Source organism: Micromonospora sp. D93 (genome assembly GCF_018070365.1).
Classification (GTDB): Bacteria; Actinomycetota; Actinomycetes; order Mycobacteriales; family Micromonosporaceae; genus Micromonospora; species Micromonospora ureilytica.
On record NZ_JAGPXW010000002.1, the window covers coordinates 1 to 115,343 of the forward strand.

The following is a 115,343-nucleotide window of genomic DNA, read 5'->3' on the forward strand; positions in this document are numbered from 1 at the left end:
TATGCCGCCCGCTCACGAACGAGCCCGCGGCCTACTCCCGCCGATCCTGAACTCCGGTCCTTGCGCTGCTCGAACTCCATGACACCCCATCGAGGTAGGGGTGTTGCAACGACCGGTGGAACTCAAGCGGGCTGGGGGCGGGCGCTTCCGTTCGTGCTATCGGCTATGGCTTCCGGGCGACTTCGGTGACGAAGGCCCGCCAGGCCACCGGCCCGAAGACCAGCGCCGGCCCTTCGGGGTCCTTCGAGTCCCGCACGCCCACGATGCCCGGCAGGTTGTCCGCGACCTCGACGCAGTCGCCACCGCTGGAGCCGCTGCGAGTGGACTTGCGCCACGTAGCGTCGATCAGGTCCATGACGTCACCACTTCCTTCATCAGGTCAGTTGACTGCCGTCGAGGTAGGGCCTCGTTCCGTACGGTCTCCCACTTCGACAGAAGCGTAGCCACGTCATCGTCATTGTCGATGACCGCCCCGCCAAGCTGGTTCTCCAACTGGCCGACCCAATTGCCATCGGCGGCCCGGGCCAGGATGAACGGACCGGTCAGCCCGGCGTGCATGCTCACGTCACACGGCACGATGTGGACACTGATGTTCGGGCGCTCAGCCAAGGTCAATAGGTGCGTGATCTGTCCGACCATGACCACCCGAAAATCCTCGCCCGCCCGCCGCAGCACCTCCTCCCCGATGACCGCAACGAATTGCGGCGCCTTCGGCTGAGTGAGGATCGACTGCCGGTCGAGCCGAGCCGCAAGCCGCTTGTCGACTTCCTCATCGCTGAGCGTGTCGTCGCAGCGAATGACCGCTCGGGCGTAGTACTCGGTCTGGAGCAGGCCGGGAATCAGAGACGGTTGCCAGGACCGGAGCTGAGTCGCGACACGTTCGGCGTCCAGCCACGGCAGGAACCAGGATGGCGCTCCCAGCTTCGCGACCATGCGCTCGAACAGCCCGCCGTTCTTGAACGCCCGGTCGGCGCCCTTGATGAAGTCCAACGTCAGCGCCCGCGTCTCGCTCTCCACCGCGCTGACATGGGAGGCGCTGAAGCCCGCGCCCCGGCCGAAGGCATCCTGGGTCATCCCGGAGGCCCCTCGGGCGCGGCGAATCTCGGTGACGATGAACGCGGCGAGCGGGTGCGGCAAGTCGGCCATTCGGTACTCCCCCACAACTACTCACGCCGCTACCCCGGCGTGGAACGCTTCGCCAGCTCGATCCGATCCGGCGAGCTTCGCCTCAGCGTAGTTGTCTCCACAGCGGAGCGTCAGCAGCGACGCGGCTGGTGGAAGGACGACGAGGTCATGAGTTGTCGACGGTCTAGCTAAGACATGCTGACAGTCAAGGTGCTGCTCGCGCAGGTAACCAAATGGTGAGCGGCGGCTGGGATCGTGACCTGGTGCCGGACCAGCGCGGCGCTGCCCGCCGGCCGGAGCCCAACTGCTCCGTCGAGGTCGCCCTGGCCGCGGTGACCGGTGCCGGCTGCTCGTCGAGCTCTACTGCACCGGGGACGCGCTCCTGCGCGAGCGGGCGTGACGATAGGCCCGCCGCGTGAGCCCCCCTCCAGCCGGACCGCCGTTTTCCCAGAACCACGAAGGCCCTGGTCGGGACGCAAGTTCCCGCCAGGACCTTTGATGTCCCTCACGAGGGCCACGAGTGCATGGCGTAACGATCCGTGCACCGCCAAATAAAAACTCGTTGAACGTTGGTGGTGTTACTCGCCGTTCGTGAAGGCGGGTCGAACCGGCCGCCACTTTACGGTTGTGGTGTGGAAGGTGATGGCTGGTGGGAAGACTTCAAGGAGCGCTAGGAGGCAACCAGTCCTTTGCTAACCCCGGTGAAGTCCAGCCAATAGTCCGTACCGTTCAGGACGTTGGTGGCAATCACTGTCCAGGTGTTCCGTGCTGCCCATTTGTATCCGTTGCACGTGCCGGTACGGCGGAAGCAGACTGACACATAAATCCCACGGTCGGTGGGCTTGATGTTGATGTCATTGCAGGCCGTTGTCGTCCTTGCGTAACCGTTGAAGGGCCAGACAAAAGCGTCATTGTACGCATCGTAGCTCTTCGCATTGCTGTAGCAGGATTGGATAGCGAAGTTACCGTCGCCGCTTGTCGGATTTGATGTGTTTTGCCCCTTGATCGGGGTGGCGTCGTTGGGCGCACTGGCATGTGCGGTACCAACTGGCGCAACCATGGCTAGAAATGTAACCGCTGTTGAGATCCCGGCAAAAATGCGCAACCTGCCTGGCATTCTGATCCTCCCCGTTTGATCTTGCCTCTGACCTTCGTGCGAACCGCGCATCGGCTGCTAACTAATTGTTATCAGGATGATGGTATTGATCGCCATCGCCTCCTCTGTCGCTATTCTGACAAGCTGGCGACAGTAGGGTGAACTCAGTAAAGTCATCGATCTGAGCAGTACGCGCAGCAATCAGAGTCGTTGTCAGAACGCCACGGTGGCAGCCGAGAGCTGCAACTCGGCCCGGGTCGTATCGCTCGTCAGCGTTGGCAGCCTGTTCGGCGGCTCGGCACGAAGACCAGGCCACATACCTATTTTTGCCGTTTCCCCGAGGTCGATCACGCGGCCTGCTATCTACGCCGACTGGTGTTCAAATACCCGCTGAGTCATCTTGACGTTGGCGGCCACGCACGGCCATGCGGCGCCGCGGCAGGAACCGCATCGGCGACCCTGCCGGTCGCACGCCTGCACGAGCCTCGCCATCCGGTCCTAGCCGTTCTGTCCATAAACGTCGGTCTTAGTCCAGTACTCCAACGTAGTTTGGCTGCGCGTTTTGCGTGGCGTGGGCTTGAGGACGGCCTTTGCGGCCTCGACCGCTGGGCGGATCCGTCGCGGTCCTCCGGCCTGACGGCCGGATGGTCGAGTCTGAGCGTTCTTGAACGTCTCAGTCCGTTCCTGGCATCTCTAGCTTCGGATGGCATAAATATGCTTCGATGTGATCGGACGATGGCGTGCCACCTCTGGACACCGCAGGCCGGCGAGTCCGAGGCGTCGCCTGCCACACCTTGACCGGTTGACGGGAGATCTCATGACCAGCCCTCGATCCGCTCTGCCTCAGCAGACTCCGGGAGCAGCCTGCCCGCGCCGTGCCCGCGTCAGGCCTACCGCGCTGAGCATGCTGTCGGTCGCGGCGACCAGACACCAATAGGACCTGCATCGTCCCGTCCCCCAACAGAAAGGACGACGCATATGCGACGTGCCATGTTCAGCCGCCCCCTGTCGCGAATGGCCAGATTCGTGGCCACCAGTGCGGTGATGGCGACCACGGCTGCCGCAGCGGCAATCGCCATCACCGCTACCGCCGGCCCAGCCGCTGCCGCCACCAACCAGTTCAGAGGCATGAACTGGGCTCAGCTGGGTGACAACTTCAGCACCAGCCCGCTCGTCGTGCAGGGCCTGAGCCAGTCCGACAGCTACGCGACAGTTCAGGCCAAGGCCAACGCCCTCTACGACGACATGGCCTCCACCATGGGGATCAACACCGTCCGGCTGCCTATCAACACTCAGACGGTGGCCAACACCACCTGGTGGAACGCCTACCGGGGCGCCATCGACGCCGCTACTGCCCGTGGATTCAAGGTCATCCTCACCTTCTGGACGGACCATTCCTCCGGCGCGAGGATCGCGAACCTCGCCGCGTGGAACACGATGTGGTCCAGCGTGACCAGCGCCTACGGCTCGAACACCAGCGTGTACTTCGAGCCAATGAACGAGCCGGGCGGTTACAGCTCGGCACAGTGGCGCGACATCGCAGCCAACTGGCTCAACACCCACTACTCGGCCGCGCCCAGCCGGGTGCTCATCGGCGGCACTGGCGCAAGCCAGGACCTGCGCGACATCTGCAACGACAGCCGCTTCAACTCGACGCTGCTGTCCTTCCACCACTACGCTTTCTTCTACGGCTCGATGACCTACGACGCCTGGCGAAGTCACATGCAGACGCGCCTGGGCAACTGTGCCTCCCGGGCGGTCGCGACCGAGTTCGGCGGGCCCATGGACAACGGCCTCAACTACGCCGACGCGAACAGCACCGACAACTTCGTGCGCCACATCCGCGCCATGGCTCAGGTCATGCGTGACAACCAGATGGGCGGCACCTACTGGCCCGCCATCGGCGGCAAGAACTCCGGCTCCGGTCACGACTGGTATTCGATGTTCGCCCTTAGTGGCAGCGGCACCGATCTCAACTTGACCATCCGCAACACTTCCGGCGCCGACCGGATCCGCTATGCCTATGGCGACACCATCGGCGACGGCTCCACGACGCCCCCGCCCTCGGGAACCCAATACAGGATCAACAACGTCAACAGCGGCAAGGTGATGGACGTGATCGGGCAGTCCACGGCCGACAGCGCCGAGATCAAGCAATGGAGCTACCTGGGCGGCAGCAACCAGAAGTGGCGCTTCGAGGACGCCGGTAGCGGCTACTTCCGCATTGTCAACCAGAACAGCGGCAAGTGCCTCGACGTCGCCTCCGCCTCCACCGCAGACGGCGCGAACGTCGTCCAGTGGACGTGCGGCAACGGCCAGAACCAGCAGTGGCAATGGCAGTCCCAGGGCAGCAACTTCCGGCTCGTGGCCCGGCACAGCGGCAAGTGTCTGGACGTGTACCAGTCAGGAACCGGAGACGGCGCGGACATCCAGCAGTGGACCTGCGGAAGCGCCAACAACCAGCGCTGGACAAGAACCGGGGTCTGACCGGGGCTCACCGAGGCGGGGTGGCAGACCGTGCGGCACGGTCTGCCACCCCCACCGCCGCGTGCTTCAACGCCTCGGCGTGGGCGGCTCGGGGAGGGTGCGGAACAGCAGCCAACCCAACGCGGGCATCACGATCAGCGGGGCGAGGGCCACCTGGAGGGAGATCGCGTCGGCGACACCGCCGATGAGTGGACTGACCAGGCCGCCGACGCTGACGGTCAGGCCCAGGGTGATGCCACTCGCGGTGCCTACGCGGGTCGGGAGGTAGTCCTGGCCAAGGGTGATCTGGAGCGAGAACGGGATGTAGAGCCCGGCCGAGGTGAGCGCCACGAACAGATAGAACGCCGACCCGGGGACGAACACGACCCCCGCGACGGCGGCGACGCTCAGCAGGTACGACCAGCGCACGACGGTGATCCGGTCCCAGCGGCCGGCCAGGTTGCCCCCCAGCACCGTACCCACCGCTCCACCGAGGTAGAGCACCACCAGCGCCGCCGTTCCCGCAAACGGTCCCCCGCCGGTGCGCTGCGGCGCGTAGAGCGCCAGGAACGTGCTCAGACCGGCGAAGGCGATGGAGCGGCAGACCACGGCCAGCGACAGCCGGCCGAACGAGGCCCTGTCGTCGGTCCCGACCCATCGCGGGGTATCGGAACCGGCCCCCGTCGTCGGGCGCAGCGCGCGAAGGACGGGCAGGCACAGCACGCTGCCCGCGAGGGCCGGCATCACGAGCAGTGGAGTGAGTCGCAGACCGCCGCTGGTGACGACGGCGGCGACCAGAATGGGCGCGGCGGCGAAGCCGAGGTTGCCGCCGAGGGAGAACCAACCCATCCCGGTGTGGCTTCCGCCGCTGGCGATCCGCGCGACCCGGGCGGACTCGGGATGGTACGCCGCGACTCCGATCCCGGAGACGGCCACGAACGCCAGCGTCAACGGGTACGAACCGGTGAGCCCGCTGCACGCGATTCCCAGTCCGCCCAGGATCGTGCTCAGTGGCAACAGCCAGGGTGTTGCCCACCGGTCCGTCAGCGCACCGAACAGCGGTTGCGCCACCGAGGAGAGCAGCGAGGCGGCGAGCACCACGCCGGAGGCCGCCGCGTAGGTGTAGGCACGCTCGGCGATGAAGAACGGTACGAGCGCGGCCACAGCGCCCTGGTAGACGTCCACGCAAGCATGCCCGACGGACAGCAAGATGATCGTTCTGTTTCTCCGCACGCCGCCATGCTCGCCGCTTCCCGACCTGTCGGGCTTCCGATAACCTGCCAACCAATGACGAGAATCCGCCACCGGCCGGTGGCACCGACTCGCGCCCAACAGTTGGCGTCCGGGTCCGTGATCGACGTGCACCGCCACGACGACCATCAGATCGTCTACGCCGCCCGCGGCGTGCTGGCCATCACCACCGACGCGGGTGCCTGGGTCGTCCCCGCCAGCCGCGCCATCTGGGTGCCCGCCGGAACCGCGCACGAGCACCAGGCCCACGGCGCACTCGAACTGCACCTGATCGGCCTGCCCGCGACCGATGACCCGCTGAATCTGACGGAGCCGACAGTGCTGGCCGTCGGGCCGCTGCTGCGCGAGCTGATCCTCGCCTACACCCGCGCCCCCCGAGATGACAGCCCCGCGCGTGCGCGGCTGCGGGCCGTCCTGCTCGACCAGTTGCGGTCCTCGGCCACGCAGCCCGTGCACCTGCCCACGCCCACCGAGCCCCGATTGAAGGCGCTCTGCGCAATCCTGTACGCCGACCCGGCCGACAACCGCACCCTGGCCGTGCTCGGCAGACAGGTCGGCGGAAGTGACCGTACGCTGTCCCGCCTGTTCCGCTCCGACCTCGGCATGACCTTCCCGCAGTGGCGTACCCAACTGCGGCTGCACCGTGCCCTGGTGCTGCTGGCCGAGGGCGTACCGGTCACCGCCGTGGCGTATCAGTGTGGATGGTCCTCCGCCAGCGCGTTCATCGACGTCTTCCGGCGCGCCTTCGGGCACACCCCGGGCAGACACGAGCGCCGATAGCACGGACGGCCGCCGCCCTCCCCAGGACCCCGCGGGTCGGCTAGCGGACATCCACCGGGCCGGATCACGACAGCGCTCCCAGCACCTCGCGGCGCAGGCTGGCCGGGATCTGCGCCAACCGTCGGCACCCGGAGGAGGCTCGCGGCCCATGGGCGTACCCCGCGCAGGGACGGCGGCGCTGGCCGGCGGTCTCGCCCTGCTGCTGATGGGCACCACGGTCGGGTGCAGACGGTCGCGTCCGTCACCGGCCCCGACCGCCGGCACGGCGACCGTCGGCCTGACCGTCAGCGCGGCGCAGCCGTCGTACCGGGTGGGTGAGCAGGTCAGCCTGCGGCTGAAGCTGGTCAACAATCGCGACGCCGAGTGCCACCTCAGTCGGGTGCCGGACGGGGCGGTGACGGTCATGTCGTTGACCCGCGACGGCGCGGCGGTGGCACCCACTGTCGGCGGCGCCGCCTACTACCGGGACTTCACCGCGTACCTCGTCGAGAACCTGGTGCGGGTGCCGCCGCGCGGGTCGGTGGAGCTGACCTTGGGCAGCGACCCGCAGAGCCCGGTCGGCGCGGCGCTGACCACCTCCGCGCCGGACGGGCGGGGCGGCGCCGCCGTCAGCTGGTGGCCGGTCGACCAACCGGGGGCGTACCGGCTGGTGCTGGGCTACCTGCGAGCGCCGCTGCGCGGTGTGCCGGCGGATGCCTGCGCCGCGACGGCCGAGCAGGGCACTGTCGCGTTCGAGGTGAGGGGCGGATGACCGGGATGCGGGCGATCCGGACGGGTCTCGTTCTCGCCGGGGCCCTGGTGCTGCTCGCCCCACCGGCGGCGTCCGCCGTGGTCAGCGTCAACAGCGACCTGCAAGCGGAGTACGCGGGCTGCGTCGGACAGATCCGCGGCTCCGGCAACGGTGCCGTGCTCGACGAGCTGGAACGCTCCGGCAAGAAGATCAAGGTACGCAGACCCATCCTCGGCTCGGAGAGCAGCACCACGACGTACGTCCCGGGCAGTGACGTGCAGATCAACTGGGTGCCGGAGAACGACGGGCGGGCGCTGCCTGAGGAGGGAGCGGGCTTCACCGAGGACCAGTGCGCCACCTTGATCCACGAGATGAACCATGCCCTCGATGAGGTGAACGACACCGACCGGGGCCAGTTCTGCACGCAGGGCGGTCAACAGGCGAGCACCGTGGACCCCGCCGAGGTGCACGCGGTGCTGGCGGAGAACGCGTACCGCAAGGCCGTGGGGGTGCCGCCGCGCACGACGTACAGCGGTATGAAGCTGCCGTCGAACGGCAAGGACTGCGACCGGCCCAAGCCCCGACCACCCGGTGGTGGTGGTTGTTCGATCTCGGTGATCGGCAAGGGTTACCGGTGCGCGAACAGCAACGGCGACCCGCACCTGCTGACCTACGACGGTCTGCGGTACGACTTCCAGGCCGCCGGGGAGTTCGTGCTGACCCGCTCGACGAGAGACGACTTCGAGGTCCAGGTACGACAGACGATGTTCCCGGCCAGTTCGGTGGTGGCCGTCAACTCGGCCGTCGCGGTTCGGGTGGCCGGTGACCGGGTCGGCGTGTACGTCACACCCGACGGTCCGGCGGTCCGTGTGAACGGCGCTGCCCCGGTGTCCGCGCCCGACGGGGTGCGGCTGCCGCGCGGCGGCACCGTCACCACCTGGGGAGACGGCACGGTGACAGTGGAGTGGCCGGACGGCGCCCGACTGACCGCGCAGCCGATCGGGGTGTGGGGGTTGAGCGTGAGCGTCAGCGCGCCCACCGGGCGGGCCGGGACGTTGGAGGGACTGCTCGGCGACAATGACGGTGACCCCGGCGACGACCTGACCGTGCGGGGCGGGAAGAGGCTGCCGCAGCCGCCCACGTTCGAGGCGCTGTACCCCCGCTTCGCCGACAGTTGGCGCGTCGATGCGCAACGGTCGCTGTTCGACTACGAGCCGGGGCAGAACACCGCCACGTTCACCGACCGGCGCTTCCCGGACCGGCTGCTCACCGTCGGGGACCTGCCCAACCGGGCCACCGCCGAACTTGTCTGCCGGCGGGCCGGCGTCACCGATCCGCAGATCCTCGCCGACTGTGTGCTCGACGTCGGCCTCACCGGGCAGGTGGCGTTCGCCGAGGACGCCGCCCGCGCGGAGCGCGACGTGCCCGCTGCCGGTGACGTCGACCTGGAGGTGACACGGGCCGGCGCCACGGCCGCGACGAAGGTGCCGGGTCGGGCCGGTCAGAAGATCTTCGTGGAGGTGCCCGCCGCCACCGTGCCGGATCGCTGCGGCGTGTTGCTGCTGCTCGACCCGCAGGGCCGTCAGCTGGCCACCGGCTGTGTCATCTCCGGCGTCGGCTTCATCGACACGACCACGTTGACCGCCACCGGGGACCATCAGGTGGTGCTCGACCCGTGGGATGCCGACCTCGGCCGGGCGACGGTGCGGGTCGTTACGGTGACCGACGAGGAGAAGACGCTCACGCTGGACGGGCCCGCGGTCCGGGCGACGCTCGCCCAACCGGGCGCGGTCAGCCGCCTGGCGTTCGACGGGCGGGCCGGTCAGAAGGTCTTCCTCCAGGTCAGCGACGCCACTCTGCCGGACCGGTGCAACCTGCTGCGCCTGCGCGACCCGGCCGGTGAACAGGTGACCAGCGGCTGCGTGATCGGCGGCCAGGGGCATGTCGACGGGTTCGTCCTGCCGGCCACCGGCCGGTACGTGCTGGAGGTGGACGGGACCTCCACCGACACCGGCTCGGCGGACGTGCGACTGCGCGACGCGCACGACGAAGAGGCCGACACCGTTGCGGACGGCCGGGCCGCCACCCTGACGGTCAGCCGACCGGGTGCGGTGAGCCGGCTGAGGTTCTCTGCCGACGCCGGTCGTCGCATCACCGTCGAGGTGACCGCCGCCAGCCTGCCCGACCGGTGCGGAATCCTGCTCCTGAATGGCCCGGCCGGCGACACGGTGGGAAGTGGCTGCGTCATCGGCGGCACGGGGCGGTTCGAGACGGGTCCGCTGCCGAAGGGCGGCACGTACACCCTGGTGCTGGACCCGTGGGCGGACGACACCGGCTCGGCCACGGTCAGCGTCCGCCAGGGCCGCTGACTGCGAGGGCTGTTGTGGGGCCGGCCCTTCCCGGACGAGCGCGATGCCTGTGAGTCATCTTGATGACTCACAGGCATCACACACTTCGGGGAGTGCGTCAGGGGTCAACCCGAGCCGCCCTGACCATCGACGCCCCTCGCCGATCGGTCAGCCGGTGGCGCAGACGGTGCCGTTGAGCCTGAACGCCGTGGGCAGCACGTTCGGCCCGCCGTACGCGCCGACGAAGCCGGCGCTCACGGTGCCGCCGGCGGCGATCTGCCGGTTGTCGGCGGTGGGCGTGACCCGCACCGTCGTGCCAACCTGCTCCCAGGTGGCGCTCCACCCGCTGCTCACCTGCTGCCAGCCGGTGGGCCAGGCCCAGGTGAGCGTCCAGCCGTCGATCGGGCCGGTCCCGTTGTTGATGATGTCGACGCCGCCGATGTAACCGTTGCCCCAGTCGTTGCTGGCGGTGAAGCGGACGGTGCACGTGCTGACGGCGGGGCTGCCGGTGGCGAAGGTCAGCGGCGGTGAAGCCCAGGAGACGCGTCCGGCGGTGTCGCGAGCCAGCACGTTGACTGTGTACCTGCTGCCCGGCACGAGGTTGTCGACGGTGAACGAAGTGGCCGTCGTCTCGCCGAACTGCTCGCTGACCGCGCCGTTCTGCCGGTGCACCTCGTACTTGGCGATCGGGCTGCCGCCCGGGGTGGCCGCCGGCCAGGTGATTGTCGCGGCGCGGTCGGTGACGCCGCTTGCGGTCGGTTGGCCCGGTGCCGCCGGCCGTCCGGCGGTCGCGTGGGCCGGGCGCAGCACGAGCGTGGTCAACGAGTACGCCGGCAGCGTCCGACTGGTCGCCGAACCGGACTGGCTGGTGGCGATGCCGGTGGCGCCGTTGGTGAGCGTGGAGACCGTCGGCGCGACGGCCGACGGCGTGAACCCGGCGTAGTCGATGGTGACCGGGTGGTCGTTGTCCGGGTCCTTGTTCACCAGCAGCACCGCGAGGTCACCGTTGCCCCGGCGGACGGCGTGCGCGGTGACCAGGGGCTCGTCGGTGCCGGCGCGAACGAACTGGTCGCCGGCCTGCGCGAAGAGCTTCATCATGCTGAGCCCGTGGTACGGCGCGAACGGTGTGTTCAGCGGCGGCTGGCAGACCGAGCCGTCCTCGGTGCAGGCGCCGCTGGACAGCATCCCGAAGTCGCCGTAGTCGGTCTGGCCGGCCACCTGCGTCACGGTGCCGATGCCGTTGTGCACGTTCCACCAGTGCGCGGTGAAGACGCCGTTCTCCAGCAGTCCGCTGTAGACGTCCGCCAGGAAGAGCGCGGCCGGCTGGGTGTTCCGGCCGGCGTCGACGTTCAGCTCGGTGAAACTGATGCCGACGCGGTCGGCGTTCGCGCCGGCGTACCTGGCGAGTTGCTGCCGCAGCAGGTAGGTGGCGTCGGGGAGATGGTTGACGCGGGCCAGCGACTCGGCGGCGGTGCCGCCCGGGTACCAGTGCACGTCCACGAAGTCGATCTTCGGGCCGGCGATGGAGAGCACTGTCTGGTTCCACGGCCCCGGGTCGCTGCCGGCGGTGATTCCGTCCGGCCAGTTGCCCGGCATCGTCAGCACCGCCCCGATCTTGATGCTCGGGTCGACAGCCTTCATCGCGTCGGCGTACTCGACGACCAGCCTCGCGTACTGTGTCGCGCTCTTGTCCGGGTGGTCGTCGGCCTCCCACGCGGACCCGTAGTGGCCGTTGCCGTAGTTCTCGTTGCCGACGGTCCAGTAGCGCGCGTCGTAGCCCTTCGTCACGTTGGCGTACCGCACCCAGTCCGCGGCCTCGGCGGGCGTGCCGGTGCCGTAGTTCGCGATGATCATCGGTTGCGCGCCGGCACGCCGCACCGCCGCCATGAAGGTGTCGAAGTCGGTGCCCGGCGCGACGTAGCCGCCGGGCGCGGTGTGGTCCTTCCAGTGGTAGATGTCGGCGTACGAGCCGCCGGGGTAGCGCATCATCTGCACGCCGGCATCGCGCAGCAGGTCGGACGTCTCGGCGGTGCCGAGGTTCGAGTCCCAGATGGCGTGGTTGACGCCGAGAGCGGTGTCCGGCACTGTCGCCAGACCCGCGCGGGTGTTGACGGTCACGGTGACCGGGTCGGCAGCCGCGCTGGCGGTCGGTGGGTTGACGCCGGCGAGCGCGCTCGTGGCGAGCAGCAGGCCCGCCAGAAGTGCCGCGCGGGTCTTCGGTTTACGCATGGGCGGGGTTTCCTTCGCGCAGATGAGCCGCCCGGCCGGTCAGGGTGCGACGCGGTGACGGGCGAACTCGTGGACGACTGACTCGTTGGTCCATCGCTTGTGTCACCGTCCGCCGGAGATCACACCTGGATCCCGGCTGCCCAGTGGACGGACGTCAGCCCCGCGCGCGGCTTTTCATTGACGTACCACAATGGCACTGTCGGTTCGACAATCTCAAGGTGCATGGCACGGGATCGACAGACGTCATATGTTACCGCTTGACGAACAGCATGTTATCGCTCACAGTCGATGCGAGGCGGGTCCCCGACTCACGACAAGAGGAACCGCCGATGAGATCAAGGATCGCACTGCTGGCCGCCGCGCTGGCGACGGCCCTGGCGACGATGACGGCAGTGGTCACGGTCGCCACCCCGGCGTCGGCCGCGACGCTCACCCAGGTGACCAACTTCGGCACGAACCCGACGAACCTCCAGATGCACCTGTACGTGCCGGACCGGGTCGCGGCCCAGCCGGCCCTGCTCCTCGCCCTGCACTACTGCACCGGCAGTGGCCCGGCGGTGCACAGCGGCTTCGGGCTCAGCACCCTCGCCGACCGTTACGGCTTCATCGTGATCTACCCGTCGGTGACCCGGAGCAGCAAGTGTTGGGACGTGTCGTCACCGCAGGCCCTTCGGCGCGACGGCGGCAGTGACCCGGTCGGCCTCAAGTCCATGGTCGACTACGTGCGGAGCCGCTACCCGGTCGATGCCAACCGGATCGGCGTGGGCGGGTTCTCCTCCGGGGCCATGATGACCAACGTGATGGTTGGCCTCTACCCGGACCTGTTCCACGCCGGGTTCAGCTCCTCCGGCGTTCCGTTCGGGTGCTTCGCCACCACCAACGGCGCGGAGTGGAACAGCGAGTGCTCCGGCGGACGAATCGTCAGGACCGGGCAGCAGTGGGGTGACCTGGTCCGCAACGCCTACCCCGGTTACTCCGGCAAGCGTCCCCGGTTCCAGATCTGGCACGGCACCACGGACACCACGCTGAGCTACGTCAACTTCGGCGAGCAGATCAAGCAGTGGACCAACGTGCAGGGCGTGTCGCAGACCCCCAGCTTCACCGACTCCCCGCAGACCAGCGCCACCCGCACCCGGTACGGGGGCACCGGCGGCACGGCGCCCGTCGAAGCGATCAGCTTCCAGGGGTACGGCCACTCCATCCCGTTCGACGCCGCCCAGGCAGTCCGGTTCCTCGGCTTCGACACCACGAGCCCCACCACCCCGCCACCCGGCGGCTCGGCGGCGCCGCTGCGCAACACCGGCGCGAACCGCTGCCTGGACGTCCCGTCCCGGTCGCAGACCAACGGCACACAACTGACGTTGTGGGACTGCAACGGCGGCACCAACCAGCAGTGGACGTCGACCGCCACGAAACAACTCCAGGTGTACGGCACGAAGTGCCTGGACGCCGAGGGTGCCGGGACCTCGCCGGGCACCCGGGTGATCATCTGGGACTGCAACGGCGGCACCAACCAGCAGTGGAACGTCAACAGCGATGGCTCGGTCGCTGGCGTGCAGTCCGGCCTGTGCCTCACACCCAACGCCGCCGGAACCGCCAACGGCACCCCCGCGGTCCTGGCGAGCTGCAACGGCACGAACAGCCAACGGTGGACCCGAAGCTGACGCGCTGACCGACGGCGGTGATGTCGCCGCCGAGGATGACGAGCGCCCCGGCTTGGACCGGGTCGCGTCCCCCAGCTCGGGCCCGGACTCCGAACAGCGGGACGCGACCCGGCGGCCAGGGCTGGGACCGACGGTTGCCGTCAGGGCGGCCCAGGTGTGGGCCGTCTGGTCAGCGGCGTGCGCAGGGCAGGTGAGCAGGCCGGTTGTCGTCGCACGACCGTCCGGCTGCTGCGATGCCCTGGAATCCCGGTGGCCGTTCATGCCTCGGCCGCGCGGCGCGCGGGTCGCCCGATGGTGGTCTCGGGCCGTCTCGCGCCGGCCACGTGCCACCCGCCCCACGCCACGATCGTCGCTCATCACGCCTCGGGTCAGTGGTGACAGCTCCGTCACGGCGGCCAGAGGTTGTTCAGGTGTCGACGACTGTCCGTCACGTTAGCGTTAACAGTAAGCGATTGTCCATAGACAACGGTCTCCGTTCGCTGCTCGGGATGGTTCGCGTGTACGCCGATGACAGTCGTGGGAGTGGGCCGAATAGCCTTGCGGCATGCGGGGACGATTCGGTGCGGCCAGGCGCTGGTACGGGGAGCATCGGCGGTTCGTCCGCTGGACGGTCCTCGCGCTCACGGTGGGGTCGGTGGCGCTGGCCGGAGGCACGGTGGCCAGCGTGACGTGGATCCGCGACACCGCTCAGGGCCACCTCTACGGCGAGGCCGAGGTGCCGGACGCGCCGGTCGCGCTGGTCCTGGGCACCAAGGTGGACGCGGACGGCACGCCCTCACCCGTCCTCACGGCCCGGTTGGAGATCGCGCGGCGGCTGTTCGACGCCGGCAAGGTTCGGGCGATCCTCGTGTCGGGCGACAACATGAACGCCGATTACAACGAGCCCGCCGCGATGCGGAACTGGCTCGTGGAGCGGGGCGTACCAGCGCACAAGGTGGTACCGGACTACGCCGGCTTCGACACCTACGACTCGTGCGCGCGCGCCGAGCGCATCTTCGGGGTGCGACAAGCCACTGTGGTGACCCAGTCCTTCCACCTTCCGCGCGCCGTGGCGCTGTGCCGGCGCCTCGGCATCGACGCCAACGGCGTGGGCGACGACAGCGCGAAGCGGTACGCCCAGACGTGGTGGTTCAGTTCGTCGCGGGAGCACGGCGCCTGCCTGAAGGCCGCGCTGGAGTTGCTCTCCGGTCGAGACCCGGCGCACCTCGGCCGCCGGGAGACGGGCGTCGACGACGCGTTGCGTGTCGACTGAGGAGTGTCACGACCGGGGCGGCGCGGCGCTGTCGCGGACGATCAGCTCGGTGGCGAGTTCGACCCGAGGGCTCTCGGTCCTTTCGCCGCTGGCGAGGCGCAGCACGGTACGCGCGGCCAGCATGCCCATCTCGGCCAGGGGTTGACGGACTGTGGTCAGCGGTGGGGAGCACCACCGCACCTCGGGCAGGTCGTCGAAGCCGACCACGCTGACGTCGTCGGGCACCCGCAGGCCCCGTTTACGGACCGCCTCATAGACGCCGAGGGCCATCTGATCGCTGGAGGCGAAGATGGCGGTGGGTGGGTCGGGCAGGGCCAGTAGCTGCGTACCCGCGGTGAAGCCGGACTCGTGGTAGAAGTTGCCGGGACGGATCAGGGCGTCGTCGATGGGGATGCCGGCGGCGCCGAGGGCGGCCCGGTAGCCGTCCATCCGAGCCCGGCTGCACATCAGATGCGGCGGGCCGGCGATGAACCCGATGCGGCGGTGGCCGAGGCTGATCAGGTACTGGTTGGCGCTGAGGCTGCCCGCCCAGTTGGTGGCGCCGATGGTGGGTGACTCCTGCGGGTCGACCCCGGCCGGGTCGATGATGACGACTGGCAGGTGGAGCCGGCGAAGTTCGGCCTGCAACGGTGGGTTCACCATCGAGGTCACGAAGATGATTCCCTCGGTGGAGCGCGTACGCATGTTGTCGAGCCACTGCTTGGCCGAGGAGATGCGCCAGTGGATGGCCGAGACGACGGTGCCGACACCGCTGGTCTGGCCGACGTCCTCAACCCCACGGATGATCTCCACGGCCCAGGGGCTGTCCAGGTCGTTGAAGACCAGGTCGATGAGGGCCGCGTCGGTGCGCCGGGTCGGTGACCGGCGGCGGTAGCCGTGCCGGTTGAGTAGCGCCTCGACGCGTTCCCGGGTGTCGGGGGCGACGTCGGAGCGGCCGTTGATGACCCGGGAGACGGTGGGCACGGAGACTCCGGCCAACCGCGCGATCATGGCGATGGTGACGTTCCGGCCGTTCTCCGTGCCCACGGTCCCCCCTGCGGAGCTATGGATCTCCGAAACTTTCAACGCTTCGCCGGTAATATCGATCGATGGCCGGCACGCTACGAGCTGTCGCCCCAGCGGTCAAGACCTCTGTCCTATTGCGAAAAGACCGGATAGCGTAGGCAGGACTCCAGTGATCCGGGAGCACGATTTTCCGGAAGTTCCAGACAGTCCGTCCAGAGGAGCCCTCGTGTCGACCGACATCGCTAACGTGGCGACCGCTACCCGGTCGATCCGCAATCCCGTCCTCGCCGGCTTCCACCCGGATCCGTCGATCCTGCGCGTCGGCGACGACTACTACCTGGCCACCTCCACCTTCGAGTGGTATCCGGGGGTGCTCGTCCACCACTCACGTGATCTCGTGAACTGGCGCAGCCTGGGTGGGATCATCACCGACCGGCGGCTGCTCGATCTGCGCGGATGTGGCGACTCCAACGGGGTGTGGGCGCCCGACCTGACGTACCACGACGGTCAGTTCCACCTCGTCTACAGCGACGTGGCCAGCTTCGCCAGCGGCTACTGGGATCCGCAGAACTTCCTGGTCACCGCCGAGGACATCACCGGCCCCTGGTCCGATCCGGTAAAACTGCACGGGCGCGGGTTCGACGCGTCGCTGTTCCACGACGACGACGGCACCACCTGGCTGCTGGGCATGAGCGCGGACTGGCGACCCGGCCGCGACCGCTTCGGCGGCATCGAGATCCAGCAGTACGACCGGGCCGCGCGCCGTCTGGTCGGCAGCCCCCGCATTCTGTTCACCGGCTCCCCGGCCGGGGTCACCGAGGGTCCGCACCTGTACCGCCACGACGGTTGGTACTGGCTGATCACCGCCGAGGGCGGCACGAGCTGGGAGCACCAGGTCACCGTGGCGCGGTCCCGGGAACTGTTCGGGCCGTACGAGGTGGAGCCGGACGGACCGCTGCTCACCTCCTTCGGGCGGCCCGACCTGCGATTGCAGAAGGCGGGTCACGGCAGCCTGGTCCGCACCCAGAACGGCGAGTGGTACCTGGCCCACCTGGTTGGCCGCCCGTACTCTCCGCTGGGCAACTGCGTGTTGGGCCGGGAGACCGCGATCCAGCGGGTCGAGTGGCCGTCGGACGGCTGGCCGCGCATCGCCGGAGGGGTGCCCGCGGACGAGGTCGTCGCACCCGACCTGCCCGCGCACCCGTGGCCGGCGGAGCCCGAGACGGACCACTTCGACGCACCCGAGCTGGGCCGGTGCTGGTCGACGCTACGTCGGCCGGCCACCGCGGACTGGGTCGACCTGCACACCCGCCCGTCGTACCTGCGGGTCCACGGTGGGCAGTCGCCGGTCGGTCGACAGGCGCCCAGCCTGGTCGGGCGGCGCGTCGGCGCGATGGATTGCTCGCTGGAAACCGTTGTGGAGTTCGAACCGGCCGACCACCGCCAGCTCGCCGGGCTCACCGCGTACTACAACACCCTCAACTGGCACCACCTCTACCTGACCCGGGCCGACGACGGGCGGACGGTGCTGGAGCTGCTCAGCTCCGACAACGGGCGGCGCACCGCGTACCCCAACCTGACCGTCGATGTCGGCGGCGTCACCCGGGTCGGCCTGCGGGCCGTCTTCGACGGGCCGACGGTGTGCTTCGACTACGACCTCGGCGGCGGTTGGCAGCGACTGCCGGTCGAGCTGGACGCGACCATCCTGTCCGACGAACACGCCGCTCTGATCATCGACGGTGAGCCGGCGGCGTGGGGCTTCACCGGGGCCTTCCTCGGCCTGTGGGTGCAGGACCTGGGCGGCGACGGCGTGTACGCCGACTTCGACCTGGCCACCTACCGGGAGCGGTGACCACGCGGACGGCACGTCGGTGGGTGCCGTCCGCGTTCCCACTCGCCCTACTTGACCTGGGCGGCGACGGTGCGCAGCTGGCCGAGAGTGGTGCGGAGACCGTGACCGGACGCGGCCGGGTCCTCGGCGTTCAGGCCGCTGACGGCCATGGTCTGCGAACGGGTCGTGGCGACGGCCTCCGCGCCGGAGCCGCTCAGGTCGAACACACCGAAGTCGCCGCTGAGGGTCCGGAACGTCGGGGCCGCCGCGTCCCGGGCGAGGTAGAGCACCACTACCTGGCCCGCCTCCAGCTTCGACATGTGCGCCATGTCCGGCACACCGGCGGGCAAGGCGGTGAGCGTGATCCGCGCCCCGGCCCGCACTGTCGATCCGGTCGCCGCGCGCAGCACCTCGTCGACCCGGAACCCGACCGCCTCGACCTCACCGCGTACGACCAGGTCCGCGGTTTCGCTGAGCTGTCGCACGGTGCCGTACCCGCGCAGCTTGCCCTTGATCGGCGGAGGCGCGACGTCGGTCGGCGGGGCGGTGCTGGTCGGGGCGGCACTGCTCGGGGCGGGCGCGGCCGCCGGGTCTGCGCCGCCGCTGCCGCAGGCGGACAACGCCGCAGCGGCGAGCACGGCGGTGGCCGTGGCCCACAGAGCCCGGGTACGGCGACTGTCGACTGCCATGGAACGCTCCTCGCGTCTCGGTGCCGTCCCGGGTCGACTCGCTCGGAACGCGGCACTGCTTACGCCTTCTATCTGTGCGTCCCGGGCACCGAGTTCCATTCTTTTTCGGCCGTTGCTTTCCAGGCTCAGCGCCGCTCGCCGGCGAGTTGCCGAAGCTCGGCCAGCGTGGTGACGAACGGGCGACCCGCCCCGGTGGCGTCCTCGGTGCGCAGACCGGTCACCGACATCGCCGGTGACCGGCTGGTGGCCGTCTCCCCCGCGAGGTCGAAGATCCCGAACTCGCCGCCGAGCGGGCGGTAGACGCGCGCCACCGGGTCCGCGAGGCCCAGGTAGAGGACGGTCGGGCGGCCGGCCGTCCCGGCTACCTCCGCCGCCACCGTGATCTCGGTGGGCGCCGGGGCGTCCGGGGGGCGGTAGAGCACCTCCGCCACCCGGTAGACCGCCCACCCGTCGACCACCGACATCACCTCGCCGCGGACCACCAGGTCGGCCGCGTCGGTGAGTTGACGCACCGTGCCGTACCCACGGTTCTTGGCGGCCGTGCCCGGCGGTGCCGGCCGAGCGGCCGGGAGGCTCACCTCGGGCGACGGGAGCGCGGCCGGGGGCGCGTCGCCGGACCGGACCGCGAGCCCACCGCCGATCCCCGCCGCGACCACTACCAACGCGGCCGCCGCGAGCGCGGGCCGCAACGGCACGAAAGCCCTTCCTCGGGTACGCGGCTCCTGCGCGATCGCCGTCAGCAGGCGGCTGCGGTGCAGCTCGTGCCGGCCAGCCGGCAGGTCGTGATCACCGGGGTGGGGGGCGATCTCCGTCCACTCGGCCGGATCGGGTGCGCTCACTGGCTGCCCTCCCGCACGAGCGAGGCGTCCACGGCCGGCGGCCGTGCGGCGCGCGGCGGGGCGTCGACGAGGGTACGGAGCCGGGCGCGGGCCCGTGACAGCCGGGACCGCACGGTGCCGACCGGAACACCCAGCGCCTCCGCCGCGGACTCGTAGTCGAGGCCCTCCCACAGGCACAGGGTCAGCACCTCGCGCTCGGCGCGTCGCAGCCGGGCCAGCGCGTCGATCGCGGCGGCGATGCGTCGGCTGTCGTCGAGTCGACCGGCGACCTCGTCGGCGTGGTCGGGCACTGTGAAGTCGGAGGCGAGCAGCGCGGCGGCCACCCTGCGGTAGCGGCGGTTGCTGCGGATGTGGTTGCGCGCCTCGTTGTACACCGAGCGCGCGTACTCGTCGAACAGCTCGGCGAACGCACCGGGGTCACCGGCTCGCACCCGAGCGCGCAGACTCGACTCCATGACCATCTTCTGTCCGTCGGACGGTGCTGGTTCCGATGGACCGGCCCGTTGATCAGTTACGGCCCGACGATAGCCACCGGCACGTACGCCCCGCCAACGACGGGATGAACAGGCGCCGTCACGCCTCGCGGTCGTCGATTGACGGGGAATCGACGTACTGGTATCTGTTAATACAGTTTCCTGATGCTTCGCCCGGCGCGGCAGTTCGGCGCCGTAGGGCACCGCGAACCGACCGGCTGGCGGCACGCCGCCCCTTCCCCGAGGAACACCATGGTTCACAAGAGAACAGCCGCCTACGTCGTGGGCACCCTGCTGGTCGGCGTCGCCGCCGTCGGCTACGGCCTGCCGTCGGCGAGCGCAGCGACCGCCGGCCCGATCACCGGCCTCGGCGGCAAGTGCATCGACGTCGCCGGTGCCAGCTCGGCCAACGGCACGCCCGTCCAGCTCTACGACTGCAACGGCAGCGCGGCCCAGACGTGGACCGTCGGCAACACCGACAACTCCATCCGAGCACTCGGCAAGTGTCTCGACGTCACCGCCGCGTCGACCGCCAACGGCGCCAAGGTGCAGCTGTACGACTGCAACAACACCGCCGCGCAGAAGTGGACCGCCAGCAACGGCGCGCTCGTCAACTCCGGCTCCGGCAAGTGCCTCGACGTCACCGACCGGAGCACCGCGAACGGCGCCCGGTTGCAGATCTGGACCTGCGGCGGCACCACGAACCAGCTGTGGACCCTGCCGGGAGGCGGCACCCCCACCCCTACGCCGACCACCCCGACCGGCACCAACCTGGACGACGCGGCGAAGAAGAACGTCGCCATGCAACTCGTCTCGGCCGCCGAGAACTCCTCGCTCGACTGGCGCGCGCAGTTCTCCTACATCGAGGACATCGGCGACGGGCGCGGCTACACCGCCGGCATCATCGGCTTCTGTTCCGGCACCGGCGACATGCTCGAACTGGTCGAGGCGTACACCCGCACCAAGCCGGGCAACGTCCTGGCCGGCTACCTGCCGGCGCTGCGCAACGTCAACGGCACCCCGTCGCACGCCGGCCTCGACCCGAACTTCCTCCGCGACTGGCGCACCGCGGCCAACGACTCGGTGTTCCAGGCCGCCCAGGAGGCCGAACGGGACCGGGTCTACTTCAACCCATCGGTACGCGACGGCAAGAACGACCAGGTCCGGGCACTCGGTCAGTTCGCCTACTACGACGCGGCGGTCATGCACGGGTACGAGGGCATGCGCCAGATCCGCAGCCGCGCCCTCAACCGGGCCAAGCCGCCAGCCCAGGGCGGCGACGAGCGGACCTGGCTCAACGCCTTCCTCGACGAGCGGGTCATCGAGATGAAGAAGGAGGAGGCCCACTCGGACACCTCCCGCGTCGACACCGCCCAGCGGGTGTTCCTCAACAACGGCAACTTCAACCTGAACACGCCCCTGACGTTCGCCGTCTACGGCGAGCAGTTCCGCATCGGCTAGTTCGCTTGGTGTGGCGGGGTCGCCGGCACGGATTTCCCGTTCGCCGACGGCCCCGCCGCATGTCCGCCCTGCCCCTGCGCCCCGGCCGCCTGGTGCCTGCCCGTTTCCTGACCGGCCGCCTGCTGTCTGCCCGTGGCTGCGCGGCCGCCTGGTGCGTGTCCGGCCGGTCCTGGCAGGCGGACTTCGCCGGTGACCTGGTTCGCGGTCACCACCGGCGAACCGTTTACGGCAGGATCCTCTGCGTGAACCGGCCCCTGCTCCTGCTCGACGTCGACGGTGTCCTCAGCCCATACGGGACTCCTCAACCAGCGGCCGGCTACACCGAGCACCACCTGTTCCCCGGCGAAGAGCCCGTCCGTGTCAATGCCGCCCACGGTGCCTGGATCACCGAGGCGAGCGCCGTCCTGGACATCGCCTGGGCCACGAGCTGGAACGACGAAGCCAACCGACTCCTCGCCCCGCTTCTGCGCATCGCTCCCCTACCCGTGATCACCATGCCGCCCGCGCCGTTCCACCCCAGCGACAAGATTCCGGTCATCGCCGCCTACGCCCAGCGACGGCCCGCAGCATGGCTCGACGACCTTCACACGCCGCAAGCCCACAGCTGGGCCGCAGCACGCAGCAGCCCCACACTGCTGATCACCGCCGACCCGACGATCGGCCTCACCCGCCACTCCATCGATCACGTCATGACTTGGGCCAAGGCTCTTCGACGCCCCTTGGCTAATCCCTAATGACGCGCCCGGACCTCGCTTATCCCTAGCGACGCGTCCAGCTCTCGCTCATAGCGGGCACCAGGCAGCGCCGCCGACACGCAGCCCTCGCTCACGCCAGGCAGCGCTTCGACACCAGCTCCCGGCACTGCCGGGTAGCACGCCCAGCCCCGGTCGCCACCGGGGAGGATTCCAGCACCGACGAGCCCTCCGGCGACCAGCCGGTCGAATCGATCATGGTGACTGAAAGTGTCGTACACCTGTTCTAGTGTCGGGCCATGGTCGAGGAGTTGGCGCAGGCAGACGACACGGTCGCCGCCTGCGTCGACGCCCCCGCCTGGGCCCTCCCGGAGCACGACCTGATCGCCGCGCTCGACGCCGCGCACCGCCTTCAGCAACGCCTCGCCGCCGTCACCCTCACCCTCATCCGCGAGATCGACGGCCGCGGCACGGCCCGCGCCCAGGGCGCCTCCAGCACTGCGGTCTGGCTGCGCGAACGACTGCGACTCACCATCCCCGCCGCCCGCCGCCTCGTCGACGACGCCACGGCCCTGGACACCGGCAAGCCCGGGATACGACAAGCGTTAGCCGACGGGCACATCACCCTCGACCAGGCCCGGGTCATCGCCGACACCGTCCCCACCGTGCAGACCACCGCTGGCACCGAGGCCGCCGACAAGGCCGTCAGCCTGCTCACCGACTGGGCCGGGCAATTCGACCCCACTCAACTGCGCAAACTCGGCACCCGCATCCTCGACCACGTCGCCCCCGACATCGCCGACGCCGCCGCCCAGGCCGCCCTCGACGCCGAAGCACGCCGCGCCACCCGCGACCGACACCTCACCCTGTCCGAACAGACCGACGGCCGACTCCGCCTCACCGGCACCCTCGACACCGAAGCCGCCGGCCTGCTCCGCGCCGCCATCGACCCACTGACCGCCCCATCCGGACCGGACGACACCCGCTCCCCCGGGCAACGCCGCCACGACGCCCTCGCCGAGGTGTGCCGCCTCGCCCTCCGGACCGGCGACCTGCCCGACAGCGGTGGCGACCCGGCGCAGATCGTTGTCACCACCAGCTACGACGGGCTGACCCGGCAACTGTCCACCGGCGCGCTCGACATCGGCCTGGAGCTCACCCCGGAAACGGTGCGCCGGCTCGCCTGCGACGCCACCATCCTGCCCACCGTCCTCGGCGGTGCCGGCCAACCACTCGACGTCGGTCGACAACGCCGACTCATCACCGGACCGCTCCGCCGCGCCCTCGTGCTCCGCGACCGCGGATGCGCCTTCCCCGGCTGCGACCTACCACCGCGCTGGTGCCACGCCCACCACATCCACCACTGGGCCGACGGCGGCACCACCAGCCTGGCCAACGCCGTCCTCCTCTGCGGCCACCACCACCGACACCTGCACCACAGCGACTGGACCGTCCACCTCGGAGACGACGGCCACCCCGAATTCACCCCACCCGCCTGGCTCGACCCCGACCAAATCCCCCGCCGCAACCACTACCACCGACGAACGTAAGAGCAGCCAGCCGGGAAACAGCACCCTAGCCCGCGTCGCCGTCGTGGACGGCCGCCGAGGGCAGCGGGACCGGCTGCGCCAGTCCTCCGAGAACATGGCCACCGACATCTGTGGCCTCCGCACCGGCAAGACCACCAGCCGGGCATCCCCGCGATGGCCGGCGCCCTGGGCCCACACTGGCCAGCAACGTCGAGGACGACGTCGTCGACGCCACCCGCGACTTACGCGCCGAACGCGACACGTGTGGGCGTTCGACCCGCAGCGCATCCTCGGCACCTTTCCCGGAGCCCAGGGGATGCCGATCAGGTCCGGAGCAGTGCGTGCGAGCAGGCGCGACGAACTGGCGCGTGCCGGACCTGTCGACCCGCGCTTGGTGAGCCAGCGCGTCGCAGCGTGGACAGGCGGGAAGCGACGAGGCCGCGCAGCACTGTCCAAACAGCGAAAGGCGGGGTGCTGTCTGGCACCCCGCCTTTCTTTACCCTCAGTTTTTCAGCGCGTGAGGTACGCGGTCCCCGTCAGGGTCGTGAGGTTTTCGCAGCTTCGGGGTCCTGTGCACTGCGACCCTGAGTCCCCGACACACCACGCGGCGCTTCGGAGACCGGAGTGCGTGCTGGCCGGGCGACTGCCGAATCATGCGTATTCCGCACGCGTTTCGGGCCGATGAGCACCTGCCTGATGAAGGCCGTCCAGCGCTTGGACCGACGGTGCTTACCCCTCTGGCCGGGCTCGACGGTCTCCTCGATCCCGACGTTCTCCGTCTTGTTCGACGGTGCGGAGACCACCCCGGCGGTCGGAATGGCCTCTGTCGAGTTGGCCTTCAGCGCGGCCAGCGCGGCCTTCGCCCGGCGGTCGTGCTCGACCAGCTGGTAGAGACGAGTCAGCCAGGTTATGGCACGCTCCTGCGGAACCCCGCAGGCCAACAGGTACGCGCCTACCTGTCTCGAACGCAGCGGCGCCTTGCCGTTGAGCATTTCGTGCAGCTGCGAGCGGCTGAGCCCTCCCGACGCGGTGGTGCCAGGAAGACTGGTTAGTCGGGATCGTTCGGCTATCTGCCGCAGGCTGAGCCCTTTCTCGATGCGCATCTGGTCCAGCGCGGTGAGGAACTCCTCCAGGGTCGCCACCAAGGTCGGGTCCGCGTCGATGTACCGCAGTTCCAAGACCGGGAGCGGTGCCGGGCTGACGAGGGGGACGTCCGCCACTTCCGGAGCAGCGACTGCTGGACGGTTCTTCGCCGCCCCCCGCTGGGCGCGTCGTTGGGCGCGCACGTACTCGTCGACGGCGCTCCAGCGGCGGTGCCAGTGCACGATGTCGTCGCCACCGACCCCACACGCCCGGACGTATGCCTCAGCACATGCCCAGCTCGGGAAACGGGTTCCGCTAGCGGCGATGGACAGCGTGGACACCGAGTAGTACGTGCGGCTCGCCAGGGTCCGGTACGACGGGCTGCCGACCTCGTGGCGCAGTCTGCGCAAGGAGTAGGCGAACTGGGTAACGGGCCCAGCGGCCGGGTCGAGCGGCTTCTCCGGCCGCCCGATCCCCGCGCTCATTGGTCATCCCGCCCGGGGTCGTTGGACGCCCTGACCTCCGGCGGACGGTGTCCCTGATCGACGGCGACGCCGAGGTAACGGCGGATGGCGTCGGCCGCCAGAGTGCAGGCACCAGTGCCCGCGACGGCGGCCAGGGTGGTGTTGCCCAGCAACCAGGAGATGATGCTGAAGGCCATCAGCAGGATCATGGTCGCCGTGACGGCGACGGTGGCGGTGAGGGTCGGGGAGTTACCTGAGGCTTTGGTGCTCCCGATCCCACCACGCCGTGAACGCTGGGCGCGCACGGGCAGGGGTCCTCTCTCGAATGAGCAGAGGACCCGCAGCCCCCGCTGCGGGTCATCCACCCGGACTTGGGTCTTACACAGGGATGCCCATCAGTCCGGGTGACTCGCCAGGTTGCAGCCCGGCGTCCTCGCTGACGCGCCCTCACATCCTCTCAGATGCAGAGGACGCGACCCGCGTCCGCATAGGCGAAACTCGCTGGCACACCCTCCAAACACGAGTTGTTCACGGGTTTTGAAGTGAACAAAGGCCTGCCGTTGTTTACAGATCGCTCGGGATGAGTTGCCGGACAGGCAGTAAACAACGTTCTATAGTGGGCAGCGAGGCGAGGAATCCGGTATGGCCCGGCATCTCATCTCGCCGCTTACCCATGATGCTCTCTCTTGGACTTGGGTCATCATCGGGCGTGGGGGCCGACCGTTGCAGCGGATCGGCCCCCCAAGACGTTTACCAGCGAAAACACTCTCCCTTTCGCTACGTGACCGATCAGTAACCGGTGGGTTTGCCGGCAACGACCACCCCGTCGGACGATGGGGGGTCAGGCGATCAGCCCATAGACCGGCATCGCCGTTGCCTGGATCACCCCTGTGTCACTTCGGAGCCGCGACGAGCAGGCCATGTCACAGGGGTTTGTCAACGTTTCTGACCGCCACTTTCCTATGTGACCGTGACCACTTTTACACGTCGCCGGCAGCGCGGTCGGTACTTGATCTCAAGCGCCAAATAGATCATGGCCAGCAGCGTTGCGAGCGTGTTCTTGGCGCGATCACACCACCGTGTCATTGGGCCGATCGCGTTGCGCTGGCAGACCCCGCAGAGTCCGGCCCACCTGGTGTGGCCGCTGACCAGCGGCCGGCGACGGCCGTACCGGGAGTCGGCCGAGCATCTCGCCCCGGGTGGTGACGGCGCGGCCATCGTGGTGTCCGGCGGGTTCTCCCTGCGGCACGGCCCGGAACTCGAGGCCCTGCTGCCCGACCTACCGCAGCACCCGGCCAGGTCGAGCTGGCTCGGCTTGGCCGGGTGCTGGGCCAGCAGTACATCGAGATTGCCGAGAAGGCCACCCGCCCGACGGGGTGCTGCACATCGCGGCCCGGCCCCAGCCCGGTGACCGACGCCGACGACATCGAGCCCGCCGAGCGCCGTGACGGCTGGCTCGACGTGCTCGCCCTCGCCGACGACTCGCCCACGGCTGCGTCGGAGAGGTCACCCGCTGGTACGCCGGCGCCGACCTGCCCTACAGCAACCCGCAGCGCACGGAGGAAATATCGACAGCACCTGGGCGTGGGATCGCTTGGCTGAGCGCAACGATCGGTTGCGCTGGCGGTTGGGCGCGCGTTCCGCGCAGCGCGTGCGGTCGGAAGTCGTAGCACGAGTTGGCACATCCGGCGCGGTGACTTGACCTGAAGCTCGGGTTAGGTCCTAGCCTCCGGTATCGGAGGTAAGGCATGAGCATGGAAGTTACCGCGTGGATGTCTCTGCACCACGCGATGAACGCGCAGGATGAGCGACCGCTGTCCCGCGAAACCTTGAAGCGGATCGCGCGGTTCGCCCAGCCACACCGCGCCTTGATCATCAGATTCCTGTTGCTGAGCGTGGTGACGGCGGTCCTCACGGTGGCGGCGCCCGTTCTCGCCGGTCGGGTGGTCGACGCGATCGTCGACGGCGCCGACAGTGGCGTGGTGATCCGGTTGGCGGTACTGATCGCCGCGATCGCCCTCGCCGAGGCCGGGCTGGGTCTGGTGACGCGATTTCTCTCCGCCAGCATCGGTGAGGGGTTGATCGTCCAGCTGCGGACGGCCGTCTTCGACCACGTCCAGCGCATGCCTGTGGCGTTCTTCACCCGGACCCGCACGGGTGCGCTGGTCAGCCGGCTGAACAACGACGTGATCGGCGCGCAGCGTGCCTTCAGCGACACTCTGTCGAGTGTGGTCGGCAACGCGGTCACGCTGATGCTGACGTTGGCCGTGATGCTGACCTTCTCCTGGCAGATCACGCTGCTGGCGCTCGTCCTACTGCCCATCTTCGTCCTCCCGGCCCGGCGGATGGGTTCGAAGCTCGCCCAGTTGCAGCGTGAGGCGGCCGAACACAACGCGGCGATGAGCACCCGGATGACGGAACGGTTCTCCGCACCCGGCGCCACGCTGGTCAAGCTGTACGGGCGACCGGCCGAGGAGTCCGCCGAGTTCGCGGCGCGGGCACGTCGGGTCCGGGACATCGGCATCCGTGCCGCCATGCTGCAGTGGGTCTTCATCACCGCGCTCACCGTCGTTGGCTCGCTGGCGCTGGCCCTGGTCTACGGGCTGGGCGGTCTGTACGCGCTGCGAGGCAGCCTCGATGCCGGCACGGTGGTCGCCCTCGCGCTGCTCCTGTCGCGCCTCTACGCACCGTTGACATCGCTGGCCAGTGCCCGGGTCGAGGTGATGAGCGCGTTGGTGAGTTTCGAGCGGGTGTTCGAGGTTCTCGACCTCAAGCCGCTGATCCTCGACAGGTCCGACGCCCGCCCCCTGCCGGAGGGCCCGGTCGCTGTCGAGTTCGACGGGGTCCGGTTCGGCTACCCCTCAGCGGACAAGGTGTCGCTCGCGTCCCTGGAGGACGTGGCGAAGCTCGATACGCGCGGCGGTGAGGAGGTGCTGCACGGGGTGTCGTTCCGCGCCGAAGCTGGGCAGATGGTGGCGCTCGTCGGCTCCTCCGGGGCGGGCAAGTCGACGATCGCGCAGCTCGTTCCTCGCCTGTACGACGTCGAGGACGGCGCGGTGAAGCTGGCCGACGTCGACGTACGTGAGCTGTCGGCCGAGTCGATCCGGACGGCGTTGGGCGTGGTGACCCAGGACGGGCACCTCTTCCACGAGAGCATCCGCGCCAACCTGGCGTTCGCCCAGCCGGACGCGACGGAGGACGAGATGTGGGAGGTGCTCCGGCGGGCCCGCCTCGACGACCTGATCCGCTCACTTCCCGATGGGCTCGACACCGTGGTCGGCGAGCGCGGATACCGCCTGTCCGGCGGGGAACGGCAACGGCTCACCATCGCGCGACTGCTGCTGGCTCGTCCGCGCGTGGTCATCCTCGACGAAGCCACAGCGCATCTGGACTCCACCTCGGAGGCGGCGGTTCAGGACGCCCTCGCCGAGGCGCTGACCGGCCGGACGAGCGTGGTCATCGCGCACCGGCTCTCCACCATCCGGGCGGCCGACCAGATCCTCGTCGTGGAGGCGGGGCGCATCGTCGAACGCGGGCGACACGGTGACCTGCTCGCGGCCGGTGGCCGCTACCACGAGTTGTACCGCACCCAGTTCGCCCAGGACCCGCCGACGGTCCAGGAGCAACGCGTCGCCATCTGACGGTTCACGGGGCACCTCATGACGCACACGGTGGTCGGTCCGCCCACGAGGGGCGGCCGACCGCCGCGTCACAACGCGTCGCTGTCCACCCCAGGAAGCACAGGGGGTGGACAGCGACGGCGGTCAGTCGTTGTCGTTGTCGTCCTTGTCGTCCTTGTCGTCCTTGTCGTCGTCGTCGGCGTCGTTGTCGTCGTCGGCGTCGTTGTCATCGTCGTCGACCGGCTCCTGCTCGGCCTTGACCACCGAGCCGTTGTCCCGGTCGACGTCCACCTCGTGCTCGGTGTCGCCTGCGACGATCTCGACGCTCCACACCGGCCGGCCGTTCTCCTGCTCGGCCTCGACCTCGACGATCTGGCCGCCACCGGCCTTGGCGAGCGCGATCTCACCGGCGCGCTTCTCGTCGACCGCGCTGCCCGCCGGCGCGCTGCCGGTCGATGGCGTACCGGACGGCGTGCCGCTCGACGGCGTACCCGACGGGGTGCCGGTAGACGGCACACCGCTGCTGGTCGCCGGGGCGGCGCTGCCCTCCGGCACGTCCGTAGCCGTCGGTGCGACGGTGGCTGCGGCGAGTGCCGTGCCGCTGGTGCGCCTGTCGTTCGCTGCGTCGACGCCGAGCGCGACCCCGGCCACCGCCAGCACCGCCGACCCGCCGACCGTCGCCAGAAGCAGGTTGGTGCGCTTCATCGTGGTGTCCACCTTTCCTCGGATGTCAACTCCTGGGCTGTCGACTCCGAGGATCCGCTGAACGGGGATAGCACCGCGCTGTCCGAACGCTAAGGCCGGGTTAAGCCGGCGGTGGTGTCGACCCTACGGCCGGGCCCGCCGGCCTGGGCTGGTCAGAGCGCCATCTTCATGAAGACGTCGGCGCGGGCGTACGGCGGCAGCGGGATCTGATCCGAACTCACATGCTGGAAACCGGCGGCCTCGTAGAGGTGCACCGCGGTCGCGAGCCTGGTGTTGCTGCCCAGGAACAGGGTGGTCGCGCCGAGCTCGCGGGCGCGCGCGATCGCCGCCTCGATGAGCTGGCGGCCGACGCCCCGGCCGCGCACCGCCGGGAGCACCGTCATCTTCGACAGTTCGAAGACGTCGTCCGAGCTGCGGACTAGGGCGACACAGCCGATGATCTCCCCGCCGTCGCGGACGATCAGCACGTCGCCGCCCCGGTCGACGATGGCGGCGAACGGGCCGTTGAGCGTCTTGCGGTCCGACTCCTCAATGGTGAAGAAGTGGGAGATCCATTCCTCGTTCAGCGTCCGGAAGGCCTCGGCCTCCTCAGCGGTCGTCATGGACGTGATGGTCAGCGTGCTCGGCTTCATGGTTGGATTTTCCGGCCACCACCATTCGAACGTCCAATATCTTGTTCGGGGTCATCCGTATCCTTGAGGTATGGAACCCGAGTTGCGCCACCTGCGCTACTTCGTCGCGGTCGCCGAGGAGCTCCATTTCGGCCGGGCCGCGGTGCGGCTCCGGATGGCCCAGCCACCGCTTTCGCAGCAGATCCGCCAGCTCGAGGCGATGATCGGCACGCCGCTGTTCGTGCGCACCTCCCGGTCGGTGGCGCTGACGCCCGCGGGCGAGGCGTATCTGAACCGGTGCCGGCGGGTGCTGGCCACCGTCGCCGACGACGTGCACGAGGCGGGCCGGATCGGGCGCGGGGAGCAGGGGCGCTTCGACATCGGGTTTGTCAGTTCGGCGATTCAACTCGGGCTGGCCGGGCCGATCCGTCGATTCCGCGAGCGCCATCCGGCCGTCCACCTGCGTCTGAACGAGGCGTACACGGCGCACATCGTCGACCGGTTGTTGAACGGCGAGGTCGATCTCGGCGTGGTTCGGGACGCGGACGACCACGACGACCTGGTCGGCACCACGTTCGCCACCGAGTCCTTCGTCGCCGTCCTGCCGGCCGATCATCCGCACGCGGGAGACCTCGCGATCGACGCCGCCGTGCTGCGCGACGACCCGTTCGTCTTCTTCCCCCGGGTGGCCGGCGAGCGGGCCTACCAGCGCAATCTCCGACCGTGCCTGGAAGCCGGCTACACGCCGAACATCGTCCAGGACGCCACCAGCTGGGCCACGGTGGCACACCTGGTCGCGGCCGGCCTCGGGGTGACGATCGCCCCGGCGAGCATCTCCGCAGTGGTGCCCGCTTCGGTGGGAGTCCTGCCGTTGACCGGCACCGAAGCCACCACCGAGGTGCAGATCCTGCGCCGCCGACAGGACGACCGGATCACCTCGACGGGCTTCGGAGCCGTGGGTCAGGCTCCCTGAGCTGTGCGGCGCAGCCGTACCGGCACGGTCAGCCGCGCCGGTTGAGTTCCGCTTCCAGCCGCTGGACGAGCGTCTTGCGGTCCTTGCTGGCGCGCTCGTTGCGCAGCGCGGTCTTGAGCTGTCGCGTGTCGAGGCCACGGACCAGCTTGGCCGCCTCCGCGACCGACATCTCCGACATCCGTCCGGCCGTGGTGGCATCCCGACGCGCTCGTTTGGCCGGCCCGGTGTTCGCGACGTACTGCTTGCCGGATCGGGACGCTTCGCGCTTCTTCGTGTCGGTCGCGCGCTTCTGGCTCTCCGACATCTCCTCCCAGGCCTTCTTGGGCAGGTAGCGACTCGTCGTGCCGCCCTTGCGCGCACGGGTGTCGCCCTCTTTCGTCTGCCATTTCTCGTTGCCCCAGCGCTGGAGAGACTTCTGTCGCTCGTCCTTTTCGCCCAGGAATCCGCCGCCGCGCTTCTTGTACTCCTGAGTGACGAGCTGTGACTTGCGCGCCGACCACTGCCCCGGCCTGCCACCCTTGTCGGAGGCCTTGACCTCTTCCTTGATCTGCTCTCTGAGCTCGGGTTTCGTGTACCGCGCCATGACTGGCAGCTACCCGGCACCGCAGCGCCTATGCCTCCGGCGCCGACGTCGGAGGCCCCAGCCGGAGCAGCACCTGCGCACCGCCTCCCGGACCGGCCCGCAATTCCAGTCGGCCGCCGGCGGTCTGCGCGGCGCGCCGGGCGATGTCCAGGCCGAGGCCGGTGGACCCGGCGGCGCTCGTGCCCCGCCGGATCGCTCCGGCTGGCATTCCCGGGCCCTCGTCGGCGACGGTGAGGACCGCCTCGCCAGCCTCACGGGCGAGCCGGACGGTGAACGGCGTGCCGTCGGGGGTGTGCGCGAAGACGTTGCCGAGAAGCGCGTCCACGGCCGCCGTCAGGTTGTCGGCGGCCACACCGACCGGAAGGGGGCCGGGCGTCAGGTCGAGGGTGACGGCCCGGCCGGTGTCCTCGGCCAGCACCGACCAGAACGCGACCCTGTCGGCGACGATCGCCGCCGCGTCCGCGGCGGGCGGCTGCGCCGGTGCGTGCCGCCAGCGGGCCTGCCGGATCAGCCCGGTGACAGCGCGTTCGAGCCCGTCGGCGGCGGCGGTGATCCGGGCGGCGTCATCCGGGTCACGCAACGACTCCGCTTCCAGCCGCAACGCCGTCAGCGGCGTCCGCAACTGGTGCGACAGGTCGGCGACCTGTTCGCGTTCCTGCACCAGGAGCACCTGTATCCGGGTGGCGAGATGGTTGAGCGCGCCGGCCACCTCGCGCAGTTCGGGCGGGCCGGCCGGCGTGACGCGGGCGTCCAGCTCGGCGTTGGCCAGCCGGTGTGAGACGGCCGAGAGGTCGCTGATCGGCCGGACCAGGGTGCGCGCCAGCCGGTCGGCGACCAACAGCCCGATCAGCACGAGGATCACGCCGAGCAGCGCCAGCACCAGCCAGGCCCGGGTGACCCCGGCGCTCAGCTCGCGCTGCGGCACCGCGATCCGGATCACCCCGGTGCCGTCCGCTCGACCCTGCACGGCGATGACCACCTCCCGGCCGGCCGCCGACTCGCCGGTGAGGCTCTGTCCGCGCGCGGCGAGGGCCACCGCGGGCGTACGGGGTGTCTGGGCGCCGAGCACCGTACCGTCCGGCAGGAAGACGCTCACCGGTCGGCCGGAGTCCGCGGCGAGTTGCTCGACGGTGAGCCGGATGGTCGCCGCGTCGGCGGTGCCGACCACCGGCACCAGGCTCTGCGCGTCGGCGGTGGCCCGAACGGTCGCCCGGTCCTCGGCGACGGTGCGGACCAGCAGCGCCAACGGCACCAGGAACGCGATGAGGGTGAGGACGCTGACAGCGGCGACCAGCAACGCGAGACGCGCCCTCACGGCTGGGCCGCCGGGGCTTCGAGACGCACTCCGACACCACGCACTGTGTGCAGGTAGCGAGGCTGCTGGGCGTTCTCCCCCAACTTGCGACGCAACCAGGACAGGTGCACGTCGACGGTCTTGTCGGCACCGCCGTACGGGATCTGCCACACCTCCGTGAGCAGCTCACGTTTGGTGACCACCTGGCCGGGCCGGCCGGCGAGGTGGTGCAGCAGATCGAACTCGCGGGGCGTCAGCTCGACCGCGACCCCGTCCAGGGTCACCTGCCGCGCCCGGGGGTCGACGCGCAGCCCGCCGACGACGAGCGCCGGGACCTGCCCGTCGGCACCGGAGGGGCCGCGCCGCAGCACCGCCCGGACGCGGGCGTCGAGCTGCGCCGCGGTGAACGGCTTGGCCACGTAGTCGTCGGCGCCCGCGTCGAGCACCCGTACGATCTCGGCCTCGTCGTCACGCGCGGTGGCCACGATGACCGGCACCGAACTGACCGCGCGCAGCATCCGCAGCAGCTCGCGGCCGTCCAGGTCGGGCAGGCCCAGGTCGAGCACGACGAGGTCGGGTCGGTCCTCCAACGCGTCGCGGAGCCCGGCCATCGCGGTCGAGGCCGCGGCCACCGCGTGGCCGCGTTCGCGCAGGGCCCGGATCAGCGGGGTACGGATCGTCAGGTCGTCCTCGATGAGCAGCAGGCGGGCCACAGCTGGCAGGCTAACCGCTGCCGCGGGCGGTGCGGCGCACGTTAACCATGCCTTAGCGTTCGGATGTGCCAACGACAAGGACGGATCGGGGATAGTCAGGGGATGCGCCGTCGTTCGCTCCTCGTCGCCACCGGGTGGGTGGCCACCGCCGCCATAGCGACCCTCATCGGCTTGGGCGCGATCCGGTTGGTGGGCGAGAGCCTCACCGGCACCCCGGGCGGGGTGCGCAGCGAGGCCGAGATCGAGCGGGCGCTCGCCTCGCCGGAACCACCGTCGACAGGCACCACGGGAGCCGCGCCGCCCGGGCCGGGCGCGACGGGGCCCGCGCCGAGCGCCAGCTCCGGGGCCCGCCGGGGATTCGCCACCGACGGCGGCACGGCCGTCGCCGAGTGCGGCGCCGGCGGCGTACGCCTCGTCTCCTGGGCGCCCGCGCAGGGTTACCGGGTCCGCGACGTGGACCGGGGTCCGGACGACGACGTCGAGGTCACATTCCAGGGGCCGACCCGGGAGTACGAGTTGAAGGTGCGCTGCATCGGCTCGGAGCCGGTGGCCGTCGCCGACGACTAGGTGCTTTGCTCGCGGTCGGCGTTCCGGCCCAGTGCGACCATGCGCAGGGTTTCCTCTCGACGTCGTACGAGCAGTGCCCCGGCCAGGAAGGTCACCGGCGCGACGAGCACCAGCATCGCCCACTGCGCCGGCACCAGGGGGATGGTGTGTCCCATGTTCATGGTCGAGGTGACCCAACCGGCGAGGGCGCTGTCGATCACCAGGGCGAGGGCTGCCACGGGCAGGAGCATGACGACGATCCGGCGGCGTACCACCGGAGTGAGCGTGGCCACCGCGACAACCATGGCAGACGCGGCGGCCGCCAGGCCCGCGACGTAGAGCCAGAGGACCAGCTCACTGCTCGCCTCGATGCCGTAGAAGACCTGGTATGACACCTGGCCGACGAAGCCGAACGTGGGACTGGTCGCCCGGTTCGTCACCAGCAGCGCGACCATCGCGGCCGGTGCGAGCAGCAGGGCCAGCACTCGGCGTACGCCGAGCAGCGTAATCACCCGGCGACGCGGCGCCGGCACGGAGAGCGCGGCGGCAGCCACCACGGCGAGGGCGAACTGCGGCAACGTGTCCACTACGTAGGTCGGGTTGTCGCCGGCCTGCGGGGCGACCAGCGCACCCCAACCGAGCACACCGGCCCAGGCCAGAGCGGCGGCGACCCAACGCCACCCGACCAGCACCGTGGCGCAGACACACGCCCAGCCGGCGACGGGCAGCCAGTCGACGAGATCCGGACCGCTCGACGCGAACCCGGGCGGCGGGCTCGACGCTCGGACGAGCAGGTCGAGCAGTTCCCTCCCGGCGAGGGCCAACAGGACGACCGCGACCAGCAGGCCGGTCACCGTCGCCGCGTCCGCCCAGCTCGGCTCGGTGAACCCCCGTGCGCCCACCCGCAGCCGCGCCCGCAACCCGGCGCCGACCAGATTCCGCACGTCGGCGACGGCGGGTCGCCGCTGGCCCGGCCGCGCGCCGGCGAGGAGCACTGCCAACATCTCGTCCTCGTACACCCGACGGTGTTCCCACGGATAGGCGGCCAGCAGCCGCCGGTAGCGGCGCTCCAGGTCGTCGCTGCTCACGCCGCTCCCCCGTCGGTCAACAGGCCGCTGCGGCGCAGCCGCACGCGAGCGGCGTCCGCGTTGTGTCGGAGGCGGGACGCCTCTTCGGTGAGCCGCCGCGCGCCCAGGGCGGTGAGGCGGTAGTAGCGCCGCAGTCGCGACTGCACCACCTCTTCGCGCTCGACCTCGATGAGGCCGTCGGCGCGGAGCCGGTCGAGGACGGCGTAGAGGGTGCCGGCGCGTAGCCGCACCCGTCCGTCGGAGATGCGCAGCACGTCCTCGATGACGGCGTACCCGTGCATGGGCACCTCCGCCAGCGCGGTGAGCACCAGGAACGTCGGTTCCCGAAGTGGAGCCTCAGCCATGCCAGCGAGCATATACCGATAGACAGTATATGCAAGGATGGCGACAGCCGAGCGACGGACGTGGCCGGCACGAAACCGTGCCGGCCACGTCATCGGTGGTGGTTCAGCTGGTGTACGCCTCCAACTCCCAGAGTGAGTGGCCATATCCGGTGCCCCGGGCGGTGCCGTAGATCCGCAGGTAGCGGCCGTTGGCGCCGAGCGCGGCGTGCTCGTCCACGCCGCCGTCGGCCCCGGTCACCGTCTTCACTGTGGTCCAGGTGGTGCCGTCGTTCGAGGTCTGGATCTGGTACGCGCTGCTGTACGCCGCCTCCCAGCTCAGCTTGACCCGGCCGATCGCGGTGGCGCTGCCCAGGTCCACCCGAATCCACTGCGGGTCGGAGAAGGTGCTCGACCAGCGGGTGGTGAGGCTGCCGTCGACGGCCTGGGCGCCGGACACGTCGGCCCCCTCGTTGCTGGACGTCGACGTGGGTTTGTTCAGCAGCAGGTTGCCGCCGGTCGGGCTACCGGTGCCGCCGTACACCTCGAACTCGAACAGTGAGTAGCCCCAGGCGGATCCCCGGGTGGTGCCGAGGAGCCGGATGTACCTGCCGGACCCGCTGAGCCCGGTCAGGTCGTCCACCCCGCCGTCACCACCGGTCGCCGTACGGATCGTGGTGAAGTTGACACCGTCCGGCGAGGTCTGGATCTGGTATCCGCTGCCGTACGCCGCCTCCCAGGTCAGCTTGACCCGGTTGATGGCGTACGTGGCGCCCAGGTCCACGTCGATCCACTGTGGGTCGCCGAACGCGCTGCCCCACCTGGTGCCGGCCGCGCCGTCGAACGCGTTGCCCGCGACGAACGCGCCCTCGAAGCTGGACGCTCGCGCCGGCTTACCGCGGGCCAGGTTGGTGCCCGGCTCCGGGTCTGGATCCGGGTCCGGGTCCGGCCCGGGTCCGCCGGGGCTGGTGGAGAGGGTGAACTCGTCGATGTCGAACCACGGCCCAGCGCCCTTGAACACCAGGAACAGCGTCCGGGTGCCGGTCGGGGCGGTGACCCCGCCGGTGACCGTGGCGAAGTTGGCGTACCCGCCGGTGGGCACCACGGTCGCCGAACCCACCAGTTGCCCGGTGGGCGAGTCGACCCGCAACTCCACAGTGCCGCCACCGCCGGCCGGTGCGCCGACCCGGGCGCTGAACGACTGGACGCCGGTCAGGTTGTAGGGGCGGAACGAGATCCAGTCGTTGTTGTCGACGTAGCCGACCGCCGCGCCGCCATGTCCTGCCGCCCCGGCGACGATCTGGACGCCGGACGAGTCACCGAAGTGCTCGGCCTGGCGTACGCGCGGTTGCAGCACCGCCTGGGTGTGCGTGGTCAGCGCCGGCTGGCCGCCCCCGCCCAGGTCGGTGTACTCGGCGTCGATGATGCCGAAGATGTTCGCCGCCGTGTCGTGCTCGCCGTCTGCCGAGGTCTGGATGACCCCGGTGCAGCCCTGCACGCTGCCGAGTTGGTGGCCGTGCGAGTCGTGGCCGAGGACGTAGTTCACCTTTACCCGGGCGCAGTTGATCGCACCGTCCTGGGCGTCGGTGACGGTGACGGAGAACGGCACCGCGTCCCCGAAGGTGAAGGTCTGCCCGTTCAACGGGGTGTTCACGGTGACCACCGGGGCGCTGTTGCCGACCGTGACGACCACGCTCGCGGTGGCCGTCTTGCCGGTGGTGTCCCGGACCGTCAGCGTCGGGCTGCGGGTCCCGTTGGTGGTGTACGTGAAGCTCGGGTTCGCGGCTGTCGAGTCGGTGGTGCCGTTGTTGTCGAAGTCCCAGGCGTAGGTGAACGGGTCGCCGTCCGGGTCGAGGGTGCCGGCCGAGGAGAAGGCCACGGTCAGCGGCGCGGTGCCACTGGTCGGGGTCGCCGACACCTTGGCGATGGGTGCTCGGCCCTCGCGGGCGTACTCGATGCGGTAGAGCGCCGAGTTGGCGTCCCCGTTGAACCAGCCGGTGCCGTAGTCGAGCACGTAGAGCGCGCCGTCCGGGCCGAACTCCATGTCCATGACCTGGGTGCCGGTCCACGGGAACGGGTTGATCTTCAGTGGTTGGCCGGACGCGTCGAGCTTGATGTTCTTGATCCAGCGGCGACCGAACTCACCGGCGAAGTAGGTCCCGTCGTAGTACTGGGGGAACGCCACCGGCGAGGTGTTGTTCGGGTCGTACCGGTAGACCGGCCCGCCCATCGGCGACAGGCCACCGCCTGTGAACTCCGGCGGCGAGCCGGAGCCGCCGTACGGCAACCAGGCCGAGATGGCCGGCGGCAGCTGGGTGATGCCTGTGTTGTTTGGCGAGTTGTTCACCGGCCCACCGGCGCAGTTGAACTTCGCCCCGGACGGTCCGGACGGGAAGGTGTAGTCGTTGTAGGCGTCGTTGCGGGCGGTGCAGTACGGCCAGCCGTAGAAGCCGGGCCTGTCGATCCGCGCGAACTCCACGTTGCCGGCCGGCCCGCGGTTCGGGTCGGCGGTGCCCGCGTCGGGGCCGTAGTCACCCAGGTAGACGATGCCGGTGGCCTTGTCCACGCTCATCCGGAACGGGTTGCGGAAGCCCATCGCGTAGACCTCCGGGCGGGTCCGCGCGGTGCCCGGGGCGAACATGTTGCCGGCCGGGATGGTGTAGCCGCCGGCCGCGCTCGGCTTGATCCGGAGGACCTTGCCGCGCAGGTCGTTGCTGTTCGCCGAGGTGCGCTGCGCGTCGAACGCCGGGTTGCGCCCGGACCGCTCGTCGATCGGGGTGAAGCCGGCCGAGTCGAACGGGTTGGTGTCGTCACCGGTGGACAGGTAGAGGTTGCCGGCCGCGTCGAAGTCCATGTCACCGCCGACGTGGCAGCACATGCCGCGGCTGGTCGGCACGTTGAGGATCAGCGTCTCGCTGGCCAGGTTGATGGTGTTGTCGGCGTTGACTGTGAAGCGGGCCAGCCGGTTGACGCCGTCCCAGACGGCGAATTGGGCCGGGGTGCCCTCGGCGGGCGCGCCGCCGCCGGGGGTGCTCAGTGGTGGGGCGAAGTAGGCGTACACCCAGCGGTTGGTGGCGAAGTTCGGGTCGGCCTTGATGCCCTGCAAACCCTCCTCGTCGCCGGTGTAGACCGGCAGGGTGGCAGCGATCTTGGTGTTGCCGGCGGCGTCGGTGTGCCGGATCACGCCGTTGCGGGAGGTGTGCAGCACGCCCCGGTCCGGCAGGACGGTGAGGCTCATCGGCTCGCCGGTCTCGGCCGCGCCCTTGGCCAGCTCCACCTGCTGGAAGCTGCTGGTGACGGTGGGACCACAGTCGGCGTCGACCGCGCCGGCGGCCGTGCGGATGCCACCGAGCAGGTGCTGACGGAAGTTCGCCTCGCTGTACGACACGTCGGTGTGTCCCAGGCCGGTGTACCAGGCTCGGCCGCCGGAGTAGTTCTGGCACCAGGAGATCGGGTGGTCGGCGCCCATGCTCCCGCCGGTGTAGGTGCTCTCGTCCAGGGTGGCCAGCACGTGCACGTTGCCCCGGGGGTTGGTGCGGTAGTTGTACAGCTCGTCGAACCGGCTCCACCGCTGCGGCAGCGTCGCGGTGGACGGGTGCACCTGGTCGGCGACCTTCACTGTGACGTTCTGCTCGGCCGGGTGCGAGGCGAAGTACGCCCCGACAAGTCCCCCGTACCACTGCCAGTCGTACTCGGTGTCGGAGGCGGAGTGCACGCCCACGTACCCGCCGCCGCCGGTGATGTAGCGCTCGAACGCGGCCTGCTGGGCGGCGTTGAGCACGTCGCCGGTGGTGGAGAGCCAGATCACCGCGGCGAACCGGTCCAGGTTGGCGTCGGTGAACTGGGCGGCGTCCTCGGTGGCCTCGACGGTGAAGCCGTTGGCCGCGCCGAGCTGCTGGATCGCGGCGATGCCCGGGGTGATGGAGCCGTGCCGGAATCCGGCGGTCTTGCTGAAGACCAGCACGGTGAACGGTGCGGCGCTGGCCGTGGGTGGCGAGGCGACGATGCCGCCCGCCACGAGGATCGCGCTCAGCGCGAGGCCGAGCCACGATCTCAGGGATCTGCGCACGGTGGGGTCCTTTCGCGGTGCGAGGGACGGCGTGCGCCGATCACGCCTGGCGGTGGTGGGACGAGATATGTGAATGCATCGTTGCGTCCGGATCACGCGCGCGTCAAGCACTCTCCCACCATCCGTGAGAGCGTTATCTCCGCAGGTCAGGGTCGACCGTGCAGAGGGAGATCGAATAACGGTTTTCGGGCTGCGAACCACACACGGAGGGCCCCGGCGCAGGTCGCCTGCACTCGGGGCCCTGCCGAACGGTCGGTCAGCGTGAGTAGTGCTCGACGACGAGTTGCTCGTCGCAGAGCACCGGGACCTCCGAGCGGAGCGGGAGCCGGGTCAGCCGAGCGGTCAGGCCGGGCAGACTGACGTCGAGATAGGGGGCGAGACGTTCCGGGGCGTGCGCCCCGGCCGCCGCGACGACGAACGGCGCCTTGCCCCGACTGCGCTCCGCCACCTCGATGACGTCACCGGGTTGCAGCCGCGCGGACGGCCGGTCCAGGCGACGGCCGTTCACCGTGACGTGCTGATGGGTGACGACCTGACGGGCCTGGTAGATGGTGCGGGCGAAACCGGCTCGCAGCACCAGCGCGTCCAGCCGGGTCTCCAGCTCGACGATCAACTCCTCACCGGTCTTGCCCGGTCGGCGCACGGCCCGGTCGAACGCGCGCCGGAGCTGACCCTCGTGCAGGTCGTACTGCGCCTTGAGCCGCTGCTTCTCCAACAGCCGGACCTTGTAGTCGCTGGTGGTGCGTCGAGCGCGGCCGTGCTGTCCCGGTGGGAACGGGCGGCGTTCGAAGTAGCGCACGCATTTCGGGGTCAGCGCGATGCCCAGGGCGCGGGAGCGCTTGACCTTGGGACGGGTCTGATTCATTAATCACCTCTCAAGTAAGGTAAGGCTAACCTTATTAGGAGATGATCGCCTTGAGCAAGCCCTCGACCAGCACGGCGGACTCCACGGACGACGCGGGTGTCCGACTCCGATCGATGCTCGTCGCCGCCGACTCCCTCACCCTGCACATCCCGGGCGTCGAGGCGTACGTCATCGGACGGCACGCCGTGACGAGCGACGGACGCCTGCGGGTCGACCTACCGACCGACTGCCACCTGGCCGAGCACCTCGCGCACGAGCGCGAGACCGTCGCGATGGTCGAGGTGACCGACCTGGCGCCCACCCCGGTACGCGACCGGGTGCGCGGACGCGCCACGCTCACCGGCTGGCTGACGACTGAAACCGTCACGACCGGAAACGATCAGGAGCTGGTGACCGTTCTGGACCTCGCCACCGCCGAGTTGACAGCCGATGGCCACACCATCTGCATCGACGCTGATCAGTTCGCGAGCGCCCAACCCGACCCGCTGGCCGCCGTCGAGGCCGATCTGTTGTGTCACCTCGACCACCACCATCCGCGAACCGTCGAAGGGCTGAGCCGACTGATACCCGCCCGCCACCTCCAGGGTGTTCGTCAGGTCCGGCCGGTACGCCTGGACCGCCACGGTGTCGTGCTGCGGTTGGAGCTGAGCAGGGGTGACCGGGACGTCCGGCTGAACTTCCACACGCCGCTGCGGCATCCGGACCAACTCGGCGCTCAGATCGAGGCGCTGCTTCGGCACACGCACGCCTGCCGAGGCCGACACGCCCGCTGACGATCGACGGCATCGTTGCTGGTCAGGGAAGGCTGAGCCCGGCGCGAACAGGTTGGGGACGGCCGTCACGGCCGTCCCCAACCCGCGTCTGAGGCCGCCTACGCGGGGACGACCATCGGCGTGCCGGCGATCGGATCGGGTACGACGAGGCAGCTGAGACCGAAGACCTGCTCGACGAGGTCGCTGGTGACCACGTCGACAGGCGCTCCCTCGGCGACTATCGCACCGCCGGACATCGCGATGAGGTGGTCGCAGTAACGGCAGGCCAGGTTGAGATCGTGCATGACGATGACGATGGTCTTGCCGGACTCCGCGTTCAGTTTCCGCAACAGCCGCAGCAGCTCGACCTGGTGGTTGATGTCCAGGTAGGTGGTGGGTTCGTCGAGCAGCAGCAGGTCGGTGTCCTGCGCCAGGGCCATGGCGACCCAGACCCGTTGGCGTTGGCCACCGGACAGCTCCCGGATCGGACGGTCGACCAGATCCGCGGTGCCGGTGGTGTCGAGGGCCCGGGCGACGGCGTCGTGGTCGTCGCCACTGAACCGTCGAAACCACCCCTGATGGGGGTAGCGACCGCGGGCCACCAGGTCGGCGACGGTGATGCCGTCGGGCGCGACGGGGGTCTGCGGGAGCAGCCCGAGCACCTTGGCCACGTCGACGTTGCGCAGGTCGGCGAGGGGTTTGTCGTCGAGCAGGACGGTGCCGTCGCGCGGGGCCAACAGCCGGGCCAGGCCACGCAGCAGTGTGGACTTGCCGCAGGCGTTGGCACCGACGATCGCGGTGACCTTGCCGTCGAGCACTGCGACGTCGAGGTGGTCGACGATGGTCCGGTCGTCATAGCCGAGGGTGAGGCCCTCGGCGCGTAGTCGGGTCATCCACCCGCTCCTTGTCGGTTGGTCGTGGCCAGCAGCCACAGCAGGTAGGGCGCACCCACCGCACCCGTCACCACGCCGGTGGGCAACGGTGTGGGTAGCAGGTGCACGGCGACGAGGTCGGCGGTGAGCAGCAGCGCGGCACCGACCAGGGCGGCGGGCAGGACACCCCGGGCCGCCGGGCCGAGGAGCCGGTTGGCGATCGGCCCGGCCACCAGGGCGACGAAGGCGATCGGCCCCGCCACCGACACCGCCAGGGCCACCAGCACGACGGCGGCGCCGAGCAGCCCCGCCCGGCTGAGCTCGGCCCGGACACCCAGCATCCGGGCGGCGTCGTCACCGAGTGCGAGAGCGCCCAGCGGCCGTTGCAGCAACGTGGCGACCGGCAGCAGGACGACCAGGGCACCGGTGAGCACCCACAGCTCCGGGGTGCTGGCCTGCCCGACCGACCCGACCAGCCAGTGCATGGCCTGGCGGGCCTCGAAGAGCTGCGCCCGGCTGAGCACGTAGCCGACCAGGCCCTCGAAGAAGACCGCCACTCCGATGCCGATGAGGATGAAGCGGTAGCCGCTGACACCGTCGCGCCAGGCCAGCAGGTACATCGCCAGGGCGGCGACGATCGCGCCACCGAGGGCGAGCCCGCTGACGACGAGCCCACCGGCCTGCAGGAGCACGATCCCGGTGACGGCCGCCAGCCCTGCCCCCGAGGTGATGCCCACGAAGTCCGGGGACGCGAGGGGGTTACGCAGCAACTGTTGGAAGATCGTCCCGGACGCGCCGAGGGCCAGCCCGACAGTCACGGCGGCGGCCGCGGTCGGCAGCCGCAGGCCACGGACCACGAAGTCGACGCTGGGATTGTCGGACAGGTGCAGGACCGAGGCGATGACCTCCGCGGCGCCGATGCGGAAGCTGCCCACCATCATGGTGAGCACGAAGAGGGCGGCGACCGTCGCGGTCAGGGCGCAGGTCACCACCATGGACCTGCCGGCTCGACGCCTCCGGTTGGCGCGCAGCGCCGCCGCCGTACCGGACGGAGCGGAGCGGCGGTCGCTCGTTGTCGTTGCCATGCTCACACCTCCGACAGCCGGCCGTAGCGCACGATCGCGATGAACGCGGGGGCGCCGATCAACCCGAGGACCACGCCGACCTGAACCTCGTCGGGGGCGGCGGCCATCCGACCGAGCACGTCGGCGAGGAGCAGGACGATGGGTGCCAGCAGCATCGAGTACGGCAGGATCCAGCGGTAGTCGGGGCCGCAGATGAACCGCGCCAGGTGCGGCACGACGAGCCCGACGAAGACGATCGGTCCGCAGGCGGCGGTGGCGGCGCCGGCGAGGATCGCGACCACGGCGAAGGCGGCAGCGCGGGTACGTGTCACGTTCTGGCCGAGGCCACGCGCGACGTCCTCGCCGAGCGCGAGGCCGTTGATGGCCCGCCCGAAGCCCAGCGACGCGACGAGACCGATCAGCAGGAACGGCGCGACCCCGGTCAGGATCGGGGTGTACCGGCCGGCGAGCGACCCCACCTGCCAGAACCGCAGCTCGTTGAGGGCGTCCACGTTCGTCATCACGATGCCGCTGGTGACCGAGGCCAGGCCGGCGGTGACCGCCGCGCCCGCCAGGGCGAGCTTCACCGGGGTGGCGCCCTCCCGTCCGAGCGAGGCGACCGCGTACACCAGGGCGAGCGCCGCGATCGCGCCGGCGAAGGCGAACCAGACGTAGACGCCGACGCCACGGACCCCGAGCACCGTGATGGCGAGGACCACGAACGCGGCGGCGCCGGAGTTGATGCCCAGGATCCCCGCGTCCGCCAGAGGGTTGCGGGTGACGCCCTGCAGGATCGCCCCGGCCACCCCGAGCGCGGCGCCGACCAGGATGCCGAGCAGCGTGCGGGGTACGCGCATCTCCAGCGTGACGGTGCTGCTGATCGGCCCGTCGCTGTCGAGGCTGAACAGGGCGTGCAGCACCTCGGAGAGACCGATCGAACGCGAGCCCAGGGTCACGCTCAGGAAGCCGACGAGGACGAGAACCACACAGAGGACGGCGAGCCCCGGCCCGAGGGCAGAGGCTCGCCGCACGCCTACCGTCGAGGTGCGCGTCCCGATCCGGCTAGTTGCCGACATTCGGATCAGCGGCCTTGACCGCCTGGGTCAGCTTGTCCAGCTCGGTGGCGAAGTCCCCGTACGTGTGCAGCCAGAACGCCGGCCAGGAGACGGTGGCACCGACCTTGGCCGCCTTGATCTTGAACCAGGTCGGCTGCTTCGTGCTCCACTCGGCGTTGGCGGTGGGCGTGAAGGACCGCCCATCCCACAGGATCAGGTCCGGCTGGTACTTGTCGGCGTTCTCCCAGCTGAGGTTCTCCCAGTACGGGAAGGCCGGGTCCGGGCTGACCGGGTTGATCACCTTCAGGCCCCAGGTCTGCAGGTCCAGCAGCTCGGGCGCGTACTCGGGGTTCGCGACGTAGACCTTCTCCGTCGAGGGGGACATCGCAGCGACCGTCAGGTCCGGCTTGGCCGAGGTGGCCGCCTTGAACGCGGTCACCGCCTCCTCGAAGCGCTTCTTGTTCGCCGCGATCTGCGGGCTGGCCACGTCGGCACCGAGGCTCTCGGCGAGATCCTCGTACCCCTCGGCCAGCGCGACGATCGACTTGCCCTGCGTGACGCCGACGACGGGGGCAAGCTCGGCGAGCTTCTTGCTCTTCTCGTCGACGCCCTCCTCCATGCCGCTGTGCGCCTTCTCGGCCGGCCACCAGTCGCCGACGATCAGGTCCGGACGCAGGGCGGCGGCCTTCTCCACGTCGATCTTGCCCCACTCCTCGCCGAGGATCTGGATCCCGGTGAGGTCGAGGTTCTTCAGGTTGGGGTCGGTCTTGACCGACTCGTCGGCGTAGACGCCGACCGGCTTGATGCCGAAGGACATCAGCGCCGCGGCCTCGCCGGCGTGCGCGATGATCCGCGTCGGTGTCTTGTCCGCCTTGACGACCGTGCCGGAGCCGTCGTTGAAAGACCAGGGGCCGGAAGCGGTGGCAGCGGCGGCGGAGTCACCGGTGTTCGTGTCGTTGCCACAACCGGTGAGCCCGCCGAGCACGGCGCTCAGCGCCGCGACGGCCAGGACCGGACGCCATGAGTGCATGGTGAAGTTCCCGATCTTTCGAAGAGAAGCGAGCCATCCGGCCCGAAAGTTAGGTTAGGCTAACCAACGCTTCGAGTTTTGCCAACGCGGGGTGCCCATCACCTCGGGAAATGACCGAACGGCGGCGACCCTCGGCCCGCCGGCCCTCAGCGACCGCCCGCCACCAGCTCGGCGATCATCCCCTCGCAACTGCGGACGACGACCTGAGCGCCGCGCCGCTGCGCCAGCGGGAGCAGCGGATCCTCGGCCCGGTCCCGCCACCGCCACTGCGCGTCGGAAGCGACCTCCCAGAGCCGCCGCACGTCGGTCTCATGCTCGACACCGAGCCGAGCCGCGAGGCCCACCCCGTCACCGCCGACCAGCCGTTGCGCCTCGGCGGCCAGCTCCGCGTCGAACCCCAACCGGGTGTTCCGCAGGGCCACCAACAGGCGCAGCTCCCGGAACTCGTGGGCACCGGCGAGGATCTGCTCCACCGCGCCGACCAGTTCGGCGGACCCCCGGGTGGGCTCGGCCCGCAGCAGCGCCTCCACCGCGGCCAGCGCGGACCGAGCCTTGAGCGCGTCGCGGCGATCGATGAAACAGCGCGTCACCGACTCCCGCAGCTCGGTGAGACCGCTACGCCGAATCAGTTCGGCGGAGAGCTTCACCCGACTGTCGAACCCGCTGCGTACCAGCGTGGCCGCCAGCCGTACACCGAAGACCCCGAACCGACCCAGCAACGCGGCGCGCACCTCGGGATCCAGCCGCACCGGCAGCTCGCCGCGCAGGAAGCGGTCGGCGGAGATGAGGTGAGCGTCCAGCTCCGCCCGGGGCACCTGGGCCAGGGTCGCGAGCGCGGCGAAGTCCGACTCACCGAGCATCCGGCCCGCCAGGCCGATCATTCCACTGCACGCCACGACGTTGACGCTGAGCGCGTTCACCCTCGGGTCGCGGTAGTGCCGTCGGGCGAGCTGGCGTGCCGTGAGCAGGCCGTCGATCCGCCCCCCGCCGGTCTCGTCGGTGCGGGACAACACCATGATCACGTTGACCGGAGCCGACTGCCCGACGGCACTGTCCCGTGCGGACTCCAGCACCCGCAGATCGCTGTCGCGACCGTCGCGGGTCAGGTACAACACGGCGTCCGCGTCCCGCAGGACCCGCTCCAACACCGGCACCCGGCCCTGCTCGGCGCCCCCGGTGACCGCCGGGGTGTCGATGAGCGTGATCTGCCGCAGCGCCCGCGTCGGCCACCGCACCACGATGTCCCGCACGTCCCCCGCACCCCAGCCCAGATCCACCCGCAGCCCGGTCGCCGACTTCACCACTGCCAACTCCTGGGGCGGTTGCCCGACCGGGTAGGCGGTGGCGTGCGGCGCGGCCCCGTCCTCGTACCAGGTGAACGCGCCGTCCGCGCGCTCGACCGGCGCGACCTCCTCGCCCATCAACGCGTTGAGCACCGTCGACTTGCCCGATCGCCACGGGCCGACGACGGCGATCCGCAGCGGCTGCTCCAACCGGGCCACCCGATGCCGAAGCTCCGCGACGGCCCGGGGATTGTCCTGGTAAAGCTCGATGGCCTGGTGCAGCAAACCCCACGCCGCCTCATCCAGGCGCACCCCCACCGTCATGCCTGCGGCTCCAGCAGCAGCGGGGCGGAGCGGGCACCTGTCAACTGCTGAGCCTGCTCGTAGACCGCTGCCAACCGGGTCATCTTCAGCCGGATCTCGCGCTGCCGCTGATCGCGCAGGGAGGCATCGGTGTCAGCCTCCTGCTTCGCGCTGCGGAACGACTGCACGATGGCCTCCTGAAGCTCCTCGGTCAGCCCCGTGAAGTGGTCTCGCAGCATCCGCTGCACCTGCCGGGCGGCGTCGCGGCAGTCACGGATGATCCGGACGAAGACGTCGTCGACATGTCGCTGGATGGCCGTCTTGACTGTCGCCTGCCGACGACGGAGCAACTGCTTGCTCTCGTCGCTGATGCTCTTGCCGCCGAAGAGCGCCCCGATGCCGACCGAGACCGGATTGATCATCGGCATGCCGGCCAGGGTCGTCGCCAGACCGAACATCAGCATGCCGCCGTACGAGCCCTTCATGCCGGTGAACAACTTCTGGCCGGTGGTGAACCTGTCGATCGTCGGCCGTTGCAGCTCGGGCAGTCGCTCGCCGATGTCGCCGGGCATCGTCATCGACCAGGGCGGCAGCACGTCGTAGCCGTACCTGTCGAAGTTGGCGGCCACCCTCCGGGCGATCCAGTCACAGCGCTGGATCAACCACTCGTGGTTCGCCTCCGCCGCCTCCACCAGGCTCCTCTCCAGCCAGTCCTGGAAGGTGTCCCAGGCGACCAACGGATCGGCGGTGTCGAACGCCTCGTCCACCGCGCGCAGGATCTGGCGGGTCCGGTCGCGCAGGTCGTACTCGAGGTCGGCGAGCAGGTCGGTGATCTCGTCGGTCAGCGTGTTCTGCCAACGGGTGGAGCACCGACGCAGCTCGTCGACCTCGCGCTGCGCCGCGTGTAACCGGGAGATCGGCCCGGACTGCTCCTCGGCCTCCTGGGTCGCCAACTCGGCGCGCAGCGGCGCGGCCAACTGCTCCACCACCGTCCGGGCCACCGTCTGCACCGCCGCTCGGGCCAGGTGGTCGGCCTTGCCGGACATGTCGCGTTGCAGGCGGGCGATCAGCGCGGGGAAACCGGACTCGGCGTTGAGAACGCGGTCGTCGGCAGCGGCGGCACGCAGTCGCAGCGCCGCCGAGACCGGGATCAGCGTCGCCGGGACGCCCGCCTCGGCCAGGTGCTGCCGGTTGCGCTCAGCGACCGTGCGCCAGTCCGCCACCAGATCGGTCTTGCTCTGCACCACTATCACGTTCGGATGCGAACGCATGATGTGCAGCAGCATGTTCAACTCGGCGACCGACAACTCCCGGGTGGAGTCCGAGACCAGCAGCACGGTGTCCGCGCGGGCGGGCGCGGCGACCGAGGCGGCGGCGCCGATACCGGCAACCTCGTCGGTGCCGGGAGTGTCCACCAGCACCAGCCCGGCAGCGAGCAGGGCGCGGGGCAGTCCAATCTCGACGTACGCCGGGCCGCCACCCGGCCGACGCCCGACGAGGCCGGCGACGCCCGCCGCGACCTGGTTGAGCGCCACCGGGGTCCGCTCGACGGTCACCGCGGTGGCGGTGCCGGTGGGGTGACCCGGGGCTGGTGGCGAAGCCTGCGCCACCGCCGCGGTGGGGGCCTCGGCGTGCTGCACCACTGTCGGCAGGACTGTCGTACGGCCGTCGCCGACCGGACAGGCCGGAGCGTTGATGATCGCGTTGATCAGCTGGCTCTTGCCCTGGTTCGGCTCACCGATGACCAGGACACGCAGCGTCGGGTCCAGCAGTTGCGCACGCTTCTGTCGCACCGTCTGGAGGAGGTCACCACGACCGTGCGCAGTGCAGGTGCGGGCGATCTCGTCCAGCACGTCCAACCAGATCCCGGCCATCACCGCACCAAGTGTGCGGATTTCGGCTCAATTATCAAGAGGGACCGGATGTGGAACCGGGAAGGGCCGGATCGCCCGAGACGATCCGGCCCTTCGCTCCGACCGGAAATCCCTGTCAGAGCAGACCGCCGGTGATACCCAGCAGCCCGTGATCGGACGAGGCGTGTGAGTCGTCGCCGAGCACACCATCGGTGACTCCACCGGTCACGTCGCCGACCGTGTCGGTGACACCGGGGAGGAGGCTGTCCACCTGGTGCGTCACGCCGCCCACCGTCGACGACACGTCGAGCGGCGGGACCACGCCGCCGACGACGCCGTCGCCGTGCCCGAGGCCCAGCCCACCGAGGGTGTCGTCGACACCGAGGGAGCTGACTACCCCGCCGAGCTGACCGTGGGTGCCGGAGAGGACACCGCCGGTCAGGTCGCCGCCGATCAGGTTCGAGTCGGTGACGCCGAGCAGGCCGGTCGGGTCGCCGACGGTGCCGGTGACGTCCCCGATCACCGGGTCCGCGATCGCGTCCACCGGCTGCACCACGTCCGCGTCGAGGGTGTGCGCCACGTCGGCGACACCGGCCAGGTCGGTGTCGAGGCCGGACGGACCGATGCCCAGGCCGATGCCCGGCAGCACGGTGACCCCGGCGGCGGCGGTCGACGGGTCGACCGCGATGGCGCCGAGCACGCCGGCCTTGACGTCCACGCCGGTGGGCGAACTGGTGATGCTGATCTGCTGCGCCACGCTCTGCAACTGACCCACCACGTCGGTAGTGTCGGTGAGCAGCGGGTCCAGCCCGAGCTGCCCGACCGGCGAGGTCAGCGGCGCGAGGCCCGCCCCCGGCGCGTAGTCGACGACCAGCGGCACGACGTCCTGCACGTCCGCAGCGGTGATGTCGGTGAGCCCCGCGCCCCGCAACGCACCCTCGGGGTCGAGGTCGAAGGCCGACCGCGCGTCCGGGTTCGTCAGTAGGTCGAGCACGAAGTCGTGGAGGGTCTGCTGCGAGTCCATGTGCCGGTTCTCCTCGGATGTGGCATTGGCGGGTGTCGTACGTCGACGGTGACGACGTTATTGCCGGGGCCCGCCCCCGGGCATCGGGGCTGAACCCGCATCCGGGCCGGTTGAACTAGGGGCTCCGCCACCTCGTACGTTAGGGGGAGAGGGGGAAACCGTCCCGCCGAGATTAGGGTCCCGACCAGGGACTGATCTCTGGTACGAACGTAGGAGCCCGCGGGGTTCGCCGGGGGTGGGTCGTCGGACAGCCGACGCCATCGCCACCGACCGGCCGACTCACGGGGAGAGACAGAGACGATGCCGTACGTCCTGGGGATAGACATCGGAAGCAGCAACACGGCCGCCGCCGTCGCACGGCGACGCGGCGCGACCTGGACACGTCCCGAGGCCGTCCCGCTGAGCGCCGGCTCACCTCTCATGCCCTCGGTGCTCTGCCTGGCCGAGGACGGTTCGCTCCGTGTCGGCGAGCCCGCGACCGACGACGGCAGCCGCACCACCCGGGACTTCGTCCACCGGATCGGCGACGACGTGCCGGTGCTGCTCGGCGGCGAGCCGTGCGCGCCGCAGACGCTGACCGCCGAACTGGCGGCGTGGGTGGTGGAGCGGGTCCACGCCCTGCAGGGCGAGGCGGCCGAGGCGATCGTGCTCAGTCACCCGGCGGGGTGGCGCCCCTACCGGCGGGAGGTGCTGCACCGGGCACTGTCGGACCTCGGCCTACGGCACGTGACGTTGCTGCCCCGCACGGTCACCGTGGCCGAGAGCCACGCCGCTCGCGGGTTCGCGGGCAACATCGCAGTGGTCTACGCCCTGGGAGGCAACAGCTTCGAGGCCGCTCTGGTGCGCCGCACCCCGCGCGGCACGTACGAGACGTTCGGCACCCCGCAGGGTCTCGAGTCGATAGGTGGCGCCGACTTCGACGAGGCGCTGGCCGAGCATGCACGTACCATGCTGGCTCGGGAGTTGGCCACGACCGGACGTCGCGGGGCACAGGCCGCGCTGCGCGGACTGCGCGCGGAGTGTGACCGGGTCAAGCGGGTGCTGACCGTCGACCTCAGTGCCGACGTGGTGCTGACCCTGCCGAGCGGCCCGGCACGGGTGCCGGTGACCCGGGCGCAGTTCGAGGCCATGATCCGCCCGACGGTGCAGGCCACCGTCGACCTCCTGCTCCGGGCCGTGCGCAGTGCCGACCTGACTCCGGCGCAGCTCGACGGCGTCCTGCTGGCCGGCGGCTCCACCCGGGTCCCGCTCGTGACCGAGCTGATCAGCGCGGCCCTCCCGGTGCCCGTCGAGGTGGAACCGGACGCACAGTTGACCGCCGCCACCGGGGCGGCGATGGCCGCCTGCCAGGTGGTGTCACCACGCCCCCGCCAGCCGGCGCCGGCCCGCGTTCCGGCCCCGGTCAGCGGTGCCGAGCGGGCCACCCTCCCGGCGCCGCGCCGACCCCATCACACCGTTCCGGGCGATCCGCCACCGCGGCCGCCGGTCCGGGTCCTCCCACTGGAACTGCCGAAGCCGTCCCGCCTGGCGCTGGCCCGCAGCCGCGGACGTGAAGGATTACCCCGATGATCATGAATGACCTCGCCGCTCCAGGGTTGACAGTGGACAAGGGGTTGCAGGCGCTGCTGGACTCGGTCGCGCAGGATCCGACCGGCCCACTGACCGTCGGCGTCGCCGGCCCGGCCGGTCACGGGAAGACCGCGCTGCTCGCCGAGTTGGAGCGCGTTCACCAGCGCGCCGGGATCGCCGTACGCACGGCCGCGCCGGAGCCGGATGAGCCGGTCGACCCCGACACGGTGGTGCTTGTCGACGACGCGCACCTGCTCGACGACGCACGGATCGAGGCGCTGCTACGTCTGGTGGCCGGGCGCCGACACCGGTTGGTGGTGGCCCACCGCCCGTGGCCTCGGTCGGCGGCGTTCAGTGAGCTGGTCGACGCCCTGCGCCGCGACGGGCAGGCAGTGCTGCTCACGCCGTTCACCCGGGAGCAGACCGCCGCCTACCTCGCCGCCACACCGCAGCTGGGCCGCCCCGCCGACCTCGTCGACTTCGTCCACACGCAGACCGCCGGCGTACCCCGGGATGTCGAACGGCTGGCCCGCGGCCTGGCCGGCGCGGATTCCCGGACCGGCGCGACCGTCGACCCACCCCGGTCCGTCATCCTCGAATTCGCGCCGGACCTGGACGTTCAGCCCACCGAGGTACGACGGCTGCTGCTCGCCGTCGCGGCCGGCGGGGCGCTACCGGTCAGCATGCTCGGCACGTTGCTGGGTCGGGACCCGGCCGGAGTGGACGAACTGATCGCCACGACCAGGGCGGCCGGACTGCTCGGCGCGGACGGGCGGCTCGCGCCGATCGTCCGGCGGGCCGTCGCGACGCTCAGCCCCACCACCGAGCGGACGGCGGTCTGGCGCCGGCTCACCGAGTTGCAGCTCGCCCGGGGTGGCGCGGTGCTGCCGCTGGTCCGGTCCCTGCTCGCGGTCGGCGCGCTCGGCGACTGCCCGCCCGCGACCCTGGCCGCCGCGGCGGACGAGGCGCTGGCCGACGAGCCGGCGTTCGCCGCCGAACTGTTCGCGGCGGCGACGGCCGCCGGAGGGCCGCCCAACGCGCGGCAGGCGCTCGCCGCCGCGCTCGCCGGTGACCTCGACGACGCGCTCCGGCTGGCGGACCGACTGCTGGCCACGGCCGCTCCCCCGGACCGCTCCGAGGCGGCAGTGGTCGCCGCCACCGCTCTGGCCCACCGTGGTCACGTCGGGCGCAGCGTCGAGCTGTTCCGGTGGTCGGGCACCGCCTCTGCGGCGGCGTTCGCCATCGTCGGCGGGCTGGCCACCGGCAACCTGGCGGCCACCACCGAGTCGCCGGCGGGTGACCCGGCGGGCGAGCCGCCCACCCTGCACGCCAGCGCCGCCCGACTGATGGCCAACGGCGTACGCGAGAGCGTGACCGGCCCGCCGACCGCCGCGCTCTCCGCGCTCGTGCAGGCCGCCGCGTTGCTGGAGCCGGACGGGCGAGCGGCGCTGCTGCCGGACAGCCCGGCGGCCCTCGCCGCGTTGACGGCGGTGCACTGCGGAGAGTTGGAGATCGCCGAGCGGGTGCTGCACCGCGCCCTGGGCGCCGGTGTCGGCGGCCCGCTGATGGCTCGCCGCCACCGGCTGTTGCAGGCCTGGATCCTGATGGTCCGTGGCGAGATCCACGCCGCCGGCGAGCGCCTCGCCACGGTGACGCTCGACGGGCGGCAACTGGAGTCGCGCGACCAGCTCTTCGCCGCCGCGATCCGAATGGGCATCGGCCGGCGCAACAGTGACCTCGGGGCGCTCAAGCGGGGTTGGGGGCAGGCGCTGGAGGCCGTGGTGCGGCACCCCGTCGACCTGTTCACAGTGCTGCCGCTGGGTGAGCTGGCCATCGCGGGCGCGCGGCTGGGCGACCTGGCCCGGCTGGAGCCGTACCTGCAGCAGGGGCGTGCGCTGCTCGACCGCCTCGGCAACCCGCCACTGTGGAGCGTCCCGTTGCACTGGTGCGGGCTGCACGCCGCCATCCTGACCGGCGAGCCGACGGTCGCCGACGAACACGTCGCGGCGTTGCTCGCCGCAGCGGGCCACAGCCGGTACGCGGCAGTCGTCGCCGCCGCCGGGGAGAGCTGGGTGGAGGTCCTCCGGGGGGTCGTCGACCCGATCCGGGTGGAGGCCACCGCCCGCGGGCTGCACGACACCGGGCTGTGCTGGGACGGCGCCCGCCTCGCCGGGCAGGCCGCCATCCGCACCGCGGACCGGCGTGCGATGACCAACCTGCTGGAGTGCGCCCGAGCGTTGCAGGGGCGGCCCTCCGGCGGGCCCGGCGCGCAGACACCGACAACCGGTGCGAACACGGCACGGGTCGCCGGCCCCACCCAGCATGGGCTCAGCGACCGCGAGTACGAGGTTGCCGAGTTGGTGCTGGCCGGACTGACCTACCGGGAGATCGGCGACCGGCTCTTCATCTCGGCCAAGACCGTCGAACACCACGTGGCGCGGATGCGCAACCGGCTGAACTGCGCCAACCGCACCGAGCTGCTCGCGCTGCTGCGCACCCTCGTCGCCGACCGCGCGAGCGACACGGCCGGGCAACCGTGGCCGCAGCGGGCGAGCCGATGACCCGCAACGACGTTCGGCTGATCCGGACCAGGCTGGCCGTGCTGGCCGCCGTGCTGATCACGCTCTGGTCGTACGCGGCCTACGTGTCCACCCAGGACGCCGTCGACCTGCTACGCGTCCGGGCGCTGGCGGACACGCTGGGCCAGCCCATCGACCGCCTGATCCTGAGCCTGCAGACGGAACGCCGGATCACCGCCGAGACGATCGCCGGAGCGGGCCAGACGACGCCCGAGCTGGTCCGGGCCCGCGAAGGCACCGACCGGGCCGCCGCCGAGATCCGCGAGTTCTCGAAGGGGCGCGACCTTCGGCTGCTCAGCGCCGGCGCGGTCCGGGACCGGGCCGGCGAGCTGGTCCGACGGCTCGACGGCCTCGGCACGACCCGGTCCCGGATGGACACCGGGCGGCTCGACCAGACCGCGGCGATCGACGGGTACGACGAGGTCATCGACGTCGCCTTCGGCGTGTACGGCCCGGAGTGGGGCGCGTACGAGAGCGGGTTGGCCGCCGACACCCGCGCGGTGATCGCGCTGGCCCGCGCCCGGGAGCTGCTCGCTCGGGAGGACACACTGGTCAGCGCGGCCCTGACCGGCGCACGGCTCGGCGTCGACGAGCGGCGCCGGCTGACCGCGCTGGTCAGCATCCAGCGGTACGCGCGTGCCGAGGCGGCGGCCGGGCTCCTGCCCGACGGCCAGGCCGAGCACCAACGACTGGCTACCGGCCCCGAGTTCGCGGCTCTGCTCGCGCTGGAGGACCGGCTGCTGCTCCAGGCGGGCACCACCACCGCCCTGGCCGGTCTCACCGTCCAGGGCTGGCGGGCCGCGGCGGACGCCGCCCTCGGCGCGCTGCAGACACTTGTGACGAGCACCGCCCGCGGCAGCGTCGAGCGGGCCACACCCGGCGCCGCCGTGCTCATCGCGCGTACCGGGGCGGTGGTGGGGCTCGGCCTCATCGTCGTGCTGGTGCTCCTGCTGAGCTGGGCGGGCACCGTCCGACGCCTCACCGACGAGCTGACCAGGCCGGCGGCCGATCCGCCGGCTCCTGCGCCGGACACTCCGGCCCCGGCGCGAGATGCTCCGGCCCCGGCGCGAGATGCTCCGCCTCCGGGGGGTGACGCCCAGCGGGAGCTGTTCCTGGGGCTGACCCGACGCAACCAGGTCCTGCTACGCGACCAACTCAGCCTGCTGGACGGGATGCAACGTCGGGAACGGTCCACCGAGGAGACCGGCGAGCTGTTCCAGCTCGACCACCTCACCACCCGGATCCGACGCAACGTGGAGAAACTGATCTCCATGGCCGGCGCGACACCCGCCCGCCGCTGGCGGCGCCCGGTGCCACTGCTCGACGTGGCACGCGGCGCGGTCGCCGAGGTGCCGGACTACCACCGTGTCCTGATCGCGCCGCACTGGCCGTGGTCGCTGGCGGGGCCGGCCGTCACGGACGTCATCCACCTGCTGGCGGAACTCGTCGAGAACGCCCTGGCCTTCTCCGGGGCGGACACCACCGTCCGGGTCAGCGGCGAACAGCGACCGGAGGGATGCGCCATCCTCGTCATCGACGACGGCCCCGGCCTGAACGCCGCCGCGCTGGCCGAGGCGAACCACCTGCTCGGCAACCCGCCACCGGACGGGCCGCCCACGGGCCTCGCCGGGTGGTACGCCGCCGCCGTGCTGGCCCGCCGCTGCGGCGCCCACGTCTCGCTACGCCGCAGCCAGCGCGGTGGAACGGCCGCGATCGTGCTCCTTCCGTCCCGGCTGGTCATGGTCACCGACACCGACCGCGCACCGGCCAGCGCACCACCCGACAACCCGTACCCACCGCCCCGCACCGGCACCGACCTGCCCGACCCGAGCAGCGACGGCGCGCTGCCGACGCGGGTCCGCCACACCGGCCAGGAAAACGGCAGGACCAGCCTCGACACGGTCGAATTGCCAGTCGCGAGAAAAGCAAGGAGACATCAATGACGTCTGCAGTGGTCACCGAGGACGGCCTGACCGACGCCCTGAACAGCCTGGTCGACCGGGTGCACGGCGCGGAGTTCGCCGTGGTGCTCTCGCCGGACGGGCTGCCGCTCGGCGGCTCGCGGCGGGTGAGCGAAAAGCTGGCCGAGCAGATCTCCGGCGTGGTCGCCGGCCTGATCGCGTTGGGGCTGGCCGCCACCCGGACCTGCGACGCGGGTCGTCTGCGCCAGGTCGTGGTGCAGATGTCGCGAGCGTTCCTGTTCATCGCCACCATCCCGAACGGGACCATCCTCACCGTGCGGATCGCCGGTGACGACGTCGAAGTCGGTGACATGGCGTACGAGGTGGCGCTCTTCGTGGGGCAGGCCGAGCGGCACCTGCCGATCAGCCTGGGGCCGGCCTCCTCGGTGACGATCGGGGACACTGGTGCACACCAGCGGCACCACTGACGAGGCGTGGTACGACGACGACGCGGGCCCGGTCGCCCGGCCCTACACGATGACCGGGGGCCGCACCGCGCCCGCGCGCGGCCAGTTCGACCTGATCTCGCTGGTCGTCGCCCGGCGGGGGGTCACGCCCCCCACACCGCTCTTCCCCGAACAGGCGCGGATCGTCGAGCTGTGTCACCATCCAGTGTCGGTGGCTGAGGTTGGTGCCGAGTTGGACCTCCCGCTGGGGACCGTCCGGGTGCTGCTCGGCGACCTGCTCGCGGCCGGGCTGATCGAGACGCACGAACCGCCGATGCTGTCGGAGCTGCCGACCGAGGACCTGCTCCAGGCGATACTCGTCGGGCTTCGCGCTCTGTGACCGGGCTGGCGCCGCCCGCGACCGGCACGGATCGTGAGCGCGCACCTGGCGACGAACTGAAGGAGAGACAGGCAGTGCCGGCAACACCACCCCAGCCACGCCGTACCGTGGCGATCATCCTGCTGGATCGGGTCGTGGCCCTCGTCACGGCCACACGGCGGGTGCTCACCGGTCGGGAGGACGTCTCGCGGGCCACCTGGGTGGCCGTCGTCGCGGCGCTCGGGGTGCTGATCGCGACGGCCGTGTCGGTCGTCGGGGTGCTGCGTACGCCGGAGAAGTTGACGCCGGTGACCCTCGACCCGCCGCCGTCCGTGGAGCAGGTGGGCGAGTCGCCGTCCGGTACGCCCCGGGCGCAGGCGCGACCGGCGGTCACCAGCCCGGCGGTGCCCGCTCCCCCGCCCGCCTCGGCCTCCTCGGTCCCACCGGCCGTCGCGTCGTCGACCCGGCCCACGCCGACCGGTGCGACAGCCGAACCCACCCCGGCGGCCCTGGGCGCCGACTTCGCCATCACTGACAACGCCCTGCTCAGCTACGGCGCGACCGTGACGATCAGCAATCCCGGCGCGGTTCCGGCGCCGCGGTGGACGCTCGTCGTCACCCTGCCCCGGGAGTCACTGGGGGTCAGCGGGGTCGAGGGAGCGCAGGCCAGCCGGGACGGTGCGGTGTGGACGTTCGTGCCGGACACGAATTCGGGCCAGGTCCCCGGCAGCGCCTCGGTCCGGGTGACGTTCCGGGTCAACGGCTCGTTGACCGGTTCCGCCCCCAAGGCGTGCACCATCGACGGAGCCGCCTGCTCCGGCCTGTCGAGCTGACCAGTCCGGGATACCCCGATCGGGCTGCCGTCCTCAGAAACTCCTCAGAAAATCCAAAAGTATCGGCGCAGCGACTCCCGCAGGCTTTGACCGGGTCCGGACCGGCGGACCCACATGTCGAGGGGGGAGGTCGCCGCAGTGACTACGGGCCAGGCTCCCGCCATCGATGCCGTCGGCATGGGTGGCGGTGTACGGCAGGGACAGCTCCAGCACGCGCGGAGGCAGGGTACGCGGAAGGTCATCCGGAGGGACTGCGGCGGATCGCCCGGTGAGGCCACGCCCCGGACCTGGAGGCAGGTAGGGAATCTGGAGGCAGTTCGCGTGCCAGACCACACGCCAACCGCCGAACAGAACTATGCGGACCTGGTGGCCCGCTATGGCAAGCCGGTCCGGGCGTACGTTGCCCGGCTGACCGGGAACCGGAACATCGCCGACGACGTGTACCAGGAGACTCTGCTGCGGGCGTGGCGGCATCGGCAGGCGCTGGCCTCGCGGGACGGATCGGCTTGCAGCTGGTTGTACACGGTCGCGCACAACGCCGCTGTCGACGTGCTGCGCGGCCGACGGGCGTACCCGGTAACCGACGAGGCGTGGGACCTCCTGCAACGCCCCGTGCAGGATCACGCTGACGCTGTCGTGGCCACCGCCTACCTGATGCCCGCGCTGCGCCGGCTCAGCGCCGAACACCGCGATGTGATCTTCGAGCTCTACTACCGCCGCAGCACGGTGGCCGAGGCCGCCAAGTCCATCGGCATCCCGCCGGGAACCGTCAAGTCGCGCGCCCACTACGCGGTTCGTGCACTGCGCGCCGAACTGGTGCCGTTGATGCCGGAGTCTGGCCCCTCGACGCCGGCCCGTTCAGGGGATCTCCGGTGAGCAGACGGCACACCTCCGGGTTCACCATTTTGGGCATGGACCGGGACCCGACCCCGGGAGAGCCAGACCAGATCGACCAACTGGCTCGTTTCTACGAGGAGATCCGGGATGACGCCCAGACTGGCGTACGGGTCCTCGGCCGCGGCGGCTCGCTGTCGCGGGCGCGCGGTGAGTCCATGGAGAAACTTCGCGACATGCTCGACAAGCTGCCACGGAAGCTGCAGCAGACTGTCGACTCGTTCGATGCGGCGGCCCAGGCGTACCGGACCTATGCCCGGGCGTTGCGTGACCAGCAGACGCGGATCGACACGGCGATGGATCAGGCCACCGCTGCCGTAGGGGTCGCCAGGCGTACGGTGCCGCAGTCGCCGGCCGCCGCCACGCCGCTGGAGATCGCGGAGGTGAAGGCGCAGGCCGATGAGATCGCCGGGGCGCGCGCCGAACTCTCGGCTGCCCAGCGGCTCGCCGCGGACGCACGCCGGCTTCGAGAGGTCGCCTCCGCGCGTTGCAACCAGGCCCTCGACGACGCCGCCTCGAAAGCGATCAAACCACCGCCCCGGCGGCGCTTCTTCCAGCGCATCGGCGACTTCTTCCGGAACAACCCGATCTTTCGGCTGATCCTCGACATCACCATCGCGATCGTGGGAGTGGTCCTGCCCGTGGTCGGGCTTGTGCTCGCCGCGGTGGCGCTCGTCGTGACGGTGGCGGTCCAGGCCGCGAACGGCAACTTCGAACTGGGCACCCTTCTGGTGGGCCTGGTGGCCTTCGTCCCCGGCGCGAAGCTGATCGGCGCGTTCACGCGTGGTGCGAAGAGTGTGGCACCCGGGCTGGTCACGACGGTTCGTAGCGGCGCCAATACCTTCGGCAACATCGGCAAGAACAGCACCTTGATCACCGGCGCCCTCAAGTTCGGCGGCCGAGGGGGCGCCCTCGGTAGGCAGGTCGTGGCGGACTTCGGTAAGGGCGTGGTCGAGGAGGTCGCGACCGTCGGCCTCAACAAGCTGGGCAATAAGGACAGTCCTGGTTTCAACGCCGCGTCGATCTTCGGCGGCGCGGCGGCGGGTGCAGCGGCCGGTGGTGCTCTCGACGGCTTCCAGAAAGGTGTTTCACGCGGCACGGACTTCGACGTGCCGTCAGGCGCTGGCTCCCCACCGGGCGGCGGTTCCTCATCAGCCGGTAGCTCCCCATCAGTCGGCAGCGACTCCCCCTCGGCCGGCAGCTCCCCATCAGCCGGCAGCGACTCCCCCTCGGCCGGCAGCTCCCCATCAGCCGGCAACGACTCCCCACCGGGCGGCAGCGACCCCCGCGGAGGTGGCTTACCTGCTGGCGGTGGCACATCCGGTGGGAGCGAGGTGTCTGCCGGCGGCGGAACCGCGGCTGCCGCTGCTCCGGCCCCTGCAGGCGATTCACCGGCGGAAGGTCCAATCAGGAGCGATGCCCCGGCTGCCCCGGCGACACCGACACCGACACCGGCGGCACCGACGACCGGTGGTGGTCCGGGCCCATCGGGCCCCGGCACCGGGGCCAACGCGCCGGCACCCCCTTCGAGCGCGAAGCCGGATGGGACGAACACCGCGGCAGGGGGTGCCCCGACCACAGGCGGGTCCAACGCCGACACCGAGGCTTCGGAACCAAATCGCATCGCCCCAACCGGAGGCTCGGACGCCGGCGAGGGCCAGGCCGTGACGGATCCTCGAAACGGTTCCCCGGGCCCAGTCGGCCGAGAGGATGACGGCGCAACCGGCTCCACGTTCGACCTCGCGGCGACGACCGAAGGCAGTACTGCGGGCCAGCCTCCGGAGGCCCCTGCCTCCGGAGGCCCGACCCCAGTTGCTTCGGCACCCGAGGGGTCGAGACCCGGCGGCGCCGTGCCCGACAATCCATCTGGGACGGACGGGCAGCAGGCGCCGGGACCGGCCGCACCGCCGCCAGCCGGTACCGGTCCGGAGACCGCGAGCACGCCCGATACCGGGCCGGAGACCGCAAGCACGGCCACGTCACCGCCCGCTGCGGTGCCCGCTGCTCCCGGCACCGGTGGCCCTTCGCCCACGCCGCCGGCGGGTGCGTCGGGCGCCGCCGGCGGCGGAACGACACCTGGTCCGGAGAGATCGCAATCGCCATCGGAACCCGATGCGGGAGACGGACAGGACCCCGGCCCGCAGGCAGACCCGCTGTCCTCTGACGGTGACACCCCCGACGCCCGGAAGGTCGACGTGGACCCGGACGCCGAGGACACCATCGAGGAACGCGCCGCCGAGGCGGCGAAGGGAGCCGTCTCTGACGGCGTCGGCGGCGCAGCGTCGACCGCCATCGAGAACCGGCAGAGCGAGGACGACGAGGAGTCGCCGGTCGACGCACTGACTGAGGCAGCGGTCAAGGCGGGTGCTCTGTTCGCTGCGTCCGACGCGGCCACGAGTGCGTCGGCCGCAGATGACAGCACTGGTTTCACCAAGAGATTCCGCAGTTAGAAAGTGCCGGCCGACCGGCCGGCGCCCACAGAAAAAGCAAGGAGTAGCACCATGCCCGATTTCGCGGTCAACAGTGACGAGACAGCCCAGACCTCGGCGGCTCTGCTGAACGACTTCACCCAACTGCAGGACAAATTGGTCGAGGTACGAGGCAAGGTGCAGAACCTGCTCGCCGAGGGGTACCGCACCCCTGCGGCACAGCAGAAGTTCCAGCCCTTCTTCGACGAGTTCGCCAAGGGCTTCGACCAGGTGAACCAGGGCCTGCAGGGGATCGGCAACTACGTCCGTTCCGTCGGAGAGGCATTCGCCTCCACCGACCAGGATCTCGGTTCGCGCCTCGGCTGACGGCAGCGGCGGTAGAACCCTCGAACACGCCCGGAGCATTCAGCACCGGGCGTGTCCGCTGTTGATGAAAGGAGGAGGATCGAAGTGCGTCTCAACGTCAGTTTGATGTCCGACGCCTCGCCGGCTGCGGAGCCGCTGGTGGTGGAGGCGGAACCGGGTACCTCGGTGGGTGCGTTCACCGCCGAACTGGCCGGCGCCGTCGGAAGGGACCCGGGCACGCTCTTTCACGGTGAAACCCCGCTGGACCCGCGGTTGTCGTTGGCCGAGGCGAGGGTAGGTTCTGGCGCCGAGCTGGGCCTGAACCGTCCGGCACGACCCCCGGCCGGTCGGGCCGGCGCCGTCGAGGTGCGACTGGTGGGCGGTCCGGGCGCTGGGGGCATCGTGCTCCTGCCACCCGGGGAGTACGAGGTGGGAAGCGCGCCCACCTGCCGGGTGCGACTGGCCGGTGACGTTCCGCCGGTCGCCGCCCGGCTGCTGGTCACCGCGGAGCGTACGGTCGAGGTGACCGCCGTTTCGAAAATCGAGATGGACGGCAATCCACTGGACGGCACCGCCGAGTGGCCGGCAGGTCGCCAGGTGGCGATCGGCGGCATCCTGCTGGAGTTGGCGGCCGGGGTGCCGTTGCGGGCTCCGCTGGCCCGCGCGCAGGACGGTTTCACCTGGGAGTTCAACCGCCAGCCGCGCTTCTTCCCGCAGATCCCGGGTGGGCAGTTCCGGTTGCCGGTCGAGCCGACCAAGCCGGACAAGCGCCCTGTCCCGCTTGTGACTCTGCTGTTGATGCCGGCGATCGGCGCCCTGGTGGGCATTCTCGCGACGGGCAACTGGCGGTTCATCTTCCTGGCGTTGGTCTCGCCGTTGGGTGCGTTGCTGACCCAGTTCGGCACCAAGCGGCGCGGCAAGCAGAGCCTCGCCGAGCAGACGCAGGAGTACGAGGAGAAGCTCGCCCGGGTACGCACCGACATCGACGAGGCGGTTCTTGAGGAACAGCGCGCCCGGCGGTACGCCTATCCGGACCCGGCGTTCACCGGGCGGATCGCCACTTTGCCAGGCGAGCGCCTGTGGGAGCGCCGCTGGCGCGACGACGATTTCCTCGCGCTGCGGGTCGGCTCGTGCTCGATGCCGTCGGCGGTCCGGGTGGAGGATCCGGCGCTCGACGAGCATCGCCGGATCACCGTGCCCGAGTTGGGGCAGGTTCCGGTGGCCGTGGACGTACGGGACAGCGGTGTGGTCGGTGTGGCCGGGAGCCGTCTGGCACGCCTGGCACCCTGGCTGGTGGCGCAGGCAGCGGTCCTGCACAGTCCCGATGATCTGCGTATCTGTGTGCTCACCGAAGCAGCCGGCGAGCACCGCTGGTCGTGGTTGCGCTGGTTGCCTCATGTCCGGGCCGACGGCGAGGAGGCTTACGTCCGGATCGGCACCAGCGCCGAGTCGGTGTCGCGGCGCATCGCCGAGCTGAATCGGGTGATCGCAGCGAGGTCCTCCGGCGATCGGCAGAACGGCGCCGAGCGGGGTGGAGCCGCCGGAGAGCCGGACATCCTGGTCGTGTTCGACGGCGCACGGCGCGTACGGTCGATGCCGGGTGCGGTCACCGTGCTTCGTGATGGCCCCGCGGTCGGTGTCTATGTGCTCTGCCTGGAGCCGGAGGAGCGGTTACTGCCGGAGGAGTGCCGGGCCGTGGTGGTGTCCGGTCCCGACGGCGCCTCGGTGCGGACCGCGAAGGCTGCGCAGGTCGCCGGCATCCGTGCCGACGAACCCGATGCCGGATGGTACGAGCGCGCCGCCCGGCGCATGGCCCCGTTGGGCATCTCCGGTGACGGCGACGAGACCGTCCTGCCGCCGTCGGCGCGACTGCTCGACATCCTGGATCTGGAACCACCGACCCCGGAGAAGATCGAGGCGGGTTGGGCGATCCGGCCACGGAGTACGGAGGCGGTGCTCGGCGCCGGGTTGGACGGCCGGTTCGCGATCGACCTGGTGCGGGACGGGCCGCATGCCCTCATAGCGGGAACCACCGGCGCGGGAAAGTCGGAGTTGCTGCAGACGCTTGTGGCGACGCTGGCGGTGGCGAACCGGCCGGACGAGATGACCTTCGTGCTGGTCGACTACAAGGGCGGCAGCGCGTTCGCCGAGTGCGAGCAGTTGCCGCACACCGTCGGCATGGTGACCGACCTGGACACTCACCTTGTGGAACGGGCGCTGACCTCGCTCGGCGCGGAGCTGCGCCGTCGGGAGCATGTGCTCGCCGAGGCCGGCGCCTCCGACATCGTTCGCTACCAGGAACGCCGCGCCCGAGACACGACCATTCCACCGATGCCACGTCTGATCCTGGTGATCGACGAGTTCGCCTCGATGGTGCGGGAGTTGCCCGACTTCGTCACCGGTCTGGTCAACATCGCGCAGCGCGGCCGATCGCTCGGTATCCACCTGGTGCTGGCGACGCAGCGGCCGTCCGGGGCTGTGACCCCGGACATCCGGGCGAATACGAACCTGCGGATCGCGTTGCGTACCACAGATCAGGGTGAGAGCCGGGACATCATCGATGCACCCGATGCGGGCGAGCTGTCACCGCGTACACCGGGCCGGGCCTTCGCCCGCCTGGGGTACGCCGCGCTGCTGCCGTTCCAGGCCGGTCGTATCGGTGGAAAGCGTCCGGTGGTGGGAGAGCGCGCCGACGAGGTACGCATCGAGGTCGCCCACATCGACTGGACCCGACTGGGTGATCCGGTGCCCGCCCGGCAGGTGTCCCGGGACGTGTCCAGCGGCCCGGCCGATACCGACCTGCGGGAACTGGTCAATGCCATCGTCGCGGCGACCGACCGGCTCGGTGTGCGACGGCAACCGAGCCCCTGGCTGCAGCCGCTGTCCGACGTGGCGCAGTGGGCGGAGTTGCCGCAGCCCGCGGCGGCCGTGGTGCCGGGTGATCTCGGCGCGGTCGCGTACGGCATCGTTGACCTGCCGGCCTCGCAGAGCCGCGAACCCCTGCTGTTCGACGCCGATCGTGCGGGGCATGTCTTCTTCATCGGTTCCAGCCGTAGCGGCCGCTCGCAGGCGCTGCGTACCCTGGCGGGCGCGCTGGCGGTGCGGCACTCCACCGCCGACGTGCACGTCTACGCCATTGACTGTGGCAATGGGGCGCTCCTGCCGCTGGCCGGCCTGCCGCACTGCGGCGCGGTGGTGGACCGGCTGCAGACCGAGCGCCTGGATCGCATGCTGACCTGGCTCAACACCGAGTTGACCCGGCGACAGGCGCTCTTCGGAGAGCAGGGCGCGGCGGATCTGGCGGAGCAACGCCGGAGCGCCCGGACGGAGCAGCGGCTGCCACATCTGATGCTGTTGGTGGACCGTTTCGAGGTGTTCGAGCGGGACTTCGCGACGTACGACAACGGTAGCTATCTGGAGCGGCTCACCCGGCTGTTACGTGACGGCGCCGGGGTAGGCGTCCACGTTGTGCTGGCGGGCGACAAGGTCCTCGGCTCGGGCCGGTTCGCCGGCGCCACCGAGGAGAAGTTGGTACTGCGCCTCAACGATCGCAGCGACTACTCGCTGCTGGGCCTCAATCTCCGAGACGTGCCGCCGGACCAGGCCCCGGGACGGGCGATCCGGCTCGCCGACCACGCCGAGGCGCAGATCGCAGTGCTCGGCCCGGACATCACCGGGCAGGGGCAGGCAGCGGCGCTTTCCGAGGGTGCCCGGCAGATCACCGTTCGGGACGCCGCGTTGCCGGCGGCCGCTCGGCCACGCCGGTTCGCGGCGCTACCCGACCTGATCGGGTACGCCGAGGTCCGCCGGATGGCACCGGAGAACGGCCGTGCCCTCACCGCGTTCGTCGGGGTGGGCGGCGACGAGGTGATGCCTCTCGGGCCGGACTTCGTCGACATCCCGACCTTCGCCATCGGCGGCCCGCCGCGTTCGGGCCGCAGCACCGCGTTGTTGACGGTGGCCCGTTCTCTGCTGGAGAACGGCACCGGGTTGCTGGTCGTGGCGCCACGTCGCTCGCCGTTGCGAGATCTGGCCGGGTATCCGGGGGTGGCCGCGGTGGTGACCGATGCCGGTGTCGCAGCGGTGGACTTCCGGAAGTTGCTGAAGAGCATTCCTGAGGAGACCGGGGCGGTGGTGATCGACGATGCCGAGCTGCTCGCCCAGTCGGACATCGACGGTGACCTGAACATGCTGGCCCGCGGTGCGGCAGGCAACGGGTGGGGTCTGGTGGTGGCCGGAAACGCGGAGGCGTTGAGCCTCGGTCTGGCCGGCTGGCTGACCCAGCTCAAGCGCAACCGAGCCGGTCTGCTGATCGCACCGCAGAGCATCACCGACGGTGAGCTGATCGGCATGCGGATCCCGCGGGGCATCGTCGGGCAGGCCGCGCAGCCGGGGCGTGCCTACCTGCACCTGGGTGACGGGGTGCTGGCCGCCGTGCAGGTGCCGAAGGCGGACTGAACACACTGGGGCCGGTGGTGCCGTTCGGCACCACCGGCCCCAGTGCTGGATCAGGCGAAGCGAAGCGTGCCGGTGATCGCGTCGAAGACGTCGTAGAGGGCGTCAGCGAGCGGCAGGTTCGGGCTCATGCAGGTCACCACCAGGTACGACCCCGGCTGCGCCGGGACTGGAACGATCGTGTGCATCGCGACCATCACCGCGGACGTGGTCTCGGTCAGCTCGACGATCTCGGTGCCGATGATCCTGGCGACGACCCCGATGCCGAAGATGTTCGCGGAGGTGACGGTGCGGTCACCGTGGCCGTCGACCCTGGCCGGTCGGGACAGTTGCTCGGCGATGTCGGCCACCGACAGTTGCGTCCCGTCCGGCACGGTCACCCCGAATACCCCGACGAACGCCATGAGTAGCCCGCCGTCGTCATCGCGGGCGATCATCCCGGCCGCCGAAGTGGCCCCCTGCTGCCTGGCGGCGCGCAACAGGCGGCGGGCCTGGCGTAGCGCGTCGTCGACGGCTCTGCGCTGTTCGGGGGTGGCCGCTGCCGCCCGCAGTTCGCTCTGCTGCCTGCTGAAGTCCTGCCCCGCCAGGTCGTAGTCGAGCCACCCTTCCGGCACCTCGAAGGTGAACGACCCGGGAGTATGCACGGGGACGGTCACCTGACACCTCCCAGGCTGTCCCCACTCTGGTTGTCCACTGAGGTGAAGGCGTCGAGGATCGAGCCGATCGCCTCCACGATGTCGTCGCACTCGGCACGCAACTGCTTGCGGCCGGCGTCCCAGCGGTCCTCGAAATTTTCCGCCGCGTCCCGGACGGGGCTGCCGACAACCCGGTTGAAGTCCGCGGAACTCCGCTTCACGCTGATGGTCTGGAGTACCCGACGCATCGCATCCGCCGCCTGCTGGAGATCCTCGCCCGGGATCACGATGTCTGATCTGGCCATGCGGGCGTCACGGCGAGGCCCCGGAAACGGTTCAGGCGATGTGACGTAGATCATGTCTACCGAACCGGATGGGTCGGTCGGTCGTGCAGACCGTACCTGTCGACCCCGATCGAATCCGGAGGTGTCATCGTGGCCCGGACCCCGGCCAGCGCACTGACCGCCCCTCTTGCCGCGGTAGTGCTCTTCGCGGCCGCCTGCGCGGGTAACGACTCCAGCGCCCCGCCGGCGGCGCCCGTCCTCGCCGGCGGCGAGATCCAGTTGGTGGACGCGCCGGCCTCGACCGTCGGCCTGACCGGTGACGGCAGTGCTGACGACGCGGCCCCAGCGGCCACCACGAACCCCGCGGCCACTGCGGAGTCGGTGGCCCCTGCGGCCACCACGAAGTCCCCGGTGCCCACTCCCCCTACGTCCGATGCTCAGGCATCGGTGAAGTGGGTCCAGCTCTCCACGAACAAGGCGCCCATCGGCGAGACGGTGACCGACGTTACCGGTTTCACCCTCTACCGCTTTGCCGGCGACTCGGCCGAACCGCCGGCTTCGAAGTGCACCGGCGAATGCGCCAAGAGTTGGCCGCCGGTGTTGATCCAGGCCGGTGGCCGGGTCTTCGTCGACGGGATGAAGACCGACGACATCGGTGCGATCCGGCGGCCGGACGGTGGCGTGCAGGTCACCATCGGAGGCTGGCCGGCCTACCGTTTCGCCGGCGACACCGTGCCCGGTGACCTCAATGGTCAGGGCGCCGACGACGCCTGGTTCGCGTTCGCGCCCGACGGGAAAGCGATCGATGCGCTGATCGCCACGGCGGTCGTCAAGGCCGCGCAGCCGGACCGAACCACGACGCTTGTCGCCAAGAAGGGCAGGGAAGGTTCGATCATCGTCGACGACGACGGCGCGACGACCTACCGCTTCAACGAGGACGACACCGACCCTCCGGCCAGCAATTGCAAAGGCGTCTGTGCGGCGCTGTGGCAGCCGGTGGTCGCCAAGAACGGCGGCAAGGTGACGCTTGAGGGCATCGACGAGGACCGGGTCTGGTGGTTGCGCCGCAAGGACGGGACCAAACAGGTGACCCTGGATGGATCCCCGCTCTACCGCAACGTCGCGGACAAGAGCACCGACACGATCATCGCCAGCGCCGCCGCTCAGGGCTGGACCGCGGCCCGATGATCCGGCGGATCCTTCTGCTGTTGGCCACGGCGTTCACCGTCGCCCTTGTCGCACCGGTTGCCGCCCAGGCGGCTCCGGACGACGTGGTCAAGGTCGCCGTGGTGCGCGCCCCGGAGGCGAACGGCGGGCGCAACGACTCCCTGCCGCAGATCGCTCAGCGAACCCTCGGCGACCAGGCTCGTGCCACCGAGATCCTCGACCTGAACCGCGGACGGCCGCAGAGTGACGGCGGCACGCTCACCGACTCCGGCGAGGTCCGCGCCGGGTGGATCCTGCTGCTGCCAGCCGACGCCAGTGGCCCCGACGTCCGGTCGGGCCGGGTCGGGTCGGCCGCGGTGACCGGCGGAACACCCTTCTTCACCTGGAAGGTCGTGTCCGCGCTGGTCGGAGCGGTGATCCTGGCGTTGATCAGCCTGCTGGTGATCTTCCGTCGTCGGATCGGGCGCCGGGTACGCGACCGCTACAACGCATACGTCGACAACGCCCGCTGGCACCGTCAGATCCAGGAGCGGATGCGAGTACGCGCCCAACTCTCCGACGAGTTCACGGCGGACCGGGCCCGGCCCTCGCTGGCCTGGCACACCGCCGCCGAACTGACGGCCGAGCAGGTCGAGGCGTACGCCCTGCGCGTGGGCGAGGATACGGTGACCGCCTGGGTGACCGCCGATCACCCGCCCCTCAGCCCATGGCAGGCCGAAACGGACGGCATGTGGACGCGTACCGCGGGAGCGTCCGGCAACCCGCCGTCCCAGAGAGATGGGGTCGCGCCATGTCTGGTCCGGATCGGCGGCGGCGAGGACGGGACGCTCTTCGTGGACCTCACCTGGCTCGACGGGGTCCTCGCAATCGGCGGATCCGCCGGGGTCGCCATCGACGTCCTGGCGAATCTGCTCGCCGATCTGACGCGGTTCCGCCCGGACCTGCCGGTGCTGTCAGTGCAGGGACTCTGCGGTGAACCACCGGGTCTGCCATCCACCGCGATTCGCATGCGGTCGGTGACCGATCTACGGGCGACCGGTCCCGGCTCCGGTGCCGACGACGGGATGGTGCGCCTGGCCGCCCGCCGACGCACCCTCACCGCTCTGGCGGTGATCCCCGAGACGCCCTCGGCCGACGAGGCGGCGCACCTGCTCGCCGCGTGCGGGCCGGGCAGCGGGCAGGTCGCGATCGTGCTCGGCGATCTGCCAGGTGCACGTTGGCGCTGGAACGCGGAAGCCGACGGGAAGGTTCGCCTCCCGGAGATCGGAGTGACGGTGACGGCACCGTCCCGCTAGACCCATCGTCGGCTCTCACCCCGCCCCTTGTGGCAGCTCTCCCACCGGCCCTCGGCCGGGCCGTCTCAGGAAGGTTCGCGATGTACACCGCAACTCCGCCACAGGTGCGCCGCACCGGCCAGTCCAGAGCCGCCTACCTGATGCTCTGGACATTCCTCCTGGTCAACCTGATCATCGTCGAGCTGATGTTCGCCAATCCGAGCAGGCCGGCGTACAACACCCTGACCTCGGTCGGCCGGTTCTTCGGCCTGCATCTGGGCTTCGTGATGGCGCTTCAGTTGATGCTGATCGGGCGTATACCGTTCCTGGAACGGCGAATCGGCATGGACAAGCTCACCAACTGGCACCGCTGGACCGGCTTCGCGATCTTCTGGCTGGTGGTGCTGCACCCGACGTTCGTCCTGCTCGGCTATTCTCAGCTCGAGCAGATCTCGTTCTTCGCCGAGATCCCGAACCTGGCCAAGCAGATGCCCGTGCTGCTTGGCATGATCGCCGCCGGCCTGGTCGGTGTCATGGCGTTCACCTCGGTGCGGATGGCCCGCCGCCGGATGTCGTACGAGGCCTGGCACGCCACGCACATGGTGGTGTACGTGATGATCGTGCTGTCAGTGATCCACCAGGTCTACGAGGGCAGCGCGTTCGCCTCCAGCACTCTCACCAAGGCGTACTGGTGGGGTCTGTGGGCGTTCGCAATCGGTTCACTGCTCGTCAACCGGCTGTTCGTGCCGCTGGTGCGCAACGCACGTCACCGGCTGCGGGTCGTCGCCGTCGTCCCGGAGACGGATCAGGCTGTCTCCGTGTACGTGGGCGGCGACCGGCTCGACAGACTGCGCGCCCGGCCGGGCCAGTTCTTCTGGTGGCGCTTTCCCGGCCACAACTCCTGGTGGCAGGTCAACCCGTGGTCGCTCTCAGCCGCACCGGACGGTCGTACCCTGCGGCTGACCGCGAAGGCGATCGGTTCGACCAGCGCGGGGCTGAGGCAGTTGCCAGTGGGCACACGGGTCTACGTCGAAGGGCCCTACGGCGCACTCACCACCGCCGGCCGCACCCGGGAGAACACACTGCTGATCGCCGGCGGCATCGGCATCACCCCGATCCGGGCACTACTGGAGGACCCGGAACTGACCGGTGACGTCGTGGTCCTCTACCGGGCGCGGACGCCCGCCGACGCGGTGCTGATCGGCGAGCTGCGCAATCTGGTGCAGGACCGGGGAGCCCGGCTGCACCTGCTGACCGGCCGTACCACCGACGGCAGCCAACCGTTCAGCCCGGAGAGCCTGCGCGGCCTGGTGCCGGACATCGCCGACCGCGACGTCTACCTGTGCGGGCCGGCCGCGATGGCTACCACCGTACAGCGCAGCCTGCGTGCACTGCGGGTGCCGACCCGTCAGCGGCACATCGAGGCGTTCCGCCTGGGCGCGTGATGCGGAGGCCGGCGCTGACTCGCGGAGCTGGTCGGTGCCTGCCCCGCATCGGAAAGACACGTGCCGATGCGGGGCAGGCTTCGGCCAAGGCCGGTTCAGAGGCTCAAGGGGAGGCGTTCGAGGAGTTGTTCGCTGCGCCGGCTGATGAGTGCGAAGCCGAATTGATCGGTGGTCGCCCTCGCTTCGATGGCGAGGGCGCGTGCCCGGTCGGGGTCGACCCCGGCGAGCAGTTCGGCATAGGCGAGTTGGGTACGGGCGACGAACAGGGGTGCTCGGAGGCGGCGGTTGACGGTGAGCGCGAGGTCGTACGCGGCGGCTGCTTCGTCGACGCGGCCGAGGGTTGCGAGCGCGAGACCGAGACCATAGGCGATGGAACCCTCGGTTGTCGCGCCGGTGCTGGCGACCTGGTCTCGCCAACGACCGAGGACCGGCACGAGTCGGGATGCCGGTGCGGGAAGGGCCAGCCTGTAGCAGACCTCGGCCCACAGCAGCAAGGTCGTCGACCAGAACTGCGGTGCGCCACCGGGCGAGACATCGAGGGAGTCGGTGAGCGCTAGGGCCTCCTGTTCGCGGCCGAGTTCGCACCACAGGTAGGCAAGGCCGGCCCGGAAAACCTGCAGCGTGGGGTTCTCGTCGAGGAGTTGCTCCATGGCCTCGGTCATTTCGGCCAGGCGGTCCTGGGCTCGGCGGATCTGGAAGATCTGGCCGGCGTAGCTGAAGAACGCCTCGGGCTGTCCAGTTGCGACGCCGAGTTCGAATGCGGCGTGGGCGGCGGCGTCGGCTGCTTCCAGGTCACCGTCCAGGAAGAGGTGAATCGACAGTGTCTGCGCGTTGGTCCACCGAACAAATGGCTCCGGGCTGCGCATGGCGAACGAGTCCCGGATGTGTTTCTCCCGGTCCATCGTGTCGCGGTCGCCTCGTTCGAGTGCGATCTCGTGGTGGGACATCGAGAGCAGGCCGCGCAGCCGCGCGTCGCCGGTACGTTCCGCGGCGGCGATGCCTTCGTGCAGCAACTGCTCACGGCGATCGAGCGCGTCCAGGGTGCGCAGCGCGCTTTCGGCGAGGCGGGCGACATGCGCGAGGATGTGGTCTTCGCCCGCTTCGCGGGCGAGCGTCAGCGCACGCGACGCAGCCTCTTCGACCTGGTCCACGGGCCCAGCGTGGATCTCGATGGAGAGAATCGCGTGGAGAAGTGCGCAGTCGGCCGTGCGGGGCTGCGCCGCGATCGCACCCTGCAGGATCTGGACCCGTTCGTCGTCGATCGTCCCGAACTGGCTGACGTCACCGCGGTTGTTGGCGAGCGCCGCACGTACGAGGAGGTCGTCGTGGTGTAGGCGGATGGCGAGGCGGCCGGCCTCAAGAAGGGTTTCGCGGTGCGCAGGGTCGCCCGCTTGGCGTAGGGCGGTCCCGAGGCCGACGAGGGCTTCACAGCGCCGCGTGGTCTGGTCGGCGGGGACGAGATCGAGGGCTTGGCGATACCAGGCGACCGCTTCGTCGGGTGCGAGGTGGGTCAGCGCGTAGTCGCCCGCTCGCTGGGCGTACTCAGCGGCCTTGCCGCGATTATGCGGGGGGATGGCGTGGATCCAATGGTTGGCGATCTCGCCGGCCCGTTCGCCCGCGTCGTCGCCGACACGTCGCTCCAGCGCTACCGCGACCGCCTGGTGACCGAACGCACGCGCGGTGGGCTTCAGTTCCGCGTACAGGGTGTGGGCGACGATGGCGTGCGTGAACGCGAACCGCCCGGCGGTGTCGGTGACGAGTGCGTTGTCCACAGCCGGCGCGAGGCGCTCAAACGTTCGGAGGGGGTCTTCGCCGAGCAGGTCGGAGAGCAGGTCGAGCTCGAAGTCCCGACCGATGACCGACGCGATGTCGAGTGCTCTCCGCGTTTCGGGTCCTAGGCGTTGGACGCGGCGGCCCACGACCTCGCGCACGCTGACGGGCAGCCCTCGGGTTTGCAGGTGGGCCGGAGCCGCCCAGCGGCCGTCGTCGTGTTGGCTGATGGCTCCGGTCTCGGCGAGATGGCGGAGGATCTCGGTGACGAAGAACGGGTTGCCCTCCGTCTCGGCTCGCAACGCGTCCCTCAGCGTGAGTCCGTCGTGGTCCATCTCGTGGCCCGCGATTGTCTCCAGGAGGCCGAGCATCTCGTTGTCGTCGAGACCACGCAACGCCAACCGGGACGTGCCTGGTTCACGGTGGGTCGCGGCCAACAACGCGGTCAGCGGATGCGAGGCGTCGATGTCGGAATCCCGAAACGTCGCGATCACCAACACCGGTGTCGTCAGGGCCCGCTCGACAAGGTGACGCAGGAGTGCGAGCGTCTGCACGTCCGCCCAATGCAGATCGTCGAGCACGAGGAGCGCTGGCTTACCCCGTCTCGAGACGGCGCCTAGTACGTCGATGACCGAACTGTAGAGCGCGAACCGCGCCGAATCCGATTCCAGGTCCACCGCGCCCGCACCACCCAGCAACGGCGCGAGCGCTTCGTGTCGGCCAGCGAGGACGTCAGGGGCGTCGTCGCCAAGGCTTGTCAGCACTTCCCGCCAGGGCTGATACGGAATCGACAATTCCTCGTCACAACGCCCGTACAGCACCACCGAATCGCGATGCGCCGCCGCCGCGAACACCGCACACAGCGTCGTCTTGCCGATCCCCGCCTCTCCGCTCACCAGCACCACCCGACGCTGTCCCGAGGCAAGCACCTCCTTCCACAGGTCCGCGAGCACCACGCGCTCGTGCTCCCGGCCCGCGAACCCCAAACCCGAGGACACCGCAAGTCGGTCAGGTAGGCGGACATCGTGCTCTGATCCAGGGCCGGCCCCGGCCGTCGTCTGCATGACCGTCCCGACGAACTGGTAGCCGCGGCGATATGCGGTACGGATCAACCGGTGTTCCCTGCCGGCGTCGCCGATCGCCACTCGGATGGTCCGGAGCACCGTGGTGACCGACGCCTCGCTCACGAAGCGATCGCCCCACACCGAGTCGAGGAGTTCCTCCTTGGACACGACCCGGTCGCGATGCGAGATCAGGTAATGGAGGACGTCGAACGCCCGGGGCTCGAGCGGGATGCGTCGGCCTGCGAGGCGGAGCTCGTAGAGGGAGGTATTGAGCTCGAACCCGTCAAACCGGTACGAGGCCCCCTGCACCGACGGATGGTATCACCGGCCCCGTCAGACCGACCTGGCGCGGGCGACGTCCAGGTCGGGCGGTGCCGCCCGGCGGAGTCACCGGATGCTGCGGATGCGGAGCATCAGCAGGCCCGACACCAGCGCGCTCAAGGCACCGAAGACGAACAGCGCGGGGTAGCCACCGAACCAGGTGATCACCGCGCCAGCCACCGGTCCGGCGAGCAGTTGAGGCAGGCCGGTGGCCACCTGCAGGATGCCCAAGTCGCGGCCCTCGCTGTCGGCGTTCGGCAGCACCAGGGACATGACCGCCAGGTCGATGGCGAAGTAGGTGCCGATCGAGGCTCCCAGGCACGCGGAGTAGACCAGCATCCCGGTCCAGGTGGGCATCGCGAGGGGGATCATCATCGACGCGGCGACGCCGAGGGCACTCACCCCGACGAACAGCTTGCGACGGTCCACCTTGTCCGCGACCCAGCCCGCGAGGTTGGCAACGACCACCCACACCAGAATGCTCAGAGTCAGCATCGTGCTCACGGCCGCCGCGACGTCGCCGTTGGGCACATTGCCGGTGCCGATGTAGTCCTGCAGCGTATAGAAGGCGTAGCCGCTGACCACGAAGTAGGACGCGAAGAGCATGAACCGGCTGACGAAGGCCAGCCGGAAGTCCCGGGTGCCGAACGCGGCGAAGAACGCCCGGAACGACTCCCCCATGGTCCTCCGATCCCGCACAGCGACCGGCAGGTCGCGCGCCGAGCCCTCCCGGGCACCGAGCAGCAGTAGTGCAGTGGTGACCAGCAGAACCGCGCCGATCACGGCATAGGCGCTCAGCTGGCCCAACCGGCTGGCCACCTGGACACCGAAGACAATGCCGACCGGGGTGCCCATCCCGATGACCGCCGACGCCAGGCCACGACGGTCCTGAGGAATGCGGTCGGGCAGGATTGCCGTGAGCGCGCCCGAATAGAAGTTCGCCGCGAACCACAGCACCACGGTGGTCGCGATCAGCCCCGGCAGACTGTCGGCCAGCCCCATGAGGATGCAGGCGACGGCCGAGACCACCGCGGCCGCGGCGATCCACGGCGTTCGGCGCCCGTAGCGGGAACGGGTGCGGTCGGAGATCGCGCCACCGGCGGGGATGGCGACCATCGACGCAACGGCCGCAAGCGTGGTGAGCAGGGCGAGGTTGCCGACCTTTGACGCCGGGTCGACCGCCTCCACCTGGCCCGGGAGGATGACCGCCGAGATGCCGTTGAACAGCGCGTACATGGCCGCCGTGGCCGGAAGGAGCAGCGCGAGCAGGCGGCCGACGCGCAGTCGTGACGTCGGTTCACCGCGGGCGATGACCAGTTGATCAGTGGAACGGACGTTGGTCATGAGGCCTCCGCGGCCGGGGCGATCAGAGGGAAGGTTCAGCCATCCGAGATGTGTGACGGGTAGCCGGTGTTGCATTATTGCGGCGTTCCCGCGGCGGGCAAAACTCCGCCATCGGGTTGCGGGGTCGGCACCTGGCCGATCCGGTGCGGTACACCCGACGTTCCGGCGGCCGCCATGCTTGATTGATCATCAGTTCGGGCGTGCTTCGTACCGTTCCGACCATGACTGTCCTACCCGCACCACCGTCGCCTCGCCGCGCCGGAACGCATCTCGGCGCCAGGCGTACCCGGGTCGCCGCCTCCGTCGCCGCCTTCGCCGTCACCGGCGCTGCCGTCGCGGTCGCCGTCGCGACCTCGTCGCCCGCCACCGCCGAGCCGGGCAACGTCGTCGTCTCGGAGAACTTCTCGGCCGGGTCGCTGCCCGCCGGCTGGAACGCGGTCGACGGCACCTGGAAGGTTGAGAACGGCCGGCTGTACGGAACCTCCGCCAGCTCCAGTGAGAACAACAAGATCACCTTTGGTCGGCACCTGAACGACTTCCGCCTTGAGGCGACCATGCGCTTCGAGTCGGTCTCGGCCGCCACCCGCTGGGCCTCCCTCGGCATCGACGTCCCCGCCAGTGGCGCGACCCCCTGGTGGATCGCCACCATGCGCAGCGGCACCACCGCCGCCAACGGGCTCGAATTCGCCCAGCGGACCACGGCCAACGCCTGGGTCGTGACGAACACCGCCTCCGCCGCGTCCGCCGCAGGCACCGGCCGGGACGTCCGCGTCGCCGTGGAGGTGCACGGCAACCAGGCCCGCTGGATCTTCGACGGGCGGGAGGCGATGCGGACGAGCAGCCTCCAGCGCTCCGCCGACGGCGTCCAGGGGCTGTTCGTCAACGGCGCGACCGTGTCGTACGACGACGTCACAGTCACCGAGCTGGCGCCGAACGGCTACCTCCGCCCCGAGGGCAGCCCGTTCACCGTGATCGCCCACCGGGGCGCGTCCGCAGCCGCACCGGAGAACACCCTCGTCGCCCAGGAGATCGCCCGTAAGGGCGGCGCCGACTGGATCGAGAACGACGTCCAGCCGAGCAAGGACGGCATCCCGTTCATCCTGCACGACGGCACCGTCGACCGGACCACCGACGGCACCGGCAACATCCGGGACCTGACCGCCGCGCAGATCAAGGCGCTCGACGCAGGCTCCTGGTTCGGCCCGCAGTACGTCGGCGAGCGGGTGCCCACCCTCGCCGAGCAGCTCGCCGACCTACGGACCCGGGGTGGCAACCTGCTCGTCGAGATCAAGGGCAAGCACACCCGCGACGAGGTCGCCACGATCATCCAGGTGATCCGGGACGAGCAGATGATGGGCCGGGTCTTCATTCAGAGCTTCGAGGTCGACGCCCTCAGGTACACCTACGAGATCGCCCCCGAGCTGCCACTCGGCCTGCTTCGCAGCACCCTCGACGCCGACCCGGCGGCGATCGCGAAGGAGCTGCACCTGACCGCGTACAACCCGGACGGCAACGCGCTGCTGGCCAAGCCGGAGGTCGTCGCTCCGCTGCACGCCGCCGGGGTCGCCGTGATGGCCTGGACGATGGACTCCGCCGGCCTGTGGCAACGGTTGGAGCGGATCGGCGCCGACGCGATCATCACCAACCGCGCGGCCGAGCTGGTCGGCTGGAACTCGGCGTTCGTCCAGCGGGCCTCCGCCGACCCGACCGTGCGGATCACCTCACCGGCCGACGGGGCTCGGCTGGACCGGGCGCAGTCCCCGGTGATCGCGATCGCCGCGACCAACGCGGACACCGTCACCGTCACGTTGGACGGTAAGAAGTCGGCCGCCGGGCGCAAGCTCGACCTGGCGAAGCTGACCGCCGGTCGACACACCATCTCCACCGAGGCGACCGGGCCCGAGGGCACCGCCACCGCAACCAGCACCTTCACCGTGACGGTGAGCCAGGCCGGCCTCGGCTACCTGATCCTCACCTCCGGCGCGGACTCGGCGGCCGTCACGGCGATGGCCACCAAGCTGACCCACGCCCAGTACGCCGAGCTGGCCACCTACGCCGACCGGCAGGCCGGCAAGCTGGTGCCGGCCGAGATCGCAAGCGTCATCGCCGCCGACGCCCGCACCCTCGCCCTGAAGTAGCGGCATCCCGGGTGGCGCTGGCCCGTCGGCCAGCGCCATCCGGAGTCCTCAGCGGACGGCCAAGGGCGACTCGGTCCGCTCCCCCCGCTCTCGCACCAACGGCAGCGCCGGCGCCAGCGCCAACGCCATGCACAGGCCGCCGATCGGAAGCAGGTCGAGGGTGACCACGTGCGAGCAGCAGCGCGAGCCGGATGCGGTCGTCGTCCTCGATCACCAGCACGGCCGTCATCCCGGAATCATGCTCGGCCGACCGTCGGGCGGCCAACCACGCGGCCCGGCCGGCGGTTTTTCACACAACTGTCACAGAGCCTTGCAGTGATCGCCAACCCCACCCAGCACGGTGGGGGAAGGGACCGAGAGCTGACGGAGAGGGGTACGGCAATGGCGACGCCGGTGCTGCCCGCGAGGTACACGCTGCCGCTGGTCGAGGTTCGCGTCACCGAACTCGATCTGGGCTGTCTGCCGGAGGTCGGCGCGATGTTCGATCGGCTGCTGGCGCTGCGCCCCGCACAGATCGTGCTCGACCTGTCCGACTGCCGGCACCTCGACGCCGCCGCCATCGGGCTGCTTCTCGACGTGCACCGGCGGCTGGCTCGCGCCGACGCGGCCCTCACCGTCCGCAGTCCGAACCCTCGGGTTCGGCGCATCCTGCACACCACCCGCCTGGATCAGGTGCTCCCGATCGTGAGCGAGGTAGGACCAGCAGCATGACCGTCGTCCCGGACGAGCACCTGATGACCCTGATTTGCGACACCTGCGGCCGGCACGTGGCCGAGGTGGGCGGGCATGTGGTCGTCGACCTGAGCCGGGTGCACATCATCGACTCGACAGGCCTCGGCCTGCTCGTCCGCGCCCACCGGGAGGCCCGCGAACGCGGTGTCACGCTCTGCCTCGCCGCTCCGTCGCGATTCATCCGCACCGTCCTGCACACCATGCGTCTGGACGGGGCTTTCCCGATCTTCGACAGCCGCGACGACGCCCTCGCCCAGTTGTCCGACGGTGGCGCGAGGACACCCGCCGAGGGTCACGCGGTGGCCGTTCCGCGCTGAGGGCACCGGGCGGGCCGGCCGGGTGGCGAGCATGTTTCATGCTGGAGTGGTGATTCGTTTCGTACTGAATGTGCTGTGGCTCGTCCTCGGCGGTGGCATCGTGCTGGCGGTCGGCTACGGCATCGCCGCGCTGATCTGCTTCGTCCTGGTCATCACCATCCCGTTCGGCGTCGCGTCGCTGCGCCTCGCGGTCTACTCGCTGTGGCCCTTCGGCCGCACACTGGTGCCCAAGCCAGGCGCGGGCATCGGCTCCGGCCTGGCGAACATCCTCTGGGTGGTGCTGGCCGGCTGGTGGCTCGCGCTCTCCCACATCCTCGCGGGCATCGCCCTCTGCGTCACGATCATCGGGATCCCGTTCGGCATCGCCAACTTCAAGCTCGTTCCGGCCGCGTTCTGGCCCCTCGGCCGCGACGTCGTGGACGTGCCCTGAACACGGAAAACGGGAGACACCCAGCCTCCCGCCACTTCTAACTTATACCGCACTGGGGGGCTTGCGGCAAGACCCCATTTATGACGCAGAATCGTCGGCCGAGGCCAGATTCTGCCGAAATGGAAGTCATGAATTGGATTCCTTGCCTACCTCCGTGTTCGAACTCCCCGATCACCTCTCCCCCAAGGCCGACCCGGCGCTCATCGCTCACGACGAGGGGCACTTCACCGCCATGGCGCAGGCTCTCGCGCAGCTGAGCGCCGAGTTGTCCGACCGTCTGGACACCGCGCGCCGGGCGCCCGGCGGCAAGGGCCGGCAGGCCGTCGACCGGGACGAGGAGGTCCGCCGGCTGACCGCCCGCCTGCGCTCACTGAGCCGCTACGGGCTGGACCTGTGCCTGGGCCACGTGGTCCCGGCGGACAACCCCGAGCCCGTGTACATCGGGCGTCGCGGCCTCACCGACAGCACTGGTCGGCGGCTCCTGCTCGACTGGCGCTCACCCGCCGCCGAGCCGTTCTTCGGCGCGACCCACGCCAACCCGATGGGCCTGGCGAGCCGCCGCCGCTACCGCTGGACCCGCGGCCGGATCAGCGACTACTGGGACGAGGTGTTCACAGCGGACGGGCTCGTGGGGCACGCCGTCGCGCTCGACGACCAGTCCGCGTTCATCGCCAGTCTGGGCGGCGCCCGGTCGGCCCGGATGCGCGACGTGCTCAGCACGATCCAGGCGGACCAGGACGCCATCATCCGGGCGGAGTCGGCCGGCGCCCTCGTGGTCGACGGCGGTCCGGGCACCGGGAAGACAGTTGTCGCCCTGCACCGCACCGCGTACCTGCTCTACTCCGACCCGCGCCTCGGTCAGCGCCGGGGTGGGGTGCTCTTCGTGGGGCCGCACCAGCCCTACCTGGCGTACGTCGCCGACGTCCTGCCCAGCCTCGGCGAGGAGGACGTGCAGACCTGCACCCTGCGCGACCTCGTGCCCGAGGGGGCCACGGCAACGGCCGACACCGACCCGGAGGCGGCCCGGCTGAAGTCCTCGGCCGAGCTGGTCCGGGCGGTCGACGCGGCCGTCCGGTTCTACGAGGACCCGCCGGTCGCCCCGATGACGATCACGGTCGGCGACTCCGACGTACGGCTGAGCGCCGACGACTGGGCCGACGCGTTCCAGGCACCCGGGCCGGGCACGCCGCACAACGAGGCGCGCGAGGAGATCTGGGAGGAACTGCTCACCATCCTCGTCGACAGGTACGACGGCGACGACCCGGACGACGTGCTCCGCGACTCGCTGCTGCGTAACCGGGAACTGCGGGCGGCTGTCAACCGCGCCTGGCCGTTGCTCGACGCGGCCGAACTCGTGGGTGACCTGTGGTCGGTGCCCGCGTACCTGCGCAGGTGCGCGCCGTGGCTCAGCCCGGCTGAGGTCCGCAAGCTGCAACGCGACGAGCCCCGGGCCTGGACCGTGTCCGACCTGCCGCTGCTCGACGCGGCCCGGCAGCGCCTCGGCGACGCGGAGCGGTCGGGGCGCACCCGCCGGCGTGACCCGGCCGCCACTGTCGAACGCGAGCACATGGCCCGGGTCGTCGACGAACTGCTCGCGGCCGACACCTACGACGACGGGGAGGGCCTGCTGACGATGTTGCGTCAGCCCGACCTGCGCGACGCCCTGGTCGACGAGTCCGGACTGCCGGACGCCGACCCGGACCTGCTGGCCGGCCCGTTCGCGCACATCGTCGTCGACGAGGCGCAGGAGCTGACCGACGCCCACTGGCAGATGCTGCTGGCGCGCTGCCCGTCGCGCAGCTTCACCATCGTGGGCGACCGCGCCCAGGCCCGGCACGGGTTCACCGAGTCGTGGCAGGAACGCCTCAAGCGGGTCGGGCTGGACCGGGTCACAGTGGCCTCGTTAAGCATCAACTACCGGACGCCGGCGGAGGTCATGGCGCAGGCCGAGCCGGTCATCCGGGCCGTGCTCCCCGGCGCCAACGTGCCGACCTCGATCCGCGGCAACGGGCTCCCCGTCGTCCACGGATCGGTCGCGGACCTGGTGTCGATCCTCGACACCTGGCTCGCCGCGCACGCCGACGGGATCGCCTGCGTGATCGGCGACCCGGCGTTCCCGCCCACGGCCCGCGTCCGGTCACTGAGCCCGGAGCAGGCCAAGGGCCTGGAGTTCGACCTGGTCGTCCTCGTGGACCCGGAAACGTTCGGCACCGGCATCGAAGGGGCTGTCGACCGCTACGTCGCGATGACCCGGGCCACCCAGCAACTCGTGCTCCTTGCCAGTGGCTGAGGGCACGGATCACGCCGTCCGGCCAGGGCGAACACGGTGGCACCCAGCCCGACCCGCATCGTCACCAGGGCTGGGGGTTTGCGCCGCCGTTGAGGGCGATCGATACCCGATACGCTGCGCCCTGTGGAGTTCCAGGTGCTCGGGGATGTCGCGGCCAGCCACCGGGGCAGCCCGGTCGAGCTGGGTCGCCGACAGGAGCGCTGCCTGCTGGGGTTGCTGTTGCTGGAGCCCCGCCGGGTGCTGCTGACGGAACGTCTGATCGAGTTGCTCTGGAGTGACGTCGACGCGGCGGATCGTCGCGCTACCCTGCACACCTACGTGGCACGGCTGCGACGGAGACTCGCCCCGTACGGCGTTCGCATCGTCACGCGCGGCGCGGGCTACCTGATCGATGTGGACCCCGCGACGGTCGACCTGCACCGGTTCACGGCAGAGGTGGACCGGACGCGCACGATCGCCGATCCTGCGGTCCGTGCTCAGGCCCTGGCTGCGGCCCTCGACCTGTGGCGTGGCCCGCTGCTGGTCGGTGTGGCGGACGAGGCACTACGTCAGCGGCTCGGGCGTGGTCTTGAGGAGCGCCGGTTGGCCGCGTTCGAGCGACGGGTGGAGGCCGAACTGGCGGCCGGTGAGCATGTCCGGGTGGTGGGGCTGCTGGCCGACCTGGTGCGGGAGTTCCCCACCAGGGAACACGGGATCGAGCTGTTCATGGTGGCGCTGACTCGTGCCGGTCGGCGTGCCGAAGCCCTCGAGGTCTACCGTGACGCGCGCCGGACGCTTGTCGAGGAGTTCGGTGTCGAGCCCGGCCAGGATCTCCAGCGCCTGCACCAACGGATTCTCGCCGACGACCCGGATCTCGCGTTTCCGACGCTCAGCCATGCCGACAACACCTCGGCCGCGCCGCGGCACCTGCCGCGCGACATTCCGGGATTCATCGGCCGCGACGCGGATCTCGTGACCCTCGACAACGCCGCCAGCGACGACGGGGCGTCCTCCGGTGTCGCCCCGATCTGCACGATCGGCGGAATCGGCGGGCTCGGCAAGACGGCGTTGGCCGTGCACTGGGCGCATCGGGTGGCCTCGCGTTACCCGGACGGCCAGGTGTTCGTCAATCTGCGGGGCCACGGAACCGATTCGCCGACCCGTCCGATCGACGCACTCGGCCAGCTGTTGCGGGCGCTGAGCGTGCCACCGGAGCGCATACCCCTCGACGTCGACGAGGCGGCGGCCCTGTACCGGTCGACGCTCGCGGAGCGGCGGGTGTTGGTCCTGCTCGACAACGCCGTCTCCTCCGAACAGGTGCGTCCGCTGCTCCCGGCGTCGGCGTACTGCCTGACGGTCATCACCAGCCGCAATCGCCTCGATGGGCTGGTGGCCCACGAGGGGGCACAGAGCCTGAGGCTGGGCCTGTTGTCCGACGACGAGGCGTACCGGCTCGTGGCGACGATGATCGGCGCGGATCGTGCGGCGTCGGGCCGGGACGAGATCCTCCGACTGGCGGCGCTCTGCGGAAACCTGCCACTGGCCCTGCGCGTCGCCGCCGCACGGATCGTCGTGGACGAACGTCTGACCGTCCCGGATCTGCTGCTGGAGCTGGCTGACGCGCGAGAGCGGCTGTCCGGGCTGGCTGTCGAGGGCGACAGCGCGGTGCGCGGCGTCTTCGCGGTGTCCTATCGCGCCCTGCCGGCCGCCGCGGCGCGCGTGTTCCGGCTGTTGGGCCTCGTGCCGAACACGGCACTGTCGGCCGCGGCCACGGCGGTCCTCGCGGGCCAGGCCGAGAGCCAGATCCAGGAGCACATCGACGCGCTGGTGGACCGCCACCTCCTCGACGACGATGGCACGGGCCGCTACCAGATGCACGACCTGCTCCGGCTCTACGGCGCTGAGCGGGCTGAGCGGGAGGACTCCGATCACGATCGACTCCTGGCGGTGGGGCGGCTCACCGACGCGTATGTCCAGCAGGGTGTCGCCGCCCAGAGCGTGTTCCAGCGCCTTCGTACGTCGGTGCCCATGCGCATCGCGCATCCACTCGCGCAGGTGCCCACCTTCGACTCGATGGGTGCCGCCAGCGCGTGGTTCCAGGTGGAGGGCGGCAACCTGGTGGCGTTGGTCAGGATCTGCGACAACCTTGGACTGGCGCGAGAAACCTGGCAGCTCGCCGATTGCCAGTACAGCTTCCTGGTGCGAACCCACGCCCTGACCACGCTGCGGGAGACTCACGAGCTGGGGGTGGTCGCGGCGCGCCTCGACGACCGGCCGGACGGTGAGCGGCTGATGGCGAACGGCCTCGGGGTCGCCTACGCGCTGGGGCGGAATTTCGACAAGGCCATTCGGTGGATGGAGATTGCCGCGCAGGTCAACCTGGAGCAGATTTCCCCACGCGACGAGGTCGTCAGCCGGATGAACATTGGCAACGCCTACGGGCAGAAGGGCGACTGGGGCGAGTCCGAGAGGCACCTGCGCCTCGCCCTGGCCGGGGCTCGGCAGTTGGACGACGTCTTCATCCTGTGTGTCTGCCTGAGCAATCTCGGGTGGCTCTATACCGAGCAGGGGCGGGCGCAGGAGTCGCTCGCCCTCCTCGAAGAGGCGCTGCGGATCGCCGTCGACCACGACATTCGGCAGCAGATCCCACCGCTCGAGGTGCACCTCGCGCACCAGAACGCGAACCTCGCGCGGTACGAATCCACGGTTCGGCACGCCCGGGCAGCGGTGGCCCTGCGACACCTCGGCGATCATCTCAGCACCGCGCGCGGGCTCTACTGGCTCGGTGTCGGTCTCGACGGCCTCGGGGCCTCGGAGGAGGCGGTCGACAGTTGGCAGGAGTCTTTCGGGTTGATGACCGACATCGGCAGTGGCGACGCCGAGTATCCCGCTGCCGCCCTCGCGCGGGCCGGGCACCACAGCCAGACCGATCCGGCCTGACTCACCGGGCCGCCCTGGTCTGGTAAGGGTTTGGTCAGATCGCCGCGTCAGTCTCTCGGTAGAGCCGGCGTGAATCGCCGGGCCGGGTAGACCCAGAGGCTGTTTCCGCAGGGCCAGCACGGGGTGGCCCTGCGGAGACGTCGGAACTAGTTGCCGAGCGTGACATGGAGGATCTTCTCGTTGCTGTTGTTCGGGGTGCTGTCCTTGTCACCAACGTTGGTGGTGGTCAGCCACAGCCCTCCGTCGGGAGCCGGCTCCACCGTCCGCAACCGACCGTAGGTGCCACTGAAGTAGGTCTGCACGTTCGTCAGGCTGCTGCCGCTGATCACCGCGCGGTACATCCGAGCGCCTCGGGCGCAGGCCACGTACAGCGCGTCGCGCACGATCGTGATGCCGGAGCAGGACCCTTCGGCGGTCGGATAGGTGCGCGCCGGCGCGATGAATCCGGCCGTGCCGCAGGTGCCACTCGTGCCCTCGCAGGCCGGCCAACCGTAGTTCCCGCCCTTGGTGATCAGGTTGGTCTCGTCCATGACCGAGTTGCCGAACTCCTGCTCCCACAGCCGGCCCTGCGAGTCGAACGCCAGCCCCTGCGGGTTGCGGTGGCCGTAGCTCCACACGTAGTTGCCGAACGGGTTGTCCGAGGGGACTGTGCCGTCCGGGTTGAGTCGCAGGATCTTGCCTTCGAGGCTCGACCGGTCCTGGGCGTAGTTGCCGTTCTGGGCGTCGCCGGTGCTGGCGTACAGCTTGCCGTCCGGGCCGAACCGCAGGCGACCACCGTCGTGGTACTTGTTCCGCCGGATACCGCTGAGGAGCACCTGCTCGCTGGCGGTGTTGAGTCGCCCGTTCTCCAGCCTGATCCGGACGATGCGGTTGTCGCTCGGCGAGGTGTGCATGATGTACAGCCAGCGGTCGCTGGAGTAGCTGGCCGAGACGGCGAGCCCCAGCAGGCCGCCCTCACCGTCGGTGCTCTGCACGTTCGGCACCGTGCCCAGGTTGGTCTTGGCGCCGGTGGTCGGGTTGAGCTGGATGATGTCGTGCGCGTCGCGGCGGTTGTAGAGGACGCTGCCGTCCGGCAACGTCACCAGACCCCACGGGATGTCGGTGTCGGTGGTGACCTGCCGCACCCCGCACACCGGGTTGGCGCAGGCCGCGCCGGTGGTCACCGTCGCGGTGCCGCTGCGCGACGAGGCGTTGTCCTGCGCGTCCCGAGCCACAACGTAGTACTGGTAGGAGGTGTTTCCCGCCAGACCGCTGTCGGTGAACGTGGTCGCCGGCGGTGCGCCGGTGACCGTGCCGACCTTCACGCCGCCGCGAAAGATGTCGTACGCCCGGACTCCGATGTTGTCGGTCGACGCCGTCCAGCGCAGCGTCACAGTGGTGCCCGAGGCGGTGCCGGTGAGCTGTTGCGGCGCGGTCGGTGCCTGGGTGTCCGCCTGACAGGCCGGCGGGGTGATCGACACGGTGGTGCTCGCCTGGGACACGTTGCCGGCGGCGTCGCGGGCGTTGACGTACAGGCCCCAGGTCGCGCCGGCCACCACCGTCAGGTTGGTGGACAGCGTCGTGCCGCTCACCGACGTCATCAGCTGGCCGTCGTGGTAGATGTCGTAGAACGCCACAGCCACGTTGTCCGTCGAGGCGTTCCACGCGAAGGTCACCGAGTTGCAGGTCAGGCCGCTCACCCGTGGGCTGCCCGGCGCGGACGGCGGCTGACTGTCGGCGTTGCCGAGAGACGTCGTCCACCGCTGGTTGGACTGCCCGTTGCAGGTCCAGAGACCGACGGTGGTGCTGTTGGCGGTGCTGGCGCCGGACACGTCCAGGCACAGGCCGGACTGGACGCCGACGATGGTCCCGGAGGTGGTGATCCGCCAGCGTTGGTTGGCGCCGCCGGTGCAGCCACTGATCTGCGCCGCGGCGGGAGCGGTGGTGTCCTGGCCGATCACGTCGAGGCACATCGTCTCGTCGTAGACCCGCAGTTCCCCGGCCGAGGTCAAGGTCCACGCCTGGTTGGCCTGGCCATTGCAGTCGTAGATGTTGATGCCGGCGCCGGCGGTCCTGACGTTGCCGACCACGTCCAGGCAGCGACCGCTGGCCACGCCGACCACTGTCGACGGTGCCACGGCGGCTGCGGGCACGCCGACCGCCAGGCTCAGCAGCGTCACCGCCGCCATCGCCACCGGCAACAGCCGACGTCGACGGTGGCGTGGGTTGCTCCGCGCGATGACTCGCATCCGTCCTCCAGGCTCAGGGCATCGACCGGCCCACCCAGACGACCAAGCGCCCGACCAACCGAACGTGCACATCGACCATCAAAGATGCGATCGCCGCACATGTCAAACGATGTCCGCCGATCAGGGGCAAAACCATGGATCGGCGTACGCACCGCTCAGGTTCCCTGCAACGTCTCCCGAACGTACCGACGGGCGTGATGGATCCGGGACTTCAGCGTGCCGATCGGGATGCCCAGCTGCCCGGCGATCTCCTGATAGTCGAGCTGACACAGGTCGCGGAGCACGAGGGCCGTCGCCAGCTCCGGCCGGTGCGCCTCCAGCCGATCCAGCGCGTCCAGCAGATCGAGGCGCGATCCGGCGATGACGCTCGTCGTACGGGGGTCGGCCACCTCGACGGGCAGCAGCGTGCTGGGCCACTCGGCCGCTCGTCGCCGCAGTGACCGGTAGGTCTGGCGGGCGCAGTTGGCGACCACCGTGTGCAACCAGGTGGAGAAGAGCGACCGCCCCTCGAACCGTTGGATGTGCCGGGCCACCTGCAACAACGCGTCCTGCGCCGCCTCCTCCGCGTCCTGCCGACAGGGCAGGAACCGCCCGCACTGCTCCAGCACCCGTGGACCGATCGCGGCCAGCAGCGCGTCGAGTGCGCGGCTGTCGCCGGCCGCCGCCCGCCTCGCCAGCTCTTCGGTGTCAGATTCCTTCGCCACCCGCGCTCCCCCGCTCGTGGGCGTCACCGGAGTCCCGGTCGCCGGATAATACGATCGTGTCCATCCCGCCGCAGGTTGGCCGGTACCGCATCGCACGCCCCGTCGGCGCCGGTGCGTTCGCCACCGTGTGGCTGGCGTACGACGACGAGCTGCACTCGCCGGTGGCAGTGAAGGTGCTCGCCGACAACTGGTCACAGCGGGCCGACATCCGGGGGCGCTTCCGCCAGGAGGCCCGGTTCATGCGGCAGGTCGACTCCGATCACCTGGTCCGGGTGTTGGACATCGGTGAGTTGCCCGACGGCCGGCCGTACCTGGTGATGACGTACGCCGCCGGTGGCACGCTCGCCGACCGGCTGAGCGGCGGGCCGATGCCGGTGCGCTCGGCGCTGCGGATCGCCGCCGACATCGCCAGGGCGGTGTCGATCCTGCACGACAGCGGCGTGCTGCACCGCGACCTCAAACCGTCCAACGTGCTGTTCGACCCCAGCCCGGCCGGCGACCGGGTGTTGGTTGCCGACCTGGGGCTGGCCAAGACGCTCGCGCACGCGTCCGGGTTCACAGTGGTCGCCGGCACGCCCGCCTACATGGCGCCCGAGCAGCTCGTCCCCGGCGGAGGGATCGACGTGCGCGCCGACGTGTACGCGATCGGCGCGCTGACGCACCACATGTTGACCGGTTCGCCGCCCGGGCAGCCGGTGACGGCGGCACCCCGCGCACCCGCCGCCGTCGAGCGCGCCGTCCGCCGGGCGCTGCATCGCGATCCGGACCGCCGCTGGCCCACAGCGGCCGCGTACGCCACCGCGTTGGAGGGTCTGCTCGCCAGCCGGCAGTTGGCGGCCCGCCCGCCGCCGCGGCGCATCCGCCGGTTCCTCGCCGCCGTCGGCACCGTGACCGCGACGCTGGTCATGGCCGGATCCGCCACCGCCGCCACCGCGCCGCACGGCTGGACCCGGGTTGGCGACACGACCAGCACTGTCTCGGTGGCCGTTCCGAACGGCTGGGCGAGGCAACTGCGCGACGGCGGCTGGGACCCGGCGGTGATCGGTCTCGCCGAAGGGCGCGGCCCCGGCCTGCTCGTCGGGGAGGACCTCACCGATTGGTCCGATGTCGACAGCGAGACACCGGGGGTCTTTGTGGGAGTGAGCCGTGCTCTGCGCGGAGCGGAACGGCCGGCACTGCCCGATCACAGCGGATGCACGCCCACCGCCGGTCGGGCGGTCACCGTCGCCGCGCTCACTGGGACCGTCCGGCACTGGGCGCGATGCGGTGGCGCCCATACGTCGTTCAGCGAGGTCACCCTGGTCGCGGACGCCGGCACCTTCGGCGTGTACGTCCAGGTCAGGCAGACCGACGGCGTGGACCGCACCGACGAGATCCTCGGGACGTTGCGGGTGGACACGTCGAGGGTCACGCAACGCTAGTACCGTTCCCAGTTTCCGGCGAAGTCGACCGTGCGCCACCGACGCGTCTCGGTGCCGCCGTCCAACTTGCGGACGGTGGCCTGCACGGTCTCGCCCACCACCCGGTACGAGACGAACGTCATGACCCGGTCGCCGCTCGGACTGGAGTTGTCTCCCAGAATGATCGGGCGCGCCCACCGCTCTCGGCCGGTGTAGTCGAGCTGAACCGGCACGAGAGCCTGCCGACGCGCGGCGTTGGAGTTGCCAAGTTCGACGAGGACGAGCGCGTCCTCGGTCGACGGCGCGTTCGCCGGCTCCTCGGTGAGGAATTCGGCGTACACCGGCCGGGCGCCACCCGGCAGGATCCGGCAGGGCACGTCGAAGCCGTTCGACCCGTTCCGGAACACCACGGAGTTGTCGGACTCGCCGCAGAACTTCAGATCGCGGATCACCGCGTTGGGCCAGTCGGTCCGCCTGATCTCGCTCAGCGGCGTGGCCGGGCCGGAGGTGCGGGTGGCCGGAGCACCCGGGGTGGCGCTGCGGGTGGCCGGAGCACTCGGGCCCGCGCTGCCGGTCGCCGGAGCGCTCGACGCCGACGGGCTCGGCGGGCTCGCGCTGGTGGACGGAGAGCCGGCGGGCCCGGCGTCGCCGCCGACCCGTTTCACCGGTGACGTGCAACCGGCGATGAACGTAAGGGTGAGCATCGCACCGACGAGCAGGTTGCCGCGCATGGGTGGTCCTTCCTCCACGGGGTCTGTCACAGGGTTTGATGCACCGGTACGGGCGGTGGTTCACACGACCGGGGTGGCACTTCTGCCCACCATCGGTGCACCCGCCCCTCCTCCTCAAGTCGTATGCGCATCGCCGTCTCACGCCAGATGGCTCGGGGTGATCACTCGAACAGGCTTGTCCCAAGGCATCGGGTGACGCCGTACGGACCTGCTCCGGACACCCGTTCGCCAGGAAAGGCGCCGGCAGACCATGCGCTCTCTTCCCCTTCTCGGGCCCGGTTCACCCCGACCCGCCCGGCCGGTCGTCCGACTCGGCGCGGTGCTGGCGACCGCTGTGTCGTCCTCGCCGTGGGCGCCTCCGGCGACGGGCTCACCGTGACAGCGACCCCGATCCCCTGCACGGCGGTGGGTCCACCCCCAGTCGAGAGTGGACAACCCCGGAGTACGATCCCGGGCGTACCGCTGTGGTGACCTCCTGCTGACGACCCCTCGATAGGAGCCTGGCATGGCCGGCCCGGACGCCGAACTCGCCGCGAAGCTTCAGCCCGACGTGCCGCACGCGGCACGGATCTGGAACTACTGGATGGGCGGCAAGGACAACTTCCAGTCCGACCGGGCGGCCGGCGACGCTGTCGCCGAGGTCTACCCGGAGATCGTCCTCATGGCACAGCAGTCACGCGTGTTCCTGGTGCGGGCCGTGCGTTACCTCGCGGCCGAGGCGGGCATCCGGCAGTTCCTGGACATCGGCACCGGCCTGCCCACCATGCAGAACACGCACGCGGTCGCCCAGGGCATCGCGCCCGACTCGCGGATCGTCTACGTGGACAACGACCCGATGGTGCTGGTGCACGCGCGGGCACTGCTGGCCAGCACGACGTCGGAGGGTGTCACCACCTACGTCCCGGCCGACTACCACGACCCGGAGAAGATCCTCGCCGAGGCGGCGCAGACGCTCGACTTCGACCAGCCCATCGCCGTCATGTACATGGGCGTGATGGGCTACGAGCCCGACCTGGACGTGGTCCGCTCGATCGTCGGACACACGATGGACGCGGTGCCGTCCGGCTCCCACCTGGTGCTCTGGGACGGCACCGACACCAGCCCGGCGGTGGTCTCCGGTGCCGACCGGCTGGCGCAGAGCGGCGGGGTCCCGTACATCCTGCGCAGCCCGGAAGAGCTCGAGAGTTGCTTCGACGGGCTGACGATGGTGGAGCCGGGCCTGGTGCCGATCCCCCTGTGGCGACCGGAGGATCCCGACGCCGTCGGGATCGACGCCTACGGAGCGGTGGCCCGCAAGCCCTGACCGACACGACGTCCGCCCCGCTCCCGTTGTCGCGCCGGAGCGGGGCGGACGTCGTTCACCGCTCGCACGCCAGGGTCAGGCCGTCGGGCACCGCGCTGCCCGCCACGAGCAGACCGAACGTTGTCGCCCCGTCCAGCGCCAGCGTCCCGTTGTAGGAGGCGTTGCGGACGGTGACGTCGGCGCCGGCCGTCTCGGCCACCCCACCCCAGGCCGTCTGGACCCGCTCGTCACCGGACCACCGCCAGGAGACGCGCCACTGGTCCAGCGGCAGCGTCCCGGTGTTGCGGACCGTGACCGTCGCGACGAAGCCGCCGCCCCAGCGGGCGTCGATCGTGGCCGTCGCGCGGCAGGAAGTCAGCGAGGCGGTCCGCGCCGACCAGATCATGTATGGGTCGCGCTTACCGTCGGGGTCGCTGAACCGGTACCAGTACTCCGTGTCGGGTGTCAGACCCCCGATGGTCACCGTGCCGCTGCGCTCCGGCCCCGAGACGGCCTCGGCCACCGGCGTCCGCCACTGTTGGGCGTCCTCGCGGCTGGCAAAGAGGCTGACGGTCATCGGCGGGTCGTAACCGCAGGGCGGCCGGAAGAAGATCGAGTACGAGATGGTCACGCTCGTAGTGGTGACCCCGGCGACGCTCCCGGTGATCGGCAGAGCCGGCGGGCAGGTGAGGGTCGGCGACGGCGACGGCGTGGCCGACAGGGTGGGGGTGGGCGTCGCCTCGGTGGCGGTGGCCGTCCCGGTCCAGGCCGCCAGCGCCATGGTCGTGACAGCGAGGAACATGCGAAGCATTGGTGCCTCCGTGGTTACCGGGCACCGATGACCGAGGTGGTGGCCGGTGCCGCGCTCGGGTTCCGGTCGCCGACGAGGCTGCCCGGCACGGGTGACATCGTCACCTCGCGCCCCGTGGACCGGAGGAGATCTGGTGCGCGCTGGCTCCCCGAGCACGACCGAACCACAGCATGGCATTCGATGCGCATCGATACAACCCGATCCTGATCCCGTCGAACATCGTCCGTTTTCTCGTCGCCGCAGGGACACCCGCCGGGCGTCCGAGCCCCGAATGATTTATTACGGTCTATTCATTCGGACACGGGAGCACACCATGCTCGACGCAAGCAGCAGGACCCGGCGACCCCGGGTGGTGAGGGCACTTATCGCGGCAGGCGCTGCGGCGGCGCTGGCGACTGCCGCGCTGGCCGCACCGACCTCCGCCGACGCCGCCGTCAGCCGGGCCGAGCTGGCCCTCCGCTGGGCGCCCATCCACTACCAGGACGTCGACGCCACCGGCAGCCACGCCCTGAGCGGCCAGTCGGACTACCTCACCCGGGTCGACCTCGACGGCGACCTGGAGGGACGCAACAATTGGGAGCGGGCTGGCCAGGCAGGAACCGCGCTCGCCGCGCACGTGTACTACTCCGTCGTGGAGACGAGCACCCACTGGTACATCACGTACTTCTTCTTCCACCCTCGCGACTGGACGGACCACCCCTTCTTCGAGACCGAACACGAGAACGACGGTGAGGGCGCGCTGTTCGCGATCGAGCGCGACGGCTCCACGTACGGGGTTCTCCGCTCAGCCGTCACGGTCGCGCACAGTGACTTCTTCTCCTACACGCCGACCGGCAGCACCTGGACCAGCGGCGGGGAGAGCATCGACGGCACCCTGCGGTTCCAGGCGTCACCGCACGACACCTTCCAGCACCCGGTGACGGCGCAGGAGGCGCAGGGCCACGGCCTCAAGGCACACCCGCAGTACGACATCAACGGCGACGGCCTGGTCTACTACCCCTCGACCGTCGCCGAGACGCCGAGCAGCGGCAACGACCGCGACGTGCGGTATCAGCTGATCGACATCTTCGCCACTGGCGGCCTGTGGGCGCAGCGCTCCAACGCGAGCCTGTTCGCCAGTCTGGGCACGTTCGCCGGTGACACGTCCGGCGACTGCGGCGTCGGCACCTGGAGCTGTTCGACCAACTCGGCCAACGCGCCCTGGGGCTGGGACGACGGCAACGACACCCCCGCGCGGGGCGAGATCGCCAGCGACCCGGCGAAACTCTCGGCCGCGTACTTCACGGTGCCGACCGGCCTGGCACGCACCTACAGCTACAACCCGTACGCCGGCGCGGCGGCGGCGCTCGCCGAGGCGGCGAGGACGGCTCCGCCGACCGTCGACTGATCTCTTCGTCTCCCCGGGGTCGGACCGTCCTGGTCCGTCACCGGGGAGACGACTCCACCCGCACCCGGTCGCTCTCGTTGTCGGAGAGGAAGGACGCCAGCGCCTGCCCCTGCTCGGTCACGGCGGCCCGGTCGGCTGCGGAGAATCCACGCAGTGGGCTGACGGTCACGGTGCCCGACTCGACGGTCCAGGTCGCCGCGACCCGGCCGTCGACGAGCACCACGCGTTCGCCGGCCACCGAGAGGCCACGGTGGCCGTCGTCGATGATCCGGCTACGGTCGTCGTAGCCGAGGATCGCGTTGTCGAAAGCCGGCAGGAACCGCACCGGGGCGGGTGTCTCCGGGTCGGGGCGCGGCGCGTGTCCGACCGGGGAGTGACAGTCTCGGACGCGAGCGGATCGCCCCTCCGGGCGGTACGCGACTTCGCCCCGTCCGGCAGTGCCGGGCGGGACGAAGTGGAGCGGCGTGTACCGATCAGTGTTTGCCCAGGAAGATCCCGATGCCGTTGGCGACCATTCGCTCCGTACCGTCGGATGGGCTGTTGCGGGCGGTGGCTGCGGCCTGGCCCGGCTCGCGGACGGCGACAGTGCTCGAGCCGCCGCCGTCGAGGTTCACGGCGGCCTCCGCGCCGAGCGAGCGCATCAGGTCGGCCAGTTCGGCGATCGTGAACCCGGCGCTGGCCGGGGCGCGGCCGGCCAGGGCGACCAGGTACACGGTCCGACCGTCGGGGCTGACACCGGCCGCGCTGCGTACCGCGGCGGTCTTGGCGTCCAGGCCGGCCAGCGGCGCACCGTCGCGCAGGATCGGCGCGCCACCGACCGCGAAGGTCAGCTTCGGCTTGCCGGCGGAGACGAGCTTCTCGCGCACCTGCACCCGGTCGCCGACGGCGAGGTCGTCGAGCGCGTCCGCGCCGCTTTCCCGGCCGACCAGCACCTGGGTGTCGGCCGGGATCGCTCCCGCACCGGGCGTCTGGCCCACGGTGGTTACCACGCCGTCGCGGACGGTCACCTCGTAGGTGTGGGTGCTGCACGGGTCGCTGCGGTTCGTGTCGGTGCCGCAGGTGGACCGGACCCGGGAGGCGGTCCCCCAGTCGGCGGTGAACAGGCCGACGCCGTCCACCGGCAGCGCGTACTGGTTGAGGCCGCCCAGCGCGATCGTGCCCTTCCTGCTACGCACCTCGCCGTCGAGGCTCAGGGTGTCGACGCGCGCCTTGCCGTTCACGCCGACGCCGAACACGTCCCGGGTCGAGGTGCCGGGGGCGAGGCCGGGGCCGAAACGCTGAGCGGTCGGCACCGCGAACTTCAGCTCCTCGCCGTCGGCGATCTCGGGACCGGACGACGAGTAGGTCGGGGTGACGCCGACGTGCGTCTCACTGTTGTTGAAGAAGTCGCCGTTGACGCCGGCGACGGCACCCTGCTCGTTCGTCATCGCCGAGACGACAGTGCGCTGCGCCACCGCGTCGGGGTGCAGCAGGTCCAGGGAGACCTTGTTCTTCTTGAGGTCGGCCGTGAGCAGGTAACCGACGGTGACGCCCCGGGGCGTGGGCACCTCGAAGGAGCCGTAGGTGACGCCCGGGGCGAGTTGCTCGGTCGAGGTGATGGTGATCGGGGTGTCCGTCGCGGGTACCGTGGCGGTCGCGGCGTGGGCGACGCCGGCCGGCGTCACGAGTGTGGTCAGCGCCGCCGCGAGCAGCAGCGCCAGACGTGGGCGTACGAGGTGCGGTGACCTCATTGCCGCTCCCTTCCTGATGCGTTCCTGGCCTGGGCCGGGATGGTCGAGCCGGGCCGGCGCTTGACCGGACCAGCGATGATCTACCTGGCCAGCCGATCACCCGGGGGTGAACGCGGAAGGCTGCGGACGTGAACCGCCCGCACCGTCTTGATCAACTGCCGGAGCGGCGCCGCCCTCGGGGCGCCAAAAAGTTTTGTGCACTTCCTACAACTGAGGGACGGTGGGTTCGGTGGTTGCGCCATAGCGCTGGCCGCCGCCACGCGGAAAGGTGATCACTGCTGGGAGCCGTCGTCTCTCGGCACGCAGGTCGAGGTCTAGCTAAGGGGTTTTTCGGGTGTTCAACCGTGTCGCCATCGTCAACCGTGGTGAAGCCGCCATGCGGCTCATCCACGCGGTCCGCGAGCTGGCCGCGGAGACCGGCATCCAGCTCGAAACCGTGGCTCTCTACACCGATGTCGACCGCAACGCCACATTCGTCCGAGAAGCGGACATCGCCTACGATCTCGGCCCGGCATCCGCCCGCCCGTACCTCAACCTGGCCGTGCTGGAGCGCGCCCTGACCGAGACCGGGGCCGACGCCGCGTGGGTCGGCTGGGGCTTCGTCGCCGAGGATCCGGCGTTCGCGGAGCTGTGCGAGAAGATCGGCGTCACCTTCGTCGGGCCGAGCCCGGACGCCATGCGCCAACTCGGTGACAAGATCGGCTCGAAACTGATCGCCGAGAAGGTCGGCGTGCCGGTCGCGCCGTGGAGCCGCGGCGCCGTCGAAACCCTGGACGCCGCCAGGGTCTCGGCGGCCGAGGTCGGCTACCCGCTGATGCTGAAGGCGACCGCGGGCGGCGGCGGGCGCGGCATCCGCGTGGTCAGGAACGAAGCCGAGCTGGTCGACGCGTACGAGCGCACCAGCCAGGAGGCCGCACGGGCGTTCGGCAGCGGCATCGTGTTCCTGGAGCGCCTGGTCACCGGGGCCCGGCACGTCGAGGTCCAGGTGATCGCCGACGGGCAGGGCACCGCGTGGGCGCTCGGCGTCCGCGACTGCTCGGTGCAGCGACGCAACCAGAAGGTCATCGAGGAGTCGGCGTCGCCGGTGCTCGACGCGGCGCAGGCCGCCGAGCTGAAGACGTCGGCCGAGCGGCTGGCCATCGCGGTCGGCTACCGCGGCGCGGCGACCGTCGAGTTCCTCTACCACCCCGGCGACCGGCTGTTCGCGTTCCTTGAGGTCAACACCCGCCTCCAGGTCGAGCACCCGATCACCGAGCTGACCACCGGGTTCGACCTGGTCAAGGCCCAGCTGCACGTCGCCTCCGGCGGGCGCCTCGAAGGTGCGCCGCCGGCCGAACGCGGGCACGCCATCGAGGCACGGCTCAACGCCGAGGACCCCGACCGCGACTTCGCGCCGTCGCCCGGCCGCATCGCCCGGCTGGACCTGCCCAGTGGCCCCGGCATCCGGGTGGACACCGGCGTCAGCGAGGGCGACACCATCCCGGCCGACTTCGACTCGATGATCGCGAAGATCATCGCGTACGGCCGTGACCGCGACGAGGCGCTCGGCAAGCTGCGCCGGGCGATGGCGAACACCACCGTGATCATCGAGGGTGGGGCGACGAACAAGAGCTTCGTGCTCGACCTGCTCGACCAGCCCGAGGTGATCGACGCCAGCGCGGACACCGGCTGGATCGACCGCGTCCGCGGCGAGGGCCGGCTCGTCACACACCGCCACTCCGCGGTCGCCCTGGCGGCCGCCGCCATCGAGGCGTACGAGGAGGAGGAGCGCGTCGAGCGGCAGCGGCTGCTGTCGACGGCGGCCGGTGGACGTCCGCAGGTGCAGCACGCCAGCGGCCGACCGTTGGACCTCAAGCTGCGCGGCGTCGGTTACCGCACGCGGGTGGCACGCGTCGGCGCGCACCGGTTCCGGGTCGGCATCGAGACCGGCCCCGTCGTGCGCACCGCCGACGTCGAACTCGACCGCTTCGACCGGCACACCGGTCAGATCGTCGTCAACGGCATCCGCTACCGCCTACTCACCGGCACGTACGGGCCGACCCACCTGGTCGAGGTGGACGGCGTGACGCACCGGGTCAGCCGGGACGAGGGCGGCGTCCTGCGCTCCCCGATGCCCGCGCTCGTCGTCGCCACGCCACTGGGGGTCGGCGCAGAGGTCGAGGCGGGCGCGCCGGTGCTGGTGCTGGAAGCGATGAAGATGGAGACGGTGCTGCGGGCGCCGTTCAAGGCGCGGCTGAAGGAGTGCGCCGTCTCGGTGGGTAGCCAGGTGGAGGCGGGTGCGCCGCTGCTGCGCCTGGAGCCGCTCGCGGACGACGCCGAGGAGACCGCTGACGACCCGACCGCCGAGACCGTCGAACTGGACCTGCCCACCGCCGCCGCGGACATCCCGGCGTACGAGCGCAGCAGGCGCGGTCAGGAGGACCTGCGCGGTCTGCTGCTCGGCTTCGACGTCGACCCGCACGACGACAGTCGGGTGCTCGACGGCTACCTCACCGCACGGCGGGCGGCCATCGAGGACGGTCAGCGGCCGCTCGCCGCCGAGCTCGACCTCATCGACGTGTTCGCCGATCTCGCCGAGCTGAGTCGCAACCGGCCGACGGGCGAGGACGGCGGCGCCGCGCACGTGCACAGCGCCCGGGAGTACTTCCACACCTACCTGCAGAGCCTCGACGTCGAGCGGGCCGGGCTGCCGGACGCCTTCCAGACCAGGCTCGGCAAGGCGCTCGGCCGGTACGGCGTCACCGACCTGGAGCGCTCCCCCGCCCTCGAAGCCGCCGTCTTCCGGATCTTCCTCGCCCAGCAGCGCGCGTCCGCGGACGCGCAGGTCATCGCGACGCTGCTGCGCGCCTGGCTGCAGGAGACCCCGCCGGACGAGACGCTGCGCGAGCCGGCCGGCCTCGCGCTGGAGCGGCTGATCGCCGCGACGCAGGTGCGCTTCCCCGTGGTCGCGGACCTTGCCCGTGGCGTGGTGTTCGCCTGGTTCGCCCAGCCGCTGCTGCGCCGCAACCGCGCCCGCGTCTACGCCGAGGTCCGCGGGCACCTGCGGCACCTGGACGCGCACCCGGACGCGGCGGACCGCGCCGAGCGCATCGCCGAGATGGTGCGCAGCACCGAGCCTCTGGTCCGGCTGCTCGGCCAGCGGCTCGTCCGCGACCACCTCGACAACGCGGTCATGTTGGAGGTGCTGACCCGGCGGTACTACGGCAACCGGGCGCTCACCAGCGTGCGTACCCACCAGGTCGCGGACTGCACGTTCGTGGTCGCCGAGCGCGCCGACTCGAGCGTGGTCTCCGCCGCGGTGAGCTTCGACGCGCTGGGCAGCGCCCTGCGTGGGCTGGCCGAGCTGGCCACCGGCGAGGACTCCGTGGACGCTGACATCTACCTCGGCTGGGAGAACCAGCCGGAGGACTTCGACGCGATGGCGGACGCGCTGGCCGAGGTCATCGCCGCGCACCCGCTGCCGTCCCAGGTCCGTCGGGTGACCACCACCGTCGCGGGCCGCGGCGGGTCGGTGATGCACCACCACTTCACGTTCCGCCCGTCCGGCGCCCAGCTGACCGAGGACCGGCTGATCCGCGGGCTGCACCCGTACATCGCGCAGCGGATGCAGCTGGAGCGGCTGCACAAGTTCGACCTGACCCGGCTGCCGTCGTCGGACGAGGAGGTCTACCTCTTCCAGTGCGTGGCGCGGGAGAACCGGGCCGACGAGCGCCTCGTGGCGTTCGCGCAGGTGCGTGACCTGACCGAGCTTCGCGAGCAGGACGGCCGCCTGGTCGCGCTGCCGACGGCCGAGGACGCCATCGCCACCTGCCTCGACTCGATCCGCCGCGCCCAGTCGCGGCGGCCGTCGAAGACGCGCTTCAACACCAACCGGATCGTGGTCTACGTGTGGCCGCCGAGCGAGCTGACCCGCGAGGAGATGGAGATGATCGCCGGGCGCGTCCGCCCGACGACCGCGGGCGCCGGCCTGGAGGAGATCCTGTTCATCGCGCGGCAGCGCGACCGCCGGACCGGCGAGCTGACCAAGATCGCCGTACGGATCTCGTTCGACGCCGCGGGCGGGGCCGAGCTGGCCGTCGGGGAGCCGCCGGTCGAGCCGATCGAACCGCTCGACGAGTACCGGCTCAAGGTGCTGCGGGCCAGCAGCCGCAACACCGTCTACCCGTACGAGCTGACCGGTCGGCTCGGTGACTTCGTCGAGCACGACCTCGACGACGCCCACGCCGTGCAGGATGGACGGTGCTCGTCTCCGCCCAAAACCGGCTCCGACTGCGCTCCGTCGCTGGTACCGGTGCAGCGGCCGAAGGGGCGCAACAGCGCCGCCATCGTGGCCGGGGTGGTCACGACCCCGACGGAGCGTTACCCGCAGGGTGTCACCCGGGTGGTGCTGCTCGGCGACCCGACGAAGTCGCTGGGCGCCCTGTCCGAGCCGGAGTGCCGGCGCGTGATCGCCGCACTGGACCTGGCCGAGCGGATGCAGGTGCCGCTGGAGTGGTGGGCGCTGTCCGCCGGGGCGCGGATCTCGATGACCTCCGGTACGGAGAACATGGACTGGGTGGCGGCGGCGCTGAAGCGGATCGTCGAGTTCACCCAGGCCGGCGGTGAGATCAACATCGTCGTCGCGGGCATCAACGTCGGCGCGCAGCCGTACTGGAACGCCGAGGCGACGATGCTCATGCACACCAAGGGCATCCTGGTGATGACGCCCGACTCGGCGATGGTGCTCACCGGCAAGCAGTCCCTCGACTTCTCCGGTGGTGTGTCGGCCGAGGACAACTTCGGCATCGGCGGCTACGACCGGGTGATGGGGCCGAACGGGCAGGCGCAGTACTGGGCGCCGAACCTGACGGCCGCACGGGACGTGGTGATGGCGCACTACGACCACACGTACGTCGCGCCCGGCGAGGACGCGCCCCGACGGGCCGTCACCACCGACCCGGCCGACCGCGACATCTCCACCTTCCCGCACGACGTGGCGGACAGCGCCTTCACCACCGTCGGGGAGATCTTCTCCGTCGAGACCAACCCGGACCGCAAGAAGCCGTTCGACATCCGTACGGTGATGCGGGCCCTCTCCGACCAGGACCACCCGGTGCTGGAGCGCTGGGCCGGCATGGCGGACGCGGACACCGCGGTCGTGCAGGACGTCCACCTCGGTGGCATCCCGGTCTGCCTGCTCGGCATCGAGTCCCGGTCGGTGCCGCGGCACGGCTTCCCGCCCACCGACGGTCCGGACACCTACACGGCGGGCACGCTGTTCCCCCGCTCGTCGAAGAAGGCCGCGCGGGCGATCAACGCGGCCAGCGGCAACCGGCCGCTCGTCGTGCTGGCGAACCTGTCCGGCTTCGACGGTTCGCCGGAGTCGATGCGCAAGCTGCAACTGGAGTACGGCGCCGAGATCGGCCGGGCGATCGTGAACTTCCGGGGACCCATCGTCTTCTGTGTGATCTCGCGCTACCACGGCGGTGCGTTCGTGGTGTTCTCGAAGGCGCTGAACCCGAACATGACGGTGCTGGCGCTGGAGGGCTCGTTCGCCTCGGTGCTCGGTGGCGCACCCGCCGCCGCCGTGGTGTTCTCCGCCGACGTCAACGCCCGTACCGCTGCCGACTCGCGGGTGCGGGACCTGGAGGCCCGCACCGCCGCCTCGGCCGGCACCGAACGCGCCGCGCTGACCGCGGAGCTCGACGAGCTGCGCTCGTCGGTGCGCGCGGAGAAGCTCAGTGAGGTGGCCGCGGAGTTCGACCGGGTGCACAACATTCACCGCGCCGTCGAGGTCGGCTCGGTGGACGCCGTCATCCGCGCCGCCGAGCTGCGTCCGCGCATCATCGAGGCCATCGAGACCCGGCTGGGTTAGCGCGGCCGGCACGCCCGCACCAGGTCAGCACCACCGGTCGTCGACCGGTGGTGCTGACCACCGTCGGCAGCGGGAAGCGTTTGTCCTCAGCCGGTTCGTTGCTCGTGGCTCGGATCGGTGTCGGCCTGCCAGGCGGCGACGAGATCCTCGCGTGCCCGGGCGACCCGGGAACGGATCGTGCCGACGGGGCACTGGCAGACCTCCGCCGCCTCGGCGTAGGACAGGCCGAGCACCTGGGTGGCGACGAACGCCTCCCGGCGCTCCCGGGTCAGGCCGGCGATCAACTGTTGCAGGGTCACGCTCTCGTCGGCGCCGACCGTGATCGCACCGGCGGCCTCGGCCGCCGTCTGCCAGTCTGGCACCGACGCCATCCTCGGCCGGGCCACCGCCGTCCGGACATGATCAACGGCAACGCGCCGGGCGATCGTGAACACCCAGGTACGGGCCGACGAGCGGCCGGCGAAGCCAGGCAGGTTGCGAAATGCCCGCAGGAACGTCTCCTGGGTCAGGTCGTCGGCCTCCCCCGGCCCGGCCAGGTGCGACAGGAACCGCCAGACCTGGTCCTGTAGTGCCCGGATGAACGCCGTGGCGGCCTGCCGGTCACCCTGGCCTGCCTCCCGTGCCCACCGGGTCACCTGGTCGTCGTCAGCGACGCCGTTCCGCACAGACCACCGTCCTGTGTGCCACGGGCGCTCCTTCATGCCGAGATGCCGTCGTCGGAACGCCGCCGGTCGGCCGCGCACTCTGGTGGTCGCCGGCCGGGCCGGAAAAGTTCCCGGGCTTCCCACTTTCGGCTGATCTCGCGGATGTCCGAGGTGACGGGAACGATGCCGACGGGACCGCTCAGGATGCGCCGTCCTGGTGCTCCCCCACCGGCACCGGGCCGGGCAGGCCGAGGCCCTTGACGGCCGCCGCGACCAGTGCCTCCGGGGCCAGCGAGACATCGAGTACGAGCACCGACTCGTCCGGCGCGGCAGGTTCCAGCGTGGCGAGCTGCGACTCCAGCAGACTCGCCGGCATGTAGTGCCCCTGACGTCGGGCCAAGCGGGCTCGGATGACCTCCGCTGGCCCGTCCAGGTGCACAAAGTCCACTCGGAGCGGGCCCTGGCGCAGCACATCCCGGTATGACCGCTTCAACGCCGAACAGGCCAGCACCGTGGACCGGCCCTCCGCGCCACGCTCGGCGATCCACGCCGCGATGTCCCGCAGCCAGGGCCACCGGGTGGTGTCGTCCAGCGGTACGCCGGAGCGCATCCGCGCCACGTTCTCCGGGGAGTGGAACTCGTCCGCCTCGGCGAAGGTCAGCCCGCTCGCCGCGCTGATCCCGCGCGCCACGGTGGTCTTGCCGGCCCCGGAGACGCCCATCACCACGACGTGCCGGGTCGGCCGGGCGCCGCGTCGCTCACCAGTCATGGACCGTGCCGTCCTTGAGCCGGTTGAACGGCAGGTACGCCGGCTCGTACGGGAACCGGGCCGCCGCCTCCTCGTCCAGCTCCACCCCGATCCCCGGCTGGTCGCCCGGGTGCAGGTAGCCGTCGGTGAAGGTGAACGACTGCCGGAACACCTCGTTGGCCAGCGGGGTGTGCTTCATGTACTCCTGGATCCCGAAGTTGTGGATGGCCAGGTCCAGGTGCAGCGCCGCGGCCATACCCACCGGGGAGATGTCGGTGGGGCCGTGGATACCGGACTTGATCTGGTACTGGGCGGCGAAGTCGAGCAGCTTGCGCATGGCGGTGATGCCGCCGGTGTGGGTGACCGCGGACCGGACGTAGTCGATCAACTGCTCCCGGATCAGGGTCTGGTAGTCCCAGACCGTGTTGAAGACCTCGCCGATGGCCAGCGGGGTGGTGGTGTGCTGGCGGACCAACCGCAGCGCCTCCTGGTTCTCGGCCGGGGTGCAGTCCTCCAGCCAGAACAGGTCGTACGGTTCGAGGGCCTTGCCGAGCTTGGCGGCCTGGATCGGGGTCATCCGGTGGTGACCGTCGTGCAGCAGCGGCAACTCCGGGCCGAACTCGCCGCGCACCGCCTCGAAGACCGACGGCAGGTGGCGCAGGTACGCGCGGGTGTCCCAGTCCTCCTCGGCGGGCAGCGGGGTGCGCTGCGCGGGCTCGTAGTCGTAGCGCTGGCCGGTGGAGCTGGGCTGCGCGGCCACGCCGTAGACCGCGTTGATCCCCGGCACCGAGGTCTGCACCCGGATCGACCGGAAGCCCTCGTCGAGGTGGCGGCGGATCGAGTCGAACAGCTCGGGGATGTCCCGTCCCGACGCGTGCCCGTACGCCATGATGCCGGTGCGGGACGCGCCGCCCAGCAGTTGGTACAGCGGCATGCCGGCGGCCTTGGCCTTGATGTCCCAGAGCGCCACGTCCACCGCGGCGATGGCCGCCATGGTGACCGGGCCACGCCGCCAGTACGCCGACCGGTACAGGAACTGCCAGGTGTCCTCGATCCGGTGCGGGTCCCGCCCCATCAGCAGTGGGGCGACGTGGTCGCGCAGGTACGAGGCGACGGAGAGCTCACGGCCGTTGAGGGTGGCGTCGCCCAGACCGGTGAGGCCCTCATCAGTGGTGATCTTGAGGGTGACGAAGTTCCGGTCGGGGCTGGACACGATGATGTCCGCTGCGACGATCTTCACGGGGTGCCTTTCGTTAGTGCCGGTCGGGGTCTCACCACTCCGCGTAGGAGCCGTCGGGGTGCCGCCAGGTCGGGCTGCGCCAGGCGTGCCCGCGCTTGTCCGCGGTCCGTACCGCGTGTTCGTCGATCTCGATGCCGAGACCGGGAGCGGTCAGCCGCTGCACGTACCCGTCGACGAAGGTGAGCGGGGTCTGGTCGAGGCAGTAGTCGAGCACCTCGGCGCCCTGGTTGTAGTGGATGCCGATGCTCTGCTCCTGGATCAGGAAGTTGGGCGTGGCGAAGCCGACCTGGAGGCAGGCGGCGAGGGCGATCGGCCCGAGCGGGCAGTGCGGGGCGAGTTGCACGTCGTACACCTCGGCCAGCGTGGCGATCTTGCGGACCTCGGTGATGCCGCCGGCGTGCGCGAGGTCCGGTTGGGCCACGGCGATGCCGGCCTGCAACACGGGCAGGAACTCCTGCCGGTTGTAGAGCCGCTCCCCGGTCGAGATGGGGGTGGTCGTGCAGCGGACGACCTCACCGATCAGGTGCGAGTTTTCCGGCACCACCGGTTCTTCCAGGAAGAACGGCCGGTAGGGCTCCAGCAGTGGGGCGACCCGCCGGACGTTGGCGAGGGTGAACCGGCCGTGGAAGTCGACGGCGACGTCGCGGTCGTCGCCGAGGACCTCGCGGGCGACGGCCACCCGCTGCACCACAGCGTCGAGGTCGGCGACCGAGGCGAGCGCACCCATCCGCCCGGACGCGTTCATCTTCACAGCGGTCAGGCCCGCCTCGATCCGGGCGCTGATCTGGTCGCGGATCTCGGCGGGTTCGTCACCACCGATCCAGCCGTAGACCCGGATCCGGTCCCGGACCGGTCCGCCGAGGAGCTGGTGCACCGGGGCGCCGTAGTGCTTGCCGGCGATGTCCCAGAGCGCCTGGTCCAGGCCGGACACCGCGCTGGCCAGGATCGGACCGCCCCGGTAGAAGGACCCCTTGGTGAGCACCTGCCAGTGGTCCTCAATGCGCAGCGCGTCTCGCCCGACGAGCACCTCGCTGAGTTGGTGGACGGCCGTGCGCACGGTCTCGGACTGGCCCTCGCAGGTCGCCTCGCCCCAGCCGACGATGCCGGAGTCGGTCTCGATCCGGACGAACAGCCAGCGGGGCGCGACCAGGAAGGTCTCCACAGTTGCGATGGTCGTCATGACCCGGTCAGCCCTTCGTGGCACCGGCGGTGAGGCCGGAGACGACGTACTTCTGCACGAACAGGGCGATCAGCATGATCGGCAGGGTGACCACTGTCGCGGCGGCCATCAGGCCGCCCCAGTCGATGCTGGCGTAGCCGACGAAGTCGAAGATCGCGACGGGGAGCGTCTTCGTGTCGGAGCCGGAGAGCACCAGGGCGAACATGAAGTTGTTCCAGGAGAAGATGAAGGAGAGGATGCCGGCGGTTGCGACGCCGGGCACCGACAGCGGCAGGGTGATCCGCCGGAACGCGCCGATGTGGGTCAGCCCGTCGACGAGCGCGGCCTCTTCCAACTCGGCCGGCAGCCCGTCGAAGTAGCCCATCATGATATAGACGATCAGCGGCAGCGACACGAACATGTGGCTGAGGATCAGCACTGTGAAGCCGCCGACCATCTTCAGGTTCGAGAAGACGTAGTACCAGGGCACCAGGAGCGAGACGCCGGGGATCACCCGGGCCATGAGCACGACGAGCGCGGACTTCTTCATGCTGAACCGGCTCATCGAGTACGCGGCGGGCACCCCGAGCAGGAGCGAGAGCGTGGTGGCCACGAACGCTACCCAGAGGCTGTTGCCGATGAACTCGAGATAGTTCGCCTGCTGGAGAACTGTCTCGTAGTTCTTCAGGCTGGGCGAGAAGACGAACGTCTTGGCCGTGTCGTAGATGTCCACGTTGGTCTTGAACGACGCGGCGATCATCCACAGCAGGGGCGCCATCAGCGCGAACACCACGACGAGGAGAGCCGAGTTGCGGAACACCCGGTACGGCTTGCTCGGCTTCATCGGCCCAGCCCCTTCTTGCGATACGTGAGGGCCCACATCACCCCGATGATGATCAGGAAGAAGATGATGAGGACTGTCGACGAGACGCCGTAGTCGTTGTAGTCGAAGCTGAGGCCGTACGCGTACACGTTGAGGGTCTCGACCTCGTGGAAGGAACCACCGCCGCGACCCTTCGTGGCGTAGAGGATGTCGAACGTCTTGAGCGCGTCGATGCCGCGCAGCAGGATGGCGACGATCACCGTGGGCATCAGCAGCGGCAGCGTGACGTGCCGGAACCGCTGCCAGCTGCTGGCGCCGTCGATCCGGGCGGCCTCCTGGGGCTCGTCGGAGAGCGAGGTGAGCCCGGCGAGCAGGATCAGCACGACCATCGGGGTCCACTGCCAGATGTCGATGAACATCGTCGTCGGCAGAGCCGAGTGCTGCCCGGCCAGCCAGGGCTGTGGGCCGATCCCGATCCAGCCGAGCAGCTGGTTCGCCATCCCGATGTTGGGGTCGAAGATCAGGCGCCACATCATGCCGACCGCCACCGGGGTGGCCACCAGCGGCAGGAGGATCGCGACGCGTACCCACTTCTCGCCGCGGAAGGGCCGCCACAGCAGCAGGGCGATCGCCATGCCGAGGACGACCTCGAAGAGCAGCACGACGCCTGTGAAGAGGACCGTGCGCCAGACCGCCGGCCAGAACCTGTCGGTGTCGGTGAGCACGTCGAGGTAGTTCTGGAAGCCGATGAACTCGGACTCGGCGCGTACCGAGCCCTCGGCGTCGGTCAGGCTCAGGTACCCGGTCCACGCCACCGGAAAGATGATCAGCACGGCGACGAACGCCATGGCGGGTGCCGCGAAGAGCCACTTGCGGTGCTCGTTGGCCCAACGCGACAAGGCCGACGTCGTATCCACTGACGCCGCGGGGGTCTCGGGCGAGTCGGTACGGGGGGTGAGAACGGCTGACATTGGGATCTCCGGGTTGGAGGGTCAGGTCCCGGCGAGGCGGCGGCACCCGCCGGCACCGCCGCCCAGCGCGTGGGTTACTTCGCCTCGTCGTCGAGGAACTTCTGGAACGCCGCGTTCGCCGTGTCCGCCGAGCTGGCGGCGTCCTTGCCGGTGATCGCGTCGACGATCGGCTGGCCGACGATCTCCCGCGCCTGGGCCACCTTGACCACCAGCGGACGGTCGTGCCCGACGCCGTTGGCGGTGCTGACCGTGTTGGCCTCGGCAAGGTCCTTCGGGTAGGAGGCGGTACCCGCCGGGTTCGCCCAGACCGAGGCGCGGGCACCGGGTACGCCGGCCGTCTGCTGCGCCAGCGCCTGCTCCTTGCCGGCGGCCCACTGGATGAACTTCCAGGCGTTGTCCTTGTTCTCCGAGCTGTCGTTCACGCCGAGCGCCCAGGACGGGATGTTGTACGGCTTCGATCCGGCCGGGCCGGCCGGGAAGGCGGCGAAGCCGACGGAGTCGACGACCTTGGACTTGGTCGGGTCGGTGGCGTTCTTGTAGAGCGAGTTGGCCTCGGTGTAGAAGGCGGCCTTGCCCTGCGTGAAGATCGCCATCGCCTCCGACCAGCTCATGTCGGTGCTGATGTTCTCCGGGCCGTGGTCCCTGAGCAGCCCGCCGTAGTAGGCGTACGCCTGCTTGGCCTGCTCGGTGTTGACTGTGGCCTTTCCGCTGGAGTCCACGAAGTCGCCGCCGAAGCTGAAGAGGAAGCTGGAGAACTGCGTGACGGCGGCGGCCTTGCCGGTGCGCGCGACGAAGCCGGCGACGCCCGGGTTGTCGGCCTCGATCTTCGCGGCCTGTGCCTTGAGTTCGTCGAGGGTCTTGGGCGGCGCGGTGAAGCCGGACTTCGTCAGCAGGTCCTTGCGGTAGTAGAGGACCTCCTGCTCGGTGATGATCGGCAGCCCGACGATGTTGTCCTCATAGGTCGTCGCCTGCATCGGCCCGGCCTGGAAGTCGCCGATCTCGAAGGCGCTGTCGGACTTGACCCTCTCGCTCAGGTCGGCGAGGTACTTGTTCTTGGCGAACAGCTTCCCCTCCTGCAGGGGCCGGTACATCATCACGTCGAGGTCGTCGGACCCGGCGTTCAGCTTGACGTTGTACTGGTCGGAGAGCTGGTCCTCACCGAGCTGGGTGACGTCGACAGTGAGGCCGGACTGCTTCTCGAACTCCGGCAGGGCCTTCCTGATGTTCTCGGTCCACACGTGGTTGACAAGTGTCACGCGAACGGTCTTGGAGTCCTCGCCGCTGCCGTCGCCGCCGCAGGCGGCCAGGCTCATGGCGGTGACCACGGCCAGAGAAGTGCCGATTATCGATCGACGTCGCACGCTTGTCTCTCCTTCTGTCGTGGCCGCCGCCCCCCGAGGGAGCCGCTACCTCGGCGTTACATCCGCTTAACATCGGGATGCTAGGCCGATAAAGCCGACTACCTCAAGAGGTACATACAAATGATATGATCTTTGGGTGGAACCGTCCTCAACAGAGGTTGCAGCCGTTCCGGCCCTCCCCGCCGAGTCCGGGCTGCACGCGCGCGTCCTCGAACACCTCGGCACCGCCATCTGCGGCGGAGAGCTGGCACCCGGATCGGTCCTCAACATCGACGAGCTGGTCGACAGGTACGCCGTGTCCCGCTCGGTCGTCCGCGAGGTGTTGCGGGTGCTGGCCTCGATGGGATTCATCGAGGCGCGCCGACGGGTGGGAGTGATGATCCGACCGGCGAGTGCGTGGAACGTCTTCGACCCGCAGGTGATCCGCTGGCGTCTCGCCTCGGCCGGCCGGATGGCCCAGCTCCGCTCGATCACCGAGCTACGCACCGCCGTCGAGCCGCACGCGGCCTTCCTGGCCGCCAGCCGGATCGGCCGTGACGAGGCGAGCGACCTCGTCGGGCTGGCGGCGAAGATGTGGGCCGCCGGCGAGGCCGGCGACGAGGAGCGCTTCCTGCACCTCGACATCGAGTTTCACAGGCGCGTCCTGCTAGCCTCCGGCAACGAGATGTTCGTCCGGCTGCAGGAGCTGGTCGCGGAGGTGCTCACCGGCCGGCACAAGCACCACCTCATGCCGCACCACCCTCATCAGCAGGCCCTCCAGATGCACGCCGACGTCGCCCAGGCGATCCAGCGGCGCGACGGTGATCGTGCCCGGCAGGCCATGGTGCAGCTGATGGAACAGGCCTTCGACGAGATGAAGTCACTGTGGGAGCAGACCGGTGAGCCCGACCGCGGGGCGACCACTCGCTGACCTGGCGCCTCGATCGCCTCAGCGGACCACGCCGATGCCCGTGAACGACCTGTCGTACTGGGTGAACGACTGGTTGTTGTACGGGGCGTAGATCCAGGTCCGCAGCGAGTTGGCGGCGGTGTCGACCTCGACCAGGCGTACCGGGTTGGTGCTGTTGGAGTGGAACGTCTGGAGGAACGAGTAGATCCTGTTTCCGTTGACCCCGGTGTCGACCCGGTTGGCGGCGATGCCCGTGTGACCGGAGAAGACGAACCGGATGTTGGCGTACCGCTTGACCAGGTTGTCGAAGAGGTACTGCGGGCTCGTCGCGCCGTACCCGGCACTCTGCTCGATGTTGCCGCTGCCGTCGATGTAGTCGTGGGTGACCACGATGACGTTGTGCCGGGGGTTGGCGGCGACGACGCTCCTGGCCCAGTTCACGGCCGCTACCCGGGGCCAGAGTTCCAGGGTCAGCACCATCCACTGCACGCCACCGGCCGTGAAGGTGGAGTACGAGTTGTCGACCTTGCCGGTCTCGAACTGCCCCCTGACCGCGCGGTACCGGCTCACGGTGAAGTACTGGTTGAACACGCTGGTGTCGCGGATGAGCTCGCGGGTGCGGGCGGGGTCTCGGGGGGCGCCACCGACGCCGGCCGCCTGGGTGTCGTGGTTGCCGAGAGCCAGCGCGTACGGGATGGCGGCGTTCTCGATCGGCCGCATCGCGTTGCGGGCGATGACGTACTGCGCGTGGTCCGGGGTGTCCCAGTTGACCACGTCACCGGAGGAGGTCACGTAGCGCAGGTCCAGCGCGGAACGGTTCTGCACCAGCCAGTTGGTGCGGTTGCGGAACCGGGTGTCCGAGCTGTTGAGCACCTCCTGTTGGGTGTCCGGCAGGACGGCGAAGCTGAACTTCGTGTCGGTGGTGCCCGCGGTCTCCATCCGCGCCTCGGCGGCGCTCGCCGTGCTGCCGGCGAACGCTCCCCCCGCGCTGACGACCACGGTCGCCACGGCCATCGCAACGATCCTTGACCCTGATCTCCTGATTCGCACCGCTGATCCTCCTTTGACGACGTACACCCAGAAGCTGGGCATTCGTAGCCTAGGAGGAATGGGCACGACACAGGTGAATACCTCGCAGCAATCCTGCGGCACGGTCGAGGTGGAGAGCGAGCCGGGCCGAGGCACGCTCTTCACCATCCGGCTATCGGGTGCAACGACCACCCGATGACCGGAGCATGATCATTCGGATCTAGGGTCCCCAGGTATTGCGGCCGGATCACGGCCACGGGCAAGGATGGGGACAGACGTGCACAAGCTGGTCGAGGGTTGACACGGAGATTGGGCCTGCTGGTGACAGCGGCGCTCGCGATCTCATCCGGGCTGCTCGGGGCACCTGCGCACGCCGCCGAACCGGTGGTCGCCGCGCTGGACGGCGGGCCGACCGTCCGCTCTCCCGACGGGACGTTGGGCGTCGCCGTGAGCGATGACGGTGGACGGCTCGCGTACAGCGTGACCAACCGCGGGAAGACGATCGTCGGCGCCTCCGGTCTCGGCCTCGACCTCGCCGGACGCCCCAGCCTCACCGAGGCGATGAGCGTGGTCTCTGTGCAACGCCGCACCATCGACGAGACGTGGAAGCCGCTCTGGGGCACGGACGGCACCGTCCGCGACCACGCTCGTGAACTCACGGTCCACGCCGTGCAGGCGGGCACGGGCTTCCGCCTGGACGTCGTTGTACGGGTCTTCGACGACGGCGTCGGCATCCGCTACCACATCCCGGCCCAGCCAGGGCTCGACGACTACACGGTGACCGCCGAGCGCACCGAGTTCACCCTGGACCCGGCGGCGCGAAGCTGGTCCATCGCCGCCGGCAAGGACTGGAACGCCGACGAGCAGCACTACCGCGACCAGCCCCTGTCGACGGTGCCGACGGCGCAGACCCCCATCACTGTGTCGTCCGGGAAGACGTACCTGGTGATGCACGAGGCCGATCTCACCGACTACCCGAGCATGACGCTGAAGGCGGTGCCGGGTCAGCCGGGACGGTTCTCCAGCGAACTGATCAGCCTGCCGGACGGCACGAAGGCGAAGCTGCGCGGAGACTTCTCCACCCCGTGGCGCACCCTGACCATCGGCGAACGACCCGGCGACCTGGCTGAGTCCCACCTCATCGAAAACCTCAACGACCCGTGCGCGATCTGCGCCGACGACACGTCGTGGATCAAGCCGGCCAGCTACGTCGGCGTGTGGTGGGAGCTACAGCGCCGGCAGACCACCTGGACGTACGGCCCGACCCACGGCGCCACCACGGCTCGCCTCAAGCAGTACATCGACCTGGCCAAGCAGGCCGGCGCCAAGTTCGTGCTGGCCGAGGGCTGGAACACGAACGCCGGTGGCAACTGGACGAACCAGGACTTCCTCACCCCGCAGCCCGACTTCGACCTGCCGGCAGTGCTCGACTACGCCAAGCAGAACGGCGTCGAGTACATCGCGCACAACGAAACCCGCGGCGATGTGGACTACTACGACCAGCACCTTGAGGAGATCTTCTCCCGGTACGAGGCGCTCGGCATCCACGCGATCAAGACCGGTTACGCCACCAAGTTCCTGCTGGGCGGGGTCAACCGCAGCCACTTCGACCACGAGGCGGTCCGCCACTACCAGCGGGTGATCGACGCCGCGGCCCGGCACCAGATCACGATCAACGCCCACGAGTCGATCAAGCCGACCGGGCTGGCCCGCACCTACCCCAACATGATGAGCGGCGAAGGCGTCGCCGGCATGGAGCAGCAGAACTACAAGGGCGCGAACGGCAACCCACCGGCGCAGGCGACCATCCTGCCGTTCACCCGATTCATGGGCGGCCCGGCCGACTACACCCCCGGCGTGCTGAACGTGACCTGGGACCCGGCCAAGCTCGGCACCCGCGTCCAGACCACGTCCACCGCCCAGCTGGCACTCTCCACGATCTTCTACAGCCCGCTGCAGATGCTCGCGGACACCCCGGAGAACTACGCCGCGCACCCCGGCTTCGCGTACCTGAAGGATCTGCCCACCACCTGGGACGAGAGCCGAGTGCTCGACAGCGTCATTGGCGACTACACCACGACGGCCCGCCGGCACGGCGACACCTGGTACGTCGGTGCCATCACCGACGAGAACGACAGGACCCTCACGATGCCGATGTCGTTCCTGTCCCGCGGCTCGTACGTGGCGGAGATCTACGCCGACGCCGCCGAGACGACCTGGCGCGGAAACCCACTGCCCGTCGAGATCCGCAAGGTCCTCGTGCGACCATCGACGGATCTCAGCATGTCGCTGGTCGCCGGCGGCGGCCAGGCGGTCCGGATCCGGCCCGCCTCCGACGAGGACGTGCGGGACCTCGACTGGTATGCCGCGCCGCGTGCGAAGGTCGGCGCCGCCGAGGCGACGTTGGACGAGACCACCCAGCGGCTGACCGTGACCGCGCCGCTCACCAACACCGGAAGTACCGTGGCGGCCCTCCCCGCTCAGCTGATCGTCGACGGTCGCGCCGTCGGCGAGACCCGGACCGTCCGCGTCGCCGGAGGCGCGAGCACCACCGTCGAGCTGACTCTGCCGGCGACCCAGGTTCCCGACCAGGACTTCAAGGTTGCCGTCGGCGCCCCGACCGGCGAGCACGGCAAGCAGGTCCGGGTGCCGCAGACCCGTTCCATGCAGCGGCTCCTCCAACAGCTGCACAGGTCCGACGACGTGACCCCGGCGGCGCTCGACACGTTGCAGCAGCGGGCGACCCAGGCCGAGGCCGAGCTGAGCAGCGGCGACGTGACCGGGCGACTGCGCGCGCTGCAGAACCTGCGCCTGGATCTCTATCGTCAGCCGCTGACGGAGGTGACAGTGACGGCGCGCACCGCGATCGACGACCTGCTCAGCGTTCGACTCGGGCCTCCGCGCGGGATGCTCTCCATCGCGAGGAACGTGCGACTGGCCGCGGACCTGCGAAGCATCGACCCCGCGCTGTCCAGGCGGCTGCTGGGCGAGATCGCCACCGCGACCCGGTCCGCGTCGGCGAACGACACCGCCTCGATGCGGGACGCTCTCGACCGGTTCGGTGCCCTCGTGACCGCCGCTCCGGCGGGACAGATCACCCCGGAGGTGGCGGCGACGCTGCTCGCCTCCACGGCCGCGCTCACCGCCGGGCCGAACACCCTCCAGGCGGAGGCCGCGCAACTGCTCGGTGAGGCCTGCCTGCGAACCAACCACGCCGGATACACCGGCAGCGGCTTCGTGGCCTGCCTCAAGACCCAGAACAGCGGGGTACGGTTCACCGCCCCGGTCTCCGGCGACGGCGACTACCTGGTCCGGCTGCGGTACGGCAACGCCATGGGCGCCACCCAGACGATGACCCTGCGCAGCGGAACGGCATCGGTGCAGGTCCAGATGCCGACCCTTCCGACCTGGCCGACCTGGTCGGAGCAGACCGTCAAGCTCCCGATCGCCCGGGGCGACTCGGTCGACCTCGTCTTCGGCCCCACCGACAACGGCAACGTCAACGTCGACGCCATCACCCTCGAACCAGACCTGGGGGTCGTCACCCGGTCATAGTTTTCCCAGGAGGGCCGGCCCGTCGGGCCGGCCCTCCTGCCGTTTCGGTGGGCGCAACCGCCAGCCCGAAGTGTCGTCAGTCGGTCCGGGTACGCAGGCTCCGAGCCAGGACGGGGATCATCACCGCTGCGGCGACGAGGTGCAGCCCGACGAGGGCGGTGCTGGTGGCGATGGTCGCCCCGGAGATGAGGGGCGGGACCAGTGAGAGCGCGGTCAGCGCCACAGCGGTCCACACGAACCGGGCGGCCGGCCGAGCGCTCCACCGGAGCAGAGCCACGGCGATGACGACGCCCACGACCGAGAAGAAGCCGGTCACCACTGCGATCCCCGACAACGGAATCGTCTCGCCACCATCGGGGATCTCGAAGTCGACGCCAACGGCCCGGGCCAGCGCGGCGGCGAGGGTGGTGGTCACCATCGCCGCGAGCGTGGCGATCAAACCGGTGCCGGCGAGCCCACGGACTCGGTGGGTGTGGCCAGGTTGGCCCGATGCCGGGCCGGCGACGATCTCGGTGTCCTTCGTGCTGTTCATGTCGTCTCCCTCATCTCGAGGCTGGCGTACCGGATGTGTTGACTGGCATGTGCCGGCCCGGGGCGTGACGACACGCACCCTCGCGGTGCGGCGGCCGGGGTTGCGCAGCGCGCGGACGCCGGTGCCGCGGGACTACTCCGTGCCGTCCGCCGGCAGGCGCTCCGGCAGCCCGAGCCGCGGGAACTGGTCGTCGTGGAAGATGAAGACCTCGGTGATCGCGCCGTCGGTGATGCGCAGAACGTCGAGCGTCAGCGGCAGGTACGCGCCCTCCTGCTCCCGCCAGTGGTAGAAGGCGACGGCGGGCTGCCGGTTCACCGAGGTGGGGACCGCGCGCAGGCCCGTCATGCCGTCGAAGCCATCCTCGACCCAGCTGTTCACCACCGCGTCGCGGCCGACGTACAGGCCCGGCGTGGGCGGCATCGAGTAGCGGACGTCGTCGCGCAGCATGCCAGCGAGCGCGTCGACGTTCGTGGCCACGCTGGCGTCGGTGAAGCGGCGCACCAGCTCGCGCGTCCCGGCGTCCTCTTCGCCGCCGGTCCAGTCCTGCCGTTCGGCGGGCAGGTGCTCCCGCATGCCGGCACGAGCCCGCTGCAGAGCACTGTTGACCGAGTTGACCGAGTCTCCGAGCAGTTCCGCGACGTCCTTCGCCGGCCAGCCGAGCACGTCCCGCAGGATCAGCACGGCCCGCGGGCGCGGCGCGAGGTGCTGCACAGCGACCAGGTACGCCAGCTCGATCGTCTCCCGCGCGACGGCCAGGGTCTCCGGCTCGTCCGCGTCGCCAGCGGGCAGTTCGTCGAGCAGCCGGTCCGGGTAGGGCTGCAACCACAGCACCTCGCCGCCGGTCGCCGGCTCCGGGCGGCGCTTGGCGAGCAGGTCCAGGCAGGCGTTGGTGGCGATCCGGTACAGCCAGGCCCGGAACGTCGACCGCCCCTCGAACGTCTCCCGCCGCCGCCAGGCCCGCAGGAACGTCTCCTGCACGGTGTCCTCGGCGTCCTCGAACGACCCGAGCATCCGGTAGCAGTGCACGTGCAGCTCCCGTCGGTGCCCCTGCGCCAACCCCGAGAACGCCGGCTCGTCGACCTCGCCCAGACCGCTCACGCCCAGCTCCTCCAGCCGCGTGTCCGCACTCATCACGTCATCCTTCCGCCTCGTCATGTCCTGTCGTAGGTATGACGGGCGCGGACGCGACGACTCATCACCCGGGTCTGATCGAGGTGGTGAGTGGTGCTGGGATCACCAACCCGCACGGTCGTCGTCGTGGGGCGGACGCCCCGACCAGCGTGATGACTCACGGGCGTCATGATGCCCGTGAGTCATCACGCTCGCGGGCGCATCCGCCGCTCGGCGGAGCGCCACCTCAGCGTCAGCGGACCACCCCGAGCCCTGTGAAGGACCTGTCGTACTCGGTGAACGACTGGTTGTTGTACGGGGCGTAGATCCAGGTCCGCAGCGAGTTGGCGGCGGTGTCGACCTCGACCAGGCGTACCGGGTTGGTGCTGTTGGAGTGGAACGTCTGGAGGAACGAGTAGATCCTGTTTCCGTTGACCCCGGTGTCGACCCGGTTGGCGGCGATGCCCGTGTGACCGGAGAAGACGAACCGGATGTTGGCGTACCGCTTGACCAGGTTGTCGAAGAGGTACTGCGGGCTCGTCGCGCCGTACCCGGCACTCTGCTCGATGTTGCCGCTGCCGTCGATGTAGTCGTGGGTGACCACGATGACGTTGTGCCGGGGGTTGGCGGCGACGACGCTCCTGGCCCAGTTCACGGCCGCTACCCGGGGCCAGAGTTCCAGGGTCAGCACCATCCACTGGACCCCGCCGGCCGTGAAGGTGGAGTACGAGTTGTCGACCTTGCCGGTCTCGAACTGGCCCTTCACCGCGCCGTACTGGCCAGCGGTGAAGTACCGGTTGAAGACGGTGGTGTCGCGGACGAGTTCCCGGGTGTGGGCGGGGTCCCGGGCGGAACCACCCTCGCCGGTCGCCTGGGTGTCATGGTTGCCGATCGCCAGCGAGTACGGGAGGCCAGCGGTCTCGATCGGACGCATCGCGTCGCGGGCGATGACGTACTGGGAGTGGTCGGGGGTGTCCCAGTTGACCACGTCACCCGAGTGCGTCACGTAGCGCAGGTCCAGCGCGGAACGGTTCTGCACCAGCCAGTTGGTGCGGTTGCGGAACCGGGTGTCCGAGCTGTTGAGCACCTCCTGCTGGGTGTCCGGCAGGACGGCGAAGCTGAACTTCGTGTCGGTGGCGCTCGCGGTTTCCATCCGCGCGTAGGCGATGTGGACGTTGCGGTCGCAGGGGTCGGCCCGGAAGTCGTTGATGAGCTGGATTCGCACGGTGTGCTGCCCGCCGCCGACCGCCGCGCCGACCGGGTACGTGCCGTAGCTGGTCGCGCTGACGATGGCGGTCTGGCCGACGGCGACACCGTCGACCGTCACAAGGACAGTCGGCCAGCCCTGGCAGTTGTCCCCGATGGCTCCGATCAGCACACGCCCGGAGCCGCTGATGCTGGTGGTGGCGTAGCTGGAGTTGCCCCAGAGCGAGGCGTGTGTGCCGGAGGAAGGCACTGGGGTGCCGGTCGCCGTACGGATCGCCCCGTCCACGACTGTGAACTGGGAGGGCTCGGCAGCGCTCGCCGTACCCCCGGTGAGTGTTCCGCCAGCCACCGCGACCATC

The 115,343-nt window shown here is 70.3% G+C and carries 89 protein-coding genes and 1 pseudogene (1 of these 90 running past the window's edge); 40 read left to right on the forward strand and 50 right to left on the reverse strand.

Features of this window, described 5'->3' with window-relative positions; genetic code table 11:
• Window positions 1-163: 163 nt before the first annotated feature.
• The 3 genes from KBX71_RS02195 to KBX71_RS02205 all read right to left on the reverse strand — a co-directional run bounded on the left by KBX71_RS02195 (window position 164) and on the right by KBX71_RS02205 (window position 2,185).
• The gene (locus tag KBX71_RS02195; RefSeq protein ID WP_196926205.1) at window positions 164-355 is read right to left on the reverse strand and encodes a DUF397 domain-containing protein; all 192 of its coding nucleotides are present in this window, start codon (window positions 353-355) and stop codon (window positions 164-166) included.
• Complete coding sequence (locus KBX71_RS02200; RefSeq protein ID WP_124817325.1) at window positions 346-1,146, reverse strand: helix-turn-helix transcriptional regulator; 801 nt, start codon at window positions 1,144-1,146, stop codon at window positions 346-348. Before KBX71_RS02200 ends, KBX71_RS02195 begins: the two co-directional genes overlap by 10 nt.
• Before the next feature lie 649 nt (window positions 1,147-1,795).
• The gene (locus KBX71_RS02205; protein ID WP_210816267.1) at window positions 1,796-2,185 is read right to left on the reverse strand and encodes a hypothetical protein; all 390 of its coding nucleotides are present in this window, start codon (window positions 2,183-2,185) and stop codon (window positions 1,796-1,798) included.
• A 1,050-nt stretch (window positions 2,186-3,235) separates the two neighbouring features.
• On the opposite strand from KBX71_RS02205, the gene KBX71_RS02210 reads away from it, so the two are divergent.
• Window positions 3,236-4,708 carry an RICIN domain-containing protein gene (locus KBX71_RS02210; RefSeq protein WP_247682832.1) on the forward strand — a complete coding sequence of 491 codons (1,473 nt, stop codon included), beginning with the start codon at window positions 3,236-3,238 and terminating at the stop codon, window positions 4,706-4,708.
• 66 nt (window positions 4,709-4,774) lie between these two features.
• Here the strand turns inward: KBX71_RS02210 and KBX71_RS02215 are convergent, their stop codons facing one another.
• Window positions 4,775-5,920, reverse strand: coding sequence for an MFS transporter (locus tag KBX71_RS02215; RefSeq protein WP_210816268.1), 1,146 nt, complete (start codon window positions 5,918-5,920; stop codon window positions 4,775-4,777).
• Between the two features lie 54 nt (window positions 5,921-5,974).
• On the opposite strand from KBX71_RS02215, the gene KBX71_RS02220 reads away from it, so the two are divergent.
• From KBX71_RS02220 to KBX71_RS02230, 3 genes are all read left to right on the forward strand, one after another.
• Window positions 5,975-6,718: a helix-turn-helix transcriptional regulator gene (locus KBX71_RS02220; RefSeq protein WP_210816269.1), complete on the forward strand. Its 744-nt coding sequence runs from the start codon at window positions 5,975-5,977 to the stop codon at window positions 6,716-6,718.
• 148 nt (window positions 6,719-6,866) lie between these two features.
• A complete protein-coding gene (locus tag KBX71_RS02225) occupies window positions 6,867-7,469 on the forward strand; it encodes a hypothetical protein (protein WP_210816270.1) in 603 nt (200 codons plus the stop codon).
• Complete coding sequence (locus tag KBX71_RS02230; protein ID WP_210816271.1) at window positions 7,466-9,817, forward strand: VWD domain-containing protein; 2,352 nt, start codon at window positions 7,466-7,468, stop codon at window positions 9,815-9,817. The genes KBX71_RS02225 and KBX71_RS02230 overlap by 4 nt, the downstream gene beginning before the upstream one ends.
• Before the next feature lie 147 nt (window positions 9,818-9,964).
• Here the strand turns inward: KBX71_RS02230 and KBX71_RS02235 are convergent, their stop codons facing one another.
• Window positions 9,965-12,025, reverse strand: a complete 2,061-nt coding sequence (locus KBX71_RS02235; protein ID WP_210816272.1) for a cellulose binding domain-containing protein — start codon at window positions 12,023-12,025, stop codon at window positions 9,965-9,967.
• 329 nt (window positions 12,026-12,354) lie between these two features.
• Between KBX71_RS02235 and KBX71_RS02240 the strand changes: the two genes are divergently transcribed.
• Both KBX71_RS02240 and KBX71_RS02245 read left to right on the forward strand, forming a co-directional pair.
• Complete coding sequence (locus KBX71_RS02240) at window positions 12,355-13,689, forward strand: PHB depolymerase family esterase (RefSeq protein WP_210816273.1); 1,335 nt, start codon at window positions 12,355-12,357, stop codon at window positions 13,687-13,689.
• A gap of 544 nt (window positions 13,690-14,233) precedes the next feature.
• Window positions 14,234-14,941, forward strand: a complete 708-nt coding sequence (locus KBX71_RS02245; RefSeq protein WP_210816274.1) for a vancomycin high temperature exclusion protein — start codon at window positions 14,234-14,236, stop codon at window positions 14,939-14,941.
• A gap of 6 nt (window positions 14,942-14,947) precedes the next feature.
• On the opposite strand, the gene KBX71_RS02250 is transcribed toward KBX71_RS02245, so the two are convergent.
• Window positions 14,948-15,931 (reverse strand): LacI family DNA-binding transcriptional regulator, encoded by a 984-nt coding sequence (locus KBX71_RS02250; RefSeq protein ID WP_231396836.1) that lies wholly within the window; start codon window positions 15,929-15,931, stop codon window positions 14,948-14,950.
• 241 nt (window positions 15,932-16,172) lie between these two features.
• Between KBX71_RS02250 and KBX71_RS02255 the strand changes: the two genes are divergently transcribed.
• Entirely contained in the window at window positions 16,173-17,798 is a 1,626-nt protein-coding gene (locus KBX71_RS02255) for a glycoside hydrolase family 43 protein (protein ID WP_210816275.1), read from the forward strand.
• Window positions 17,799-17,845: 47 nt separating this feature from the next.
• Here KBX71_RS02255 and KBX71_RS02260 read toward each other — a convergent pair whose 3' ends face one another.
• The 3 genes from KBX71_RS02260 to KBX71_RS02270 all read right to left on the reverse strand — a co-directional run bounded on the left by KBX71_RS02260 (window position 17,846) and on the right by KBX71_RS02270 (window position 19,760).
• Window positions 17,846-18,466 carry a hypothetical protein gene (locus tag KBX71_RS02260; protein ID WP_210816276.1) on the reverse strand — a complete coding sequence of 207 codons (621 nt, stop codon included), beginning with the start codon at window positions 18,464-18,466 and terminating at the stop codon, window positions 17,846-17,848.
• 125 nt (window positions 18,467-18,591) lie between these two features.
• Complete coding sequence (locus tag KBX71_RS02265; RefSeq protein WP_210816277.1) at window positions 18,592-19,305, reverse strand: hypothetical protein; 714 nt, start codon at window positions 19,303-19,305, stop codon at window positions 18,592-18,594.
• Window positions 19,302-19,760, reverse strand: a complete 459-nt coding sequence (locus tag KBX71_RS02270; protein WP_210816278.1) for an RNA polymerase sigma factor — start codon at window positions 19,758-19,760, stop codon at window positions 19,302-19,304. Before KBX71_RS02270 ends, KBX71_RS02265 begins: the two co-directional genes overlap by 4 nt.
• Window positions 19,761-20,030: 270 nt before the next feature.
• Between KBX71_RS02270 and KBX71_RS34385 the strand changes: the two genes are divergently transcribed.
• Window positions 20,031-21,239: a chitosanase gene (locus KBX71_RS34385; protein WP_210816279.1), complete on the forward strand. Its 1,209-nt coding sequence runs from the start codon at window positions 20,031-20,033 to the stop codon at window positions 21,237-21,239.
• Between the two features lie 242 nt (window positions 21,240-21,481).
• A complete protein-coding gene (locus KBX71_RS02280; RefSeq protein WP_210816280.1) occupies window positions 21,482-21,973 on the forward strand; it encodes an HAD domain-containing protein in 492 nt (163 codons plus the stop codon).
• 91 nt (window positions 21,974-22,064) lie between these two features.
• On the opposite strand, the gene KBX71_RS34180 is transcribed toward KBX71_RS02280, so the two are convergent.
• A complete protein-coding gene (locus tag KBX71_RS34180) occupies window positions 22,065-22,190 on the reverse strand; it encodes a hypothetical protein (protein ID WP_256441941.1) in 126 nt (41 codons plus the stop codon).
• A 40-nt stretch (window positions 22,191-22,230) separates the two neighbouring features.
• Here KBX71_RS34180 and KBX71_RS02285 point away from each other — a divergent pair, with 40 nt between their 5' ends.
• The gene (locus tag KBX71_RS02285; RefSeq protein WP_210816281.1) at window positions 22,231-23,481 is read left to right on the forward strand and encodes an HNH endonuclease signature motif containing protein; all 1,251 of its coding nucleotides are present in this window, start codon (window positions 22,231-22,233) and stop codon (window positions 23,479-23,481) included.
• Window positions 23,482-23,996: 515 nt separating this feature from the next.
• Here the strand turns inward: KBX71_RS02285 and KBX71_RS02290 are convergent.
• Together KBX71_RS02290 and KBX71_RS02295 are read right to left on the reverse strand one after the other, a co-directional pair.
• Complete coding sequence (locus KBX71_RS02290; RefSeq protein ID WP_247682834.1) at window positions 23,997-25,028, reverse strand: helix-turn-helix transcriptional regulator; 1,032 nt, start codon at window positions 25,026-25,028, stop codon at window positions 23,997-23,999.
• Window positions 25,025-25,204: a hypothetical protein gene (locus KBX71_RS02295; protein WP_210816282.1), complete on the reverse strand. Its 180-nt coding sequence runs from the start codon at window positions 25,202-25,204 to the stop codon at window positions 25,025-25,027. The genes KBX71_RS02290 and KBX71_RS02295 overlap by 4 nt, the downstream gene beginning before the upstream one ends.
• A gap of 1,126 nt (window positions 25,205-26,330) precedes the next feature.
• Between KBX71_RS02295 and KBX71_RS02300 the strand changes: the two genes are divergently transcribed.
• On the forward strand, window positions 26,331-26,609 hold the full coding sequence (locus KBX71_RS02300; RefSeq protein ID WP_210816283.1) for a hypothetical protein: 279 nt from the start codon (window positions 26,331-26,333) through the stop codon (window positions 26,607-26,609).
• A gap of 146 nt (window positions 26,610-26,755) precedes the next feature.
• Entirely contained in the window at window positions 26,756-28,648 is a 1,893-nt protein-coding gene (locus KBX71_RS02305) for an ABC transporter ATP-binding protein (RefSeq protein ID WP_210816284.1), read from the forward strand.
• 123 nt (window positions 28,649-28,771) lie between these two features.
• Here the strand turns inward: KBX71_RS02305 and KBX71_RS02310 are convergent, their stop codons facing one another.
• The gene (locus tag KBX71_RS02310) at window positions 28,772-29,332 is read right to left on the reverse strand and encodes a PepSY domain-containing protein (protein ID WP_210816285.1); all 561 of its coding nucleotides are present in this window, start codon (window positions 29,330-29,332) and stop codon (window positions 28,772-28,774) included.
• Between the two features lie 152 nt (window positions 29,333-29,484).
• Complete coding sequence (locus tag KBX71_RS02315; RefSeq protein ID WP_247682835.1) at window positions 29,485-29,934, reverse strand: GNAT family N-acetyltransferase; 450 nt, start codon at window positions 29,932-29,934, stop codon at window positions 29,485-29,487.
• 100 nt (window positions 29,935-30,034) lie between these two features.
• Between KBX71_RS02315 and KBX71_RS02320 the strand changes: the two genes are divergently transcribed.
• Window positions 30,035-30,916 (forward strand): LysR substrate-binding domain-containing protein, encoded by an 882-nt coding sequence (locus KBX71_RS02320; protein WP_210816287.1) that lies wholly within the window; start codon window positions 30,035-30,037, stop codon window positions 30,914-30,916.
• 28 nt (window positions 30,917-30,944) lie between these two features.
• Here KBX71_RS02320 and KBX71_RS02325 read toward each other — a convergent pair whose 3' ends face one another.
• The 3 genes from KBX71_RS02325 to KBX71_RS02335 are packed head-to-tail and all read right to left on the reverse strand — an operon-like array spanning window position 30,945 to window position 33,506.
• The gene (locus KBX71_RS02325; RefSeq protein ID WP_124822050.1) at window positions 30,945-31,499 is read right to left on the reverse strand and encodes a DUF5872 domain-containing protein; all 555 of its coding nucleotides are present in this window, start codon (window positions 31,497-31,499) and stop codon (window positions 30,945-30,947) included.
• Between the two features lie 28 nt (window positions 31,500-31,527).
• Window positions 31,528-32,814: a HAMP domain-containing sensor histidine kinase gene (locus tag KBX71_RS02330; RefSeq protein ID WP_210816288.1), complete on the reverse strand. Its 1,287-nt coding sequence runs from the start codon at window positions 32,812-32,814 to the stop codon at window positions 31,528-31,530.
• Window positions 32,811-33,506, reverse strand: a complete 696-nt coding sequence (locus KBX71_RS02335; protein ID WP_124822048.1) for a response regulator transcription factor — start codon at window positions 33,504-33,506, stop codon at window positions 32,811-32,813. Before KBX71_RS02335 ends, KBX71_RS02330 begins: the two co-directional genes overlap by 4 nt.
• 102 nt (window positions 33,507-33,608) lie before the next feature.
• On the opposite strand from KBX71_RS02335, the gene KBX71_RS02340 reads away from it, so the two are divergent.
• The gene (locus tag KBX71_RS02340; protein WP_210816289.1) at window positions 33,609-34,073 is read left to right on the forward strand and encodes a septum formation initiator; all 465 of its coding nucleotides are present in this window, start codon (window positions 33,609-33,611) and stop codon (window positions 34,071-34,073) included.
• On the opposite strand, the gene KBX71_RS02345 is transcribed toward KBX71_RS02340, so the two are convergent.
• The 4 genes from KBX71_RS02345 to rpsD form a co-directional block, all read right to left on the reverse strand.
• The gene (locus KBX71_RS02345) at window positions 34,070-35,140 is read right to left on the reverse strand and encodes a hypothetical protein (protein WP_210816290.1); all 1,071 of its coding nucleotides are present in this window, start codon (window positions 35,138-35,140) and stop codon (window positions 34,070-34,072) included. The genes KBX71_RS02340 and KBX71_RS02345 overlap by 4 nt on opposite strands.
• Window positions 35,137-35,484, reverse strand: a complete 348-nt coding sequence (locus KBX71_RS02350) for a PadR family transcriptional regulator (RefSeq protein WP_210816291.1) — start codon at window positions 35,482-35,484, stop codon at window positions 35,137-35,139. The genes KBX71_RS02345 and KBX71_RS02350 overlap by 4 nt, the downstream gene beginning before the upstream one ends.
• Window positions 35,485-35,587: 103 nt before the next feature.
• Entirely contained in the window at window positions 35,588-39,529 is a 3,942-nt protein-coding gene (locus tag KBX71_RS02355) for a ThuA domain-containing protein (RefSeq protein ID WP_210816292.1), read from the reverse strand.
• A gap of 256 nt (window positions 39,530-39,785) precedes the next feature.
• Window positions 39,786-40,394 (reverse strand): 30S ribosomal protein S4, encoded by a 609-nt coding sequence (gene rpsD, locus KBX71_RS02360; protein WP_210816293.1) that lies wholly within the window; start codon window positions 40,392-40,394, stop codon window positions 39,786-39,788.
• A gap of 113 nt (window positions 40,395-40,507) precedes the next feature.
• Between rpsD and KBX71_RS02365 the strand changes: the two genes are divergently transcribed.
• Window positions 40,508-41,167: a DUF2470 domain-containing protein gene (locus KBX71_RS02365; RefSeq protein WP_247682864.1), complete on the forward strand. Its 660-nt coding sequence runs from the start codon at window positions 40,508-40,510 to the stop codon at window positions 41,165-41,167.
• Window positions 41,168-41,265: 98 nt separating this feature from the next.
• Here the strand turns inward: KBX71_RS02365 and KBX71_RS02370 are convergent, their stop codons facing one another.
• From KBX71_RS02370 to KBX71_RS02400, 7 genes are all read right to left on the reverse strand, one after another.
• Window positions 41,266-42,039, reverse strand: coding sequence for an ABC transporter ATP-binding protein (locus KBX71_RS02370; RefSeq protein WP_210816295.1), 774 nt, complete (start codon window positions 42,037-42,039; stop codon window positions 41,266-41,268).
• Window positions 42,036-43,103, reverse strand: coding sequence for an iron chelate uptake ABC transporter family permease subunit (locus KBX71_RS02375; protein WP_210816296.1), 1,068 nt, complete (start codon window positions 43,101-43,103; stop codon window positions 42,036-42,038). The genes KBX71_RS02370 and KBX71_RS02375 overlap by 4 nt, the downstream gene beginning before the upstream one ends.
• Window positions 43,104-43,105: 2 nt before the next feature.
• On the reverse strand, window positions 43,106-44,113 hold the full coding sequence (locus KBX71_RS02380; protein WP_307846926.1) for an iron ABC transporter permease: 1,008 nt from the start codon (window positions 44,111-44,113) through the stop codon (window positions 43,106-43,108).
• Window positions 44,114-44,144: 31 nt separating this feature from the next.
• Complete coding sequence (locus KBX71_RS02385) at window positions 44,145-45,167, reverse strand: ABC transporter substrate-binding protein (RefSeq protein WP_210816298.1); 1,023 nt, start codon at window positions 45,165-45,167, stop codon at window positions 44,145-44,147.
• A 146-nt stretch (window positions 45,168-45,313) separates the two neighbouring features.
• Window positions 45,314-46,774, reverse strand: a complete 1,461-nt coding sequence (locus KBX71_RS02390; protein ID WP_210816299.1) for a GTPase — start codon at window positions 46,772-46,774, stop codon at window positions 45,314-45,316.
• Window positions 46,771-48,627 (reverse strand): dynamin family protein, encoded by a 1,857-nt coding sequence (locus KBX71_RS02395; protein ID WP_210816632.1) that lies wholly within the window; start codon window positions 48,625-48,627, stop codon window positions 46,771-46,773. Before KBX71_RS02395 ends, KBX71_RS02390 begins: the two co-directional genes overlap by 4 nt.
• 115 nt (window positions 48,628-48,742) lie before the next feature.
• Window positions 48,743-49,630: an IniB N-terminal domain-containing protein gene (locus KBX71_RS02400; protein WP_210816300.1), complete on the reverse strand. Its 888-nt coding sequence runs from the start codon at window positions 49,628-49,630 to the stop codon at window positions 48,743-48,745.
• 300 nt (window positions 49,631-49,930) lie between these two features.
• Here KBX71_RS02400 and KBX71_RS02405 point away from each other — a divergent pair, with 300 nt between their 5' ends.
• The 10 genes from KBX71_RS02405 to KBX71_RS02450 all read left to right on the forward strand — a co-directional run bounded on the left by KBX71_RS02405 (window position 49,931) and on the right by KBX71_RS02450 (window position 65,463).
• Entirely contained in the window at window positions 49,931-51,199 is a 1,269-nt protein-coding gene (locus KBX71_RS02405) for an Hsp70 family protein (RefSeq protein WP_210816301.1), read from the forward strand.
• Window positions 51,196-53,760, forward strand: a complete 2,565-nt coding sequence (locus KBX71_RS02410) for a LuxR C-terminal-related transcriptional regulator (protein WP_210816302.1) — start codon at window positions 51,196-51,198, stop codon at window positions 53,758-53,760. The genes KBX71_RS02405 and KBX71_RS02410 overlap by 4 nt, the downstream gene beginning before the upstream one ends.
• Window positions 53,757-55,721, forward strand: coding sequence for a nitrate- and nitrite sensing domain-containing protein (locus tag KBX71_RS02415; protein WP_210816303.1), 1,965 nt, complete (start codon window positions 53,757-53,759; stop codon window positions 55,719-55,721). The genes KBX71_RS02410 and KBX71_RS02415 overlap by 4 nt, the downstream gene beginning before the upstream one ends.
• A complete protein-coding gene (locus tag KBX71_RS02420; protein ID WP_210816304.1) occupies window positions 55,718-56,167 on the forward strand; it encodes a roadblock/LC7 domain-containing protein in 450 nt (149 codons plus the stop codon). The genes KBX71_RS02415 and KBX71_RS02420 overlap by 4 nt, the downstream gene beginning before the upstream one ends.
• Window positions 56,145-56,525 (forward strand): DUF742 domain-containing protein, encoded by a 381-nt coding sequence (locus KBX71_RS02425; RefSeq protein ID WP_124818116.1) that lies wholly within the window; start codon window positions 56,145-56,147, stop codon window positions 56,523-56,525. Before KBX71_RS02420 ends, KBX71_RS02425 begins: the two co-directional genes overlap by 23 nt.
• Window positions 56,526-56,599: 74 nt before the next feature.
• The gene (locus KBX71_RS02430) at window positions 56,600-57,337 is read left to right on the forward strand and encodes a cellulose binding domain-containing protein (protein WP_210816305.1); all 738 of its coding nucleotides are present in this window, start codon (window positions 56,600-56,602) and stop codon (window positions 57,335-57,337) included.
• 321 nt (window positions 57,338-57,658) lie between these two features.
• Window positions 57,659-58,213 (forward strand): sigma-70 family RNA polymerase sigma factor, encoded by a 555-nt coding sequence (locus KBX71_RS02435; RefSeq protein ID WP_307846927.1) that lies wholly within the window; start codon window positions 57,659-57,661, stop codon window positions 58,211-58,213.
• The gene (locus KBX71_RS02440) at window positions 58,210-60,681 is read left to right on the forward strand and encodes a hypothetical protein (RefSeq protein WP_210816306.1); all 2,472 of its coding nucleotides are present in this window, start codon (window positions 58,210-58,212) and stop codon (window positions 60,679-60,681) included. The genes KBX71_RS02435 and KBX71_RS02440 overlap by 4 nt, the downstream gene beginning before the upstream one ends.
• Window positions 60,682-60,732: 51 nt before the next feature.
• On the forward strand, window positions 60,733-61,026 hold the full coding sequence (locus KBX71_RS02445; RefSeq protein WP_210816307.1) for a WXG100 family type VII secretion target: 294 nt from the start codon (window positions 60,733-60,735) through the stop codon (window positions 61,024-61,026).
• A gap of 105 nt (window positions 61,027-61,131) precedes the next feature.
• Window positions 61,132-65,463, forward strand: a complete 4,332-nt coding sequence (locus tag KBX71_RS02450; protein ID WP_210816308.1) for an FtsK/SpoIIIE domain-containing protein — start codon at window positions 61,132-61,134, stop codon at window positions 65,461-65,463.
• A 50-nt stretch (window positions 65,464-65,513) separates the two neighbouring features.
• On the opposite strand, the gene KBX71_RS02455 is transcribed toward KBX71_RS02450, so the two are convergent.
• Together KBX71_RS02455 and KBX71_RS02460 are read right to left on the reverse strand one after the other, a co-directional pair.
• Complete coding sequence (locus tag KBX71_RS02455; RefSeq protein ID WP_210816309.1) at window positions 65,514-66,116, reverse strand: hypothetical protein; 603 nt, start codon at window positions 66,114-66,116, stop codon at window positions 65,514-65,516.
• Window positions 66,113-66,454 carry a hypothetical protein gene (locus KBX71_RS02460; protein WP_210816310.1) on the reverse strand — a complete coding sequence of 114 codons (342 nt, stop codon included), beginning with the start codon at window positions 66,452-66,454 and terminating at the stop codon, window positions 66,113-66,115. Before KBX71_RS02460 ends, KBX71_RS02455 begins: the two co-directional genes overlap by 4 nt.
• Window positions 66,455-66,529: 75 nt before the next feature.
• Here KBX71_RS02460 and KBX71_RS02465 point away from each other — a divergent pair, with 75 nt between their 5' ends.
• The 3 genes from KBX71_RS02465 to KBX71_RS02475 all read left to right on the forward strand — a co-directional run bounded on the left by KBX71_RS02465 (window position 66,530) and on the right by KBX71_RS02475 (window position 70,265).
• Window positions 66,530-67,567: a hypothetical protein gene (locus KBX71_RS02465; protein WP_210816311.1), complete on the forward strand. Its 1,038-nt coding sequence runs from the start codon at window positions 66,530-66,532 to the stop codon at window positions 67,565-67,567.
• A complete protein-coding gene (locus tag KBX71_RS02470) occupies window positions 67,564-68,841 on the forward strand; it encodes a hypothetical protein (protein ID WP_210816312.1) in 1,278 nt (425 codons plus the stop codon). Before KBX71_RS02465 ends, KBX71_RS02470 begins: the two co-directional genes overlap by 4 nt.
• An 80-nt stretch (window positions 68,842-68,921) precedes the next feature.
• On the forward strand, window positions 68,922-70,265 hold the full coding sequence (locus KBX71_RS02475) for a ferric reductase-like transmembrane domain-containing protein (protein WP_210816313.1): 1,344 nt from the start codon (window positions 68,922-68,924) through the stop codon (window positions 70,263-70,265).
• Between the two features lie 95 nt (window positions 70,266-70,360).
• Here the strand turns inward: KBX71_RS02475 and KBX71_RS02480 are convergent, their stop codons facing one another.
• Together KBX71_RS02480 and KBX71_RS02485 are read right to left on the reverse strand one after the other, a co-directional pair.
• Window positions 70,361-73,408, reverse strand: a complete 3,048-nt coding sequence (locus KBX71_RS02480) for an AAA family ATPase (RefSeq protein WP_210816314.1) — start codon at window positions 73,406-73,408, stop codon at window positions 70,361-70,363.
• 78 nt (window positions 73,409-73,486) lie between these two features.
• On the reverse strand, window positions 73,487-74,764 hold the full coding sequence (locus tag KBX71_RS02485) for an MFS transporter (RefSeq protein WP_210816315.1): 1,278 nt from the start codon (window positions 74,762-74,764) through the stop codon (window positions 73,487-73,489).
• 221 nt (window positions 74,765-74,985) lie between these two features.
• On the opposite strand from KBX71_RS02485, the gene KBX71_RS02490 reads away from it, so the two are divergent.
• Entirely contained in the window at window positions 74,986-76,902 is a 1,917-nt protein-coding gene (locus KBX71_RS02490; protein WP_210816316.1) for a glycerophosphodiester phosphodiesterase family protein, read from the forward strand.
• Window positions 76,903-77,071: 169 nt separating this feature from the next.
• Here KBX71_RS02490 and KBX71_RS34705 read toward each other — a convergent pair.
• Window positions 77,072-77,167: pseudogene (locus KBX71_RS34705) on the reverse strand (DNA-binding response regulator); the annotation flags it as partial.
• Window positions 77,168-77,283: 116 nt separating this feature from the next.
• On the opposite strand from KBX71_RS34705, the gene KBX71_RS02495 reads away from it, so the two are divergent.
• The 5 genes from KBX71_RS02495 (at window position 77,284) to KBX71_RS02515 (ending at window position 83,590) form a co-directional block, all read left to right on the forward strand.
• Window positions 77,284-77,613: an STAS domain-containing protein gene (locus tag KBX71_RS02495; RefSeq protein ID WP_210816317.1), complete on the forward strand. Its 330-nt coding sequence runs from the start codon at window positions 77,284-77,286 to the stop codon at window positions 77,611-77,613.
• A 23-nt stretch (window positions 77,614-77,636) separates the two neighbouring features.
• Complete coding sequence (locus KBX71_RS02500; RefSeq protein ID WP_374102576.1) at window positions 77,637-77,951, forward strand: STAS domain-containing protein; 315 nt, start codon at window positions 77,637-77,639, stop codon at window positions 77,949-77,951.
• Between the two features lie 49 nt (window positions 77,952-78,000).
• Window positions 78,001-78,381, forward strand: coding sequence for a YccF domain-containing protein (locus tag KBX71_RS02505; RefSeq protein WP_210816319.1), 381 nt, complete (start codon window positions 78,001-78,003; stop codon window positions 78,379-78,381).
• Window positions 78,382-78,535: 154 nt separating this feature from the next.
• Entirely contained in the window at window positions 78,536-80,671 is a 2,136-nt protein-coding gene (helR, locus tag KBX71_RS02510; protein WP_307846928.1) for an RNA polymerase recycling motor ATPase HelR, read from the forward strand.
• Window positions 80,672-80,794: 123 nt separating this feature from the next.
• Entirely contained in the window at window positions 80,795-83,590 is a 2,796-nt protein-coding gene (locus tag KBX71_RS02515) for an AfsR/SARP family transcriptional regulator (RefSeq protein WP_210816321.1), read from the forward strand.
• 146 nt (window positions 83,591-83,736) lie between these two features.
• Here KBX71_RS02515 and KBX71_RS02520 read toward each other — a convergent pair whose 3' ends face one another.
• Together KBX71_RS02520 and KBX71_RS02525 are read right to left on the reverse strand one after the other, a co-directional pair.
• Complete coding sequence (locus tag KBX71_RS02520; protein WP_210816322.1) at window positions 83,737-85,818, reverse strand: PQQ-dependent sugar dehydrogenase; 2,082 nt, start codon at window positions 85,816-85,818, stop codon at window positions 83,737-83,739.
• A 155-nt stretch (window positions 85,819-85,973) separates the two neighbouring features.
• Complete coding sequence (locus KBX71_RS02525; protein WP_210816323.1) at window positions 85,974-86,522, reverse strand: RNA polymerase sigma factor; 549 nt, start codon at window positions 86,520-86,522, stop codon at window positions 85,974-85,976.
• Between the two features lie 56 nt (window positions 86,523-86,578).
• Here KBX71_RS02525 and KBX71_RS02530 point away from each other — a divergent pair, with 56 nt between their 5' ends.
• Entirely contained in the window at window positions 86,579-87,943 is a 1,365-nt protein-coding gene (locus KBX71_RS02530; protein WP_210816324.1) for a serine/threonine-protein kinase, read from the forward strand.
• Here KBX71_RS02530 and KBX71_RS02535 read toward each other — a convergent pair.
• Window positions 87,940-88,653 carry a hypothetical protein gene (locus tag KBX71_RS02535; RefSeq protein ID WP_210816325.1) on the reverse strand — a complete coding sequence of 238 codons (714 nt, stop codon included), beginning with the start codon at window positions 88,651-88,653 and terminating at the stop codon, window positions 87,940-87,942. The two genes, KBX71_RS02530 and KBX71_RS02535, sit on opposite strands and share 4 nt — an antisense overlap.
• Window positions 88,654-89,158: 505 nt before the next feature.
• Between KBX71_RS02535 and KBX71_RS02540 the strand changes: the two genes are divergently transcribed.
• Window positions 89,159-89,956 (forward strand): SAM-dependent methyltransferase, encoded by a 798-nt coding sequence (locus KBX71_RS02540; RefSeq protein ID WP_210816326.1) that lies wholly within the window; start codon window positions 89,159-89,161, stop codon window positions 89,954-89,956.
• 55 nt (window positions 89,957-90,011) lie between these two features.
• Here the strand turns inward: KBX71_RS02540 and KBX71_RS02545 are convergent, their stop codons facing one another.
• Window positions 90,012-90,746 (reverse strand): cellulose binding domain-containing protein, encoded by a 735-nt coding sequence (locus KBX71_RS02545; protein WP_210816327.1) that lies wholly within the window; start codon window positions 90,744-90,746, stop codon window positions 90,012-90,014.
• A gap of 313 nt (window positions 90,747-91,059) precedes the next feature.
• On the opposite strand from KBX71_RS02545, the gene KBX71_RS02550 reads away from it, so the two are divergent.
• On the forward strand, window positions 91,060-92,133 hold the full coding sequence (locus KBX71_RS02550) for a hypothetical protein (RefSeq protein WP_210816328.1): 1,074 nt from the start codon (window positions 91,060-91,062) through the stop codon (window positions 92,131-92,133).
• Between the two features lie 37 nt (window positions 92,134-92,170).
• On the opposite strand, the gene KBX71_RS02555 is transcribed toward KBX71_RS02550, so the two are convergent.
• Window positions 92,171-92,719 carry a DNA glycosylase AlkZ-like family protein gene (locus tag KBX71_RS02555; protein ID WP_210816634.1) on the reverse strand — a complete coding sequence of 183 codons (549 nt, stop codon included), beginning with the start codon at window positions 92,717-92,719 and terminating at the stop codon, window positions 92,171-92,173.
• On the reverse strand, window positions 92,607-93,863 hold the full coding sequence (locus KBX71_RS02560; protein WP_210816329.1) for a phosphodiester glycosidase family protein: 1,257 nt from the start codon (window positions 93,861-93,863) through the stop codon (window positions 92,607-92,609). Before KBX71_RS02560 ends, KBX71_RS02555 begins: the two co-directional genes overlap by 113 nt.
• A 334-nt stretch (window positions 93,864-94,197) precedes the next feature.
• Here KBX71_RS02560 and KBX71_RS02565 point away from each other — a divergent pair, with 334 nt between their 5' ends.
• The gene (locus tag KBX71_RS02565) at window positions 94,198-99,717 is read left to right on the forward strand and encodes a carboxyl transferase domain-containing protein (RefSeq protein ID WP_210816330.1); all 5,520 of its coding nucleotides are present in this window, start codon (window positions 94,198-94,200) and stop codon (window positions 99,715-99,717) included.
• Between the two features lie 86 nt (window positions 99,718-99,803).
• Here KBX71_RS02565 and KBX71_RS02570 read toward each other — a convergent pair whose 3' ends face one another.
• From KBX71_RS02570 to KBX71_RS02600, 7 genes are all read right to left on the reverse strand, one after another.
• Complete coding sequence (locus tag KBX71_RS02570) at window positions 99,804-100,382, reverse strand: sigma-70 family RNA polymerase sigma factor (RefSeq protein WP_307846929.1); 579 nt, start codon at window positions 100,380-100,382, stop codon at window positions 99,804-99,806.
• 178 nt (window positions 100,383-100,560) lie between these two features.
• Complete coding sequence (locus tag KBX71_RS02575; protein WP_124818169.1) at window positions 100,561-101,130, reverse strand: gluconokinase; 570 nt, start codon at window positions 101,128-101,130, stop codon at window positions 100,561-100,563.
• The gene (gene manD / locus KBX71_RS02580; RefSeq protein WP_124818170.1) at window positions 101,120-102,349 is read right to left on the reverse strand and encodes a D-mannonate dehydratase ManD; all 1,230 of its coding nucleotides are present in this window, start codon (window positions 102,347-102,349) and stop codon (window positions 101,120-101,122) included. Before manD ends, KBX71_RS02575 begins: the two co-directional genes overlap by 11 nt.
• Window positions 102,350-102,380: 31 nt before the next feature.
• Complete coding sequence (gene dgoD, locus KBX71_RS02585; protein WP_210816332.1) at window positions 102,381-103,529, reverse strand: galactonate dehydratase; 1,149 nt, start codon at window positions 103,527-103,529, stop codon at window positions 102,381-102,383.
• Between the two features lie 7 nt (window positions 103,530-103,536).
• Window positions 103,537-104,352 (reverse strand): carbohydrate ABC transporter permease, encoded by an 816-nt coding sequence (locus tag KBX71_RS02590; RefSeq protein ID WP_210816333.1) that lies wholly within the window; start codon window positions 104,350-104,352, stop codon window positions 103,537-103,539.
• Window positions 104,349-105,230 carry a carbohydrate ABC transporter permease gene (locus KBX71_RS02595; RefSeq protein WP_231396207.1) on the reverse strand — a complete coding sequence of 294 codons (882 nt, stop codon included), beginning with the start codon at window positions 105,228-105,230 and terminating at the stop codon, window positions 104,349-104,351. The genes KBX71_RS02590 and KBX71_RS02595 overlap by 4 nt, the downstream gene beginning before the upstream one ends.
• Window positions 105,231-105,376: 146 nt before the next feature.
• Window positions 105,377-106,663, reverse strand: coding sequence for a sugar ABC transporter substrate-binding protein (locus tag KBX71_RS02600; RefSeq protein ID WP_307846930.1), 1,287 nt, complete (start codon window positions 106,661-106,663; stop codon window positions 105,377-105,379).
• 136 nt (window positions 106,664-106,799) lie between these two features.
• On the opposite strand from KBX71_RS02600, the gene KBX71_RS02605 reads away from it, so the two are divergent.
• Window positions 106,800-107,573, forward strand: coding sequence for a FadR/GntR family transcriptional regulator (locus tag KBX71_RS02605; protein ID WP_210816334.1), 774 nt, complete (start codon window positions 106,800-106,802; stop codon window positions 107,571-107,573).
• A gap of 18 nt (window positions 107,574-107,591) precedes the next feature.
• Here the strand turns inward: KBX71_RS02605 and KBX71_RS02610 are convergent, their stop codons facing one another.
• Window positions 107,592-108,566: a metallophosphoesterase gene (locus KBX71_RS02610; protein ID WP_247682837.1), complete on the reverse strand. Its 975-nt coding sequence runs from the start codon at window positions 108,564-108,566 to the stop codon at window positions 107,592-107,594.
• Window positions 108,567-108,878: 312 nt separating this feature from the next.
• Between KBX71_RS02610 and KBX71_RS02615 the strand changes: the two genes are divergently transcribed.
• A complete protein-coding gene (locus KBX71_RS02615) occupies window positions 108,879-112,136 on the forward strand; it encodes a glycoside hydrolase family 97 catalytic domain-containing protein (protein WP_210816335.1) in 3,258 nt (1,085 codons plus the stop codon).
• 76 nt (window positions 112,137-112,212) lie between these two features.
• Here the strand turns inward: KBX71_RS02615 and KBX71_RS02620 are convergent, their stop codons facing one another.
• The 3 genes from KBX71_RS02620 to KBX71_RS02630 all read right to left on the reverse strand — a co-directional run.
• Window positions 112,213-112,668: a DUF6069 family protein gene (locus KBX71_RS02620; protein WP_210816336.1), complete on the reverse strand. Its 456-nt coding sequence runs from the start codon at window positions 112,666-112,668 to the stop codon at window positions 112,213-112,215.
• 132 nt (window positions 112,669-112,800) lie between these two features.
• Window positions 112,801-113,799 carry an RNA polymerase subunit sigma-70 gene (locus tag KBX71_RS02625; protein WP_210816337.1) on the reverse strand — a complete coding sequence of 333 codons (999 nt, stop codon included), beginning with the start codon at window positions 113,797-113,799 and terminating at the stop codon, window positions 112,801-112,803.
• A 232-nt stretch (window positions 113,800-114,031) separates the two neighbouring features.
• Window positions 114,032-115,343: the 3' portion of a carbohydrate-binding domain-containing protein gene (locus tag KBX71_RS02630; RefSeq protein ID WP_307846931.1), read on the reverse strand. Its footprint extends 20 nt past the window's final position; 1,312 of the gene's 1,332 nt are visible here — the last part of the coding sequence; its start codon lies beyond the right edge, outside the window; the stop codon is at window positions 114,032-114,034.

What these genes read in the sequence shown, in the direction of transcription:
- KBX71_RS02195 (WP_196926205.1), bottom strand. Translation starts at nt 355, where the DNA reads ATGGACCTGATCGACGCTACGTGGCGCAAGTCCACTCGCAGCGGCTCC.
- KBX71_RS02200 (WP_124817325.1), bottom strand. Translation starts at nt 1,146, where the DNA reads ATGGCCGACTTGCCGCACCCGCTCGCCGCGTTCATCGTCACCGAGATT.
- KBX71_RS02205 (WP_210816267.1), bottom strand. Translation starts at nt 2,185, where the DNA reads ATGGTTGCGCCAGTTGGTACCGCACATGCCAGTGCGCCCAACGACGCC.
- KBX71_RS02210 (WP_247682832.1), top strand. Translation starts at nt 3,236, where the DNA reads ATGGCCAGATTCGTGGCCACCAGTGCGGTGATGGCGACCACGGCTGCC.
- KBX71_RS02220 (WP_210816269.1), top strand. Translation starts at nt 5,975, where the DNA reads ATGACGAGAATCCGCCACCGGCCGGTGGCACCGACTCGCGCCCAACAG.
- KBX71_RS02225 (WP_210816270.1), top strand. Translation starts at nt 6,867, where the DNA reads ATGGGCGTACCCCGCGCAGGGACGGCGGCGCTGGCCGGCGGTCTCGCC.
- KBX71_RS02230 (WP_210816271.1), top strand. Translation starts at nt 7,466, where the DNA reads ATGACCGGGATGCGGGCGATCCGGACGGGTCTCGTTCTCGCCGGGGCC.
- KBX71_RS02235 (WP_210816272.1), bottom strand. Translation starts at nt 12,025, where the DNA reads ATGCGTAAACCGAAGACCCGCGCGGCACTTCTGGCGGGCCTGCTGCTC.
- KBX71_RS02240 (WP_210816273.1), top strand. Translation starts at nt 12,355, where the DNA reads ATGAGATCAAGGATCGCACTGCTGGCCGCCGCGCTGGCGACGGCCCTG.
- KBX71_RS02245 (WP_210816274.1), top strand. Translation starts at nt 14,234, where the DNA reads ATGCGGGGACGATTCGGTGCGGCCAGGCGCTGGTACGGGGAGCATCGG.
- KBX71_RS02250 (WP_231396836.1), bottom strand. Translation starts at nt 15,931, where the DNA reads ATGATCGCGCGGTTGGCCGGAGTCTCCGTGCCCACCGTCTCCCGGGTC.
- KBX71_RS02260 (WP_210816276.1), bottom strand. Translation starts at nt 18,466, where the DNA reads ATGGCAGTCGACAGTCGCCGTACCCGGGCTCTGTGGGCCACGGCCACC.
- KBX71_RS02270 (WP_210816278.1), bottom strand. Translation starts at nt 19,760, where the DNA reads ATGGAGTCGAGTCTGCGCGCTCGGGTGCGAGCCGGTGACCCCGGTGCG.
- KBX71_RS34385 (WP_210816279.1), top strand. Translation starts at nt 20,031, where the DNA reads ATGGTTCACAAGAGAACAGCCGCCTACGTCGTGGGCACCCTGCTGGTC.
- KBX71_RS34180 (WP_256441941.1), bottom strand. Translation starts at nt 22,190, where the DNA reads ATGATCGATTCGACCGGCTGGTCGCCGGAGGGCTCGTCGGTGCTGGAA.
- KBX71_RS02285 (WP_210816281.1), top strand. Translation starts at nt 22,231, where the DNA reads ATGGTCGAGGAGTTGGCGCAGGCAGACGACACGGTCGCCGCCTGCGTC.
- KBX71_RS02290 (WP_247682834.1), bottom strand. Translation starts at nt 25,028, where the DNA reads ATGAGCGCGGGGATCGGGCGGCCGGAGAAGCCGCTCGACCCGGCCGCT.
- KBX71_RS02295 (WP_210816282.1), bottom strand. Translation starts at nt 25,204, where the DNA reads ATGGCCTTCAGCATCATCTCCTGGTTGCTGGGCAACACCACCCTGGCC.
- KBX71_RS02305 (WP_210816284.1), top strand. Translation starts at nt 26,756, where the DNA reads ATGAGCATGGAAGTTACCGCGTGGATGTCTCTGCACCACGCGATGAAC.
- KBX71_RS02310 (WP_210816285.1), bottom strand. Translation starts at nt 29,332, where the DNA reads ATGAAGCGCACCAACCTGCTTCTGGCGACGGTCGGCGGGTCGGCGGTG.
- KBX71_RS02315 (WP_247682835.1), bottom strand. Translation starts at nt 29,934, where the DNA reads ATGACGACCGCTGAGGAGGCCGAGGCCTTCCGGACGCTGAACGAGGAA.
- KBX71_RS02320 (WP_210816287.1), top strand. Translation starts at nt 30,035, where the DNA reads ATGGAACCCGAGTTGCGCCACCTGCGCTACTTCGTCGCGGTCGCCGAG.
- KBX71_RS02325 (WP_124822050.1), bottom strand. Translation starts at nt 31,499, where the DNA reads ATGGCGCGGTACACGAAACCCGAGCTCAGAGAGCAGATCAAGGAAGAG.
- KBX71_RS02340 (WP_210816289.1), top strand. Translation starts at nt 33,609, where the DNA reads ATGCGCCGTCGTTCGCTCCTCGTCGCCACCGGGTGGGTGGCCACCGCC.
- KBX71_RS02350 (WP_210816291.1), bottom strand. Translation starts at nt 35,484, where the DNA reads ATGGCTGAGGCTCCACTTCGGGAACCGACGTTCCTGGTGCTCACCGCG.
- rpsD (WP_210816293.1), bottom strand. Translation starts at nt 40,394, where the DNA reads ATGAATCAGACCCGTCCCAAGGTCAAGCGCTCCCGCGCCCTGGGCATC.
- KBX71_RS02365 (WP_247682864.1), top strand. Translation starts at nt 40,508, where the DNA reads ATGCTCGTCGCCGCCGACTCCCTCACCCTGCACATCCCGGGCGTCGAG.
- KBX71_RS02370 (WP_210816295.1), bottom strand. Translation starts at nt 42,039, where the DNA reads ATGACCCGACTACGCGCCGAGGGCCTCACCCTCGGCTATGACGACCGG.
- KBX71_RS02375 (WP_210816296.1), bottom strand. Translation starts at nt 43,103, where the DNA reads ATGGCAACGACAACGAGCGACCGCCGCTCCGCTCCGTCCGGTACGGCG.
- KBX71_RS02385 (WP_210816298.1), bottom strand. Translation starts at nt 45,167, where the DNA reads ATGCACTCATGGCGTCCGGTCCTGGCCGTCGCGGCGCTGAGCGCCGTG.
- KBX71_RS02390 (WP_210816299.1), bottom strand. Translation starts at nt 46,774, where the DNA reads ATGACGGTGGGGGTGCGCCTGGATGAGGCGGCGTGGGGTTTGCTGCAC.
- KBX71_RS02395 (WP_210816632.1), bottom strand. Translation starts at nt 48,627, where the DNA reads ATGGCCGGGATCTGGTTGGACGTGCTGGACGAGATCGCCCGCACCTGC.
- KBX71_RS02400 (WP_210816300.1), bottom strand. Translation starts at nt 49,630, where the DNA reads ATGGACTCGCAGCAGACCCTCCACGACTTCGTGCTCGACCTACTGACG.
- KBX71_RS02405 (WP_210816301.1), top strand. Translation starts at nt 49,931, where the DNA reads ATGCCGTACGTCCTGGGGATAGACATCGGAAGCAGCAACACGGCCGCC.
- KBX71_RS02410 (WP_210816302.1), top strand. Translation starts at nt 51,196, where the DNA reads ATGATCATGAATGACCTCGCCGCTCCAGGGTTGACAGTGGACAAGGGG.
- KBX71_RS02415 (WP_210816303.1), top strand. Translation starts at nt 53,757, where the DNA reads ATGACCCGCAACGACGTTCGGCTGATCCGGACCAGGCTGGCCGTGCTG.
- KBX71_RS02420 (WP_210816304.1), top strand. Translation starts at nt 55,718, where the DNA reads ATGACGTCTGCAGTGGTCACCGAGGACGGCCTGACCGACGCCCTGAAC.
- KBX71_RS02445 (WP_210816307.1), top strand. Translation starts at nt 60,733, where the DNA reads ATGCCCGATTTCGCGGTCAACAGTGACGAGACAGCCCAGACCTCGGCG.
- KBX71_RS02450 (WP_210816308.1), top strand. Translation starts at nt 61,132, where the DNA reads ATGTCCGACGCCTCGCCGGCTGCGGAGCCGCTGGTGGTGGAGGCGGAA.
- KBX71_RS02460 (WP_210816310.1), bottom strand. Translation starts at nt 66,454, where the DNA reads ATGATCTACGTCACATCGCCTGAACCGTTTCCGGGGCCTCGCCGTGAC.
- KBX71_RS02470 (WP_210816312.1), top strand. Translation starts at nt 67,564, where the DNA reads ATGATCCGGCGGATCCTTCTGCTGTTGGCCACGGCGTTCACCGTCGCC.
- KBX71_RS02475 (WP_210816313.1), top strand. Translation starts at nt 68,922, where the DNA reads ATGTACACCGCAACTCCGCCACAGGTGCGCCGCACCGGCCAGTCCAGA.
- KBX71_RS02485 (WP_210816315.1), bottom strand. Translation starts at nt 74,764, where the DNA reads ATGACCAACGTCCGTTCCACTGATCAACTGGTCATCGCCCGCGGTGAA.
- KBX71_RS02490 (WP_210816316.1), top strand. Translation starts at nt 74,986, where the DNA reads ATGACTGTCCTACCCGCACCACCGTCGCCTCGCCGCGCCGGAACGCAT.
- KBX71_RS02495 (WP_210816317.1), top strand. Translation starts at nt 77,284, where the DNA reads ATGGCGACGCCGGTGCTGCCCGCGAGGTACACGCTGCCGCTGGTCGAG.
- KBX71_RS02500 (WP_374102576.1), top strand. Translation starts at nt 77,637, where the DNA reads ATGACCCTGATTTGCGACACCTGCGGCCGGCACGTGGCCGAGGTGGGC.
- KBX71_RS02520 (WP_210816322.1), bottom strand. Translation starts at nt 85,818, where the DNA reads ATGCGAGTCATCGCGCGGAGCAACCCACGCCACCGTCGACGTCGGCTG.
- KBX71_RS02535 (WP_210816325.1), bottom strand. Translation starts at nt 88,653, where the DNA reads ATGCGCGGCAACCTGCTCGTCGGTGCGATGCTCACCCTTACGTTCATC.
- KBX71_RS02540 (WP_210816326.1), top strand. Translation starts at nt 89,159, where the DNA reads ATGGCCGGCCCGGACGCCGAACTCGCCGCGAAGCTTCAGCCCGACGTG.
- KBX71_RS02545 (WP_210816327.1), bottom strand. Translation starts at nt 90,746, where the DNA reads ATGCTTCGCATGTTCCTCGCTGTCACGACCATGGCGCTGGCGGCCTGG.
- KBX71_RS02550 (WP_210816328.1), top strand. Translation starts at nt 91,060, where the DNA reads ATGCTCGACGCAAGCAGCAGGACCCGGCGACCCCGGGTGGTGAGGGCA.
- KBX71_RS02560 (WP_210816329.1), bottom strand. Translation starts at nt 93,863, where the DNA reads ATGAGGTCACCGCACCTCGTACGCCCACGTCTGGCGCTGCTGCTCGCG.
- KBX71_RS02575 (WP_124818169.1), bottom strand. Translation starts at nt 101,130, where the DNA reads ATGACTGGTGAGCGACGCGGCGCCCGGCCGACCCGGCACGTCGTGGTG.
- dgoD (WP_210816332.1), bottom strand. Translation starts at nt 103,529, where the DNA reads ATGACGACCATCGCAACTGTGGAGACCTTCCTGGTCGCGCCCCGCTGG.
- KBX71_RS02590 (WP_210816333.1), bottom strand. Translation starts at nt 104,352, where the DNA reads ATGAAGCCGAGCAAGCCGTACCGGGTGTTCCGCAACTCGGCTCTCCTC.
- KBX71_RS02610 (WP_247682837.1), bottom strand. Translation starts at nt 108,566, where the DNA reads ATGGCCGTGGCGACCGTGGTCGTCAGCGCGGGGGGAGCGTTCGCCGGC.
- KBX71_RS02620 (WP_210816336.1), bottom strand. Translation starts at nt 112,668, where the DNA reads ATGAACAGCACGAAGGACACCGAGATCGTCGCCGGCCCGGCATCGGGC.
- KBX71_RS02625 (WP_210816337.1), bottom strand. Translation starts at nt 113,799, where the DNA reads ATGAGTGCGGACACGCGGCTGGAGGAGCTGGGCGTGAGCGGTCTGGGC.